The 115,343-nt window shown below is 50.7% G+C and carries 107 protein-coding genes and 1 tRNA gene (1 of these 108 cut by a window edge); 46 read left to right on the top strand and 62 right to left on the bottom strand.

Annotation, left to right across the window (positions count from 1 at the left end; translation table 11 throughout):
* Positions 1-281: 281 nt before the first annotated feature.
* Together nac and cbl are read left to right on the top strand one after the other, a co-directional pair.
* Positions 282-1,199, top strand: coding sequence for a nitrogen assimilation transcriptional regulator NAC (gene nac / locus V1603_RS18525; protein WP_008499475.1), 918 nt, complete (start codon positions 282-284; stop codon positions 1,197-1,199).
* Positions 1,200-1,295: 96 nt separating this feature from the next.
* Positions 1,296-2,246, top strand: a complete 951-nt coding sequence (cbl, locus tag V1603_RS18520) for an HTH-type transcriptional regulator Cbl (RefSeq protein ID WP_023336219.1) — start codon at positions 1,296-1,298, stop codon at positions 2,244-2,246.
* 43 nt (positions 2,247-2,289) lie between these two features.
* Here the strand turns inward: cbl and V1603_RS18515 are convergent, their stop codons facing one another.
* Positions 2,290-2,898, bottom strand: coding sequence for a glutathione S-transferase family protein (locus V1603_RS18515; RefSeq protein ID WP_395313058.1), 609 nt, complete (start codon positions 2,896-2,898; stop codon positions 2,290-2,292).
* A gap of 170 nt (positions 2,899-3,068) precedes the next feature.
* Here V1603_RS18515 and V1603_RS18510 point away from each other — a divergent pair, with 170 nt between their 5' ends.
* Positions 3,069-3,962 (top strand): LysR substrate-binding domain-containing protein, encoded by an 894-nt coding sequence (locus tag V1603_RS18510; protein WP_395313057.1) that lies wholly within the window; start codon positions 3,069-3,071, stop codon positions 3,960-3,962.
* An 8-nt stretch (positions 3,963-3,970) separates the two neighbouring features.
* Here V1603_RS18510 and V1603_RS18505 read toward each other — a convergent pair whose 3' ends face one another.
* The 5 genes from V1603_RS18505 to V1603_RS18485 all read right to left on the bottom strand — a co-directional run bounded on the left by V1603_RS18505 (position 3,971) and on the right by V1603_RS18485 (position 10,892).
* Entirely contained in the window at positions 3,971-4,876 is a 906-nt protein-coding gene (locus V1603_RS18505; RefSeq protein ID WP_395313056.1) for a radical SAM protein, read from the bottom strand.
* Positions 4,877-5,038: 162 nt separating this feature from the next.
* The gene (locus V1603_RS18500; RefSeq protein WP_395313055.1) at positions 5,039-6,649 is read right to left on the bottom strand and encodes a bifunctional metallophosphatase/5'-nucleotidase; all 1,611 of its coding nucleotides are present in this window, start codon (positions 6,647-6,649) and stop codon (positions 5,039-5,041) included.
* 22 nt (positions 6,650-6,671) lie between these two features.
* Positions 6,672-7,553 carry a nucleoside-specific channel-forming protein Tsx gene (locus V1603_RS18495; protein WP_395313054.1) on the bottom strand — a complete coding sequence of 294 codons (882 nt, stop codon included), beginning with the start codon at positions 7,551-7,553 and terminating at the stop codon, positions 6,672-6,674.
* 84 nt (positions 7,554-7,637) lie between these two features.
* Entirely contained in the window at positions 7,638-9,200 is a 1,563-nt protein-coding gene (locus V1603_RS18490; RefSeq protein WP_395313053.1) for a bifunctional metallophosphatase/5'-nucleotidase, read from the bottom strand.
* Between the two features lie 138 nt (positions 9,201-9,338).
* On the bottom strand, positions 9,339-10,892 hold the full coding sequence (locus V1603_RS18485; RefSeq protein WP_395314001.1) for a bifunctional metallophosphatase/5'-nucleotidase: 1,554 nt from the start codon (positions 10,890-10,892) through the stop codon (positions 9,339-9,341).
* 132 nt (positions 10,893-11,024) lie between these two features.
* Between V1603_RS18485 and V1603_RS18480 the strand changes: the two genes are divergently transcribed.
* Positions 11,025-12,170 (top strand): cytoplasmic protein, encoded by a 1,146-nt coding sequence (locus V1603_RS18480; protein WP_395314000.1) that lies wholly within the window; start codon positions 11,025-11,027, stop codon positions 12,168-12,170.
* A 151-nt stretch (positions 12,171-12,321) separates the two neighbouring features.
* Here V1603_RS18480 and V1603_RS18475 read toward each other — a convergent pair whose 3' ends face one another.
* From V1603_RS18475 to V1603_RS18460, 4 genes are all read right to left on the bottom strand, one after another.
* Positions 12,322-13,848: an aryl-sulfate sulfotransferase gene (locus V1603_RS18475; protein ID WP_395313052.1), complete on the bottom strand. Its 1,527-nt coding sequence runs from the start codon at positions 13,846-13,848 to the stop codon at positions 12,322-12,324.
* Positions 13,849-14,095: 247 nt separating this feature from the next.
* Positions 14,096-14,485, bottom strand: coding sequence for a M15 family metallopeptidase (locus V1603_RS18470; protein ID WP_395313051.1), 390 nt, complete (start codon positions 14,483-14,485; stop codon positions 14,096-14,098).
* Positions 14,472-14,783 (bottom strand): phage holin family protein, encoded by a 312-nt coding sequence (locus tag V1603_RS18465; protein WP_233002651.1) that lies wholly within the window; start codon positions 14,781-14,783, stop codon positions 14,472-14,474. Before V1603_RS18465 ends, V1603_RS18470 begins: the two co-directional genes overlap by 14 nt.
* 343 nt (positions 14,784-15,126) lie before the next feature.
* Entirely contained in the window at positions 15,127-16,047 is a 921-nt protein-coding gene (locus V1603_RS18460) for a LysR substrate-binding domain-containing protein (protein ID WP_395313050.1), read from the bottom strand.
* A 140-nt stretch (positions 16,048-16,187) separates the two neighbouring features.
* On the opposite strand from V1603_RS18460, the gene V1603_RS18455 reads away from it, so the two are divergent.
* The 11 genes from V1603_RS18455 (at position 16,188) to V1603_RS18405 (ending at position 27,716) form a co-directional block, all read left to right on the top strand.
* On the top strand, positions 16,188-16,577 hold the full coding sequence (locus tag V1603_RS18455; protein WP_192984793.1) for a RidA family protein: 390 nt from the start codon (positions 16,188-16,190) through the stop codon (positions 16,575-16,577).
* A gap of 46 nt (positions 16,578-16,623) precedes the next feature.
* A complete protein-coding gene (locus V1603_RS18450; RefSeq protein ID WP_316379450.1) occupies positions 16,624-17,583 on the top strand; it encodes a zinc-binding alcohol dehydrogenase family protein in 960 nt (319 codons plus the stop codon).
* Positions 17,584-17,722: 139 nt separating this feature from the next.
* Complete coding sequence (locus V1603_RS18445) at positions 17,723-17,980, top strand: antitoxin (protein WP_004852307.1); 258 nt, start codon at positions 17,723-17,725, stop codon at positions 17,978-17,980.
* Positions 17,981-18,313 (top strand): type II toxin-antitoxin system PemK/MazF family toxin, encoded by a 333-nt coding sequence (locus tag V1603_RS18440; protein WP_192984796.1) that lies wholly within the window; start codon positions 17,981-17,983, stop codon positions 18,311-18,313.
* A gap of 715 nt (positions 18,314-19,028) precedes the next feature.
* Complete coding sequence (locus V1603_RS18435) at positions 19,029-19,991, top strand: patatin-like phospholipase family protein (protein WP_001593459.1); 963 nt, start codon at positions 19,029-19,031, stop codon at positions 19,989-19,991.
* A gap of 15 nt (positions 19,992-20,006) precedes the next feature.
* Complete coding sequence (locus tag V1603_RS18430) at positions 20,007-20,900, top strand: nucleotidyltransferase (RefSeq protein WP_001593458.1); 894 nt, start codon at positions 20,007-20,009, stop codon at positions 20,898-20,900.
* A 60-nt stretch (positions 20,901-20,960) separates the two neighbouring features.
* Positions 20,961-22,706 carry a hypothetical protein gene (locus V1603_RS18425; RefSeq protein ID WP_395313049.1) on the top strand — a complete coding sequence of 582 codons (1,746 nt, stop codon included), beginning with the start codon at positions 20,961-20,963 and terminating at the stop codon, positions 22,704-22,706.
* 421 nt (positions 22,707-23,127) lie between these two features.
* Positions 23,128-24,201 (top strand): CBASS cGAMP-activated phospholipase, encoded by a 1,074-nt coding sequence (locus V1603_RS18420; RefSeq protein ID WP_032142592.1) that lies wholly within the window; start codon positions 23,128-23,130, stop codon positions 24,199-24,201.
* The gene (dncV, locus tag V1603_RS18415) at positions 24,201-25,499 is read left to right on the top strand and encodes a CBASS phage resistance system c-GMP-AMP synthase DncV (RefSeq protein WP_001593454.1); all 1,299 of its coding nucleotides are present in this window, start codon (positions 24,201-24,203) and stop codon (positions 25,497-25,499) included. Before V1603_RS18420 ends, dncV begins: the two co-directional genes overlap by 1 nt.
* Positions 25,499-27,268 (top strand): E2/UBC family protein, encoded by a 1,770-nt coding sequence (locus V1603_RS18410; RefSeq protein WP_064375562.1) that lies wholly within the window; start codon positions 25,499-25,501, stop codon positions 27,266-27,268. Before dncV ends, V1603_RS18410 begins: the two co-directional genes overlap by 1 nt.
* 40 nt (positions 27,269-27,308) lie before the next feature.
* Positions 27,309-27,716, top strand: coding sequence for a Mov34/MPN/PAD-1 family protein (locus V1603_RS18405; RefSeq protein ID WP_223340727.1), 408 nt, complete (start codon positions 27,309-27,311; stop codon positions 27,714-27,716).
* 345 nt (positions 27,717-28,061) lie between these two features.
* On the opposite strand, the gene V1603_RS18400 is transcribed toward V1603_RS18405, so the two are convergent.
* Both V1603_RS18400 and V1603_RS18395 read right to left on the bottom strand, forming a co-directional pair.
* Positions 28,062-28,664, bottom strand: a complete 603-nt coding sequence (locus tag V1603_RS18400) for a hypothetical protein (RefSeq protein WP_071549951.1) — start codon at positions 28,662-28,664, stop codon at positions 28,062-28,064.
* Between the two features lie 9 nt (positions 28,665-28,673).
* Entirely contained in the window at positions 28,674-29,033 is a 360-nt protein-coding gene (locus tag V1603_RS18395; RefSeq protein ID WP_001593450.1) for a mCpol domain-containing protein, read from the bottom strand.
* Between the two features lie 840 nt (positions 29,034-29,873).
* On the opposite strand from V1603_RS18395, the gene V1603_RS18390 reads away from it, so the two are divergent.
* The 3 genes from V1603_RS18390 (at position 29,874) to V1603_RS18380 (ending at position 35,412) form a co-directional block, all read left to right on the top strand.
* On the top strand, positions 29,874-30,821 hold the full coding sequence (locus tag V1603_RS18390) for an ArdC family protein (RefSeq protein ID WP_001593449.1): 948 nt from the start codon (positions 29,874-29,876) through the stop codon (positions 30,819-30,821).
* Between the two features lie 303 nt (positions 30,822-31,124).
* Positions 31,125-31,904 (top strand): Hachiman antiphage defense system protein HamA, encoded by a 780-nt coding sequence (locus tag V1603_RS18385; RefSeq protein ID WP_001593448.1) that lies wholly within the window; start codon positions 31,125-31,127, stop codon positions 31,902-31,904.
* Entirely contained in the window at positions 31,888-35,412 is a 3,525-nt protein-coding gene (locus tag V1603_RS18380) for a DEAD/DEAH box helicase (protein ID WP_064375563.1), read from the top strand. Before V1603_RS18385 ends, V1603_RS18380 begins: the two co-directional genes overlap by 17 nt.
* 60 nt (positions 35,413-35,472) lie before the next feature.
* Here the strand turns inward: V1603_RS18380 and mobC are convergent, their stop codons facing one another.
* The 22 genes from mobC to V1603_RS18270 form a co-directional block, all read right to left on the bottom strand.
* A complete protein-coding gene (gene mobC / locus V1603_RS18375; protein WP_001593446.1) occupies positions 35,473-36,219 on the bottom strand; it encodes a MobC family replication-relaxation protein in 747 nt (248 codons plus the stop codon).
* Between the two features lie 9 nt (positions 36,220-36,228).
* Positions 36,229-38,088 carry a type IV secretory system conjugative DNA transfer family protein gene (locus V1603_RS18370; protein ID WP_058683320.1) on the bottom strand — a complete coding sequence of 620 codons (1,860 nt, stop codon included), beginning with the start codon at positions 38,086-38,088 and terminating at the stop codon, positions 36,229-36,231.
* A gap of 746 nt (positions 38,089-38,834) precedes the next feature.
* Positions 38,835-39,140: a hypothetical protein gene (locus V1603_RS18365; RefSeq protein WP_064375564.1), complete on the bottom strand. Its 306-nt coding sequence runs from the start codon at positions 39,138-39,140 to the stop codon at positions 38,835-38,837.
* Between the two features lie 18 nt (positions 39,141-39,158).
* Positions 39,159-39,461, bottom strand: coding sequence for a TrbM/KikA/MpfK family conjugal transfer protein (locus V1603_RS18360; RefSeq protein WP_064375565.1), 303 nt, complete (start codon positions 39,459-39,461; stop codon positions 39,159-39,161).
* Positions 39,462-39,510: 49 nt separating this feature from the next.
* Positions 39,511-40,539, bottom strand: coding sequence for a P-type DNA transfer ATPase VirB11 (virB11, locus tag V1603_RS18355; protein ID WP_064375566.1), 1,029 nt, complete (start codon positions 40,537-40,539; stop codon positions 39,511-39,513).
* Positions 40,529-41,833 (bottom strand): VirB10/TraB/TrbI family type IV secretion system protein, encoded by a 1,305-nt coding sequence (gene virB10, locus V1603_RS18350; protein WP_064375567.1) that lies wholly within the window; start codon positions 41,831-41,833, stop codon positions 40,529-40,531. The genes virB11 and virB10 overlap by 11 nt, the downstream gene beginning before the upstream one ends.
* Positions 41,830-42,717 (bottom strand): P-type conjugative transfer protein VirB9, encoded by an 888-nt coding sequence (gene virB9, locus V1603_RS18345; protein ID WP_064375568.1) that lies wholly within the window; start codon positions 42,715-42,717, stop codon positions 41,830-41,832. The genes virB10 and virB9 overlap by 4 nt, the downstream gene beginning before the upstream one ends.
* On the bottom strand, positions 42,717-43,400 hold the full coding sequence (locus V1603_RS18340; RefSeq protein ID WP_064375569.1) for a virB8 family protein: 684 nt from the start codon (positions 43,398-43,400) through the stop codon (positions 42,717-42,719). Before V1603_RS18340 ends, virB9 begins: the two co-directional genes overlap by 1 nt.
* A complete protein-coding gene (locus V1603_RS18335) occupies positions 43,393-43,533 on the bottom strand; it encodes a hypothetical protein (RefSeq protein WP_024359940.1) in 141 nt (46 codons plus the stop codon). Before V1603_RS18335 ends, V1603_RS18340 begins: the two co-directional genes overlap by 8 nt.
* 90 nt (positions 43,534-43,623) lie before the next feature.
* Positions 43,624-44,655 carry a type IV secretion system protein gene (locus V1603_RS18330; protein WP_088168363.1) on the bottom strand — a complete coding sequence of 344 codons (1,032 nt, stop codon included), beginning with the start codon at positions 44,653-44,655 and terminating at the stop codon, positions 43,624-43,626.
* A 72-nt stretch (positions 44,656-44,727) separates the two neighbouring features.
* Positions 44,728-45,003, bottom strand: coding sequence for an EexN family lipoprotein (locus V1603_RS18325; protein WP_064375571.1), 276 nt, complete (start codon positions 45,001-45,003; stop codon positions 44,728-44,730).
* Position 45,004: 1 nt separating this feature from the next.
* Positions 45,005-45,733, bottom strand: a complete 729-nt coding sequence (locus V1603_RS18320) for a type IV secretion system protein (RefSeq protein ID WP_064375572.1) — start codon at positions 45,731-45,733, stop codon at positions 45,005-45,007.
* A gap of 23 nt (positions 45,734-45,756) precedes the next feature.
* Positions 45,757-48,504 (bottom strand): VirB3 family type IV secretion system protein, encoded by a 2,748-nt coding sequence (locus V1603_RS18315; RefSeq protein WP_064375573.1) that lies wholly within the window; start codon positions 48,502-48,504, stop codon positions 45,757-45,759.
* 10 nt (positions 48,505-48,514) lie between these two features.
* The gene (locus V1603_RS18310; RefSeq protein ID WP_049112398.1) at positions 48,515-48,793 is read right to left on the bottom strand and encodes a TrbC/VirB2 family protein; all 279 of its coding nucleotides are present in this window, start codon (positions 48,791-48,793) and stop codon (positions 48,515-48,517) included.
* Positions 48,793-49,440: a lytic transglycosylase domain-containing protein gene (locus V1603_RS18305; protein ID WP_049112363.1), complete on the bottom strand. Its 648-nt coding sequence runs from the start codon at positions 49,438-49,440 to the stop codon at positions 48,793-48,795. Before V1603_RS18305 ends, V1603_RS18310 begins: the two co-directional genes overlap by 1 nt.
* A 77-nt stretch (positions 49,441-49,517) precedes the next feature.
* The gene (locus V1603_RS18300; protein WP_049112361.1) at positions 49,518-49,739 is read right to left on the bottom strand and encodes a hypothetical protein; all 222 of its coding nucleotides are present in this window, start codon (positions 49,737-49,739) and stop codon (positions 49,518-49,520) included.
* Between the two features lie 396 nt (positions 49,740-50,135).
* Entirely contained in the window at positions 50,136-50,345 is a 210-nt protein-coding gene (locus tag V1603_RS18295) for a TraR/DksA family transcriptional regulator (RefSeq protein ID WP_009635174.1), read from the bottom strand.
* On the bottom strand, positions 50,335-50,922 hold the full coding sequence (locus V1603_RS18290) for a DUF2857 domain-containing protein (protein WP_049112359.1): 588 nt from the start codon (positions 50,920-50,922) through the stop codon (positions 50,335-50,337). Before V1603_RS18290 ends, V1603_RS18295 begins: the two co-directional genes overlap by 11 nt.
* 14 nt (positions 50,923-50,936) lie before the next feature.
* Positions 50,937-51,131, bottom strand: a complete 195-nt coding sequence (locus V1603_RS18285; protein ID WP_009635172.1) for an AlpA family transcriptional regulator — start codon at positions 51,129-51,131, stop codon at positions 50,937-50,939.
* 139 nt (positions 51,132-51,270) lie between these two features.
* Entirely contained in the window at positions 51,271-52,197 is a 927-nt protein-coding gene (locus V1603_RS18280; RefSeq protein WP_088168364.1) for a hypothetical protein, read from the bottom strand.
* A gap of 220 nt (positions 52,198-52,417) precedes the next feature.
* A complete protein-coding gene (locus tag V1603_RS18275; protein WP_049112356.1) occupies positions 52,418-53,611 on the bottom strand; it encodes an MFS transporter in 1,194 nt (397 codons plus the stop codon).
* Between the two features lie 3 nt (positions 53,612-53,614).
* Entirely contained in the window at positions 53,615-54,319 is a 705-nt protein-coding gene (locus V1603_RS18270) for a type 1 glutamine amidotransferase domain-containing protein (RefSeq protein WP_395313048.1), read from the bottom strand.
* Positions 54,320-54,461: 142 nt separating this feature from the next.
* On the opposite strand from V1603_RS18270, the gene V1603_RS18265 reads away from it, so the two are divergent.
* Both V1603_RS18265 and V1603_RS18260 read left to right on the top strand, forming a co-directional pair.
* Positions 54,462-55,379 (top strand): LysR family transcriptional regulator, encoded by a 918-nt coding sequence (locus tag V1603_RS18265; protein WP_032693554.1) that lies wholly within the window; start codon positions 54,462-54,464, stop codon positions 55,377-55,379.
* 425 nt (positions 55,380-55,804) lie between these two features.
* Positions 55,805-56,707: a LysR family transcriptional regulator gene (locus tag V1603_RS18260; protein ID WP_015689822.1), complete on the top strand. Its 903-nt coding sequence runs from the start codon at positions 55,805-55,807 to the stop codon at positions 56,705-56,707.
* A 38-nt stretch (positions 56,708-56,745) separates the two neighbouring features.
* Here the strand turns inward: V1603_RS18260 and V1603_RS18255 are convergent, their stop codons facing one another.
* Genes V1603_RS18255 through V1603_RS18240 form a run of 4 tightly spaced genes read right to left on the bottom strand, consistent with a single transcriptional unit; the run spans position 56,746 to position 59,723 of the window.
* Positions 56,746-57,627, bottom strand: a complete 882-nt coding sequence (locus V1603_RS18255) for a polysaccharide deacetylase (protein WP_015689823.1) — start codon at positions 57,625-57,627, stop codon at positions 56,746-56,748.
* Between the two features lie 43 nt (positions 57,628-57,670).
* Entirely contained in the window at positions 57,671-58,402 is a 732-nt protein-coding gene (locus V1603_RS18250) for an HAD family hydrolase (RefSeq protein WP_088168366.1), read from the bottom strand.
* 4 nt (positions 58,403-58,406) lie between these two features.
* A complete protein-coding gene (locus V1603_RS18245) occupies positions 58,407-58,982 on the bottom strand; it encodes a DJ-1/PfpI family protein (RefSeq protein ID WP_024359927.1) in 576 nt (191 codons plus the stop codon).
* A 21-nt stretch (positions 58,983-59,003) separates the two neighbouring features.
* A complete protein-coding gene (locus V1603_RS18240; RefSeq protein WP_024359926.1) occupies positions 59,004-59,723 on the bottom strand; it encodes a cupin domain-containing protein in 720 nt (239 codons plus the stop codon).
* 460 nt (positions 59,724-60,183) lie between these two features.
* Here V1603_RS18240 and V1603_RS18235 point away from each other — a divergent pair, with 460 nt between their 5' ends.
* From V1603_RS18235 to V1603_RS18225, 3 genes are all read left to right on the top strand, one after another.
* Positions 60,184-60,741, top strand: a complete 558-nt coding sequence (locus V1603_RS18235; protein ID WP_032693557.1) for an OsmC family protein — start codon at positions 60,184-60,186, stop codon at positions 60,739-60,741.
* A gap of 183 nt (positions 60,742-60,924) precedes the next feature.
* Positions 60,925-61,494: a TetR/AcrR family transcriptional regulator gene (locus V1603_RS18230; protein WP_024359925.1), complete on the top strand. Its 570-nt coding sequence runs from the start codon at positions 60,925-60,927 to the stop codon at positions 61,492-61,494.
* Positions 61,495-61,510: 16 nt separating this feature from the next.
* Complete coding sequence (locus V1603_RS18225; protein ID WP_032693558.1) at positions 61,511-61,852, top strand: carboxymuconolactone decarboxylase family protein; 342 nt, start codon at positions 61,511-61,513, stop codon at positions 61,850-61,852.
* 127 nt (positions 61,853-61,979) lie between these two features.
* Here V1603_RS18225 and V1603_RS18220 read toward each other — a convergent pair whose 3' ends face one another.
* Positions 61,980-62,882 carry a LysR substrate-binding domain-containing protein gene (locus V1603_RS18220; RefSeq protein ID WP_032693559.1) on the bottom strand — a complete coding sequence of 301 codons (903 nt, stop codon included), beginning with the start codon at positions 62,880-62,882 and terminating at the stop codon, positions 61,980-61,982.
* A 141-nt stretch (positions 62,883-63,023) separates the two neighbouring features.
* On the opposite strand from V1603_RS18220, the gene V1603_RS18215 reads away from it, so the two are divergent.
* Complete coding sequence (locus tag V1603_RS18215; protein WP_032693560.1) at positions 63,024-64,343, top strand: 6-phospho-beta-glucosidase; 1,320 nt, start codon at positions 63,024-63,026, stop codon at positions 64,341-64,343.
* A 121-nt stretch (positions 64,344-64,464) separates the two neighbouring features.
* On the opposite strand, the gene V1603_RS18210 is transcribed toward V1603_RS18215, so the two are convergent.
* The gene (locus V1603_RS18210; RefSeq protein WP_015697014.1) at positions 64,465-64,794 is read right to left on the bottom strand and encodes a co-chaperone YbbN; all 330 of its coding nucleotides are present in this window, start codon (positions 64,792-64,794) and stop codon (positions 64,465-64,467) included.
* Between the two features lie 288 nt (positions 64,795-65,082).
* Here V1603_RS18210 and V1603_RS18205 point away from each other — a divergent pair, with 288 nt between their 5' ends.
* Positions 65,083-65,928 (top strand): helix-turn-helix transcriptional regulator, encoded by an 846-nt coding sequence (locus V1603_RS18205; RefSeq protein WP_049089937.1) that lies wholly within the window; start codon positions 65,083-65,085, stop codon positions 65,926-65,928.
* On the opposite strand, the gene V1603_RS18200 is transcribed toward V1603_RS18205, so the two are convergent.
* A complete protein-coding gene (locus V1603_RS18200; RefSeq protein ID WP_032693561.1) occupies positions 65,912-66,475 on the bottom strand; it encodes a YbhB/YbcL family Raf kinase inhibitor-like protein in 564 nt (187 codons plus the stop codon). The genes V1603_RS18205 and V1603_RS18200 overlap by 17 nt on opposite strands.
* Before the next feature lie 368 nt (positions 66,476-66,843).
* On the opposite strand from V1603_RS18200, the gene V1603_RS18195 reads away from it, so the two are divergent.
* The 4 genes from V1603_RS18195 to V1603_RS18180 all read left to right on the top strand — a co-directional run bounded on the left by V1603_RS18195 (position 66,844) and on the right by V1603_RS18180 (position 70,409).
* Positions 66,844-67,950 (top strand): alkene reductase, encoded by a 1,107-nt coding sequence (locus tag V1603_RS18195; RefSeq protein WP_029669914.1) that lies wholly within the window; start codon positions 66,844-66,846, stop codon positions 67,948-67,950.
* 81 nt (positions 67,951-68,031) lie between these two features.
* Complete coding sequence (locus V1603_RS18190; protein ID WP_032693563.1) at positions 68,032-68,733, top strand: DsbA family oxidoreductase; 702 nt, start codon at positions 68,032-68,034, stop codon at positions 68,731-68,733.
* 62 nt (positions 68,734-68,795) lie between these two features.
* The gene (locus tag V1603_RS18185; protein WP_032693564.1) at positions 68,796-69,569 is read left to right on the top strand and encodes an SDR family NAD(P)-dependent oxidoreductase; all 774 of its coding nucleotides are present in this window, start codon (positions 68,796-68,798) and stop codon (positions 69,567-69,569) included.
* Between the two features lie 87 nt (positions 69,570-69,656).
* On the top strand, positions 69,657-70,409 hold the full coding sequence (locus tag V1603_RS18180) for a S9 family peptidase (protein WP_007374395.1): 753 nt from the start codon (positions 69,657-69,659) through the stop codon (positions 70,407-70,409).
* Between the two features lie 244 nt (positions 70,410-70,653).
* Here the strand turns inward: V1603_RS18180 and V1603_RS18175 are convergent, their stop codons facing one another.
* The gene (locus V1603_RS18175) at positions 70,654-71,148 is read right to left on the bottom strand and encodes a thioredoxin family protein (protein WP_024359916.1); all 495 of its coding nucleotides are present in this window, start codon (positions 71,146-71,148) and stop codon (positions 70,654-70,656) included.
* 188 nt (positions 71,149-71,336) lie between these two features.
* On the opposite strand from V1603_RS18175, the gene V1603_RS18170 reads away from it, so the two are divergent.
* The 12 genes from V1603_RS18170 (at position 71,337) to hxlB (ending at position 82,046) form a co-directional block, all read left to right on the top strand.
* Positions 71,337-72,185 carry a DMT family transporter gene (locus tag V1603_RS18170; RefSeq protein ID WP_049112351.1) on the top strand — a complete coding sequence of 283 codons (849 nt, stop codon included), beginning with the start codon at positions 71,337-71,339 and terminating at the stop codon, positions 72,183-72,185.
* A 130-nt stretch (positions 72,186-72,315) separates the two neighbouring features.
* Positions 72,316-73,539 carry a MalY/PatB family protein gene (locus V1603_RS18165; protein ID WP_049112349.1) on the top strand — a complete coding sequence of 408 codons (1,224 nt, stop codon included), beginning with the start codon at positions 72,316-72,318 and terminating at the stop codon, positions 73,537-73,539.
* Between the two features lie 34 nt (positions 73,540-73,573).
* Positions 73,574-74,926 carry a glutathione-disulfide reductase gene (gene gorA, locus V1603_RS18160; protein WP_064375575.1) on the top strand — a complete coding sequence of 451 codons (1,353 nt, stop codon included), beginning with the start codon at positions 73,574-73,576 and terminating at the stop codon, positions 74,924-74,926.
* Between the two features lie 90 nt (positions 74,927-75,016).
* Positions 75,017-75,778 (top strand): thiol:disulfide interchange protein DsbG, encoded by a 762-nt coding sequence (dsbG, locus tag V1603_RS18155; protein WP_049112396.1) that lies wholly within the window; start codon positions 75,017-75,019, stop codon positions 75,776-75,778.
* Between the two features lie 223 nt (positions 75,779-76,001).
* The gene (locus tag V1603_RS18150) at positions 76,002-76,313 is read left to right on the top strand and encodes a hypothetical protein (protein ID WP_072351805.1); all 312 of its coding nucleotides are present in this window, start codon (positions 76,002-76,004) and stop codon (positions 76,311-76,313) included.
* Between the two features lie 198 nt (positions 76,314-76,511).
* Positions 76,512-77,480 carry a sugar-binding transcriptional regulator gene (locus tag V1603_RS18145; protein WP_015697025.1) on the top strand — a complete coding sequence of 323 codons (969 nt, stop codon included), beginning with the start codon at positions 76,512-76,514 and terminating at the stop codon, positions 77,478-77,480.
* A 419-nt stretch (positions 77,481-77,899) separates the two neighbouring features.
* Positions 77,900-78,349: a PTS galactitol transporter subunit IIA gene (gatA, locus tag V1603_RS18140; RefSeq protein WP_047611334.1), complete on the top strand. Its 450-nt coding sequence runs from the start codon at positions 77,900-77,902 to the stop codon at positions 78,347-78,349.
* 18 nt (positions 78,350-78,367) lie between these two features.
* Positions 78,368-78,661, top strand: coding sequence for a PTS sugar transporter subunit IIB (locus tag V1603_RS18135; RefSeq protein WP_024359913.1), 294 nt, complete (start codon positions 78,368-78,370; stop codon positions 78,659-78,661).
* A gap of 24 nt (positions 78,662-78,685) precedes the next feature.
* Positions 78,686-79,939, top strand: coding sequence for a PTS transporter subunit IIC (locus V1603_RS18130; protein ID WP_020439340.1), 1,254 nt, complete (start codon positions 78,686-78,688; stop codon positions 79,937-79,939).
* Between the two features lie 24 nt (positions 79,940-79,963).
* Positions 79,964-80,608, top strand: coding sequence for a ribulose-phosphate 3-epimerase (gene rpe, locus V1603_RS18125; protein WP_049089944.1), 645 nt, complete (start codon positions 79,964-79,966; stop codon positions 80,606-80,608).
* A 109-nt stretch (positions 80,609-80,717) separates the two neighbouring features.
* Positions 80,718-81,470 carry an SDR family NAD(P)-dependent oxidoreductase gene (locus V1603_RS18120; RefSeq protein WP_015697030.1) on the top strand — a complete coding sequence of 251 codons (753 nt, stop codon included), beginning with the start codon at positions 80,718-80,720 and terminating at the stop codon, positions 81,468-81,470.
* A 15-nt stretch (positions 81,471-81,485) separates the two neighbouring features.
* A complete protein-coding gene (gene hxlB / locus V1603_RS18115) occupies positions 81,486-82,046 on the top strand; it encodes a 6-phospho-3-hexuloisomerase (protein WP_049112345.1) in 561 nt (186 codons plus the stop codon).
* Between the two features lie 51 nt (positions 82,047-82,097).
* On the opposite strand, the gene V1603_RS18110 is transcribed toward hxlB, so the two are convergent.
* From V1603_RS18110 to V1603_RS18055, 12 genes are all read right to left on the bottom strand, one after another.
* Complete coding sequence (locus V1603_RS18110) at positions 82,098-82,382, bottom strand: DUF3892 domain-containing protein (protein WP_049112343.1); 285 nt, start codon at positions 82,380-82,382, stop codon at positions 82,098-82,100.
* A gap of 260 nt (positions 82,383-82,642) precedes the next feature.
* Positions 82,643-84,154, bottom strand: a complete 1,512-nt coding sequence (locus V1603_RS18105; protein ID WP_238076213.1) for a sugar ABC transporter ATP-binding protein — start codon at positions 84,152-84,154, stop codon at positions 82,643-82,645.
* A 19-nt stretch (positions 84,155-84,173) separates the two neighbouring features.
* A complete protein-coding gene (locus tag V1603_RS18100; RefSeq protein WP_049112342.1) occupies positions 84,174-85,154 on the bottom strand; it encodes a substrate-binding domain-containing protein in 981 nt (326 codons plus the stop codon).
* 41 nt (positions 85,155-85,195) lie between these two features.
* Complete coding sequence (locus V1603_RS18095; RefSeq protein WP_032693575.1) at positions 85,196-86,221, bottom strand: ABC transporter permease; 1,026 nt, start codon at positions 86,219-86,221, stop codon at positions 85,196-85,198.
* On the bottom strand, positions 86,218-87,666 hold the full coding sequence (gene xylB / locus V1603_RS18090; protein ID WP_072351807.1) for a xylulokinase: 1,449 nt from the start codon (positions 87,664-87,666) through the stop codon (positions 86,218-86,220). The genes V1603_RS18095 and xylB overlap by 4 nt, the downstream gene beginning before the upstream one ends.
* Before the next feature lie 759 nt (positions 87,667-88,425).
* On the bottom strand, positions 88,426-89,676 hold the full coding sequence (locus tag V1603_RS18085) for an integrase arm-type DNA-binding domain-containing protein (protein ID WP_049112341.1): 1,251 nt from the start codon (positions 89,674-89,676) through the stop codon (positions 88,426-88,428).
* Between the two features lie 161 nt (positions 89,677-89,837).
* Positions 89,838-89,913: transfer RNA gene (locus V1603_RS18080), tRNA-Asn, on the bottom strand.
* 164 nt (positions 89,914-90,077) lie between these two features.
* The gene (locus V1603_RS18075; protein ID WP_116338914.1) at positions 90,078-92,267 is read right to left on the bottom strand and encodes a TonB-dependent siderophore receptor; all 2,190 of its coding nucleotides are present in this window, start codon (positions 92,265-92,267) and stop codon (positions 90,078-90,080) included.
* 26 nt (positions 92,268-92,293) lie between these two features.
* Positions 92,294-93,619, bottom strand: coding sequence for a lysine N(6)-hydroxylase/L-ornithine N(5)-oxygenase family protein (locus V1603_RS18070; RefSeq protein ID WP_163329816.1), 1,326 nt, complete (start codon positions 93,617-93,619; stop codon positions 92,294-92,296).
* Positions 93,616-95,358, bottom strand: coding sequence for an aerobactin synthase IucC (iucC, locus tag V1603_RS18065; protein ID WP_316379456.1), 1,743 nt, complete (start codon positions 95,356-95,358; stop codon positions 93,616-93,618). The genes V1603_RS18070 and iucC overlap by 4 nt, the downstream gene beginning before the upstream one ends.
* Positions 95,355-96,302, bottom strand: coding sequence for a GNAT family N-acetyltransferase (locus V1603_RS18060; RefSeq protein ID WP_395313047.1), 948 nt, complete (start codon positions 96,300-96,302; stop codon positions 95,355-95,357). The genes iucC and V1603_RS18060 overlap by 4 nt, the downstream gene beginning before the upstream one ends.
* Positions 96,302-98,044 (bottom strand): IucA/IucC family protein, encoded by a 1,743-nt coding sequence (locus V1603_RS18055; RefSeq protein ID WP_395313046.1) that lies wholly within the window; start codon positions 98,042-98,044, stop codon positions 96,302-96,304. Before V1603_RS18055 ends, V1603_RS18060 begins: the two co-directional genes overlap by 1 nt.
* Positions 98,045-98,182: 138 nt before the next feature.
* Here V1603_RS18055 and V1603_RS18050 point away from each other — a divergent pair, with 138 nt between their 5' ends.
* Positions 98,183-99,394, top strand: a complete 1,212-nt coding sequence (locus V1603_RS18050; RefSeq protein ID WP_395313045.1) for an MFS transporter — start codon at positions 98,183-98,185, stop codon at positions 99,392-99,394.
* Here the strand turns inward: V1603_RS18050 and mtfA are convergent.
* Positions 99,391-100,182, bottom strand: a complete 792-nt coding sequence (gene mtfA, locus V1603_RS18045; RefSeq protein WP_163329820.1) for a DgsA anti-repressor MtfA — start codon at positions 100,180-100,182, stop codon at positions 99,391-99,393. The two genes, V1603_RS18050 and mtfA, sit on opposite strands and share 4 nt — an antisense overlap.
* A gap of 419 nt (positions 100,183-100,601) precedes the next feature.
* On the opposite strand from mtfA, the gene V1603_RS18040 reads away from it, so the two are divergent.
* On the top strand, positions 100,602-101,501 hold the full coding sequence (locus V1603_RS18040; RefSeq protein WP_316379458.1) for a LysR family transcriptional regulator: 900 nt from the start codon (positions 100,602-100,604) through the stop codon (positions 101,499-101,501).
* On the opposite strand, the gene V1603_RS18035 is transcribed toward V1603_RS18040, so the two are convergent.
* From V1603_RS18035 to V1603_RS18025, 3 genes are all read right to left on the bottom strand, one after another.
* Positions 101,476-102,264, bottom strand: coding sequence for a substrate-binding domain-containing protein (locus tag V1603_RS18035; RefSeq protein ID WP_395313044.1), 789 nt, complete (start codon positions 102,262-102,264; stop codon positions 101,476-101,478). The genes V1603_RS18040 and V1603_RS18035 overlap by 26 nt on opposite strands.
* Entirely contained in the window at positions 102,261-103,574 is a 1,314-nt protein-coding gene (locus V1603_RS18030) for an MFS transporter (RefSeq protein WP_395313043.1), read from the bottom strand. Before V1603_RS18030 ends, V1603_RS18035 begins: the two co-directional genes overlap by 4 nt.
* Before the next feature lie 282 nt (positions 103,575-103,856).
* The gene (locus tag V1603_RS18025; protein ID WP_395313042.1) at positions 103,857-105,155 is read right to left on the bottom strand and encodes a serine hydrolase domain-containing protein; all 1,299 of its coding nucleotides are present in this window, start codon (positions 105,153-105,155) and stop codon (positions 103,857-103,859) included.
* 106 nt (positions 105,156-105,261) lie between these two features.
* Here V1603_RS18025 and V1603_RS18020 point away from each other — a divergent pair, with 106 nt between their 5' ends.
* On the top strand, positions 105,262-106,155 hold the full coding sequence (locus tag V1603_RS18020; protein WP_192984806.1) for a LysR family transcriptional regulator: 894 nt from the start codon (positions 105,262-105,264) through the stop codon (positions 106,153-106,155).
* On the opposite strand, the gene fumA is transcribed toward V1603_RS18020, so the two are convergent.
* Both fumA and V1603_RS18010 read right to left on the bottom strand, forming a co-directional pair.
* Positions 106,144-107,793, bottom strand: a complete 1,650-nt coding sequence (gene fumA, locus V1603_RS18015) for a class I fumarate hydratase FumA (RefSeq protein WP_116338937.1) — start codon at positions 107,791-107,793, stop codon at positions 106,144-106,146. The genes V1603_RS18020 and fumA overlap by 12 nt on opposite strands.
* Positions 107,794-107,846: 53 nt before the next feature.
* Positions 107,847-109,355 carry an anion permease gene (locus V1603_RS18010; protein WP_023325580.1) on the bottom strand — a complete coding sequence of 503 codons (1,509 nt, stop codon included), beginning with the start codon at positions 109,353-109,355 and terminating at the stop codon, positions 107,847-107,849.
* Between the two features lie 610 nt (positions 109,356-109,965).
* Here V1603_RS18010 and V1603_RS18005 point away from each other — a divergent pair.
* On the top strand, positions 109,966-112,746 hold the full coding sequence (locus V1603_RS18005; protein ID WP_163329823.1) for a flavocytochrome c: 2,781 nt from the start codon (positions 109,966-109,968) through the stop codon (positions 112,744-112,746).
* Positions 112,747-112,804: 58 nt separating this feature from the next.
* Positions 112,805-113,767, top strand: coding sequence for an FAD:protein FMN transferase (locus V1603_RS18000; protein WP_302217909.1), 963 nt, complete (start codon positions 112,805-112,807; stop codon positions 113,765-113,767).
* On the opposite strand, the gene dcuR is transcribed toward V1603_RS18000, so the two are convergent.
* Positions 113,748-114,467, bottom strand: a complete 720-nt coding sequence (gene dcuR, locus V1603_RS17995; RefSeq protein ID WP_116338943.1) for a two-component system response regulator DcuR — start codon at positions 114,465-114,467, stop codon at positions 113,748-113,750. The two genes, V1603_RS18000 and dcuR, sit on opposite strands and share 20 nt — an antisense overlap.
* Positions 114,464-115,343: the 3' portion of a sensor histidine kinase gene (locus V1603_RS17990; RefSeq protein ID WP_116338944.1), read on the bottom strand. The gene runs 737 nt beyond the window's last position; only the last 880 of its 1,617 coding nucleotides appear in the window; its start codon lies off the right edge, out of view — the gene reads right to left on this strand; it ends in the stop codon at positions 114,464-114,466. Before V1603_RS17990 ends, dcuR begins: the two co-directional genes overlap by 4 nt.

The raw sequence follows: 115,343 nt of genomic DNA, 5'->3' as shown, positions 1-115,343 counted from the left end.
CTTGTCAAAGGGTGGATTAACGCCTTTTGATCGTTTGCTGACAAAATCGGCAAAGTGATGTTTTTGACAGCGGAATGCACCGCTTTGGTGCGGAAATACCCCTAATGGGGCAGATCATAAACTGCTGTTTCAGTAATAAAACCACACCCCATGATTAGGTTTCCTTATTTTCAGGCGCTTAGCGGCCAATTCAGACTGTATGGTAAAAGTGGCATTCATATTGCAAAACCTGTTCAACAACGACAGCCGGTTCCGGCAAAGCATTTCGAACAGGGGGCAAAATGAACTTAAGACGACTGAAATACTTCGTAAAAATCGTCGATATCGGCAGCCTGACTCAAGCGGCAGAAGTGCTGCACATCGCGCAGCCCGCGCTGAGCCAGCAGGTGGCTACTCTGGAAGGCGAGATGGATCAGCAGTTGCTGATCCGCACCAAACGCGGCGTCACGCCAACGGAAGCAGGCAAGATCCTTTATACCCATGCGCGCACCATCCTTCGCCAGTGTGAACAGGCGCAGCTGGCGGTGAATAACGTGGGCCAGACCCTGAGCGGACACGTGTCTATTGGCCTGGCGCCGGGAACGGCCGCGTCCTCTATTACCATGCCGTTGCTGCAGGCCGTCCGCGCTGAGCTGCCTGAGGTGCTGGTGTACCTGCACGAAAACAGCGGTTCCGTCCTGAACGACAAGCTGCTGAACGGCCAGCTGGACATGGCGGTGCTTTACGATCGCTCCCCGGTCGCCGGGATCACCAGCCAGCCGTTACTGAAGGAAGATCTCTATCTTGTGGGCACCCGCGACTGTCCGGGCCAGAGCGTAGACCTTACCGCCGTGGCAGAGATGAACCTCTATCTGCCGCGCGACTACAGCGCCGTGCGCGTGCGCGTGGACGAAGCGTTTTCCCTGCGCCGCCTGACGGCCAAAATCATCGGTGAAATTGACTCGATCTCCACGCTGACCGCGGCCATTGCCAGCGGAATGGGCGTCACCGTGCTGCCCGAATCCGCCGCGCGTTCGCTGTGCAGCGCGGCGAACGGCTGGATGGCGCGAATCACCACGCCGTCAATGAGCCTCCCGCTGTCGCTGAACATGTCCGCGCGCGGTTCGCTGTCGCCGCAGGCGCAGGCGGTAAAAGAGATTTTGATGTCGCTGGTCAGCAAGCCGTCGCTTGAGAACCGGGAACTCCAGCTCGTGAGCTGATATTCCATAAAAGCATAAGATGCTGGTTTTTATTATTTGTTCTGCAGCGCAGCTGACTCTAACAATAGAGCTATGTCAGATGTGCCGGAGTGAATCGTGAATTTCCAGCAGCTTAAAATTATCCGTGAGGCGGCCAGGCGGGACTACAACCTGACCGAGGTCGCCAATATGCTTTATACCTCCCAGTCCGGCGTCAGCCGCCATATCCGCGAGCTGGAGGAGGAACTGGGCATAGAGATCTTTATCCGCCGCGGCAAGCGGTTGCTCGGCATGACTGAGCCGGGCAAAGCGTTGTTGACCATTGCTGAGCGTATCCTTAACGAGGCCAGCAACGTGCGTCGTCTGGCTGATCTCTTCACCAATGACGCCTCGGGCGTACTCACCATCGCCACCACCCACACCCAGGCGCGCTACAGCCTGCCGCCGGTGATTAAAGCCTTCCGCGAACTTTTCCCCGACGTCCGTCTGGAGCTCATCCAGGGCACGCCGCAGGAAATTGAAGTGCTGCTGCAAAACGGCGGGGCGGATATCGGCATTGCCAGCGAACGCCTGAGCAACGATCCGCTGCTGGTGGCCTTCCCCTGGTTCCGCTGGTACCACAGCCTATTGCTTCCGGTCGATCATCCGCTGAATCAGGTCTCTCCCCTGACGCTGGAAGACGTTGCGAAATGGCCGCTGATCACATACCGCCAGGGGATCACCGGACGTTCGCGCATAGACGAGGCCTTCAACCGCAAAGGACTAACGCCGGACGTGGTGCTGAGTGCGCAGGATTCTGATGTCATCAAAACCTACGTCGAGCTGGGTTTGGGCATTGGCCTGGTGGCGGAACAGTCCAGCGGCGAACGCGAAGACGGGAACCTGGTGCGTTTGGATACGCGTCACCTGTTTGACGCCAATACCGTATGGCTAGGTCTGAAGCGCGGGCAGCTGCAGCGCAACTATGTGTGGCGTTTTATTGAGCTGTGCAATGCCGGGCTGTCGGTGGATGAGATTAAACGCCAGGTGATGGAGCCGGAAGAAGTGGCGATTGATTATCAGATTTAGCTGCTGGCTTGCCCGGTAGCGCTGCGCTGACCGGGCTCATTGCTTAGCTGAAAGGATATTTTTTAAAGACCGCTAATGATTCGAAGGATTCGGCAAACGCCTGAATTTCTCTAAAATCCGCTGCGTTAACGATGTGCGGGATCATCGACTGAATAAACGTCCAGACAACCGTGCTCGTGACGGCAACCTGATCGGGAACGGTGGTGGTGGCGCGCCCCTTCAGTAAGGTATTCCATTCCCTGCAGGCCGCCAGCAGCTGGATTGTAATGCGTTCGACCCATGCAGCGTGCTGCTTTTCCACCGGGCGCTGGAGGTGCTCATACACATTTTGCACGGCTTTCTCAGCGGCGGCGAGAATAAAGCCCAGCGTCTGAAGATCGTTTGCCTGCGCATCCGGCGCGACGGGCAGAAGTCTCCGCTCGGGGGAGGCCTGAGCCTCAAAATAGTTCAGTATCAGCGACGAGTCCATCAGCCGGATTCCATTATCCAGAATCAGCGTTGGCGCTTTTACCGCCGGGTTGATTCGGGAGAACGCTTCGAAGGTGCTAAAGACTGACAGCGGCTGGCTTTCAAACTCAACGCCATAAAGCTCAAGGGAAATCGCCACGCGCCGTACGTAAGGTGAATCCATCATTCCAACAAGCTTAATCATCGTTCCCGTTTTCCTGTCTCTGTGAAATAACGCGTCATTGAAAAGGATGACAAGACATTACAATACAATCTTACTGGCGAATATCTTCAGTATCTTACCGTAAAGGTTAGTATTACTGACATGTTGGCAAGTTGCCGTTATAAATCCAGCGCAGATAAGGAAGTGTTTTCATGTCGGATTTTCCACCCATTGCCAGTTTGCGAAGCTTTGAAGCCGTCGCCCGTCTTGGCAGCGTGACGCTGGCGGCGAAAGAACTCCACGTTACCCATTCCGCTATCAGCCAGCAGATCAAAGTGCTGGAGGAGATGGTGGGCGTTAAGCTCTTTAGCCGCAACGGGCGAGGGGTGCAGATCAACGAAGAGGGGCGGCTCTATGCCTTACAGGTACGCGAGGCGCTGAACCATATCGCAGATGCCACCCGGCTCGTGCAGGTAAAGCCGAGAAACCAGGAGCTGACGCTGGCGATGGTGCCATCTTTTGGATGCCACTGGCTGTTGCCGCGCCTGGAACGCTTTCGGGCGAAATATCCGCATATCACGCTGCGGATCCTGGCCAGCCTGACGGTCACCAGCCTGCAGCAGGAGGGGATAGACATCGCCATACGGATGGGGAAGGGAAACTGGGAAGGGAGTGAAAGTCATTATCTTTTTTCCGATGAACTCATTGTGGTGGCCGCTCCAGGCTATAACGACGGTGTGCTGCCCTCTACGCCTGCTGAGATTGCAAAAAGTCATATTATTTTTTCCATGGAGTCGTGGAAAACGTGGTGCGTGAATGCGGAGCTAGAGAAAGAGATCGTGCCTGGCGGTTTATGTATTAACGACTCCAATATTATTATCGAAGCCGTCCGGCTCGGGAAAGGCATCGCGCTGGAGCGTCGCTCTCTGGTTCAGGATGCCATCACCAGAGGTGAACTGGTCCAGCTAACCTCCATCACTGCGCCGTATCCCTGGCCTTACTGGCTGGTGACAGCACAGCCAACGGAGGCGAAGCCGGAGGTGGGGCTTTTTGTGGCGTGGCTGAACGAAGAGGTGCGGACCTGGCTTCAGCAGACGGCGTCCTGAGAACGATTTCAGGCCAAATACTTCCGAATATCGGAAGGCGCATAGTTTTGTTCCCACAAAGCCCTCATCATCAACATATAGGGTTCAACATAGGTAAAAAAAGCCTGATAACTTTCGCAAAAATAATTTAGCTGCGGAACGCTGGATTGGGAAAGCGCTATGCGGTCTTTTGCACAGCCGCCGCGGCAGGCGAATTCCATTTTGCAACTCGTACATTCTTTTGCCAGTTTCGCTGTGGAAGGTGGATTGCTATCATCACAGGATGCATAAACGCAGGTCGGCACAGATAACCCGCACCACGCAGCAAATGCATGCTCAAAGATAGGGATTTTAATCGTGCCAATGTCCAGGCGTATCCAGGTATAAAAAATCGTTTTCAAAAAAATCCCCAGTGCGGCGGGCGCAAGGCTTTGCGCATCCACACCACCTTGTTTAAGCGGTTTAAGTAAGGGGATAAACAACATATGGCGACTGCCAAGACTCTTCAAATAATGATAGACCCGCAGCGGCTGCTGGCTATTTATGTTATTAAGGACGGTAAGCGTATTGAATGTAATGTCGTGCTTATGCAGTAGACTCACGTTTGTTTCAATCATATTAGCTACTGGCCTTTCAGACATCATTTTGCTGAACGTGTCGCTTTGCTGACTATCACCATCTACCGAAATGCAAATAAGAAAATCATTCTTTTTGATGAATTCACACCAGCCGTCATCTAACGTAATACCGCTGATGAGTAATGTATTAATAATATTTTTACCTTGTGCAAACCGCAGCTGTAAGTCAATGACGCGTTTTAAAAAAATTAATCCGTCAGACGTTAACTCTCCATCTTTCCAGGAAAAGTGCACATCGCCAGTTTCCCATGATTCAATTTCCTGACGAATATATTGCTTAAGCGTCGTATCATCCATACAGCCCGTTTGGCATTCCTGGTGCAGTCGCATTTTATGGAGATGAGAGCAATCTGTACAATGTAAGTTACAGAATGTAGTTAAGTGTTTTTCCGTCATAGGGCAACTTTCCATCTTTATAAAAAGTGATGCCACTCATAAATGAATGGCATCAATATTTTATTACTTACTGACTTCAACGCGCATTTCATTCACTTGTGCAGGAATGATTTTGTGCCCTGACTTTAGATAGTCAATGACCACATCGGACATATTTTTTCCGGCACGGAATTGAACATTTTTCCCTTCCTTGAATGCCAGAAAACCATCGCCTCCTAAAGCAAGGAATGTCGTCGTCGCAACATGGTAAGTCTCCGTGTCGGCAATCTCTTTGCCGTTAATTGTGAAAGATACAACGCGTTTTCCTGCTGGTTTCTGCGGTATATACTGCATTTCAGCCCCCTTTGACATTTGCAGTACGCCATTCGTGAGCGATGCCCCATGCTCCACCAGGTTACGCAGCTCCTTGCCGCTGAGATCCATCTCTGTAAGTTCATTCTTGAAGGGGAACGTGCTGGTAATATCACCGAAGGTAATTGGGCCCGCATTGAGATCGGCTCGTAAGCTACCGGAATTAATCAGCGCGATCTGTGCATTCGGCGCAGCGGCAAGCATTGCATCCGTAAACAAATTGCCGAGTTGTGAGGACTCACCATAAGCGCGGGTTAACGTGACAGGTGATTCACCGACCGGCTGGCGCACGATATCCGCCAGTTTTTTATTCCAGCTATCGATAACCCTCTGTGTAGTTGGATCAGGTTTCCACTCATCAGCATAAAGTGTTTTCAGCTCGAAGCTTTTCATTTCATAGGTATGCATCGCAGGTTTAACATCAAGGACCAATTTACCCACATCGATACCGCCACTGTCAGTAGAGAGGATTAACGTATTTCCCACTTTGATAGGTTCGGGTGTTCCTGTGTGAGCATGCCCGGTGATAAGAATATCAAGTCCTTTAACCTGGCTTGCCGTCTGAATATCTTTATCCAGTGCTCGCCGGACATCTGTATTCCCAATGCTGGACTGACGCGCCGGGACCCCTTCATGAACCAGCGCGACGGTAACGTCAACTTTGCCCCGCAGCTCATCCAGGTAGTGCTGCAGATATTTCACTTCATCGCGAGCCTCAATCCCCTGGTTCTTAAGGGCCGCTGCTGATTTATCAAAGCGGTTGTTCTTATCATTATCGAGACCCTGGAGCGAGAGTTCTGAGACAGTCTCATTAAACGCAAACACACCGTGCAGCCCAATAACGCCAATCTTTACGCCATCTTTTTCCAGGATAGTATACGGTTTGTTCCAGAAAGGTTTTTCGCTGTCCTTATGGAATACATTCCCTAACAGAACTGGGAAGTTTGCCTTACTTAACTGGCGCAGGAGATTATCCCAGCCATGGTCAAATTCATGATTACCAATTGATACCGCATCAAACGGCATTGTATTCATAATATCAATTATAGCCTCCCCCTTTGTCAGACTGCTGATATAGGGGCCGGTAAAGTAGTCACCTGCATCAAAGTAAAAGGTGGCTTTATTCTTTGCTTTTTCCTGCTTTACTAAGGTAGAGATATTGGCGAATCCGCCAACTTCCCTTGTACCGTTTGCGACATAAGGAAGTTTGTAAGAGTCAACATGCGCGTGGAGATCGTTAGTATAAATAATGGTGACATCTTTGGCGCCAGCCCAAAACGACAGCGTCAACATTATACTTGCAGCTATTATTCTTTTCTTCATGGCTAATTCCTTTCAGTCATATTTAAAAAGTATATCCCGCAGTTAAATAGTAGGCCCATCCCGTGGAGTCAATGCGAGTGATCTGTCCTTTGCTGTTATAGGCTTTACTGCCTTCTTCAAACTGACCACCATGATAGAAATAACGCAGGGTCGCACCATAGCTCCAGTGAGAATAAACCAAGCTGAGGATATGGGTGGAAACGATTGAGTCATTTGTACGGGAGTAAAAGGGTTGCTCGCCTCCAGATTCCTCTTTTAAGTCTGAACCGAAATCAAAATTGGTGAAGCCGACGTAATTTAGCTTGCCGCCAAACAGCGTAGTGAGCGGAACAGCATATTTTACTTTAAATCGATATCCATCCCATTCGTTTTCGTTGGCGGCGTTATAATTATTCCCCTGGTATTTAGCGTAGATATTTGCAGATAAAGTCATCGGTAATCCCGTATCAATATCTGTCCCAAGACCCATATACCAGGTGCTCTGACGCTGTCCTTCGTTAGTACCTGCATCATAAATATAGTTGTGGGCAAAATACCATTCTTTAAATGGACCAACGCTCAGGTTGAGTCCCGTTAATTTGTCGATGCTAAAACGGGGCTCTATTTCCATAAAGAATGGAGAACCATTGTCCCAAATGCCGATATCGTTGTCATTTCCTAAGCCAAAAAATTTTGGTAAATCCGCATATCCGTAGAAATCAAACCAATCCACATGTGCCCACGCACGGTATTCTGGATAGAGATCCGATCTCTTTTGTGGGCCAAAGCGAGTAGAGTTGCTGCCGACTATATTAATGCTTTGATGCCACCAGTCTGAAAGATATTCATCATTTCCAGAGTCTGCAAACGCAACCATGGGCAGCGATATAAATGCTGCTGGCAAAAGATATTTCATTTTTTCCATGCGTATAATTCCTTCAATGGGAGGCTATTGAAAAGCGAGTGATATTTAAAATACACGTCAGTATGTCATCGCTTCTTGTTGCATCTATTTAGCTGCACTTACATCAATCACCCGCAATTCAAGATCGGGTTTTACTGGACTATGCGCCTTAACATAATCAATGATTGACTCTGCAGAGGTAGTGCTGTTGATGGTTTTGATGTTTTTCCCTTTCAGGAACGCTTCAAATCCATCGCCCCCTGTCGCACAAAATGAGTGTGTAGCAACCCGATACGTCCTGGTGGGATCTACAGGCTGATTATTAACAGTGAATGTAATAATGCGTTTTCCCAGCGGTTTTTTACTGTCATATTCAACATGAACGTTTTTTGATACTTGCAAAATACCATTGGTAAGATTAGTTGCATGGATCATTAAATCAGTGAGATCTTTTCCGGTGAGATCCATTTCGACAAGATCGTTATTAAAGGGGAAGGTGGTAATGACATCGCCGTAGGTTAAATTTCCCTGTGGGAAATCAGCACGTATACCGCCGCTGTTTTGTAATCCAACGACGGCATCCGGCACTTTTGCCATCATGGCGTCGATGATGAGATTACCGACAGGTGATGATTCACCATAAGAGCGCGTGAAGGGCGCCGTTGTCGAACCAATAACCTGGCCAGTGATTTTTTTCAGCCTTGCATTCCACTCATCAATTCTGGCTTGCACTTTTGGATCGGGTTTATATTCGTCAGCAAATACCGTAATTAATTCACCATTGTAGCGTTCAATTTTCTTCGTCTGAGGGTTAAAATCCAATACTAATTTACCGATATCAGTACCATAGGCGTCCGTAGAAACAATGAGAGTGTCATTGACTTTGATTGGCTCTGGTGTACCCACATGGGCATGGCCCGTGATTAATACATCAATACCCTTAAATTTCTTTGCGGTATCAATATCAGCCTGCAGCATTCTGGCTACGTCTTTGTTTCCATAACTTGACTGACGCGCTGGTGTACCTTCATGGATAAGCAGCACGATGATATCAACTTTTCCTTTTAACGCATCAAGCCCTTTTTGTATATAAGGCACTTCATCACGCGCCTCTGATCCAGCGTAAGCCTTAGCGGCAATCGTGTCATAAAATGCAAATTTTTGATGCACCCCAATTACGCCAATTTTGATGCCATCTTTTTCGACAATCGTCCAGGCTTTATTCCAGACGGGCTTATCACTGTTGGTATAAAAAACGTTGCCCAACAAAACGGGGAAGTTTGCTTTGGATAACTGCTTAACCATGTTATCAACGCCATGATCAAATTCGTGGTTCCCCACTGACACAGCATCGAAAGGCATGGTGTTCATAATATCAATAATTGCTTCACCCTTGGTCAGGGTGCTTATATAGGGGCCGGTGAAGTAATCACCCGCATCAAAGAAAAAGACATCTTCACTTTTTTTCTTAGCATCATTAACGATGGTCGCTATATTCGCAAAACCGCCTACCAGACGTTCTTTGTCAACGGTGGGTACTTTTCCAGGAGAGACATGAGCATGCAGATCGTTGGTATAGTAAATTGTCACATCTTTCGCATTCGCTGATGCGGTTAGCGCTGCGGACAAGCACAACGTAATCAGACTCAGCTTTATATTTTTCTTCATAATCAATTCCCTTGAGAAAAACGATAGTTTGAAAAAGGGTTCACGTAGTTGTATGAACCCTTAAACTGTTATTTCACTACATTCATTTCACTGCATTCATCACCAGTGCGGCACTGAAAGCAGATATGGCAGGAACCTTTATTTTTTTACATCAGCAACGCGCATGCCTTTGATCTGCTCATCCGTAATGGTATTGCCTGCTTTGAAGTAGTCGATCACAGCATTTGAAACGTAGTACCCGCCTGATGTATTACGCGCTTTACCCTCGGTAAAGGTGGTAAAACCATCACCACCGTCTGCAAGGAAGCTCTGGGTGGCAATGTGGTAGACTGTCGCATCCTCGATCGGCTTGCCATTAAGTGTAAATACGACAACACGCTGACCGATCGGTTTACTGCTGTCATACTTCATCTCCAGGCCTTTTGATACCTGTAAGACGCCATTACTTAAACTTGCGGCATGCTCCATCAACGTGCGTAATTGTTTACCCGTGAGGTCCATCGTGGCCAGCTCGTTAGGGAAGGGGAAGGTGCTAATGACGTCACCCATCGTAATTGCGCCAGACGGGATTTCATTGCGAATCCCGCCGGAGTTGGTTAAGGCCAACTGGGTATTTTTACCCGCTGCCGCCAGCAGAGCGTCAGCAGCCAGATTTCCCAGCGAGGCGGATTCACCATACGCGCGCGTCAATTCAACCGGCGACTGCGCCACCGTTTGTTGAACCACTTGATTAAGTTGCTTATTCCAGCCGTCTATAACCTGTTTCGTTTGCGGATCAGGCTTCCACTCATCCGCGTAAATGGTTTTGAGCTCGAAATTTTTCACCGTAAACTGATGCGGCTTCGTGTAGTCCAGTACCAGTTTTCCCACATCAATGCCGCCGCTGTCGGTTGAGAGGATTAGCGTATTGCCTACTTTAATCGGTTCCGGCGTGCCGACATGCGCATGTCCTGTGATGAGAATATCCAGACCTTTTACCTGGCTTGCGGTTTGAATATCTTTATCCAGCGCACGGCGCACGTCGGTTCCCCCCATACTGGACTGACGCGCTGGCGTTCCTTCATGAACCAGCAATACGGTTAAGTCTACTTTTCCTTTAAGTTCATCAAGATAGCGCTGCAACCATTTAATTTCATCCCGCGCTTCAATACCTACGCGCGTTGCCGCGGAAACGGTATCATTGAAGGCAAAGACGCCGTGCAGACCAATGACGCCAATTTTTACGCCATCTTTTTCAATGATGGTATAAGGCTTATCCCAGAATAATTTGCTGCTGTTCTGATAGAATATGTTCCCCTGTACAATCGGGAATTTCGCCTGGCTTAACTGTAATAACGTATTATCCCAGCCATGATCAAACTCATGATTACCTATCGTGACAGCGTCAAACGGCATGGTATTCATAATATCAATAATAGCTTTTCCCTTCGTTAAGCTACTGATGTAAGGACCCGTAAAATAGTCGCCCGCATCAAAAAACCAGGTGGCTTTACTTTTTTGTTTTTCCTCTTTTACCAAAGTGGTGATATTCGCCCAACCACCGACATCGCGTTTACCATCAGCAATCCATGGTACTTTATAAGGTTCCACATGAGCGTGGAGATCGTTGGTATAAATAAGCGTGACATCCTTGGCACAGGCCCAAAATGGTAATGTCAACAAAATACCTGCTGTAACCGCTTTAATATTCATCATCTGTTCCTTTCGGTTATATAAAGGTTCGTTACTTTACGTTCTGAAAGCATTTTTTATGCGAGTCTGCTCACACAATTAACTCAGCGTTATGAGGCAAAATCAGCGACCTCTTGAAATCGTTGGTAACGCATATTGACTCTATTTACGATTAATACCTGCAAATCGTTTGGCTGCCGTAATTTAGGGCTACCAGTATCGGCATGTGCAGATTACAGTTGGCCAGATTACAGACTGGGATTTCCGGCATTACACTGTCGGGCTTGCGGGAGTTATCCCCCGCTGTTTGATGAACAACAATTTAATCAATGGCTGTCTGCTCATTTAAGAGCTTATGCCTTAGAAAACTGTTATTTTTGTCCTGAATGTTATAGCCGGGAAATTATTTGTTATGGTTATAATCCACAGAGAACACAGCGTGTTCAGTGCCGAGTTTGCAAAAAAGTCTGGACACCCAAACGGCAAACAAAAATTGTCCCCCCAGAACGAATTGAAACAGTTTCACTTATTGTGCCGTTCCAGGGAGCGAGCGCAGAACAGAAATTGTATGTTTTGCTCAGCTTCGACGCCGACCGCGGTAGTGTTCTTCATATCTCCACAAATTTTACGTCGCATGTCAGCGGGGAAACGTTAAGGTATCACTGGCGTGGGAGTATTGAGCCTGACTTGCACCATAGTAATATCGTAAACCGCGTTGATATGCGCGAGATGCAATTTCTACATCGGAGCCAGTTCGATGAAATTCAGTATGGAAGTGCGGCACTCAAACGTAACGGCAGAGGCGTGATTCTGCGTCCCGTTATCGCGGCTCACGGGCATTTTCGCGTGCTCAACATCCTTTTTCCTCAGGTAAAGACACATGTTATTTCACACGAATGCTTTCTTCGAGGCGCTGTTATTACCGCCTGGGCAGACCTGTTTCGCCAGCGGCAAGGCGAGCTTTGGTATATAGAAGAGGGCATCAGTGAACCTGAGAGTCCATTACCCTGGACTTTTTTGAGCGCAACGCAGCACGGCTGGTGGCAAACTCAGTGGCAACTTTGGGGGCAGGGGAAAAACCGCAGGATGGCGTGCTCTTTGACAGGGGGGGATAAGCGTAACGCTAAAATACTCTCTTTAAGAGCAAGCAGGCACTTTAGCCACTGGCTATACAAACAGGCTGAATTTTCACACAGTGCCAAACTCTCCGCAGGGCGCGTAATGCAAATACTCCTTTCTCTGGCGAATGAGTATAACGACAAACTTGCACAAACGTTGTCAGGCACGAGTACCGGCTAAATCTATCGGTGATAACGTTATGCTCTACGTTCCAGGTATATAACGTCAAGGGTTCATGCTGATACATGAACCCTTATAACATCTGCAGTGCGATCGATGGGTAATTAAAACCTGCCGATCGATTGCTTCTGTTTTTTATTACATCATTTCATTAGTTTGCATGAATAGATGCCGCAGTAATTACGTCAGTGAGCTCCGTTTCGTTAAACAATCTTGCGCGGTAACCCTCTCCAGGGAATTGAGGCGCGCCATCAGGTAAAGAGATCACATCGTAAATAGAGGCAATCATATTACCGTTCACATCACTGATGAAGAATGAACGAGCGTGGCAGGTGAAAATAACGAAATAATCACCATGATCAAAAACGCTGCCCATAAAGTCAGTCCATTGGATGATAGGCGTCGTTGGGAGTTCAATAGGCGCGTGAATCTCAACGGCGGTACCTGCTGCCAGGTCAACCGCATAGAATAGAATGCGGGCCGGATCGGTTTGATAGGGATCCGCTGTTGGCTGGTCATTCATTGGGCGAATAACTGGATTGCCATTCACATCAACGCAAGATCTATTGTCAAATACAGACAAGACAAATTTTCCTACGGTAGGGTCGATATTGGCAGAAAATGCACTATTATTGGTAATACATACCGTATGAGCACCATTCTCATAGTTAGTAATACCAGAGTTATCTATATGGACAGTCGCTTGTTTGGCCGGGAACTGAGGGTTGAAATTACCCGTGTCGATTGTCCACAAAATACTGCCATCAACGATTGAGATACCAAAAGTTGTACTCGTTGTGCGGGAGTGCACAATAACGGCTTCTTCATTGTTTGGACTGCTTGCAATCCATGTGAGTGAGTTAAAATGAACATCATTAGGGGTGTTGTTATTCAAGATTTGAGAACCACTATATTCACTGGTATAGTTTTTCGCCCAAATCATTTTCCCGGTCTGATCGTTGAATTTCAGAACCAGCGCATCCTGCGCCATCGTATTGGTGAGTCGGTTAGGGCTATCGGTGCCAAACATATAAATGTCGCCCGCTGAGTCCCAGACTACATCGTGAGTATTGGCATAGTGGTTGCCATCAGAATCACGCATGTCGAATTCAAGGACGACATTACCCATAATGTCAATTTTGAAGAAGCGACGACCGTACCACGACATATCTTCATCGGTACCGGTATAGAGGTAACCATTGTGGATTCTCAATGGCTGGAGATGATAAACCGATAAGAAGTTAAAGCGCAGGTCACCATTTTGGTCGTAACCGCGGCCTGTGGATTCCATTAACCAGCTGTTTCCCCATACAGAGGTAAATAGTGCAGGATCGGTTTGTTCAATATCAAGGTGGAAGATAACAGATGTATCATATACCTGATCTTCAGTACTAACAGTAAATGCTTGATTGAAGACTTCAGTTCCACTTTCATCCTTAAACACAACCTGCACGTTGTTTGCATATTGCGCATAAAGGCCAATCACCGGGATCTTGATAGTTTGAGAAACACCATAAATCAGATCAGATGTATAGGTGAAATCTACGCTGGTTGGGCTGGTCGTCCGTTTTGATACGGTGTAAGAATAACTTACTGGTGTATCAGAGGTAAAATAAATATATGCGGCGAGCTGGTTGTCAGCTGGAGCAAGTTCAGTTTTAACATAAGTAATAGTCATAATTTTATTCCTTTTTGTTTCATTTAATGAGATATATTTTTTTTGTCAGCGTAATAAGACATCGCCCACAGAAATAGCGAGCAAATGAACGTCTGACGGATAATTTGGTGCTGTAGTAGTTAAAAACAATTATGTATTCTAATTCTCCTCTTATAAAATGTTTAATTAAACAGGCTGCGGTTATTAATCCAGCGAATGCCGATGTGTCTATTCTCTTTAAAAATAGACCTGTAAAATATGTTTTACCCTATTCAGGGTACATCTTTCGAGAGAGTTGGAAATGAACGCCATCCTTAATTTCCGTCCAGTTACCACCCCACTCAATATCAACTGATAGCTCCTTAGCGGCCTGAAACACAGCTGTTGCAATTTTCTGGTAATGCTTAAATTCCCATGATGCTGTACCGTTTATAACTGCGAATACATCGACGGCGTGTCCCGTTAAATGCCTGCTCTTTGACGTTAATGATTTTCCTGCTGCCAATAACTCAAGCTGCCGTTTTTGGTTTCTTACCCCTTCTGAAATACCGAAATCAACAGGTGATAATTTCAGTGCTTTTCTCATAACCTCAGTAAGATCTTTATGAACGCCTTTAAGATTCTTTTCTGTTGTTTTACTAAATTCATGATTTATCATTACTCTCTCCGGTGATTTTTTTCCAGTAATAATTAAGGGCAACAACGCCCATTGCACCTGATATGCCGCTGACGGCAAGCGAAGTATGAAATACTGTTCCAAGACTTTGTGACAGCAATCCAGAAAGTACACCCGTGAAGCCTGACACAATGATTTGTGCTGCTGCCGAAAATAAACTTCTTCCCGACTGGCCAGACTTAACGTCAAGGATATATCTTACAAGACCTCCCCATGCGCCAAATAATATTATGTAAACCCAGCTAAAAAATGCATTTGATGACGGGTCTTTCCATGGCAAAACAATTACCTCCGTTGGTCTTTTAATAAAAAAATTGCCTCATGATGAGATTATTTTTCCTGACAGAACGATATGCTTTTGCTATGCGGTAAATAATAAACATTGAGCAACCCTGTTTTGTGATGAATGTCACACGGAATGTAATTAATAGTTTTTGTCGATCGATTGTTAATGAATGATAGTTATGTGTTATTGGTGTTGATAGTTATATTTAGTAGTGGAATAGATAATATGAACGGGCGGGGAGGAGTGATTTTTTACGGGTATTTTAGATACATGAGACGTGAAATAACCGCCAAAATGCAAAGGACGGTGATGAGTGAATCAGGAGACTAAGCCGTAGCTACTTACTGGTGGGCGTGGGGACATGCTGCCGCATCAATTCTACGATCCATTCAATAAAAACGCGCAGCCTCGCGTTGACATGGCGGTTCGGCGGAAATGCCAGATACAGGGGCATTGGAGCAATACGCCAGTGTTCAAATAGCGGAATCAAGTCACCACGAGCCTGATGTGCTGCCGCCATATAGACTGGCAGCGCAATCACGCCTAATCCCGCTAGCCCAGCTTCGAGGTAGGCATTGCCATCATCTACTGCCAGCACATAGCTGGCCTTGATTTCAATACGTTCACTCTCGCGGTGCAGTACCAGAGGGTCAATCTTACCGGTGCGTGAGGACAAGAATCCCACGATGCGATGGTCCGTGTTTTCCAGCTCTCGCGGATGCGCAGGGGCACCGAGGCGTTCCACATAACCCGGTGCGACGTAAACACCGATTGGCAAATCGCCGACATGGCGCGCGATCAGGGACTGGTCGCTGATTTCACCGCCCCGCAGGACGCAATCCACGTTGTCGCCGATCAGATCCACCACCCGGTCGCTCACGCCCATATCGAACTGGATATCAGGATAGCGCGAGTGAAAAGCCGGTAGCGCGGGCACCAGCACGAAGCGGGCGAGAGGCGTGGGCACATCCACCCGTAGCCGTCCCCTGGGCGTCATCGCCGAACTGGAGAGGCTGTTTTCAGCATCCTCCATGTCCGCCAGCAGGCGGATGACGCGCTCGTAGTAGACCGCGCCATCAGGCGTGACGCCGAGCCTGCGGGTGGTGCGATGGAGCAGCTTGACGCGCAGGCGCGCTTCCAGCTGCTGAATCAGCTGAGTCACCGTGGTTTTGCTCATATGGAGCGTTTGGGCAGCCTTTGTGAAGCTGCCTGCCTCCACCACGCGAGCAAAGGCGCGCATCGCATCAAAACGATCCATCCATCATCCTCTCACTTCACCGATTGTTTGGATATTACAAACAATGATGGACAAAGTCGCCTGTTTATCCCTCCGCTTTAGCACCTTAGAGTGTCTCTATGTTCACCGGGCAGATTTCGCCCCATTACAAAGGTACAAGCATGACAACACGCGAAGCCGTTTTTCCCTTCGGACGCCAGGCGCTCTATGAGCGCAATCGGTATTCACCCGCCATCAAATCTAACGGCTTCCTGTTTGTTTCGGGACAGGTGGGTAGCCGGGAGGATGGTTCGCCTGAAGAGGATCTAAAAGCGCAGATCCGGCTGGCATTCGATAACCTTAATGCTGTTCTCACGGCTGCGGGCTGCACGTTTGATGACGTGGTTGACGTTACCCTTTTTGTTGTCGATCCCGAATCAAACCTCGACGCTATCTGGAGTATCCTGCCAGAATACTGGGGGGACGCGCCTTACCCGACGTTGACCGGGATCGGCGTGACGTGGCTGTACGGATTCAAGTTTGAGATTAAGGTGATTGCAAGGCTGCCCTAGGGTTATGGGTCTTTCCGCCGGTCGAAGAAAAGACAGAGGAAAACTGATGAAAGCAGCGGTTTATGACGTGGAAGGCGCTCCCGGCGTCCTGAAATATGTCGATGTCCCGGATCCGGTCGCCGGGCCTGACGACGTCCTGATTTCTGTCGAGGCTATCTCGATTGAAGGGGGAGACCTGATCAACCGGCGCTCAACTCCGCCGCCTCTTCCTTCATGGATCGTCGGGTACGCGGCCGCGGGGACAGTTGTTGCCGTCGGATCGAAAGTCCGTAGCCGCAGGGTGGGAGACAGAGTGACTGCTTTTAGCATGCAGGGATCGCATGCGGAACGTTGGGCTGTGCCTGCGGAACGCACCTGGCTTATCCCGGAAGGGGTGGATGCAGCAGACGCGGCGGTGGTACCGATCTCTTTTGGAACCGCACATCATTGCCTGTTCACACGAGGCATGCTCCGGCACGGAGAAACCGTCCTGATTCAGGCAGCAGCTGGGGGCGTGGGGCTCGCGGCCGTTCAGCTTGCCTCACATGCTGGCGCGAGGGTCATCGCCGCGGCAAGCGGAACGCAGCGAAGAAGCCGGTTGCTTGAATTGGGTGCCGATCATGTCGTGGATCGTGTAGAGCATGACGTCGTGGACAGTGTCCGAGAGTATACCCATGGCGCCGGGATTGACCTCGTCATCGATCCGGTAGGGACGACGTTGCCAGCTTCGCTTGCTGCACTCGCTCCGGAAGGACGTCTCGTCTTCGTCGGTAATGCGGGCGGCGGCGACCTGACTGTCGACCTGTGGCCGCCGATGCAGTCTAACCAGACACTCATGGGAGTATTCATGGGGCCTCTTTTTGAAAGGCCTGAGGTTCGGGCAAGCGTGGACGAGATGTTGCAGGCTATAGCAGCAGGGCGCATCCGGGTTGTTATTGACCGCATTTTCCCCTTGGCAGACGCCGCCGCGGCCCACGAATACGCCGAGACAGCGAAACCGCTTGGCCGCATCGTTATGAAGCCTTGAGAGAGGGGGGCCTCAACCTGGCCCCGATACAGCTCCGATCCGGAAGCCGCCTCGCATTCCGTTTATCCGATCCGCCATAATCCTTTGAACTGCAAAATCTATGGATGTTATATTAAAATATAATATTCGGAGGTGCTCTATGTATACAACTCGTCTTAAAAAGGTCGGCGGATCCATCATGCTGGCGGTTCCTCCCGCCGTGCTGAAAACGCTGGAGCTATCTACGGACAGCGAAGTCGGCATGACCATTAATAATGGCTGCCTGATTATCGAACCTCAGAAACGGCCTCATTATTCGCTTGAGGAGCTGCTGGCGCAGTGCGATCCGCACGCTGAAATGAGCGAAGAGGATCGGGAATGGATTGATGCGCCTGCGGTGGGCAAGGAGATCCTGTAAATGGAAAGAGGGGAAATCTGGCTTGTTTCACTGGACCCGATTGCTGGCCACGAGCAAAGTGGAAAACGTCCGGTACTCATCGTATCGAAGGCATCGTTTAACAAGCTGACCCGGCTACCGGTAGTGGTTCCCGTTACCAGCGCCGGAAACTTTGCACGTACAGCAGGTTTCACCGTTTCACTGGAAGGGGCGGGGACAAAAACAATGGGCGTTATTCGCTGCGACCAGCCCAGAACTATTGATATGGCTGCCCGGAACGGCATGCGGCTGGAACGCATACCTGACGCTGTGGTAAATGAAGTGCTTGCCAGGCTGGATGCGATTCTGAGTTAACATCAGATACGCAGAAAAGCAAAAAGCCTGCTTCAAAAGCAGGCTTTTCAAATTTGGCTCCTCTGACTGGGATCGCCTTTGCCAGTAACTGGCTAATATTCAAGCTAAACCTGAATCCACTTTCTGTCAAGACCACCAAAATGACCACCAATAGTAGCGGGTTACGTAAGGCTGGGTTGAGTGAACCTCGGATATGCTGATCGTTACTTTGGTGTTCCATGGATGGGGTGGATATGAAAGTTATCTATTCGCAGAACCGTATGGGTACAGCAATTGACGCACGTAATGCAGTAAATACTGGCCGGACTCTCCACTTTTGAGTGAAGCCGCAGTTGTGGATTTTATTAAAGTGGCAAATGCGTAAAAATAGATCAATGAATAGTATAGGTTTAGGCCCTATTGTGTAATATGTCCGCAACTCTAGGTGTTTAGGTAAAGTACAGAATGAAGACGCTTAAAGCATCGTTGCCCAATGCTCTGCAACAGATGAGGGAGGCCGTGGTGTGAGTCAAGAGGTATTTTATCTACCTTATTTCGATAGAACGCGACCTTAAAAGTCCTACCTCGAAGAAGTTAGCCTACTATGCGATTTGATGGAGATCCATCCGCTCACGCTGTTGGTTTATGCAGGTTTCGGACTACTTGAAGTCTCCAGCTTTTATAAATTGTTCGGTACTAGTTGGATATCCTCGTAGTGAACAAGGAGTGCAAAATAATGACTTACTCTGTTTCGCCGTCATCACTACTCACCGAGTACGGCAACGACAACATATGCCGTGTTCTCGCACTTGATGGTGGCGGTGCAAAGGGCTTTTATACGCTGGGTGTCCTCAAGGAAATTGAGGCTATGCTTGGGTGCCCATTATATAAGAGGTTTGATCTTGTATTTGGTACTAGCACCGGTGCGATTATTGCCGCGCTCATCGCTCTAGGATACGAAGTAGATCAAATACACGCACTGTACACCGAACATGTACCACGAGTTATGTCCAGCCGGTCGGCTGCGGCAAGAACAATGGCGCTCCAGGATTTGGCTAAGGAAGTTTTTCAAGACAAGACATTCGAAGATGTTCTGATGGGTATTGGCATCGTCGCAACTCGATGGATGACCGAAAGACCAATGATCTTCAAAGGTAATGTTGTGCAGGCCCATGGTCGCAAGGGAACCTTCAGTCCAGGATTCGGGGTCAGCATCGCTGATGCAGTGCAAGCGTCTTGCTCGGCTTATCCGTTCTTCGAAAGGAAAGTGATTGTTACCGCAGCAGGAGATAAGGTTGAGTTGATCGATGGAGGTTACTGCGCAAACAACCCCACCTTGTTTGCAATCGCCGACGCCACTGTCGCTCTGAAAAAAGATCACAAGGATATCCGGGTTATAAATGTCGGTGTTGGTATCTATCCAGAACCTAAACCAGGTCTCCTTATGCGGATTGCTAAGAAATGGCTCGCAGTCCAGCTGCTTCAAAAAACTCTAGAGATCAATACACAATCGATGGATCAACTACGCGACATTCTATTCAAAGATATTCCGACGATTCGGATCAGCGACACATTCGAACGGCCTGAGATGGCGACAGATTTACTTGAGTACAATTTAGATAAACTGAATACCCTTCGACAGCGTGGTAGGGAGTCTTTTGGAGCTCGTGAGGCACAATTAAGAGAGTTTCTGATATGAGTGAGGCGAAATAATATGGGAATACCTGAATCACAGCTCGATACATGGTCCCACCAAGGATCTATTGCACAGTCTGCCTCGACTTATAGCATTATAAAGAATGCATTAGAGAGCGCAAACACTAAGTATCATGGAAAGAATTTTAAAGTATTCCTTCAGGGCTCCTATGGAAACGATACTAACATTTATGCTGAAAGTGACGTTGATGTAGTCATATGTCTTGATGATGTCTACTACAGTGACCTCACACAGTTATCACCAGAAGACAAAGATGCGTATGACCGTGCATTTGTTCCTGCAACCTACTCGTATACTCAATTTAAGCAAGATGTGCTTGAGGCTCTTACAGAGCGCTTCGGGTCTGATGTTAAGGTCGGAGATAAGGCCATAGTTGTAGCGGCAAATGGAAGTAGGCGCAAAGCTGACGTTATCGCATCAATGCAGTTTCGTCGTTATTGGAAATTCAAGGGGCATTACGACTCACAATACGATGAGGGCATCTGTTTCTTTAATGGCGCTGGTGAACGGATTGCCAATTACCCCAAGCAGCATTCAGAAAATCTCACCTTAAAACATCAGGCCAGTAATAAATGGCTAAAGCCCATGGTTCGCGTACTGAAGAACCTTCGAAGTAAACTCATTGCTGACGGAAAATTGAAGTCAGGACTTGCACCTTCCTATTACCTTGAAGGTCTACTCTACAACGTGCCAAATGAAAAGTTTGGCACCAGTTATGCTGATTGTTTTGTCAATGCCATGAATTGGATTCAGACAGAAGCAGATAAAGACAAGCTGGTATGCGCCAATGAACAGTATTACTTGCTTTGGGAGGGGACACATACCTCATGGGAGAAAGCCGATGCGGAAGCGTTTATCGACGCTGCAATAAAAATGTGGAATGAATGGTGAAGTGAGTCGACAAAACTGCTGGTCTTAGGGCACGGCAAACAGCAAGCAGGAGAAATCGAGGTGGCAGGTAGCATCATTAACCTTTTTATGTGGGGATATCAGGACAGCTACAGAATTCACATCCAGATTCTGGCACGTAATGTACTGAAAAAATTGGGTGCACCGGCTGATGCAGAAGTGCTACTTGTTGGTGCTCGCCGCCCTGGCAGTAAAAATGCGAATCCGATATGCGTAGAGCCAGAAGATGGTAAGTGGCATCTATCTTTGTTTGAAGGATTGCTGGATTCAGTTGAATCGATTTACAAGAATCATCGGTTACAGAGTATGATTTTTGGTGATGGGCCAAGCATGCGCGACAAGCCAGAGTGGATACGTCGCGACTCAGTGCGAACATCGGTTAGTAAGGCACTTGATGCTTTTGATACCGAGCATAACGTAACGTCATTTTGCGGAGAGTCTAGGCGAATAGACGACTATTATGTCACCCCAGTCATACAGATTCCAAACGACACTTTCGAGAAATTCCCTCCTTTGCTCTCCAATTCTGTTGACGAAAGCCAACAAGGACATGGATTTCGTAGTCTGATACATGCAGCGATGTATGCGGTTCTTCGTGAGGCTACCGAGGAATTGCATAACCCTGATCCAGGAAGATTTATCCATGGCAGTATGAGAGATGCCGAGGAAATAATACGGATTGCTGCAAAGGACTTTCTGCACACCGCAGGCCTCTCGATCGAACGAAGATACATTCATACTGATCTTTTCGATGCTTTGAACCTTGTCTCCTCTCTTATGTACGAGGGGGCGAAAGGCATAGGTCAGCTCATTCTCGTCGATCCAGATAACGAGGCGGTTGAGTTCCTGGCGAAGTTTGTTGAGCCAGTTCCCTTTCGTGAGCCACGATGGGTTCGGAAAGTCTTGCAGATGGCGGCATCAGGTGTCGGCATTATCGCAAATAGTCAGTACATCTATGGACTTGGGAGACTGAAGGAGTCGCACGATCCCAGTGCACAAGATGCGTTCACGGTAGATTTTATAGATCATTATCACTGGCAGTTGTACTGCGGTAACCAAGCACTGCTTCTCAGTCAATATGCTGTGCCCAAACTTCCACAGGAGCCTTTTGACAAAGCTGCCTTCCTGGCAAATTACGCGAGACTATTTCCGTTGTCTTCACAAGATAGTGGATTGCACTTGTGGAACCTTCTGATGACCCAAACCAGTCAGGGGCATGGGAGCATGATTGTCGTTGCGGAAGATGCGGCCTGCGAGGCGAATCGACTTTGCAAGCAAGGTACTAGAATCGTGCCAACTAAGCTCACTGAATCACTCCTTCGAAGTGTCAGCGGTATTGATGGCACAATACTGCTTGATCCTGCTGGTCTTTGCCATGCTATCGGGATTATTCTCGACGGTGAAGCGACCAATGAGTGTACGCCATCAAGGGGATCTCGGTATAATTCCGGAGTGCGTTACGTGCAAACGAGCGGCACTCGAAGGCTTGCGATCGTCGTGTCGGATGATCGAACAGTCGATATCATTCCTCAAATCAAGCGACTGTGCAGTCGTTCAAAAATAGAACAATGTGTCGTAACACTGGAGGCGGCAACGCTCGACAACTATCATGATTCTCGGAATTGGTTAAACGACCATCGCTTCTATATCAACGCTGAGCAATGCGCTCGAATTAATGCCGTACTCGACAAACTAGATGCCGTTCCAAAAGAAGTAGGTCTTATCTATTTTGAAACTGAGAGATTTGAAGTTGACCCAGAGATGGACGAAAGCTATCTCATAGACTGACCGAATACCGTTGCGTGATGTCAATATTAGGTACCTCGTGCCAATATCATGGCCTAACGTTTGTTGGTGTTAGTAGGGATGTTATCGTCGTTGGCCTTATCGTTAGGAATTATCTTGCCTGTGGGGGCTTCACTTTAGGTCAGGCAGGCTTCAAGAGTTTGGTTCATCGGACACTGCCTGATAGTGCCAGTGGATGTCACGTACCGCAAAGAGTCATCGAATGATTCTTCTTCGTTTCAAATGAAGACCTTCCTTTGATTGGATATAAAATGTAAAAATTCTAACTTTACAGGTTAAATCAGTATGTTTTATAGAATTAAAAGTGTTTTATACTAATTACAAAAACACTGATTATTTGTACATTGAAAAGAATAAAAACAGACATATCTTATAGCTATATTCTCTGGTTATGGGGTTTTCAATGTCTGAATTGCATGTAGTCAATGACCATGGAGTACGGCTACTCTGCCTAAATGGTGGTGGGGCCAGAGGGATGTTTACAATCAGTGTGCTTGCTGAGATTGAGAGGATACTTGCCTCTAGGCACCCTGACCAAGAAATCAGAATTGGCGATTACTTTGACCTCATCGCAGGGACATCGATAGGTGGGATCTTGGCTCTCGGCCTTGCTAAAGGCAAGAGTGCTCGCGAGTTGGAATGTGTTTTCTTAGATAAAGCGAATGATATTTTTCCACCAAGATGGTGGCTATTCAATCTCCTTAAATCACTTGTTTCTCCCATTTATAGTAGTAAACCACTTCGACAAACAATTGAAACGATGATCGGTGGTGAGACTACCTTTAATGACCTGGCCCGGAGAGTAATGGTCCCGGCAGTCAATCTTTCAACAGGAAAACCTCAGTTCTTCAAGACACCACATAACCCAGATTTTACCCGCGACGGTGCACTTAAATTGATTGATGCCGCACTCGCAACCTCCGCTGCACCGACGTTCTTTGCACCACACCATTGTGAAGACCTTGGTTCTTATTTTGCTGATGGAGGTCTGGTCGCCAACAACCCCAGTTATATCGGATTTTTGGAAGTTTTCAGGGACATGAAGTCTGATTTTCCTGATGTTGCTCATAAAGACATACACATACTTAATATCGGTACTACCGGGGAAGAGTATTCACTTAGCCCAAGGCTGCTGAGCAAAAAATGGTGGAATGGCTACTGCCGACTTTGGGGCGTAGGTAAAAAACTGGTCCTTACAACCATGACGGCTAACCAACATCTCCATAAAAATATGCTCCTGCGCGAGCTTACGCTCCATGGTGCCTCCGATAACTACACCAGTCTGGATGAAGTGATCCCTAATGAAGCAGCCAGCGACATCACTCTGGATAATGCCACGAAAAGTTCCATTGAAAACCTGCGCGCAAGGGGAAGACAACTCGCTACTGTGCAGTTCGCTCAGAACCAGAAGCTTAAGAGCTTTTTCACTACACCTGCAAAACCCTTTAAGCGCGCAATCGCGCAGGAGAAACTCTGATGCCTTGGGATTTTAACAATTACTATAGTCACAATATGGATGGCTTAATCAGTAAGCTCAAATTGAGCAAGACTGAATCCGATAAACTCAAAGCACTTCGTCAGATCGTACGTGAAAGGACGAGAGATGTATTTCAGGAAGCTCGCCAAGTCGCAATTGACGTGAGAAGGCAAGCGCTGACACTTGAAAGTGTCAGATTAAAACTTGAGAAAACAAACGTTCGCTACCTCTCCCCCGAAGAACGTGCTGATCTAGCGCGACTTATTTTTGAAATGGAAGATGAAGCACGCGATGACTTCATCAAATTCCAGCCTCGTTTCTGGACTCAAGGAAGTTTTCAGTACGATACGTTAAACAGGCCTTTTCATCCGGGGCAGGAAATGGATATTGATGATGGCACCTACATGCCCATGACGGTGTTTGAATCCGAACCGAGCATTGGACACACTCTGCTTCTCCTTCTCGTGGATACATCACTGAAATCACTAGAAGCTGAAAACGATGGCTGGGTATTTGAAGAAAAGAATACCTGCGGACGCATCAAAATCTATCGGGAGAAAACACACATTGATGTACCGATGTATGCGATCCCTAAAGAACAATTCCAGAAAAAACAAACAGCAGCAGATTCAGCACACCTCATAAAGTCAGATTCGGTGTTTGAATCTTTTGCATTGAACCGGGGGGGACGCGAGGCTTATGCCGTTGAGTCCGACAAAGTGAACCTGGCACTTCGCGAAGGGGTCAGAAGATGGTCAGTCAGCGACCCCAAAATTGTTGAAGACTGGTTCAACGAAAGCTGTAAACGTATCGGCGGGCATCTGCGTTCAGTTTGCCGGTTTATGAAGGCTTGGCGGGATGCACAATGGGAAGTTGGGGGCCCTTCATCAATCAGTCTGATGACTGCAGTCGTCAACATCCTCGATAGAGAATCTCATAATGGCTCCGACCTCACCGGGACGATGAAACTTATTGCCAGGTTGCTGCCTGAGGAATTCAATCGCGGTGTGGAAAGTCCCGACGATACTGACGAAAAACCATTGTTCCCTGCGGAAAGTAACCATAACGTGCACCATAGAGCTATCGTTGAAACTATGGAAGGTCTGTACGGTATTTTACTTGCCGCTGAGCAATCAGAAAGTCGGGAAGAAGCGTTACGTAAAATCAACGAAGCATTTGGTAAACGTGTGACTAATGCCCTATTAATCACGTCAAGTGCTGCAGCTCCGGCATTTCTCAATGCACCATCCAAAGAGCCATCATCTAAACCAATCAACAAAACGATGGTAAGTGGCTGATGAAGGACGGGCAGCTCCATCAAGTGATGACGGGATGCGGGTATCGCTATACGCGTGCCCGCAATCTTCCTGAAAAATCGATTCTGCACAGCAGGGAGCGAGGTGCAGGATATTACACGAAAGAATACGCGACTGATGCCGGTAATTTTAATGTTGCATTGGTGATTCATCCCGACCCTTTCACAGAACTGCCGACAGCATTCATTATTGAGCAACCTGAACAGTTCAAAAGTTGCCTTATGCCCCATGTCGCCCTGGAAGGGTTCCTTTGCTATGTTGAGCAGATGGAAGCAGACTGGGATTCCAACGATCTGGAAGCGACATATAAAGAAGTTGATGCACAGATACACCAGACCCTCATTAATTCGGTATCCGCTGCTACGCAAGGGGTAAATGATAAGAGAGAACTGGAAGGGGAGTTTGCTGCATACTGGCGTCCCAGCGAGACACTCTTTCTTCTGTCAAACGCAAGTCGGGGGACCACACTTAAAACCTCTTTGGCAAAATTACTTAAGTCTGATGGAACTACCAGACAGGAGTACATAACGGTTGAGGAATCATCCCCGGAGGACTCGGAAGCCGTTATGACCAAGTGGCTCAAACAAAGGTATTTCCCCAGAACTTCGTTAAAAGAAATACCCATCAGCACGCATTACATTTCTGTAAATCCCAGCCGTCTAGCCGGGATGAAATGGCCACCGGCTTCATTCCGGGACTTACTGGAATGGCTTGAAAAATCAGACCACAATGCCAGAGATAGAGTCATTGAAAACATCAAAGCCGAAGGGAAGAAAAGGTACATTTTTCTCTTTGATGTTTTAAACCAGGACATCTTAGCTATCTATGTTGAGTTCAATGCGCAGTCTGTTGATTTCAGAAGGTACCGGAAGTCAGCCAAAAACTCAACGGTCAAGCTTGCGGCGATGTTGGGTGGCAAAAGTGTTTGCACGGAATATCAAAGGCTGGGTGTCATTCGTGCTGACATTGCGACGCTCCTTAGCCGGAATACACGACGGAAGGGGGCAGTAAGTCTTTCAACAAAGCGTATAGCGTTGATAGGTTGTGGAACAATTGGAGGGTATCTGGCCGAATTATTACTACGCAACGGAGCCGGATGTGGTAAGGGTTATCTGCATCTTTATGATGATGATATCTACAAACCCAGTAATTTTGGCCGTCATACCCTATCGTCACATGATTTCGGGTGGCCTAAATCCCTTTCACTTGCGGCAAAGCTACAGGAGTCTGTGCATTTACAGACAAAGGTTGTAGGATTTATGGAACAATTCCGTATCAGCGCAGATGAAATGCAGAAGTACGACATCATTATTGATGCGACAGGACGCCCACCTGTGTCAAAACGCATCGCTGCGGTGGTTAGACAGATTCCACTGGAGCAAAGACCATATATTATTCACGCGTTCAATGATGGCAACGGCCGGGCATCAAAAGTCTTTATTGATGATGGCCGAAGCTGTTACGGGTGTATGGTTTCTAACCCTGCAAAATACCATAAAGGAACCGATTCAAGGTTTAATGATCTTGATATATCAAGCGAAAAAAATAAAAGTTGTGGCAGCACTTACACCCTTTATGATGCAGCAGTTAGTAGCATAACGTCATCTCTGGCCCAGATGGCCGTGTTAAGTACTCTAGAACCAGAGTTAAAGTGGACTTACAATGAACATATCCTTGAGGGGGGGCGTTCGCTCAGACCTCAATTTTTGCCACATCAGCCGAATTGCCCTGTGTGTAATGAACATAAATGAATTGGTATTCATCGATAATTTTGACAATCATGTAGTGGTCATGAGCGAAGTCGTTCGACTGCTCAAGTCATATCGCCAAATGCAATATGTCAGCACAGAAGCTGGAGGGGTTCTGATAGGAGAACGCCGGGGACCTCACATCGTTATTACTCACATTTCGGAACCAGGGCCGGGTGACATCAGGACACGTAATCGGTTTGAAAGAAAAGGTGACCATCATCAGCTGAAAGTAGATGAACTGTTTGAACAGTCAAATGGCTTTCTTGTTTATTTAGGCGAATGGCATACACATCCCGAAGATTTTCCTCAACCGTCTTATACAGACATGAAATCTTGGCTGACTGGACTGATCGCAACAGAGACAATGCTCCTGATTATTGTAGGCAGAAAATCTGAGTGGGTAGGAATAAAAAACGGAAATGATATAAAAAGTATAAGAGAGAAGTAAAAAAATAGATGAAATTGTTGAGTTGCACTCATTTTTCAGATATTAGTCATTTTTAACAGTATAGTTTATGTGTTAAAATAAATTTAATATGATGGCTATTTTGGGGGCATCTAATGGGGAGAGGACGAAAAAAACACCACTCGAATTTCCCTCGCAATTCTTTATAAGTGGAGTCTTCCATAATAATCAGTTTCGATGGAGTATATGAGGTATGCAGGGGTATTTTTCTAGGGAAAATGGCTACTGAAAGGAGTTTTTCCATGATTAATATATCAGTAGCGCGAATTATCCTTCTATTTTAAAAGAACGAACATGGCTGGTTGTGGTAATTAAACATTCCGAAAGTTAATAAAAAGATATATCGGAGTCAGTGTTAAGTGATATTCTTTTTATTGATATTCTCCCCACGGATTTTCTGTCTGTATAATATCGACCGGAAAGTTGGAGCGCATTGTTACTTTCAATTACGTCGAATATAGTCGAGCCAATATACTCGCTCCAACTAGGGTTTTTAGGGGTTGATTTATATACATAATACAATTTGTTGTTATCCAGTTCCTTAGTTGGCGTTGCTTCTAGCGTAACAGATTTAACTGTGGGGCCGTGCATTTCTATCTTTGTTACAAGGAGTGCTTGCTTTATTTTTGCGCGGACTTCAAATTCATCATTTGTTTCTGTGATTATATGTCCAACCCAAATTCCATTTAAGTCAGGATATATGTCTTTCTTGAAAAACCTTATTGTTCCCCATATTAGTCTTGATATCTTTGATGAAAGGAGAAAGAAGTTTATGATAATGGATGCTAATGATGATATTGATAACAATTTGAGCAGGCTTAAGTCAGAAGACAGAACTGTCTTAAAGATCCAAAATGAAAGTATTGTGACAAACAAAGAGATTAGTGATACCGTTTTTAACAACCAGTCAAATCTTATTATTCTAAACATTTCGCACCACTATAATATGTCTTTGTAAATAGAAATCATATTCTTACCGTTGCTTTTAGAATTTAACAGTGCAACATAGGCTTCTCTTAGATTCGCTCCCACACCAGCTGAAAATGTAATTTCGTCAAAGGAATAGGATTTTATCTTATCAAAAACAAAGTTAAGATTGACCTCGTTGTCTGTTTTCGCTGTAACACCATCTGCGGCTTGGAAAATTATCTCAAATCCATTGGATAAAAGCATTTTAGATATTTTTTTTGTGGTATCATTTAATTTGTTGCTTATGTATGTCAACCTCTCTTCTGAGTTGGATAAGTATGATGAGGTTATTTTTCTCCCCACATCATCGCCATCTATCGCTATGTACATATTAACTCCAAACTAACATGGATTATTATCTAAGTGGTTATATTATATCAACCCTGAATGCTTAGTTGCAAATGAATTTATTTACTTAAAAACGTTGCGGTTTAAATTGTATTTATACCCGGCCAAAACGAGGTTTGTATTTTAAATTTTTTTAATTTTAATGGGTTTAATCCTATGTCTTGTTAAATACATCAAGTGTGTTGAGGTTTTATATGTTCAATGTGGCGATTAATTCAATTGTTCTGCTTGTAATCTACACTTAAATGATAATTATTAAATCTTTACACTAAAGATTTCTCATGACATTGGCATTATAATTAAGTGAAATAATATACCTGTTAAGCCCTTTGAGAATGATTCTCCGGTTACGGTGCTGTGGCCATTTCCAAGAAATCTCTCACCCCAGATCTAGGTGGTGGTGGATAGACTGGATGCTGCGTTCAATAATGAGACAGCCCGGCTCCGGTTGTAAGTGATGCCGGAACGAGACAATTAATTTAAGAACAAACCGCCCCCGGTTAGCAGGATCGTCTCGTCCGGCAGGAAAGCATGCTAACACCTACATGAAGTCCCTGTCAGTGCAGGCCCCAGACTCAACACCACCAATTTACTTTTCACCATTGCGAAGTAAGGGGCGCTACGCCCGGCTATGCAGGGGCAGTTTTTCTCCTGTGCGCTTTTCGTTCCTGTATCGGCTTCCTGTTAATCGTTTCCCAACACAACCCGTCCTGCAAGGGTAAATGGCACGCTTGCTGCGCCCTTGCAGGACAGAACGATGCCGGGAAAGCGAACCGTCAGGCGATACGAAGACGAAAAAAACACACTGACGGAGAAAAAATCATGACAATTTCCCTGCATAACCCCCGGACAAGCGCCCCTAACACCGCAGCGGCGACCAGCATATCCCCGCTGGACCCGTCAGGCTCCTCAAAAACGAAATTTTCTAAAACCAGAACGGATATTTATCAGACCGTTACCGACAGCATCATTGCAGCGCTAGAAGCCGGTGTGAAACCTTGGTCATGCCCGTGGCAGCGTGTATCCGGCATGTCTGGTCTGCCATCGAATTACGCCACCAGCATAGCCTACAGCGGTATGAATATCATGTTGCTATGGTGCAGTGCATCAAAACAGGGTTTCAGCGATTCACGCTGGATGACCTACAAACAGGCACAGGCAGCAGGTGGACAGGTTCGCACACGTGAACGTGGCACAACAGCCATTTTCTACACCACCCTGGAGAAGGAAAACGCCGCCGGAGAAGTTGAACATATTCCGATGCTGAAAACCTTTACCGTGTTTAACGTTCAGCAAATCGACGGCCTGGCCCTGACAACTGAAACTGTCAGCCCGGAAGCAACCTTTGACCCGGTGCCGCAGGTTGAGAACCTGTTACGGAAGAGTGGCGCAAACATCATCGAGAAAGGACAAAACGCCTTTTTCAGCCCATCAACAGATGAAGTCTGGCTACCGGAGCGCCATCTGTTTTCAGATGCGGCTAATTTCTACGCTACAGGTCTGCATGAGCTGATTCACTGGAGTGGTGGCAAAAAACGTCTGAACCGTGAAATGAAAGGGAAGTTTGGCAGTGCGGATTATGCAGAGGAAGAACTGATAGCAGAGCTGGGAAGTGCCTTTCTGATGGCTGATCTTGGCATTGAGGGAGAGGTACAACATGAAAGCTATATTGCTTCCTGGCTGAAAGAGCTGAAAAACGACAAGCGTTATATTTTCAAAGCGGTCAGCGCAGCCTCTAAAGCACATCGTTATTTGATGGACAAAATCTGAGCCGCAAGGTCTCAGGGCCGCAAAGGAGTGTGGCTTTCCGTGCTGGGATAGGCTTAACCGGTAACGCTGTAGAGGTATGAGTGAGACGGAGCGGAGTCGGAACGAGCACCGAACAATCATACCTCTACAGCGGAATAGTGCATTCTATGCGTTGATTATGGTGTCTGGCATTAGAACTTCTTTTAAATCTGAGAGTTGAAGCTCTGAAGTTATGTTGATCGGACGGTTGACAATAAGATATTCTGGTGTTTCTCCCTCCTTGGTTCCGTACTACCAAAAAGAAGACCATATAGAGGAATTAGTATGGCAAATTTCGAGGACTGGTGTGATTCGACAGAGCGTAATATCAGCGACCATTATTTGCAGTCAATAACGGCCAGGGATGCCGAGTGTATGTTCGGCGTTCAGGTTATGGCCGCGCTAATACCTGAACACTATGCGTCACCAAGAAATATCGCTAACGCATTTGAAGCTCTAGGTAAACCGGGGCTGGCGGCATACATTGCTGGAAAATTGCCTGAAACGAAACAGATTCGTTCCGGTGATTTGGGTGAGATATTTGCAACTGAATGGATAAATGCACGTAGCAATGGCTATAAAACGCCTATAAAAAGATTGCGCTGGAAAGATCATCGCAATATGTCGATGCGTGGTGAGGACGTCATTGGTATTTACATAGATCAGTCTTCTCAACAACTTTTTTTCCTTAAAACCGAAGCGAAAAGTCGCGCCAAAATGACGGGAGAGGTGGTTTCTGAAGCCCGTGATAACTTGAATAAAGAGCAAGGGCTGCCATCTTCACATGCCCTAATGTTCATAGCAGATCGCCTGAATGAACAGGGTGAGGAGCTTTTGGCTAAAGCGATCTTAAATGCAACGCTTCGGCAAGGAATTGTTCCAGGATGCGTCCGGCATCTTATCTTTCTATTATCGGGCAACTCTTCAGAAACTATGCTGACCACTTCAATTGAAAAGTATACAGGTCAAAATAATCAGTGGGGTGTTTGTCTAAGAATTGCTCGCCATGGTGAGTTTATTGCCGCAACTTTTGAAAAGGTGATTAGCGATGCCAGCAACAGCTGATGAAATTATCGAAGCTATTAAGGAAGCTTCAGCTGTAGGTTTTCGCGGGCGCCTGATTGCACGCGGGCAAGCCCGGTCGGTGATCTGGCGAGACGGTGACTTGCCGCCGGATGCACCGGAGTTTAGCGCACTGCTCAGTCAGGACCTTCAAGGCTATGCTTATGCCCTAATCGATCTCGGCCTTCGTCTTCGAGAACTTAATGGAGACGACGCCTATGCGCGAATTGCTTTTGAACAGGCCGGAACCGCACTCGAGTCGGCTATTGCTAAAGGAAAACGAGACAGCCGGGATACAGATTTTCACTTCGTAATGGCTGCTGCAAGCTATCACCTTGCGCATCTTTCAGCACGAGCCTATTCGTTACTCGCAATGGTTGGTCAGGATGATAATTTTTCACCAATAGAGAGGGCTCTTACACAACTGATCCGGCGTGATTTGCGTACTCTGCGCGATAATGCGTTGGGCTTTCGGCTCAGAGGTGATGGCAGTGACGTGAAAATTACTGAAATCCTCCAGGCTCGCCTAAACTTGCCGCAAGACGAGAACGGTGACAGTGAGTCAGAGGAGGACATCCTTTTTGATGGGCTTGATTTGGCACTGACTGACGCCTATATGTCGGCCATTTCTCTCTACCTTCTCGCTGTAGAAAGGGGAGAATCACGTTTGCTTTCCAGGGCTATTGAAAAATTAAGAATTAGTCTAAGTATATGTGCTCAGTTTAATATGCTACCCCAGTGGTGGCTAAACTTTATTACCATTCATCTGTTATCTGACCTTTGGTCAGATACATTCCATGAAAGATTGCCACTGGTTCCAGTTGGTGGTGACGCTGCTGAATGGCCCGTGCTTCGGGAACTGTTTATTGCACTGCTTCAAAGACGACCTCGAGCCGAAATTGATCTCTGGCCATCGCAGAGAGAGGCCGCCGGACGCTCTGTTAATGACAATGACGATTTGGTTGTTTCGTTGCCAACCAGCGCTGGAAAAACTCGTATTGCTGAATTGTGTATTCTTCGCTGTCTGGCGGGTGGCAAGCGTGTTGTTTTCATCACCCCGCTTCGTGCGCTTTCTGCACAAACAGAAGCCACTCTCTCCAGAACATTTGGGCCGCTTGGGAAAACAATATCAATGCTGTATGGAAGCATTGGCGTAAGTGGTATGGATGAGGATGCAATTCGCCAGCGTGACATCGTCGTCGCCACGCCTGAAAAACTTGACTTTGCTCTCCGGAATGACCCGTCAATTATTAATGATGTAGGACTTTTTATTTTTGATGAGGGGCACATGATTGGGGCCGATGAACGAGAGGTTCGGTATGAAGTTCAAATTCAACGGCTGTTGCGCAGACAGGATGCCGATACGCGCAGAATTGTCTGCCTCTCGGCAATTCTACCTGATGGTGAGCAACTCGATGATTTTGCCGGTTGGCTCCGTCGTGACAAGCCCGGAGGACCAATCAAAAATAATTGGCGACCGACCCGCTTGCAGTTTGGCGAGGTCATATGGTCCGCTCCAGCAGGTCGGCTTAATCTCAGCGTCGGTTATGAGGCGGCTTGGGTATCGCGTTTTATCGTCAGCAGACAACCGCCAAAGGTTAAATTACCTAATAAAAAGCAGCGAACAAAAATGTTTCCCTCTGATAACAAGGAGCTCTGCTTAGCGACAGCCTGGCGTCTAATTGAAGATGGACAGACCGTACTTATCTACTGCCCACTTCGCCGGAGCGTCGAACCGTTTGCCGAGACAATTGTCGATCTGCATCAGCGCGGACTACTGCCATCTTTATTTGATGCTGCCCCGGACATTCTGGATACGGCTATCTCGCTGGGAGAAGAATGGTTGGGGGCACACAGCCCGATACTTGCCTGCCTACGGTTGGGCGTGGCTCTTCATCATGGCGCATTGCCTACGGCTTACCGCAAAGAAATCGAACGTTTGCTGCGAGATGGGGTACTTAAAGTGACGATCTCATCACCGACGCTAGCACAAGGTCTTAATCTTTCGGCAACAGCTATCGTCATGCATTCTCTTCATCGGAATCGCGAGCTTATCAAAGTGTCCGAGTTCAGAAACGTCATAGGCAGAGCAGGGCGCGCATATGTAGATGTTGAAGGGCTGGTGATTTATCCAATATTCGATAAATTAAATAAACGCCAGACTAACTGGCATACCCTCACATCTGACACGGGGGCCCGTGAGATGGAGAGCGGACTAATACAGCTTGTCTGTGTGTTATTGATTCGCATGCATACACGGCTTGGTGGGGATTTAAAAGCACTCACTGAATATGTGACCAACAACGCCGTAGCGTGGGAATTTCCAGAAATTATGACCGAATCTCCGCAAGAAAGAGATATTGCGCAGGCCATCTGGGAAAAACAACTTTCAACGCTTGATACTGCTATTCTGAGCCTTCTTGGTGAGAATGATATCCCGGATGACCAGATTGAAACTGCTCTTGATGACATTCTTCAGTCTTCACTTTGGCAACGCAGTTTGCAGCGTTATAGGGATGAGAATGAACGGATTTTGCTGAAATCGGGACTCCTGTCCCGCAGCCGCTACATCTGGCAGCGCTCAACGGCATCAGGGCGCCGGGGGTATTTCCTGTCGGGGGTAGGACTTACAACCGGGCTACGACTTGATGCTATTGCCGCTAAGGCCAACCAACTATTGATTGATGCGAATGCGGCTATAATGGGCGGTGATGCCGAAGAGGCAATTGCTGCTATCACGGCGCTCGCTGAAGAGGTCTTTATCTTCTATCCGTTTATACCCGATCCATTGCCTGGCGACTGGAGAGGTATTTTACGTTCCTGGCTATTGGGTGAACCCATGACTAACGTCGCGAATACGCAGGCGTCTGAAACGCTTCAATTCGTCGAGAATGGGCTGGTGTATCGACTTCCGTGGGCAATGGAGGCTATTAGGGTACGTGCAACAGCTAATGGAGACCTCATAGGTGCTACAGATACCACGCTAGACGATTATGAGTTAGGTTTTGCGGTTGCTGCTGTTGAAACAGGTACCTTGAGCCGTTCGTCTTCACTGCTTATTCAGGCGGGTTTTAGCTCTAGGCTTGCAGCCATAAAAGTGGTTACAGACACTACTGCCGATTTTCAATCCGGCCAGGAGCTTAGAAGGTGGCTGAACTCTGAAGAAGTGATAAGCCGCACGGATAATCATGACTGGCCTACACCTGAAACCAGAGTGATGTGGCTGGAATTCTTGGGTAGTCTCAGCCCCAAAGGCAGCCAGGTTTGGAGTCGTCATCGTTATAACGGAATGGTGGACTGGAGAGATACTCCGGCAGTGATCGGCACACCATTGCAGCTTTACACTGTTGATGGTATTCATCACGTACTGGCTGATGATGGCACTCCTCTGGGAAGTATAAATGGCAGAATTAACACAAACAGAAGAGGTCTTCTTAGAGTTGAGGTGGATGATGAGAATGGTCGTGCCATGTTCGATTATTTAGGACCGGACGACTTTATTTCTACCTGATTTCTGGTTCGAGCGACTTATGATTGGTGCATGCATCTAGCGTAATCGGTGAGACCGTAGCTATATATTGTTATCCAAGTTGAGCCGTTGCAACTCGTCGAGCGTGTAGACGCGGAAGACATTCCGGTGGCGGGTTTCCAGCGGGATGTGTTGATGGTTAACGATAACGTGTCTGATGCTGTCAAACAGCCGTTCAAGGCCGCGCTTTTTCTGCGGGTCCGGCACGATATAAAAAACGTAAATCCAGTCTTTCCGGGTCCGGGCCAGTAAATGGCTTGCGATGATTGACTGGTAGCGAGCTCTGGTTTTCAGACGGCGCTCGGTCTCAATGGCGATCACGGTTCCGCAAGGGAGAGTGATCAGCCCGTCTGGCCGGTGATTGACCTGATAACGGCTGAGGAAGGTCGTGCGATCGCCGTTTATCCAGCCGGACGCGCCTTTTTGCTCAAGGATGATCCGTGCCGCCTGATTATCAAGGTGATGTTCCAGCGTCCAGCCGGTAATCTTTGAAGGCTCAAATCGTGCGGGGAAAAGCGCATCGTCGGGGGTTAACACAACGGCCAGTCCGTCACTGGTTATGCCCCACAATGAAATTTTTATTGTGCGTGATACCAGGACATGCTTTTGTATTAACCCCATTCTCTCGACTTTTGAAAGAAGGGTATAAAGCGATTTATGATCCCGGAAACCAAATAGCAGTATCAGCGTTTTAAAATCGCTGTAGGTTTCTTCTTTCAGGAAGTTCAGCAGTTGTTTTATTTTTTCTCTGTTGCGTGTCTGGCGTTCTTGATATGTCGAAATCAGCATAACCGCTCCTTAAAAATCCAGCGGGGACAGGTCTTTTTCATCATCAGGTTTTGGCTTTGTCGGTTTTACTTCGCTTTTGTCGAAGAAAAGAGCCGGGTGCGATGCCATCACATCCAGCGCGGTTGGTTTATCATCGTCGCCAAAATCCAGTGCGATCTTCACCGGTGCCGCCGCTGCGGCAATATCAGGGGAAACAGAAAAGGTTTTTAACCGGCGCTTTCTGACCTTTATCGGTGAAATCAGGGAGGCAGAAGGTAGCGTTGTTGTCGTAAAGATAAAACTGACAAAATCAGGCAGGTTCAGGATCATATTGCTGTCAATAAAAAAACGCTCGGCCTGGCGGATTGTGCGCTCACTGTCGATGGTTTCAGTGAGCATATTATCCGTCTTAGCCTTACGGAGTTCGTCATCCACCAGAATCGTTCCTGACATTCTCGCTATCCAGTCTGCTGTATCCGGATCCATAACCCGGTAAACCAGTTTAAATTTGGCATTTTCAACGACCGCACCGACAACGGCGTCGCCTTTCAAATCTGCCGGGCAGTCTTTTAAATCGGCAATGGACTGGTGATCCATAATAATATGCACGCCTTTATCCCGAGCCGCGCCTAAACCTTCCAGCGCTGGCCTGGATAAATGGTATTTCAGTTCGGAAAGATAAATAGCAATGGGGCGGGGTACGTCTGTTACACGTTCGCGCCTTTCTGCTAACTGGTAAAGGCGAACCAGCAGCATACGCTGAGCGGTAATGATTTTGCTGTTTCGCATGGAGCCGATAACATAACAGCAGCCACCTTCATCAAATATTTTTTTGAGTGAAAAACCCTCCGGTGAATTAATGGCATTGAGTAATGCCAGCTCCTCAATCTTGCCAAAAAATGCTTTGATTTTTTCGGCAATACCCTGAACGTAATCACCGTTATAAACATCCCGGATTGTTGTCGATGGATTATCGCTGACAAATTGTGCGGCCATACGGGCGGCTTTCCGGTCGTCGATCCGATAAAAGTCAGATTCCTGACCTTTTTCCGCCAGACTGAAACCTGCAACGAACAATTCTTCCAGTTCATCTGGCGTAATATCTTCAATCAGGTTTAGCTGGTATTGCTGTTTTCGCAGGTCAATTAAGGCAAAGGGTTTTCCTGCATCCTCGCAGGCTTTCCGATAAAGGTGTGGAGCCCATTCATCATCCTTGGGGTCCATAACAAACACACCTTCACCGGCCAGAATACTTTGATAAAGCAATATGCCGGTGGCAACACCTTTCCCAGCTCCAGTGGTGCCGATAATATCCGCGTGTTGTTTCTGCCAGTCTTTTAACGGGAGATACATTGGTTCGTTCTCCCTGTCCATGCCAGTAAAAATGCCTTTATTCAGGTCAATATAATCCAGCGGATCATAATGCAGTGTTTCCGGCAGCAGGGACTTTACGGTGCGGACATCGGTGCGCAATTCGCGTTCAAGGGTAGTTTTTTTAACAAGATGTTTCTTTATTTTGTCCAGTTCCGGCGTGAATACCCGGCGAAGCATAATATGAAAAATAATTCCGGTTACAGTGAAAGCAATCCGTACTGACCAGACCAGTACCGTATTATCACTGGTGAGTCTGGTCTTATACAGCCACTGGAAGGATCCGATAACTATCGGGGCCAGTGTGCCAGAGAGAAAACACAGCAGGGAAAAAGCGATAATCAACCTTTTCCATAACGGGGCTTTCTGCCGTTCATCGCTTTTCATTGATGCAAAAAACGGCATCGTCAGCCCCGCTAATAATGCCAGCACCAGTTGTTTCTGTTGCACAAAAGCCAGCACCGCCAGCATCCCGTTCACTATCGGGGACAGTGAAGCGGTAAGCTTATTTAAAATCATCATGCCTCCTTCGTCAGCGATTCGCCCCATGACATCGCCCCATCAATTCGCCCCACGGTGTCGGGCGAAAAGACGGGGCGAGCGTATGGGGTAAAGAAGGTGGCCGCTGTGCGGCCGTGTACCGGAAAGCATGCTTCCCTGCACGAAACGGCGTGCGCCAGTACATGCGGGCTGGACGCCCTTATTGCCTGTCGCATGGGGGTAATGTCGCGGCTGGACGCCACGCCAAAACCCCCAGGGTCAAAGGCGGCACACCGTCGCACGCTACGCGCGACCACCCCCTTTAAGACGGTCGCTTTCGCCTTTTTCTTCCCTTTGCTCGTTCCTCGCAGCGGGAATAAAAGGGAAGCTGACCTTTAAAGAGGGTGGTCGCGCCACGCTACCGGCTTTTGGCCGGAGACTTAGCCGCGACGGTGTGCGGGGCTATGCCCCCCAAATAAAGCGCTGTCGTGGGCGACAGCTTTTCGCTCGCTGGGGCGGCGAAATTTATTCGGCTCCCCCCGGCCGACAAAATCCGCGTGGGCGCGGCTGTTTGCCGGTGAGGCTCGGTGCCTGAACTATTTTCGCTCCTTAACCCGCGAAAATAATTCTGTCCGCTGCCTCATTTTTACGGACCGCATTTCTTCACTCCTTAATCCGCGAAAAATGTGGGGCCGTAAAAACCTGAAAACCACCACGCCTTAAGCCTGATTCGGCTGAAATGTTTTGGCGCTATAGGGGACCTGCTAATAAAATTAAGGCAGGGGTTAATATTGGCTCTCGCGGATTTCTCTGATGATGTTGGAATAACACTGACGACTTTCTTTAATGCTGGTTTCATTCAGCGTAAATCCTCGCCGGTTAGCTTCTTCTATCAGCGTTATTTTGTCAGTGGCGTTCAGCGTTTGCAGTAATTGCAATAACCGGCAGACAACCCGGTAGTGATAAATTTCATAATAAAGGCCGCATCCGCGCATCGCCTCATTTTCAATATGCTCAATAACACAGGCTGCGCGCATGGAATCCCCGCGCTGATGTGTCCCGGGATGCTGAATAAAACCCGGTTTTGTCATTATGACTACCTCCGTTCATTAACCATGCATGCGGCCAAATTTATTGATAATCTGGCTGATAATTGCCGGGTCTGCCGAATCACACTCAAGTAAGAACGATTTTCTGGCATCGGCAGTGTGGTCCGGCAGAAAACCGTGCTTGTTCTTTTTGATGATATTAAAGAATGCACGTTCAGCAGAATGGCATTCATTGCCGCCGCCGTTCCCGGTGGTTTTACCGTACATGCATAACACCACTTCACAGGCGTCAGCGGCCATGACGGAGGTTGAATATGACGCCATAATGCAGAGTAATAATGCGGAAAATATTGCTTTTTTCATTTCGGTCACCTTCATATTTAAACGAGGGTTGCGTAATTCGATAAGTTATTTATTGAAGCCCTTTACTGAATACACCTCTCATGTCATTGAGATGAAGGGGTTTAAAATAAACATCACTCATCCGGCGTATGTCACCGTGAATATCAATGCTGACTATCACATCAACGCTCTTAAGCACCTTGCGTAACAGCACGTCGAAAGGCATGTTCCGGCAGTCGGGGTTTTCATAGCAGCGGTCAATTAACCCTTCAATACATTCTTCCGGGCTGCCCGCATGCAGGGAGGTCATCAATCCCTCATGCCCGGAACCGACGATTTTCAGCGCATCCCAGGCTTCTTGTCCGCGAATTTCTGCCAGTAACATCCGGTCAGGGTTCATACGATAATTGGCGCGTATCAGTCTGCCGGGCGTGATAATGGCATTATCCCCGGCATCCGCCGGATAAAAGAGATGGACATAATTGGTGTGGTGATAGAACCGGATTTCGGGATTATCCTCGATGGTGGTCAGCCTGAGGTGCCGGGGAATAGAGTGCAGCAGCGTTTTCATATAGGTGGTTTTACCGGAGCCGGTTTCACCGACGATAAAAATCGTCTTGCCGTATTCCACCGCTTTTTCCATAAAGCGGGGCATATCCTCACTCTGATAATAGCGGGTCAGTTCAACATCTTTGCCTTCCGTTCGCTCCTTACCGGTCACCCGGTTATAAAATCCCGCATCAATCCATGACTGATGTGTTTTCTGCCCAAATGCGGGCTTGCGCAGCGTAATAGACACGGTGTTACGCTCACAGGCCGGGGGAATAATGGCCTGAATGCGCTCGCCTGATTCAAGCGTGGCAGAAAGGATCGGCGAGGTGTCGTCGATATTATCTTCCTGCCAGGACGCCAGCGCTCTGGCAAAGGCGTAACACTGACGCAGCGTAATCGGGGCTTCATGTCTTCGCCATTTCCCCCGGATTTTGGTATGCAGTTCACCCGGCCGGTTAACGGCAATTTCCGTCAGGCCGTCCTGCGCAATAAACTCACCAAACAGCTGGTTTTTCATAAAATCCAGCGACAGGTTTTCAGCGTTCATACCACCTCTTTTTCAGTCGCAGCCGCCAGACGGATGAGAAATCAATATCGGTGCCGGTCATGATGCCAATGACATCACCCTGATTCAGATACAGGGTGGGCGGGATATTGATGCTGTTATCCAGCGTCGTTTTCGCCATTTCCGCCGTGGCGGCGCGGGTGTTTTCGGTGTAGTCGGTATTGCGGTCTTTCCCCGGGGCAGCATCCGACGCCGCCGCTGCCACGTCCTGCACCGTACTGAGCATCAGGGCATTGCCGAAGCGCTCCCAGAAGTGATTGTCGATCCAGCCTGAGATCCCCGCCTCGCCGAGCGGGCCGCTGGCCTGCGTGTTGCTGAGCGGGATTTGCAGGCTGCCGGGCTCAGGCGTGCGCAGCTCCGTCCACAGTACAAACATCCGGCTGCGTCCGTGTTGCAGCGCCCCGGTGCGGTAGATGCCACGGGCGATCGTTCCCGCCGGGATCAGCGTTACATGGTTGCTGGCGCTGTAAACATCTTCACTGATCAGGCAGGAAATATGCCCCCCGACATCGGACACGAAGCGCCACATCATCGAACACGGGATATAGCGGTCCACCGGGATATAGAGATCAGGATCGAGACCCAGTCGTCTGACGCCGGTGACACGGGCGACGCCCGGATTGTCGTTGTTACCCGATTCCGGCGCGGCAGTCTCCGGGCAGCGAAGGCTGCCATCCTTTCCCCTGGTCAGTACTGATGGACAGGATGTGTACGTTGTGGATGATGACCCACTGTCGGATGTTTCTGCGTGGCTGCGCGTTTCACCCGGGGACGTGTGTGCATTATCGCCCGGCATTGTTCGGGCGTTGTTCACCCCGTCAGCCAGCGCGGCTGCCTTGTTCAGGGCGGGTGGGGCCGGTGGCAGGGTGGGTGCGGAGGAGACGGTCTGGCTGAGAGGGTCTGTTCCGTCCTGTGTGTGCGGCCCGAACAGGCCAAACGGGTTACTGTCCATCCCCAGATTTTGACGCTCATGAAGCGTCTTCCCGGCGGAGGGCGGCGGCGCGGTGTTGGCTTCTTTCTCATTACCCCCTTTCAATGCACTGAAAAGACGATCGCCGCCGGATGCCAGGGCGATCACCAGAGTCAGACTCAGCAGGCTGACGATCAGCGTGCGGCGACCGGATACCTTACGAAAACGGGTCACTTCCGGCTGGCCGGGGGATGTTCTCTGCTCCGGTTCCTGATACGCCATTGCCGCACGGGCGCGTTCGCGGGCTTCCGCTTCCCGTTCTGCGGTGGTTTTTTCCGGTTCGTCCGGGACAGGTTTATCGGTCATTTCGCCTCCAGCGTAACGGACGGTGAAACAGTGTCGCTACGGGTTATCGGGATGCGCCCGAATCCGTCGTTTTCGATCCCCACCACCGAGGTGCCGTAACGCAACACCAGTTGTGGCGCTGCCGGCACCACCATCACGGTGTAATTACCCTGCTTAACCGTCCGGGGCGTGACTGCCTGCTCCCGTCCGTTAACCACCCGGAAAAAGGAAGGCAGGGTTCTGATGGGGGAAAAACCGATATAAGCAAAACGACCATCATCCCAGGCAAAATCCGGTGCGATGGAGGCGGAACCCGCGGCTACCCGTTTGGTGTAGCGCCAGTTGCGTGGCGTGCTGGCCTGTCCGAATGCCGACGCTATCTGCTGCTTCTCCTGTCTTTCCCGCTGCTGCGTCTGACGCGCGGCGCTGGCGGCGGCAGATTGCTGGCGAGCCTCGGTCGGATAGTGGAAACGGATAACGAACGCCTGCGCGGGGGAATCGTGGTCCAGCACGTTCAGCTCCAGGCTGTAATCACGCTTTGAGGTCACCACGAAGAGGTTGGTCTTCCAGTCCTTTGCCGTGGGCAGGAACACCTGGCTGACGTTGTTGCCGCTGGCGTCCGTCACCGGCTGGGTGATGGGGTTCGGGCTGACGCCGACCCGGTTATCACTTTTCGTCACCGTCCAGCCTTTTGGAAAACCCGCTTGCGCATCAATCACAGCTTCACCGTCGTCGAACAGCAGCGTGGTGACGTAGCCAGGGCGGGTATTCACCACGGTGGCGTTCTGGCTGTTATACGATACGTTCTGCATCCGGCTGTCATAGGCGCTGCCGCGCGGGGTGGCGGCGCTCCATGTCGCGCATGACGCCAGTAAGCCGGTCAGGAGCAGGATGTTTTTCAGCATCATTCGTTCCTCAGTTCTTTATCGCGCTGGTAGCTGGTGACGATAAAGCCCAGCGGGTTCACTTCACGCTGACTGTCCGTCAGTTGCTGATGCGGGACATACCGGTAAGTGAGGCGGATATTCCAGAAGTCCGTTTTCACTGAATTATCAGTAATACGGCGAAGGGTGCGCTTAATACGCAGTGTTGCCAGGTTATCCGGTCCGGTGGCAGGCGCATGCACATTAGAAATAATGTCGATATAGACGACATATTCGGCTTTATTAAAAATAACGTCCGGAGCCTGGTCGCCGTTAAACCCGTCCAGATAATCCCGGTTCACGCTGTCGCTGTTAAATAACTGTATGTCGTCGTAATCACGCTGGAGGGAGAAATAATTATATCCCTCACGGAGTCTGACATAGTGTGCCGCCAGTGAATGGGCCAGCGCTTTTTCAGACGCAATATCCCGCTCTTTAATGCGGGTCATATACTCATAACGACCGGTCTGCTTGTTCACCGACCACAATTCAATGTCAGTGGTTTTCAGCGGCAGCAGAATAATCATGGCCGTGATCGTCAGTGCAGCCAGAATCAGCCCGGCAGCGGCCACCCGCCAGGCGGTTTTGCGGGAACGCTCTTCCTTTTCCAGCAGGATGGATTCAAAAGAGCGCGAGACATTAATGATGCGCTGAATATCAGACATGGTGAGTCAGCTCCTGAATGATGGCGGGGGAATTCACCGGCTGGGGATCGCCGGACACCGGCGGGAGGTCGCCCTGATGCTGCGCGCAGCCCGTAAGCGCGCACAACACCAAAAACAAGATGCTGAATTTCATGGAAGCCTCTTTTCGGATTAATGCAGGAAGGCCGCACCGCTGGCTGAGGCCACGGCGTGACGGGGAAATGAGATTAACGGTCGGGAGGAATTAACGGTGACGCTGCTGGTTCTGGCGTTTCATGCTGTCAATGGCGGTGGCACGTTTCTGCCAGGCGCTCATGGTTTTGCCCGCCCCTGCGGCAATGAATCTGCCGGTTGTCGCGGCTGCGGCCATGCCACCTTTGGCGGTCAGTCGGCCCCCGGCCTTTATGCCGGGTCCGGCGACGTCGGCAGATTTGCTCGCCAGCCCGCGCAGTCCGCTCATGGCTGCACCCTGTAACACTGCCTGCACGGCGGCACCGCTCAGCGCAGTGGCTATTTTCGCTGAAAAATACACCACGACGCCTGCGGCAATCCCGGCCAGCAAACATTGCGCCGCCAGGGTCACCATATTGCTTTCAGCAGACGTTGCTGTGGCGGCATCCAGTATTTTATTCAGGTAGTTGATGGCGATCCGGACAGACAGGGCAGAGAACATGATCGTTAAGATTGCGGTAAATAGTGTTTTCAGCCAGTTATCAAACATGGGTTTAAGAAAACCGTACAGCAGGCAGAAAATAAAGAGTGGGGCGGTGGTGGTCATTAACAGAATGGTGATTTCGGCGAGCAGGTTGACAAAGGTTGCAGCCAGTAACAGAACGATTGCTCCGCCCCAGACCAGCACCTCGGCAAAACCGCCATTCACTTTAACGTAGGTGGAGGTATCGAGATTAAACAGCGTTTGCCCCAGCGCTTGTGCCTTTTCCCACACCGTGTCGAGCAGCGCCCAGACATTATCATCGCCACTGATGCCGTCCTTAAGCCCTTCAATGGCCGCAATGATGGCATTTAGCCAGCCCTCGCGGTTTAAAACAAAGGTAGTAATAAGCAACATACGACCCACATCCCAGACAACATCCTCAACCGGTGTCTGGAGTTTACCGCCCAGCGTCTGATACCCGCGATACGTAATAAACAGGGTGAAAGAACTGACGATAATCACACTGATTAGGGTGCCGTAGGTAGAAGACTGACCTTCTAACACGGCATTGAGTCCATCCATGATGTTTTTGTCCATACCAACAAAAATACCACCGGACATGGTGCCTCTCATTAGTCAGGAACAGACAGGGGATAAAAACAGGGAGGGTCCCTGTTTTTGTTGGCGGGGTTCTTACTGAGTTACGGATTTTCTTTTTTGGGCTTCCTGCTGAAACAGCGTCTCGAATTTTTCCCTGATGCCGGGTTTGCCTGTCTGGGCAAACATGAGTGCTGCCCGGTGCGCAAACTCGCAGTTGTCGCTTGCCTCGCCATCCGTGAGGCATTGCGTATAGACCTTATAGGTTTCATCGGGATGTTCTTTATACCAGGCTTCTGATTTCGTCTCTTTACAACCTGATAAAACGAGAATGCCTGACATGACGCATAAGGTTAATACGGGTTTTAACATGTTAACCTCCCTGTAGAGAGTTCAGATCGGCAACGGGCGCAGTTAATTGCTGTTGCTCAAAGGCTTTCTGTTTTTGCTGTTCCAGCAGCGTTGTTCGCTGTTCAGCCTGTTTGACTGACATTTCCCACTGGCCGGTCAGCGCATTTAATTGTACGCTTTTGGCCGCGATGGCGTTAGCCAGGTCCTGTGACTCTTTCGAATCCTGCGCATTAGCAATGCGGTCTGATAAATCCGATATATCGTCGAGCGTGCCCGTGATCTTGTTTTCAACCTCGGACGTATTTTCTATCGCTACGGCCTGATTCAGGATCATCTGTTTGCAGCTGTCCAGATAGCGTTGTGAAGCGCTGGACGGGTTACAGGTATCGAACGTTTTATATTTGTTATACAAGCTATTCAGTTCAGACGAATATGACCCGCTCTGGTTGCTCAGCAGGTCATCCAGTGAAATACCGTTTTGACGAAGATTTTCAATATCGGTGTTCAGGCTTTTGGCCTCGCGGAGAAATGCCTGAACGTCACGCACGCCCGTTGCCGTGGCTAATTGCTGCTTGTAGGCATCAAGTTCACTTCTGTAGTGGGTGACGGTTTCCTGCCACTGCTGGAGTTTCTGGATCCACTGATTCATGGATTCGGTATTCTGTACGGCGTCGAATACCGGTATTCCGGCACTCATCGCCTGGTTGGAAATAAACAGTGATAATGCCAGTATGATATCTCTGAACCGCATTTTTATTACCTCCGTCATGAATATTACAGGGCTTGTTCAAGGAAGGTGGCTTTCCAGTCATCAGGCTGCATTCCTTCCAGATACAGGGTGTCGAACAGCTTCAGGTTGTCTTCGCTGCCGCTGAGCATTTTGGTAAGTTTCCCGAGGCCCGATAAATCCATTTTCGCCATCGCCACAAAAGGCCGGGTTTCACCCGCGCGTAACGGCGTTTTCAGGACCACCATAGAGCGCTCCCCCGGATCGAGGTTTCTGACGATGTCGTACACGCTTTCCGGCACTTTCATCTTTTCCACGTAATCCTCCCGGCTGGCCTTCGGGTTGGCGAGAAAAATCTGCGTGCTGCACTGCTCGATAATCGCCGGGGCAATCGGGTGCTTGACGATTTCGTCAGGCGACTGCGTGGCGGGGACGAAGATGCCGTTCAGTTTGCGGATCACTTTCAGCATATTGAGCGAGAAGCGGGAGAATTCGACATCGGCCAGCCATTTCCAGAACTCGTCCATGAACATCACCAGCCGGCGACCGTCCAGCAGGCTGGTGACGCGGTAAAGCAGATAAAACGTGATGGGGCCGCGAATGTCGTCATCATCGAGAAATTCCGTACCGTCGATACCAAAATTTTCGACGTCGCTGATATTGAAGGTGTCCTCCTCATTGTCGAATACCCAGCCGAACTCGCCGCCCTGCGCCCACTGTTTAAGGCGAATACGCAGCCCGTTGATGCGGGCGTCGGGGGTTGGCGGCTCCGGCAGGACTTCCAGCAGCCGGGTGATACCGAACTTGCGGTATTCCGGCGGGTAGTCGAGCATAATGGTATCTACGGCGGCACTGATGCGCTCCTCATCGCGCGGATCGAGCGGCTTGCCGTTGCGGCCGCATAGCATGCGCACCAGTCGTTTGATAAAGCTGATATTCCGCCGGGTCGGCGCAAGCTTAAACGGGTTAAATCCGGTGGGCGTGCCGGTACGGATACGGAAGTAGCGTCCGCCCATCTGGCGTATCGCCATCTCCGCCGCCCGGTCCTTGTCGAAATACACGGTGGTTAGCTGCTTACGGGGGGCTGATTCAGAGAACGTCGCCGGATTGCGGTACTTCTGCATCAGTTGCTGCATCATGGTCATCAGCATCGTTTTCCCTGAGCCGGTTTTACCGATAATCGCCGTATTACCCGGCGTTTTTTCGTTGAAGTCATCCCGCCCGCTCTGGCTGTCGTGCAGGTTCAGGTAATACCCGCCACCGCCGGGGGATTTCAGTATCCCGATGGCGTCACCCCAGGGATTGCCGTTTCGTTTGTGAGGATGAAAATTGTGCAGGCTCGCCAGGTCGGCAAAGTTCTGGCTGCTGACGGCCACCAGACGGGGGCGCAGCGTATACACCCCCGGCAGTTGCGCCAGGTACGCGGCGGGCAGCGACAGCGTGGACAGCGTCGTCATGATGCCGAGGTCGGCGAAGGGCTGCGCCAGCACGTTGGTGTCCTTGACCACCTGGTCGGCGCTGTCTGAAGATACCAGCAGGGAAAAGTGGTACTTTCCGCAGGACACATGCCCGGACTGGAGCAGGTCACGCAGGACAATCAGCTCTTCGCGCTGCGAAATGGCGTCGTCATCCGCCGAATTCAGGCGCTTTTCCGCCAGGCGAATATGCTTCTGCGCCTCATCGCGGGCCATGCAGGTGAAGGACTGCGTCAGCACATACTCGCTTTCGGCATACAGCAGCGCGTCCAGCAGGCCGGTCGCGGTCTCCGGCGAATAATCTTTGATTTCCAGACTGCGGAAAAAACGCGCGCCGCCGACCGTCTGGCACTCGGCGGTGTCAGTGGTAAAAAAGACATCCGACGTGCTTAATGTTTCATAAAACGGCGCACGCGTGACCGCCACCTTTTGCCACTTGCCGGTGAGCAGGCGGTGATAAAAGGACAGCTGGGCGGAATACACCCTCCCGTTGCCTTCATACATCCCCAGTGGCGTCGCCGTATAGCGGGACAGCGCCGAAGCCAGCGCATCCCGGTGTTCCAGCATCACTTTCAGGGCATCATCCAGCACCGTTTTGCGTTTACCTGACGGCTGTGCCTTCATGGCCTTTTTCTCCAGCGGAGAGAAGGGCGCATAGCAGAGGGTGAAAAACAGCCGGTGCCGCCAGAACGGCTTTTCGCTGATCGGCTGGGAATACAGCCGGGTCACTTCATCAGAAAAGGGAATACCTGAATTTGCATCAAAGGCATCGTGGTATTTTTCCCGGATACGGTGAAGATAGAAAGTGACTGGCAGGCCTTCATATGCACGAATCACGTTATTGAGATGCGTCGCCATTAACGTCAGGTGATGTTCGTCCTCGCATTCAAAAACGGTGCCCTCCAGCTCCCAGCTGGCAACCAAATCACCCTGGCGGTTTCTGATGACGTGCGGGTGAATATGGGAGGAATACGGAATGTATTTCTCCAGCGTAACGCGCTCGTTTAACTTCATCTTTTCAATAAACTCCGAAATGTCGACAGCGCCATAGCGGTTTGCCAGCAGGGCATTGGCACCAAAATGTTTATTGGTGCCAAACCTGCCACGGGTTTTAAAGGCCAGCCAGAGCAGCCCGAAATAGTGAATATCGGTTCTGGCCTTTGCCTTCATCTCCAGCCAGGCCGGAATAAGCAGTAATATCAGGTAATAGCTGACATAGACCGCCAGCAGGACGATGGCCCCGCTGACCATCACGAACGGCACGAGGGGAATGCCGGCTATGGCGGCAGGCCGCGTCAGCGCTTTGTTCAGCGTAGCCATCGTTACCTCCTTATGACGCCCAGTAGGCACCGAAACCTGACGCACCGACGATAAGGATGGCGCCAATGATGACGTTGCGCACGTCATGGAGGCTCTTGCCGTCAAACAAGACTTTGTATCCTACCCACATGGTGGCAAGCGTGATGGTGACGGCGGCCAGTCCGAGCAGGCCTGTGGAAGTGTTACTCAGCGTCTCATTGGCTTTATTAAATCCGCTGTCTGCTGCCAGCACCGGGCTTGCCATTAACAAGGAAGAGAGGACGGGCCAGTCATACTCTTTTCTTTTCATCATTGTTCCTCCTGGGGGCCGGGAATGGGTAACGCGCCGCGTATCACGGCATTGGGGTAGCGCAGGGATGCCAGTACTGGCGTGGCGTTATCGGTAAGCTCGCCACGCATGACGGCGGTGGGGTAATGGATTTCCGGCATGAGCTTTTCGGCGGGAGGTCGCTGCCGGTCTTCCTGCGTCGACGGCACGGCGTAGCCGATGCGCTGGATGTAGCTGGTGTGGTTAAACGCGGATTCCGGCTGTTGGCCGGTCGTGAAATTTCCTGAGTAGTAGCAACTGAGCGCACGCTTGAGGGAACCGCCGCGGCGGTAGCAGTCGGTGAGGATGCGCTCAAAAACGGACAGGTTGGTACAGGGGTTAAGAAGGTCACGGGCACTCACGCGGTAATGACGGAAATTGGTGCTGGTGATTTGCATCAGCCCGACCGAATAACGTCGGCCCTGTGCCGCCAGCCGTCCGGTTAGACTGACGGCCTCATCCTTGCTTGTGGGGAAATGTGAAGTCACGCCTTTGCCACCGGGCAGAATTTCAGCGATGGCATACGGATTCAAACCGGATTCGACCCGCGCCACATCAAGTGCCGTCGACGGGTGAACGCTGGCGGCGCACTGCATGGCCGCCGCCAGAAATACGGTGGTGGAAAGCATGGTGGCCTCGGAATGGTAAACCGGGCAACGCGTACCGCCATCAGACGGCACAGGGCCGGGAAAAGAGGGAAGGTCGGTTAAATGGGCTGAGTATCCTGTGTCGCGTCGCCGTCATCCCTGGGCTCAAGGAGCACTAACTTGCCGGAAACGGCAATGCCGGGTGTCAGTACCACGTTCAGGCCGGGTTTACCGTGATGGGCAAAAGCCACGCCGACTTTCGTCCACCAGGTGTTTTTTTCACCCTGCGGGTCGGGCTGACTTTCATGGGTGACAAATACCTGATAAATGGGTTTTCGCATGTGGCCTCCTCTACTAAAAACAAGGATGAGTTAAAGAAATGTCACATCCCAATTCTGCATTCCGGTTTTAACGGGTCAGCGAGAACATTCAGCGGCACCCTGAATTGTGGTTTCGTGACAGCCCGAACCTTATTTTTAAAGAGCAACGCCTGATTCAGGCAAATTTACGTCAATACGGGTAACTATTATGTAATGACGCTTTCAGGATCAGATATCCGGGGCGGTATATAAACGATAAATTCAAAGTTAAAATGAGAGAGATAAATTAGCGGTAGAAGCGGATAAGCTTTGGGGTAAATAAAAGGAAGTGAAATAGTTAATAAAGACGACTGTGGATTTATAGTTAATGATAGAGACATGCAGGGGAAATATTCCTGCATGTCTCTGTGACCATTATTAACGTCTTCGGCGTTCAAGTTTTTCCTGACATTCCGTGCAGGTGGTTATGCCCGGAAGTGCCTGCCGTCGCTTTTCAGGAATGGGCTTACCGCATACACGACAATGGAATAATGATGGCGTAGACCCTGGCTTAAAACGACTCTGTTCAATCATATCCTCCAGTCGTTGCTCATTAAATTCCTGATCGCGGTCAATCTCATCTGGCATGGGCGGCCCTCCGGTCTGACGCCTCCTGTTCGCAAAGTGCGATACGCTTCCAGACGATGGTCAGTGACAACCCTTCGACTTTCGGCAGCAGGGTTTGCGTTACCTGCATCATGGCGGCCAACGCATCGGTCGATTCCAGGTTGGCCACCCGGCATTGTTGCCATTGCCGCCAGATGGCCGCATCCGTCTCTTCGTCCGGCTCTGGCGTCCGGCCATAAGGCACACGGACGCCCAGTAAGCGGCGGCGAAGGCAAACTTCGTTGGAGGTGAGGCCAAAATACTTGTTGAGTAGCGCAATTGACCCACCCAGCCGGATAGCGTGGTTGATACGTTGCTGCTGCAGAACCTCCTCACGGGATTTCGCCAGAAGCAGGTGTAACGCGTCGTGATGAACCGTCACAGCCAAAAACTGCGCAGACTCCCGACTGATGATAAACAGCTCGTCTAGTGATAATTGGTTGAGGGCATTCATTTCGTCGAAAGTGAATCCTAGCGATTCACAGTAACGAATGTTGCCATCCTTCAATGCATGCAGGGCATCGGTTAATACGGCGTAATTCAGTGACGGGATAATCATGGTATTTTCTCCCTTCAGCCTATTGAGCGGCGGACTAATTTAATATTGATCCATTCGTCAATTTCCGATTCGAGCCAGGCGACACTGGCCGGGCCAATCTTGATTGAGCGGGGGAAGGTGCCGTCTTTCATATACAGATAGATTTGAGAGCGCTTCAGGCCCGTTTTTTCCTCAACCTGTTTCAGACGTAATAACTGATGAGATGTCACGGTATTCTCCTGTGGCAGATATAGCGCTAGCCGGGAGAACACACGACAACACAAAGTCGTGGTGTGGCGAAAGCTGATGAGTCCGTATTACGGAAAATACAATCCTTAATACGGACTTACACTGCAAAGGGACATCATCTTACTTTTGTGCCGATATGGAAGAGGGCGAGCCGCGCTCAAGCGCTGTCTTCAGCGTGTCGCCACTGAATCGATCAGTAATGCCTTCCTCAGATGCCCATTGTTCAAAAATGGACAATAATTTATACGGTTGCATGATTAACGGACTGATAGTTTCATTATTTTTGCAGGCAAGCCAGAAGAGGCGTGATAGAGGGGTGGATATCCGAGTTGGAGACGGTTGAAGTATTTCTTTTTCGATCGGTTTGTTGATCAACTTATCAAGTTCACTTTTTCTGAGGACAAAGCAGGCATCACTCGGTAATTCATGCATAGGAAAATAATATTTATGCGAATCTTTCTTTGTAGCGTTTAGTATTATATCTTCGTAATCATCTGATGAAATATCTTTAGGTAGCCTTTTTACGTGTCGTTCGATTCTTTCATGCCATGTCATCTTTTCGAAAAGTTGAAACGATTCCCCCAATAAACAGACGGTAATACCATAATTATTCGACTTTGCTCCTGTTACAGGTGATGGTATCTTTAATGAATGTGCAAGTAAACGCTGTATAAGGACATATTCATAGCCGAGTAATGTTGTGTCAATGACTCTTTGTACAGGGTGGATATATCTTCCTTCAGTACTGAAAGTTAAATTGTTCTCGTTGACAAAGGAACTTTCGGCAGGCATGAATGATTTCATCGTTGACGAATTTTCTATTGGTCTTAGCTTTAATTTATGATTTCGTGATTTAATTTTCCTCAATATTACTGGGGATTGAAAATATATTGAAAACCGAATTTTCCCTTGCAGAGCAAATCGATAAAAATCACTTTTTCTTATTTTATACCCATTCAATGCATTGAGAAGTCTTACCGCCTCCCTTATAGTTATCCAGTCTGGAATTCCATCTCTAATGTTTAGGCAAGTTGGATTGTCTGACATAATACATCTCCTTTCACACAATGATATTGCTGATGAATTTCGCTGTGTTTTTGAAAGATGTTTAAAATTCTGATTGATATGAAATAGATCAGAATGATATGGGCTGATTTTATAAAATAAAAAATAACCTATGTTTTGTTGTGACATTTTTCAAAGAGGTAAAATAAAATGGCTCAGTGATTTGGTGTTCACTGAGCCATTTTAAATGCTATGTGTACTATCAGGAGTAATCGGAGGTGGTGCGTCTTTTATTAGAATTTATTTGTAATAACATCCATAAAATACCAACGATTACTACTCCGCCTCCAACCCAAGTAGGGCTTGTAAGACCAGTAACATTCAGTGCTACCCCCCCCAATAGCGACCCTAATGCAATTCCTCCGTTAAAACCGGCAATATTCAGTCCTGCTGCCACAGCTGGAGCTTCAGGTGCATGTATGTGAGATAGCCCTATCACTCTTGCTTGCATTGAGGGGACCGCTGCGTATGTCAATGCTCCAAGCAACCCAATAAACAGTGCCATTAACATTAAGGATGAGACAGAGAACCACATAGCAAAGAGGACGATCGCCAGACCAATAAGAATTGTCATCACGGCACGATCTGCACCTTGCTTGTCAGTCAGGCGACCACCCCAGACATTCCCGATAGCGGCCATCACGCCGTAGACCAACATAAGCAAACTACTCGTACGCTCGTCTACATGCGTTACCTGAAGTAGAATCGGGGAAATATACGTATACAGGGCAAAAGATCCTGCATAGGCCAAAACTGTAATTCCTGCTCCCGCAAGCAGTAGTGGGTTGAACATGGCTTTTAAACCGTCCATGGCATTTGCTTGCAAGGAGGGATCATTTTGATCCGTGGGCATCAGCATTGCCAATCCAATGAAACCGATCGCTCCACTTGCCGTTACTGCCATGAATATAGACTGCCAACTCAACAGACTACCGATGTAGGTACCAAGTGGTACGCCTAATGCCAACGCAATTGTAAGACCGCCAAAAACGACCGAAACAGCGGCGCCAGCACGATGTCGCCCAGCCAGTTGGGTTGCCACACTTGAAGCAACAGCAAGAAACACTCCGTGCCCTAAACCGGAAGCAAATCTTGCAATCAACATAGGCGTTAGGGACTCAGACGCACCGACGATACCATTGCCAACTGTAAACAGGCCCATAGCAACAAGTAATAATCTTTTACGAGGCCATCGTGTTGCCAACGCAGTTAATCCCGGAGCACCAATTACGGCACCGAGGGCGTAGGCTGTCACCGCTGTACCTACATGACTGACACTGACGTTTAGATCAGCTGATATCCTGGAAACTAAGCCGATCGTGACAAATTCAGTGAATCCCAAAGCAAAAGCGCAGAGTGCAAAGACATATATAACAAAAGGCATGCGTTCTTTCATAACTCAGGCTCTTCTATTTTCAATAGAAGCCAACAAAGGCAGCATTGCCTCAGCGACTCCTTTTGCGGAAGCGGGATTCTGTCCGGTCACTAATCTCTCGCTGACAATCACCTGTGGCTGAAAATTTGCGTCTGCAAGATGCTCAGCACCTCTTTGCTTCAGCGTGTCTTCAAGTAAGAATGGAACAATGTCGTACAACCCTACAGCACGTTCTTCATCGTTGGTAAAAGCTGACACCTTTTTGCCCGCAACCAGATTTTCATTATCGGAAAGCCGAATATTCACCAATCCGGCGGGGCCATGACAAACCGCAGCGACAACGCCACCCTTTTCATAAATTCGTGATGAAACACCCGCCAACTCTATATTGTCAGGGAGATCCCACATCGTCGCATGCCCTCCTGCATAGTAGACGGCGTCATAGACGTCAGGATCAATCTGCGAGGGTTTTAATGTGGTTTTAGTTGCCTCGCGTAAGGAATCATTATTCCAAAAGGAGGCGTTAACCGGATCGCTGAGGTCTAAACCGTCAACATGTGTCTTGCCTCCCTTGGGACTCACGAAATCAATTTCATATCCTTCTTTTGTGAGTACATCGTAGGGGTGAGACACCTCAGAAAGATAGAAACCACTGGGTGCGGCATCTTTACTCTCGGCTTGACCTTTACGGTCATGGCTGGTCAATACAAACAGGATACGTTTGGGCATTTTAACTTCCTCTATATGGGGGGACTTAAAGCAAAATTCTTCTGACTGCATGCGACATAACAGACTTGTCATATTGAGTCTTATTGTGGAACAATCTATTTATCCTTTAAATAGACCTAAACGGACAAACACTTACCCCAAAATGAACAAAATAAACTTGAGAAATGACGACCTTGAAGTGTTTTTACACGTCGTCGACAGAAACAATTTCTCTGCCGCAGCACGAGACCTACAGATACTCCCCAAGATGGTGAGCAAGCAGATAGCCAGGCTGGAAACTGCACTTGGCACTACACTTTTTGAAAGAAACACCCGTAATCTACGTATTACAGACGAGGGCAGAGCTATAGCTGAGAGGGCTCGCGTAGCGTTGGCCGTTCTGGATGAGATGAAGGAACTTTCCCGAGGGGATAGTGAGGAGTTAAGCGGAAATATTCGTTTGACTGCGCCCGCACCGTTTGGCCGAAAATATGTTGCTCCTGCGATCGCTGCATTCTGCCAAGTACATCCGAGGGTGGGCTTTGATTTAAGGTTATCTGACCAAATCCAGGATCTTTATAGTGGTGATTTCGATCTGGCTATTCGTATGGGGGATCTGGCTGATTCTCGCCTTCTGGCCAGAAAAATAGCAAATAATAGACGTATTCTCATCGCATCGTCCGAATATCTGAAGAATCATCCACCCATTGAGCGACCAGAAGATCTTTTAAATCACAACTGCTTAGTATTCGCTTACCCGGGTTTTTTACACAATTCATGGACGTTACGTAAAGCCGGTCATGAAAGAAGCATCAGCGTTACTGGCAACCTTATCAGTGACAACGGAGACGTATTGCATGCCTGGAGTTTGGCGGGGCTTGGCATATCTCTTCGAGAAACTTGGGATATTCATGATGAATTGAGAGCTGGGAAACTTTGCCGAGTTCTGCCTGATTGGGAAGCAAACACATCTCAGATCAGTGTTGTCCGGGCGCGGCGAGAACCAATACCCCGTAGGCTAAGTGTATTTATTGATTTCATGACTGAAAAATGGAAACGGGCACCATGGGATGATGATTAATGTTCCGAGAGGTAGTCCGAACCGGTCTAAAAGAAGCTAACCGCTTCACTGACCAACGGAATTTGTGATAACTCGATTTGAGTTGAGGTCGTCAACGTTAATAGATAAAAATACAATGATTGTTTAGTCAATTTAAAGGTTTAGCGACTATCACTCCCCAGAGTATCTAATAGAAGACAACACGCCAATCCGAATCTCATGGCATGCTTGAAACCTTAATGCCAACCAGTATAACGCACGTAAAATATAGGTATATCAATGGGTTATCTTGATATGTTCTATCCTTGCCCTATAAAATCCTTTAATTGTTAAAATAAGTTAATATGTATAGAAGCATTAACGGAACATGTTTATAACATAATACTGTGCAGGCTTTCGATTTTATGTCGTAATCGGAGAGCTTCAGGCTCTTAAGGATGCGCAGTATGAGCTATCTGGTTCAGTTACGAAGTTTTGTTGAAGTATACAAAGCTGGTTCGATTTCAAAAGCGGCAATGCGGTTGGGCATAAGCCAGCCTGCAATGTCTGCCCACATTCATTCACTTGAGGCTTTTACCGGGTGTGTTCTCTTTACTCGTCGTTCACATGGTGTGGTGGCTACAGTGGATGGGGAGGAATTGGCGAGATTGGTGGCTTCAGATTTAGAAACGATTGAACTGAAGTTGTCGATGCTTAGATCACGTACAAGAAAGTCCTCGGGGACAGTATCTTTCATCGGGCCAGCAGAATTAATGTGGTCAAAATTACCGTACTTGGTGAAAATATTATTCAATGAAGGTATTAAATTTAAAGTTTTGACAGGAAATAGGAAGCGCATATACAGCTGTCTTCTGGACGGAAGTTGTCAACTAGGTTTCACAACTTCTATGCCGGATAAACAAAAATTTGGATATGCTGAAATTGGAATGGAAAAGTTAATAGTTGTGGTAGCGTCACTCATAGCAGACAACTTCAAAGAAAATGAGGACGTGATTGATACGCTGTCGAAGCTTCCTCTAATAGCTTACGATGAACAGTTACCCTTGATAAGGGAAGTTTTCCAGGATTCTTCGCGATTTTTTGCACTGCTTCGTCCGTCTATTACTGTACCGGATTTGCGGATTTTAGAAAGAATGATCCGAGAAAATATTGGTTGGACTGTGATGCCTGAGTATTTATGCGCCCAAAGCATAGCAGGAGGTCAGATCGTTGAAGTGAATGTCCATGAGAGACTCCCTATAAATTCAATCTATTTGGTATGGATTGATAGCTCATTACGTAACCCACTCGTTTCAGGAATAAGAGACAGAATTCTCGAACTATCAAAAAATAGCGGATTTATGGTTTGAGATACATAAAACAGGCAGCCTTATCGGCTGCCGTGTCATTATTTTATCCGTGGAGATCGCTTGGCAAAGTCATCTGCAATGTCATTCAATTTTAGGAATTTCACCCCTGGATGACCAAGCATATGAGTTAAGAGGCGTTCGAGCATCATTAACACGTGCGGGCGTCCAGATACGTCCGGGTGAATCGTAAAAGTAAAGATCGCATATTCATGCTCACGGTAGACCCAATCGAATTGATCTCTCCACAACTGTTCGATGTCCCTGGGATTCATGAAACCTTGGCTGTTGGGTTTTGTTTTCATGAACATGAAAGGAGGAATATCGTCGATTGTCCAACTGGCGGGTAATTCAATAAGGTCCGTCTCTTCTCCGCGTACCAGCGGTTTCATCCATTCGGTCGGTGTCTTGGAATAATCTATCTTGGTCCAGGAATCACCTTTCCTGACATAATAAGGCTGATGATCATGATGCATTAGTGAATGGTCATATTTGATGCCATTTTCTAATAGAAGATCTGTGGTTACAGGAGAAAATTCCCACCATGGAGCGACATACCCAGTAGGTCTCTTCCCTGTTAATTTTGTGACCATGTCAATGCCTTTTAGAAGGACTTCTCTTTCTTGGTCAGGCGACATAGATATTGGGTTTTCATGACTGTAATTATGAACCCCTACCTCATGTCCAGCATTGACAACTGCTTCCATTTGCCGAGGAAAGGTTTCGATGGAATGACCAGGCATAAACCAGGTGGTGGGGATATTAAACTGGTCAAATAGATTCAGAAGACGTGGAGTACCTACTTCGCCAGCGAACATACCGCGAGATATATCGCTTGGAGAATCTTCTCCCCCATAAGAAGATAGCCAGCCTGCAACGGCATCTACACCCACTCCAAAACCACATAGTATTTCTTTCGCCATGAGTTATTACTCCTCATACAGAAAAAATTGAAATAATATTGCGTTAAGAGGGTTTCTTGACTAATTTCAAGAGATCCTCGGTATCTAATTCATTAATTCCTTTTTGAAGTGCCATTAATTTATGCTCAGGGATGTTGTATCCCCAATTAGCCCAAAATGATTGAATGCCATGATCTAATGCATCAATAACATTTTGGATATTGTCATCAATAAATAGAATATCCTCGTTTTTATCGAAGGCTATTGATTTTAGCAAGGTAAGAGTCTTGTTTTTGTCAGTCATCCTCCCATATATTTTATTCGCGGGTATGTTTAAACCATATTTACTTAGAATGTATAATATAGACTCTTCATCCTTTCCTGATACAATATAGATATCATTAGCTGTTTCAAATAAATTTGAAACATCCAATAGCGGACGGTGTAGTTCAGCCCAAAGATCAGGGTAGAGACTTCTTGCCAGCTTCCTATAATGGATGAACTTATCCCTGAATATTTTCTTATCTTCAGTTGCAATTGATTCATATATAGCAGTGAATCTGTCATTATCTATAGCTTCATTACCAAATTCAGTGAATGAGGCAATAAAGTGACCGTCATGGCGTACAAAATTCCTTAATTTCCTGAATCGTTTAGCCATCAGGCGTGGGATGTTTTGAAGTACATCTTGGTTAAAATCACTGAGAGGTCTGTCATGTAATACATTCCATGTAATTAGCATGCATTCGTCTACTCCATCAACCACGACCCCGTCGAAATCCATTGCTATTAACATCGAATTATACCACCAGCGGTTCTTTAAGAGTTTCGCCGCGTTTCCATCTATCTATTGCATCGAATGTCTGACGCATAAATTTTCCACATTCAGCATAATAGGAGCAAGTTATGATATTCCCGTCGACAACTACATCTGCTTCAATTACATTGGCGCCGGAATTAACCATATCGTCTTTCAGACCAACATAAGCGCAGGTGAGTTTGTCTCTTAGAATACCGGCAGAAATCATAATCCAGGGACCATGGCAGAGCCCAGCCACAACTTTCCCCTGTATTACCATCTGCTTTAGAAAATCTTTAACTCTCTGATCTTGGCGAACTCTATCAGGCGCTTCATGACCGCCAGTGAGAATAACAGCATCAAAATCAGTGGCGTTGAGTTGATCAAAATTAATATTGTCTTTGGATCTTTTATCCATAGGAACAGTGATGCCATATTTCCCTGTCACTGCACTTCCATCCTTTGTTGCAATAGATATATCGTATCCTTCCTCTTTAGAACGATAGTAAGTATAAACTACATCGTGATCCTGAAAACCTGGACCAGTGATTATCACTACTCGTGTCGGATTAGACATGTTATTTTCCTTCTTATTGCGTTACGGGACGTTAATTAAAAATACATTCTGACCACAGTACATTTCTGAGATGGCATCTTTAGCTCGTAGGATATGAATCTTTCCCATTAGATGGCTTTTTACATCTAATGAAATAAAAATAAAATCATCCTCGTCATTCAACATTTTTCTATCAAGATTTTTGACGGAAAAGTATGCTAATTTGTGTAGGTCATGTTCTCTGATCAATGTGCCTGCAGCTATCTGTTGCAAAGGAGGTAAAAGATCATGTTCCTGTGATTTCTTTTCATATGCCATATTTTGCCGGCCATAATTATCTTTAAGTCTGAGTAAGTCGAATTTGTTTCTTGGATTTTCAACTTCGATTAATTCGATGCCTGATTTTCCCGAAATAGTCTGATGGAATACACCTTTTGCAATATATATGCTGTCCCCAGATTTTAACGCCTGATGTGTACCATCAAGAAATCTGGTCTCGCCATCACCATGTAGGCATATAAGGACGGTGTCTTTGAGTATATGACAATGCATTGACGTGGATTGATTCTTTGATATATGAAGGCGCCATACATCAAAAATAGAATCACAATAAACTCTATACTCATATCCCCATGGTTTTTCTATGAATCCATTGAGATGTAAGTCTTTCTCAAATGACTCACCATTATTTGAAGTTGAAAGTAGGATTTTGTTTATTTCAAGCAAGTCATATACATTTGGAGTCCGGTTGTGGATTTCCATATGGTCGCTCCCCCGCTAATTGAATTGCTGAATGTTGATTTCACTTCGGTCAATCGTTCTGTGATTTCAGTCTATAACGGTTATTTAGTACGAGAGAAATAACTTTTATGATGATTGCCTATATTGTTTCTTTTGATCAGTCCTTCATACTCAATAATTACTGAAAACTATGCTTCTATACTTGGGTACTGTTAAAGATGCATAGATTCTATGCCGTCAGGAGGTCATAGCTCACAAGCGATTAAGATGCTTAGCAAGATGCCGAACTCGGACGTCAGCACGATACATCGCATAATGTAGATATCGCAGCGTTTACGTCCCTGTTTGTAGCTCTTTCTTAAGAAGTTGCCCCCATAGTGGTAGACAACACCTCAATCTTAAAGTAATCTACCATCTAGTAGGTTGATTGCGTTTGGCACCAACCTTATCTTTGAGATCACTCGACACTTCAGGAGTTGTCATGACTAATTCAAAAAAACCTTTTGCTGACGCTAATGTTATTCGCGGTACACGAGAAGCTATTCGCCAGCAGCCAGAGCTGGGCAATCTCACCTTTAACATGAAGAGTAAATCCAACGGTGGGGTATCCGTCCGTGTGGAAACTCATGCGACTATCCAGAACGGCCAGGTTGATACCAGTCGCTCCGGAAAATTTGCTAATGTTGGCGATGAACCTGCTGATTTATCGGGTACTGATAGCGGTATGGGCCCAGCTGAGTACATTTTGCAGGCACTTGCCGGCTGTTATACCGCGACTCTGACTGTGATGGCGGCAGAAAAGGGCATTGAGCTTGATGGTATTGAACTTGACCTGAACTTCGACATTAATCTGAACGGTTTCCTGGGTCTTGACGAAAAAGTTCGCAACGGGGCGAAAGCGATCCGTGTTGGCGTTAAGCTCTCCAGTCCGACCGCCAGCCGTGAACAGCTTGAAGAAATGGTTCGTGCACTGCCAGAAAGCTCGCCGATCCACGATACGTTGGCGAACCCGGTCAGTATTGATACCCGGTTGGTGTAGGTAAACCTCAGAGAGGGAAATGCCTGAACACTGTCATTTCCCTACTGCCTGATGGCTATTAACCCCGACCAAAACGCGTTATCAGAGAAGGTTAAATCGCTGTTGTGAACTGATGTCCCCTTGCAGGGAACAACAGGCGCAGATAATATCTACCAACTAGTAGATTATAATTGTGAGGATTATATGTCAGTCATGACACGAGAAAGGCTTCTGAATGAAGCGGACCATCTGATGCGCGAACGGGGTTACTCTGCATTCAGCTATGCTGATTTGTCAAAGAGCATTGGTATCACCAAGGCCAGTATTCATCACCACTTCCCAACAAAAGACGTTTTGGGCGAACAAGTGGTGATTCAGGCCCATACCGATACCAAAAACCGATTTGAACAGATTGAAGCGACGGAGAATACGGTTGCGCAGATGCTTACCGCCTATGTAGAGCTTTTCATCGAAAGCTATCGCACGTCGCGTATGCCGCTATGCTGTGCTTTGTCTTCGGAAATGGCCAATCTGCCACCGAATATCAGAGTACAGGCGACCGAATATTTCGATATGCAGATTGCCTGGTTGACCAAGATTGTCAGCCGTGGCGTTGATGCAGGGGAGCTGACTGCTGACCTGCTGCCATCAAAAATGGCTCTGCTTATTTTGAATTTATGCGAGGGCGCAAGCGTTGTTTCCCGGGCGATTAATAAGCCTGAGCTTTTCAACGATACGCTTGAACAGATCCTAATGATTGTTAAAAGAAAATAATTCTGGAGATGACCCCATGTTAGATTGGAATGAATACCGCTCAGAAGTGATGCAACGTGTTGGTGATCTGGGTAAGTTGACCCCGGAAACACTAAAAGGCGTCATGGCTTTGGGCAACGCCGGCAATAAGACCAACCTCCTGGGCGCGAAAGTGCGTGAACTGATTGCACTGGCTTGTGCGGTGACGACTCGCTGTGATGGTTGCATCGCCGTCCATGCCGAAGCTGCCGTTAAAGCTGGCGCCACAGAAGAAGAAATTGCTGAAGCCCTGGGTGTGGCAATCAACCTGAATGCAGGCGCTGCCGTTGTCTATTCCGCACGTACGCTGGATGCGATTAAGCAACTGAAAGCGCAATAGTTATCGCGTTGAAAATATAAAAGGGCATGACTGCCCTTTTTTCACTTCTGACAGACATTGTCATCATGCTCTCTGGCATTAGGTCTGATATGACTTACATTGCCACTTATCAGAACGAAAACAGACTTTATTCCTCGTTAAACACATTTCTTACCCATTCGGCCAAAGCCTGAACGCCTGGTCGGTTAAGGTTTTCTCGTGGCATAATGAGGTCATATCCTCGCCCGGCGGGTATTTCTATTTCAAAAGGGGCAATCAGTCGGCCCTCATCGAGGTAATGTCGAATGAGTCGTTTTCTGCCCATGATGATACCGCCGCCATTGAGTGCCGCTTCAATCGACATCTGACAATTGTTGAAGCTCAAAAAATTATCTTCAACAGGCAGGTTTTTGCCAGACTCCCTGCACCATTCTCGCCATTCGGAAAAAACATTCTGGGAGTCAACGGATTCAGACGTATGAATGAATGGGACTTCAGCTAACCAATGGTTTGCTTGCCTGATTTTTTTTGCAAGAGATGGAATACAGACGGGAACCAGCGTCTCTTCAGATAACCGTTCGCAGTAGAGATCGGGGTATTTCAGATTACTGTAGTAGATAGCGACATCTACCCGTTCAAGATTAAAATCTACCAGACCGGCTCTCACTCTGAAATTGATATTCAGCCCCGGCCACCGTTCGGTAAATACCGGTAAGCGCGGCATCAGCCAGAGAAAAGCGAAGGTAGGTGGAAGGCCGACAGACAAGGTTCCTCTCAGCCCCTGCACGCGAATATCTTCTATTTCATCACTGATGCGTTTAAGTGAAAACGCGAGTACGCCAAGTAAACGCTCCCCTTCATCGGTCAACTGAAGCTTTCTGGTCATTCTGATAAATAGCCTGAATCCGAGCATGGATTCAAGAGAACGAATGCGTTGGCTAACGGCCCCTTGCGTCAGATTGAGGGTAGTCGCCGCCTTAGTAAAGCTCATATGCAGTGCTGCCGTTTCAAACGTATGCAATAGTGCCAGTATGTTCTGTTGAGCGAGCATTCATCATTTTCCTTCTTAATTTTTCTTATGCATTATTTACAGTAATGCATACCCCGGAATTGATCGTTTGTCCACTAAGCCCCTTGTCCTCTTTAATTGGCCCAACAGACGTCCTGACAACAACGATGAGGGGAATATCTAATGAAGGGTCTTAAGTTAGTGGTTATTGGAGCGGGTTCAAGCTACACACCTGAACTGATGGAAGGCATTATCAAGCGTCAAAATGAATTTCCGATCCGCGAGTTATGGCTGGTTGATATTGAGGATGGCCGTGAAAAAATGGCGATCATTGCTGGCCTCACCCGACGGATGCTGGAAAAAAATGGGCTGGATATACCGGTTTATGAAACCCTTGACCGCACAGAAGCACTGCTCGGTGCCGATTTTGTTTGTTCTCAGTTCAGGGCCGGCTGCCTGGAAGCACGGATCAGCGACGAAAGGATATCGCTGAAATACGACATGATCGGTCAGGAAACCAATGGGCTGGGTGGGTTTGCCAATGCATGCCGCACTATCCCGATTGCATTGGCTATAGCGAAAGAAATGGAACAACTGTGCCCGGATGCCTGGTTGCTGAACTTTACCAACCCGTCGGGAATGGTCACTGAAGCGATACTGAAATACAGCAAAGTCAAAACCGTAGGGCTGTGCAATGTGCCTGTTATCATGCAAAAAGGTATTGCCAGTGCTTTAGGTGTCAGTGACATCAATGAATTTATCATGCAGGTCGCGGGACTTAATCACTTCATTTTTGCGCGCCATATTTTTCATGAAGGTAAGGATAAGCTTCCTCAGGTTATTGAGCTGATTTCAGAGGGGAATGATCCTTTGGTGCCTAAAAATATTCCTCCTTTCAAATGGCCGGATCGGTTGTTGGCGAATATGGGAATGATACCTTGCCCCTACCTGCGTTATTACTACATGAGCGACGACATGTACCGTCAGGAGCTTGGCGAAGCACAAGGGGAAGGGACTCGTGGTGAGATCGTAAAGGAGCTCGAAAGAGAACTATTCGAAATTTATCGAAACCCGGAACTCGCCGAGAAACCGAAAGCGCTGGAAGGTCGGGGAGGGCAGTACTATTCGGATGCGGCATGTGAATTGATGAGCGCAATATATAACGACAAACGCATCATCATGCATGTCAATACGCGAAACGATGGTGCGATTGCGGGCCTGCCGGATGACTGTGCGGTTGAGGTCAGTTCAATGATCACCCGTTCAGGACCTATACCACTGAATGTCGAACCTTTCCCGGAAGATGTACTTCGTCTGATTCAACTGATGAAAAGCTTTGAGCAATTGACCATTGAGGCAGCCATCAGTGGTAATCGGTATACGGCATGGCGTGCCTTGGTTATTAATCCCCTAGTCAAAAGCGGTCAACTGCTTGAAAATGCATTGGATGAAGTGATCGAACATAACAAAGCGTTGATGCCGGCCTTCCAACGCAATAAATAACGCTAAGCAGACTGGTCGGTTATTTTATAACAAAGCGGTTATCACTCTGAACGAGGGGTAACCGCTTGCCGATGATGCATCAGACCGCTAAGAGACTTTTTTAAACATAGATAAAATGGCATCACTGCCCTTTTTTCAGCTCTGACAATGCTTGCTGATAAAACCCTGCCGATTTAACACCCGGTATACGCTGGACCAACTGCCCATCCTTGAACATGAGTACGGAAGGCAGTCCCCAAATTTCATATTTGGTGGTCAGTACCGGTGCCAGATCCACATTCACTTTGCCGACTTTGACGTCGCTTTCTATCTGCTCGGCAAAATGGTTAAAAATGTCTTCGCTCATCTGACAAGGTGGGCACCAGGGGGCAGAGAAGCGCACCACCGCAACCCCTTCATGCCTCTCGATTTCTCTAAAATTATCTTCATTGTAAAGGGTTAATTCACGCATCATTCACTCCTGCAGGATGTAACTTGATAGTAATTCTACCTACTAGTTGGTTTGTTTAATTAACATAAAAAGCTATCATCGATAGAAAGGTGCTTAAGCGAAGATAATGCCATGTTTTATCAATGGATAAGCGTCATCTTATGTGGACGGCGTGCTGAGGATTATGATATTTCACTCCATCTGAATGAGAAAACTGACGTATTGTAAAATCGGGACTACTTTATAAAAAAGCAAGCCCATCCATAAAGTGTCGGCCTACAGGGCAGGCCTATTCCTTTTCGTAAGGCGATGATGGAAAGAACATTATCCAGTCGTATTAATGTGGGGAGTACAGCGCATGTGCTGCATACGCAGCCCCTGATGATGCGCCATATCACTATAGATGAACCCACAATCATCCTGGTCCGCCATGGCAGGAAAATAATCCGCTGGGCGCAAGAGGAGATAACGCTGGAAGCGGGGGACGCGGTGGTCATCGGGGAGGGGCACTCTTTTGATATCATCAATACACCATCACCTTTAACGGGTACGTACGAAGCATCATGGCTGAGTTTTTGTGCCGATTTCGTCCAAAACTACTGCTTCATGCATGCCCCACGTATGAGCATGAACGAAGCAAATAAAATGGCAGAGCCAGGCAACAGTTTTCGCCAGGCCTTTTATCACACTGCGGAGGCCATTACAGATACTGAAAACATACCTGAAAGTATCGTGGCCAGGCGTATGGAAGAGATGCTGAGTTGGCTGGATGAATACCGAATTTTCTTCGCGCTGAAACAACATACCGGACTGGCGATAAAAATCCGCAAACTCGTTGCAGCAGACATATCACAAGACTGGAATACTGCGCAGGTGGCGGCTGAATTGGGTATGTCGGCCACCACCCTGAGACGCCATCTGCATGCCGAAAATACGTCATTCACCCATCTGGTGACTGACATTCGCATGTGCCGCGCCCTGACACTTTTGCAGGTGACCGATCTTTCAGTCACCCGCATATCCCTGGAAGTCGGCTATGAAAATCCGTCTAAGTTCGCCGCCAGATTTCGAACTCGCTTCGGATTCAGCCCCAGCCTGGTCCGGGTTTCCGGCCAGGCTATCGGCAACCTGGCTGCGGTTAGCGGCCCTGCGTAATCTGAAGATGCGCTTCGCCCAGTGAGTTCGCTTTTGCCATAAAGCCGACCAGGGCGGGCGTCGAGTCCGCCGTTATTCCCGGAAGTTTGTCGACACGAAGTGCCGTCAGCGTGATCTCATAACGGTGCGTTTCACCCTTCGGCGGGCAAGGGCCGCCATAACCCGGGATACCGAAATCAGTCCGGGTCTGAAGAGCCCCTTGCGGGAGATTTTTGTTATCCGCCGTTATCCCAGCCGGTAACGAGTGAAGAGATGAGGGAATATTCACCACCTGCCAGTGGATCCAACCGAGGCCTGTCGGCGCATCCCTATCATAAATTTTGAGAGCGAAGCTTTGAGTTCCTGCCGGCGCGCCACTCCAGTTAAAAGAGGGGGCAAGGTTTCCACCGCTGCACCCAAATCCATAAGGTGAACTCAGGGTCTGAGCCGCGGGGAAACGGTTTTTTTCAAGCTCATGACTTGTCAGCGTAAAACTGGCTGAAAAAGCGACCTGGCTCGACAACGCCAGGCATAATGTACTGATAACAGTAAGGTGAAGTTTGGACATTTACTCTTCTCCATCGGGGTGATTAATATCCCAATGATAAGGGGAGAGAAAGACTCCTCGCCGCCCTGAACCGGCCAGTCTTAGCTCCATAACGCCCAATAATGATATTTGTAATTCCCTGATTTCACAGGATGACGACCATCTCACCGACGGGAGCTCACCTTACACAGCATTCCCTGTGCCTGTCTCCGGTGACAAAAGGACAGCATGATTTGTTCTTTTACCTATTGACCAATCAACTAGTAGGTAGGTATAGTGCAGCCATACGCTTAACCGGCATCAGGAAGCGATCGTCAGCTCCCCGGCCCGCTAAGTATTAACTCCGGCCCCAGCGGGGCTTTTCTCACTTTCGCCTTGCGAGGTATACGATGAGTAAGTTGTTCACCCCCTACAATCTGTCAGGCATGCAGTTAAAAAACCGCGTGGTCATGGCCCCGATGACCCGCACCCGCACAATGAACGACGTGCCGGATGACGTCGTTGCACTTTACTACGCCCAGCGCGCCTCTGCGGGGCTGCTTATCACCGAAGGCATGCCTGTTTCTGAAGAAGGGCGCGGCTATCTGTATACCCCGGGGATCTACAACGCTGCACACGTTCAGGGCTGGCGCAAAGTGACCGATGCGGTACATGCGAAGGGCGGCCGTATTTTTGCTCAGTTGTGGCATGTGGGCCGGATGTCTCATACCTCAATTCAGCCGGGCAACATCGCGCCAGTTTCCGCCGGTACCGTACAAGCGGTTAACACCACCGTCTTTGCACTGACCGAGTCTGGCGAACCGGGACCTGTCGTTCCAAGCCAGCCGCGTGCACTGGAAACCGCAGAAGTTCGACGCGTTACCGCTGACTTTGTCCATTCAGCGCGTCTGGCAATGGAGGCCGGGTTTGACGGCGTGGAAATCATGGCGGCGAACGGCTTCATTTTCGACCAGTTCCTCAGCAGTGAACTGAACCCTCGCACTGATGAATACGGTGGCTCTGTGGAAAACCGTCAGCGGTTCCTGCTGGAAACGGTTGATGCCATCTCTGCGGCTATTGGTAGCAATAAGGTGGGCTTGCGCATTTCACCGTTCGGGCGGATTTACGACCTGGCGCCTTATGAAGGTGAAGAAGAGATTTGGGCCAGTATCGCTGCGGCCCTCGGCCAACGTGAGCTGGCTTATGTGCACCTCTATTATCAACCTGTTTATACCCAGGCACCGGTACCTGCCGGTTTCAAAGCCGCGTTCCGTAAAACTCTGGGGGGCACCGTTATTGCCGCCGGCGGCTTCACCCGCGAGATTGCCGAAACCGCACTTGAGGCAGACGAACTGGATCTTGTTGCGTTTGGCGTGCCGTACATCGCCAACCCTGATCTGGTCGAAAGAATGCAGAACGGCTGGCCGCTGGCTGAAAGCGATCGCACGACGTATTACGGCGTGACGGGGTCGCCGGAAAAAGGCTACACCGATTATCCCGCCTGGGAAGCCAACTAACGCCACGTAGCTGGTGGTATTTGCGGTGCTCACATAAAGAGGCACCGCCAGACGACATTAATGGGGTATTCAGGAGCCAATATGCAAACCCTTAAGCCGATTATTACGATAGATATCTGGTCAGATCTGGTCTGCCCCTGGTGTTGGATTGCCAAAAAGCGTTTCGAACAGGGCCTTGCCGCCTTTGAACACAAGGAACAGGTCGTGGTCCGCCACCACAGTTTCCGTATTTCCGGCGACCGGCCTGCCGTGCCGTTCCGCAAAGCCCTTTACAAGAAGTTTGGCGGGGAACATGGGGCGGAACTGATGATGAATCAGGTGGGCACGGCCGGGAAGGCAGAAGGGCTCCAGTATAACTTTGACACCATGCTCTTTGGCGATACCGAAGATGCCCATACGCTGCTCGCGGCTGCACGTCACGCCAATATGGGCGACGCCATGGCAGAACGGTTTTATCGGGCCAGTGTGACTGAGGGGCGTTCCATTTTCGATCCGCAGGAGCTCATTGCGTTAGCTACAGAAGTGGGCATGTCCAGAGCCGACGCTGAAAGTGCCCTTGCCAATGAGGCTTTCCGTGCATCGGTGGCTGAAGATGAAGCCCATGCCCGGTCGATCGGGGTCAGCGGTGTCCCGCTGTTCCTGCTCAATGAAAAATATGCCATCAGCGGCGCGCAATCTGCGGACAACTTCCTGAACGCGTTGAAGCAAGTCTGGGAAGAAAAAGCGGCCGAATTGGCAAAAACCGACGGCCAGACCTGCGGCGCTGACGGTTGCAGCATCTGAAACCTGAACGAGCCGGCTGCATGACTGCCGGCAAATCTACCCTGCAAATAACGGAGTTCAAAATGAGCGATTACTTTAAAGGCAAAAAAATGCTTGTCGTGGGTGGCACCAGCGGCATGGGTCTGGAAACGGCGCGTATGGTGCTGAAAGCCGGTGGCAGCGTGGTACTGACGGGCAACAAAAAAGACAAGGCAGAAGCGGTTCAGAAAGAGCTGAGCCCACTGGGTTCCGTGTCCGTGATTGCGGCAAACCTGATGACCGAAGAGGGCATGAACGCCATTCGTCAGGAGATTAATGCTAATCATCGCGATATTAGCCTGATGGTCAATGCGGCCGGGATCTTCATGCCGAAAGGCTTTACCGAGCATTTGGAAGCCGATTACGACATGTACCTGATGTTGAACCGGGCAACCTTCTTCATCACGCAGGACGTGGTGAAGAACATGCTGGCCGACGGCCGTGAAGGGGCGATTGTGAACGTGGGCTCCATTGGCGCGCAAGCCGCACTCGGCGACTCACCGGCTTCCGCGTACTCCATGGCCAAAGCCGGTCTCCACGCCTTGACACGCAACCTGGCCATTGAGCTGGCCAGTGCGGGTATCCGCGTGAACGCGGTCTCGCCAGGGATCGTGCATACCCCGATTTATGAAGGCTTCATGGCGAAAGAAGACATTGCCGGCGCAATGCAATCGCTGAACGCTTTCCATCCGCTGGGGCGTGTCGGCACGCCGGAAGATGTGGCCAATACCATCTTCTTCCTGTTGTCCGACAAAGCCTCTTGGGTGACTGGCGCAATCTGGGATGTCGATGCCGGTATCATGGCCGTTCGCAGATAAGCTCGTCGTAACCTCGCAAAGCCGCCCCATGATGGGGCGGCTGATAGGCATCTTGCTTGTAATTCAACCATTCTTAAAGTTAACATAATGAAAAAATTGAAATTTACCTTCAAAAATGCAGAAGGTGAGGAACTTGCCGGGTTGCTTGAATTGCCAGAAAATCCAAAAGCCTTTGCCCTGTTGGCGCACTGCTTTACCTGCGGGAAGGATCTGAAAGGTGCTGCACGCATTGCCAGGAAACTGACAGAAAATTCAATTGCGGTGCTTCGCTTTGATTTCACCGGGTTAGGCAACAGCGAAGGCGATTTTTCCAATACCAATTTTTCCTCGAATATTTCTGACCTGCTGTGCGCGGTCGATTATCTTCGTCGGGAATACGAGGCTCCTTCGCTGCTGATTGGTCACAGCCTTGGCGGTTCGGCAATCCTCTCTATTGCAGCCAAAGTGCCTGAAGCCAGAGCGGTCGTAACCATAGGTTCGCCAGGCGAATTGACGCATGTACAGCGGTTGTTCAAAGACAATATCGAAGATATCAGGAACCATGGCGCTTTCCCGGTAGAGCTTGCAGGCCGGGTATTCACGCTCAAAAAGCAAATGCTGGATAACATTCAGGAGCATAAAATAGCGGAGAAGGTATTTACCATGAATAAGCCGCTGCTGATTTTTCATGCTCCCAATGATGATACCGTGCTGATTGAACAGGCAGAGAAAATTTTTAAAGCCGCCAGACACCCCAAAAGCTTTATCTCACTGGGTGAAGCAGATCATCTTCTGACGCATCCTCAGGATGCGGAATATGTTGCCGGGATTATCGTTGCCTGGAGTTCTGCTTACATTTAGAGGGCGTGTAAAGCTTCGCGAAGCTGCTGGTGCTGTCGTTGGCCACTGAATAAACGGGTGTAGCATTTTGATTGCACATACAAAACTGCGTAGCATGCTTTCTTTACGCGAAAAAAGCCCTGCTTAGATGCAGGGCTAAGGGCATTGTTGCTATGGTTTATTTTTATTATTTCCCTGGCATTGCTCAACTTCCAGGTTTATTACCTTCAAGTTGAGATTCAATTAATTTAACTTTAACGCTCTCTTATTTTCCTGGAAAAATTGAAGTCACTTCGCGGGCGGTATCGACCAGAAGCTCACCGTTTTTGTACCTCTCGCTCACTTCTCCATTGTTGCCGGTAGCATTTTCAGGTCGTTCAATAAACTGCCCCAGCGGAGTCGCGTTCTCATCCAGTACCACGGCAAACGGAATTTTGACTTTATCGACACCAAAGTGTGCCTTAAAGACGGCTTCAGCCTTGTCGCGGGTGATAATACCCAGACGTATTGCCGGCGCTGACGCGGCAATGGCATGGATTACAGGCAAGTTTTTATGGCAGTCGGGGCACCACATTTCAGCAGCTACCAGAATGCTGTACGAACCCGGAAGTTGCGAGAGCTTACTAATGACATCGTCAGGTAATGCCTCGTTGGCAAGCCCCTCAAAATGCCGTAATGCATTGCGGTCTTCTTCTGCTCCGCTGCCAACAAATTCGTTATAATCTGATGCTGCTTCGAGCAGTACGTTGAAATCTTGCATATGTTCTCCTTTGTTAGTAACGGGGGCTAAGGCTTCACATAAATCTGGCAATGATAAAGGCCAATTCTCCATGCATGACCTGAAAAGGCGTACCATTTTAGTGTCTGGCTGCCATAAGTAGATATTGCCATCCTACCTACTAATTGATAGATTATCACGTAATTTGTTAATTTTGAGGCGTCACGCTGATGGGGCGGTCTGTTGGATTCAAGATAGTGATAGCAATGATGGCATTCGCAGCCAATTCTGTGCTCTGTCGGATTGCGTTGAAAGGCGAACATATTGACCCGGTGACGTTCAGTGACCTTCGCCTGATGAGCGGGGCGGTGGTCTTATTACCACTGTTGTTGAGACGTGAGGGGAAAAAGCAGGGCGTCTGGAGCTTGAAAAGCGGGTTCTTTCTTATGGCCTACGCCCTGTGTTTCTCCCTTGCCTATATCCATTTGGATACAGGAACAGGTGCTTTGCTCTTGTTTGGCGTTGTGCAACTGGCGATGGTGGCCCATGGCCTTTTCCATGGGGAAAGGCTGTCTTTTTCCAGAGCAACGGGGCTTGGGCTGGCTGTAGCCGGCATGGCTGCTCTTCTCTTACCTGGTGCCAAAACGCCCCCCTTGGGCAGCGCTGTTCTGATGGCGCTTTCAGGCCTTGCCTGGGCGGCTTATACCCTCTGCGGAAAGCGCTCTCCCAGCGCAGCGCAGGCCACTGCGGCAAATTTCATCCTTGCTGTACCTTTTGCCCTGGTGTTGTCGCCGTTCATTAGCCAGGGAGCGCACTTCGACGGTATCGGAATTCTCCTGGCAGTGCTCTCTGGTGCGGGTGCTTCTGCCGGAGCCTATGTGCTGTGGTATTCACTTTTACCTCGTCTTGAGTCTGTTGCAGCCAGTACGGTTCAGTTGAGTGTGCCCTGTCTGGCGATGCTGGGAGGCGTAACATTTTTGGGCGAGTCACTGAGCCTCAGAATGGCATTTTCAACGCTGGCAGTCCTTGCGGGCATTATGTTGGTGATCAAGGCACCGGGGCAGAAAATACGGCACTGATATCAACGTGCCAGTCATGACTTGATCACTCTGCAAATGGTTTTTTAGGTTTTAAAGCAAAGGAATATCTAATCGTTAGCAAAATCAGTGACGCTGTGACCTCTTTGGATAAACTAATCGGGTAACCTCTATGAAATACGATTTTGATGAAGCAGTGGACAGGGCAGGGACAGACAGCTTAACCGTCGACGGCTGGCGTGAATATATGTTTGGTGCCCATGAAGGCCCCGCGCCGGAAGTACCGGCCAATGGTTTTATAAACCTCTGGGTAGCAGATATGGCTTTTTCCACCCCCGAGCCGGTGCTTGAAGCCATACGTTCCCGGTTAGATAAAAAAATTCTTGGCTACACCCGCATTTATGACAGGGATTACTATGAGATTTTTGGGGCCTGGTGTGAAAGGAATTACGGATATCGGTTTCAGGAAGAAAGCATTGTTTTCTCCCCTGGTATTATCCCTGCGCTTAACCGATTGGTGCCGTTACTGACCCACGAAGAAGACAGCATCCTCATCCTGACCCCTTCTTACGCACCGTTTAAAAAAGCCGGAGACTATAGCGGTCGTCGCGTCGTCGATTGCCCGCTTAGAAATAACGAAGGCCACTGGGCGGTAGATTTTGAGGCAATGGAACAAGCCCTGAGCGATGAGCAGCAGCGAATTAAAGCCTTCTTTCTCTGTAACCCGCATAATCCCACCGGGCGAGTTTGGCGACGTGATGAGTTGCAGAAAATGATAGCGTTATGCCTTAAACATGATGTGTGGGTTATTTCTGATGAAATCCACTGTGATTTATCCCGCTCGGGTGTCACGCATATCCCCGCCGCGTCAATTTTTCCTGAAAATCATAAAATTATCACCTGCATGTCGACCAGCAAAACGTTCAACCTGGCGGGTAACCTGCTTGCAAACATCATGATCCCTGATGCCTCAGTGAGAGCCGAATGGCTTCGCCTGCATGATGATTTTATCTCTCCGCTGAGCCTGGTGGCTAACAAGGCCGCCTGGTCCGAGTGCGATGAGTGGTTGACTCAGGTCAGGCACTACATTGACGAGAACTTCCGTTTTCTGCAGGACTACCTGGGGACATATCATCCGCTGGCCCGTTTTATCATTCCGGAAGGGACTTATCTTGCCTGGATTGATATCTCTCGTTTGGTAGATGTCAGTAATCAGGAAGAGGTAACCCTCTTTTTTGCCAGACATGCGGGTGTATTGCTTGAAGGGGGGCAAATGTTTGTCAGTAACGGCGACGGGCACATCCGCCTTAATCTGGCTTGTCCACGCGCTATGCTTGCTGAGGGGCTCAACCGCATAAGCAAGGCATTGAGTGCGAGTTCTGGCGATGCTACCTGAACGATGACCGCAGCGATGCTGCCTGGAGAACAAAATGACGAAACACTATGACTATATCGCGATTGGTGGTGGTAGCGGTGGTATCGCCTCAATCAACCGTGCGGCGATGTATGAGCAGAAATGCGCTTTGATTGAAGCGCGGGAGTTGGGCGGGACTTGCGTCAATGTGGGGTGTGTACCGAAAAAAATAATGTGGCACGCTGCGCAAATCGCAGAGGCCATTCATCTTTATGGCCCAGACTATGGCTTCGATACCACATTAAACCGCCTTGACTGGGCTAACTTGCTAAAAAACCGCAGTGCCTATATCGATCGTATTCATACTTCATACGAAAATGTGTTAGGTAAAAACAAGGTAGATGTCATCAAAGGTTTTGCCCGGTTTGTGGACGCGCATACGGTGGAGGTCAACGGGGAAACGATTACCGCTGACCATATATTGATAGCCACCGGTGGTCGCCCTAGCCATTCCTCTATTCCGGGAGCGGAATACGGAATTGATTCAGATGGTTTTTTTGCGCTTGAGGCGCTACCGGAGCGCACTGCAGTTGTTGGTGCAGGCTACATTGCTGTTGAACTGGCAGGTGTTCTCAATGCATTGGGGTCAAAAACCCATTTGTTCGTACGTAAGCATGCGCCTTTGCGCAGTTTTGACCCGTTGCTCACAGAAACACTGGTTGAAGTCATGAACGTCGAAGGCCCAACGTTGCACACCCAAGCGATCCCCACTGCAGTGGTCAAAAACCAGGACGGCAGCCTGACACTGAAGCTGGAAGATGGTCGTGAACAAACGGTTGACTGTTTGATCTGGGCGATTGGCCGTGAGCCAGCCAATGACAAGTTGAACGTTGAGATGGCGGGTGTTGAACTCGATGAAAAAGGGTACGTCAAAGTTGATAAATATCAGAATACCAACGTGCCGGGTGTTTACGCGGTGGGTGATAATACCGGTGCGGTTGAGTTAACACCGGCAGCTGTTGCTGCGGGCCGTCGCCTTTCAGAACGCTTGTTTAACAACAAGCCGGATGAGTATCTGGATTACAACAATATCCCCACAGTCGTCTTTAGCCACCCAACAATAGGTACCGTTGGCCTGACTGAACCCCAGGCGCGTGAGGAATATGGTGATGATCAGGTGAAAGTTTATCAGTCATCTTTTACCGCCATGTACACCGGCGTGACGCGTCATCGCCAGCCATCCCGCATGAAGCTGGTATGTGTGGGGTTGGAAGAGAAAATCGTCGGTATCCACGGTATCGGTTTAGGCATGGATGAAATACTGCAAGGCTTTGCTGTTGCGCTGAAAATGGGAGCAACGAAGAGAGACTTCGACAATACCGTGGCAATTCACCCAACTGCGGCAGAAGAATTTGTCACGATGAGATAATGGTGAGTAGTGCCATTTAGCACGTGACGGGAGGGCTGGAGGTTTGTTAAACAACGGCCCGTAATGAGTACGTATTATATTGAGATAAGAATGAACAAATACATCCTCGCGTTATCTGCTGCACTTATCGGCTCGCAGGTTCAGGCAGCAACGCCCGCAGCGCTTCCCGCACCGATCAAGCAGTTGGAAAAACAAGGTATAGAAATAATCAAACCCTTCACGGCTCCCGGTGGGGTTCAGGGCTGGTTGGGAAAATATCAGGGAACGGGGGTGACAATTTATCTGACCCCCGATAAAAAACATGCCATATCAGGTTATATGTACGATGAGAATGGAAGTAACCTCAGCGAACAGGTCATAAAAGAGGAGATTTACATCCCTGCTGGCCGCGAGATGTGGAAAACACTGTCCAAAGCTGCCGGTATCACGGAAGGCAGCAATAATGCAAATTGTCAGATTGTCGTGTTTGCCGATCCTTTTTGTCCTTACTGTACAAAATTCAGACAGGAAGTGCAGCCCTATATTAAGGACAATACAATCGCTTTGAAAACGCAGTTAGTGGGTGTCATGCAGCCCGACAGTGGCCGTTACGCGGCTGCGATATTGTCTTCTGAAAACCCCGCGAAGGTCTGGCAGGATTTCGAGTTGTCGGGTGGCAAAAACAAGCCTGCACTTTTGGAGAAAACGCCGCAGCCGATTTTCTCGCAGATCCAATACAACCAGAAATTGATGGAAGATGTGGGGGCAAGCGGTACGCCAGCAATTTATTATCTTAACCACGCCAACATGCTTCAACAGATCGTCGGTCTGCCGGACCAGGAACAGATGGCCAATCTTATAGCGTGTAAATAGTTTCTGAGTCACTGGCTGCGAAATGGGTAAATTCACACATGGATGTGGGGATTTTATGAGTACACCCCTTAAAATCCTATTTTTATCTTGTGCTTATGTGGCTATCAGATCTTTTCGCTATGTGTTTTGTACTGCTTTAGAATGGCGCAGCGCAAAGTGAACGGATTGAAATGTAAATCAGCTACCCTAACTAACGAAACCCGATGCAACCTGGAGAAAAGACATGAACAGAGCTCAATTGTTTTCTTATCTTTTTTTAACGGGATTTTCCGTTATAGCGTTTGCCTGTCAGGGAGGTGAAGGCGGGAAAGGCGGAACTGGAGGAAAAGGGGGATCCGTGGTAATCGGTAATCAAAACGGTGGGGCTGGTCTTAATGGAAAAAACGGAAAATCTGGGATGAATGGTTGTCCCGGTGGAACTCAGGCCACACCAGATGGGCATTTTTATCTGCGAGGAACACATGAGCAATGTAACCCGTTTCACGCCAAAAAACAGAAATCACAGGCCACAGCGTCACTGATTGAGAGCACATAATGTAAAGCCTTGCCACCGTCTAAAAAACTCTGCTCTCTTCACCCATTATCATCAGATGTGTCAGCTATCACACCGCCAAAAGATAAGACTCATTTGCTCATGTCAAAAGAGCAGGTAAAAGTGTACTCTTATGAGTAAATTGCAGGGGTAACAGTTTAACTCAGCTGATATTGTCTTTGGATGAAGATGGAATGCTCTATGCCTAAACGTATAAAAAACAGCCGCTGGTCAGGTTACGATCCCCGCTATATCTATTCTCTCGTCGTCCGACGTTACTTTGTTGAGATGAAGACCAAAACTGAGATTGCTGAAGAACTCGAGATTTCGAGATTTAAAGCGGCGCGTCTTATCGATGAGGCAATAAAGGAAGAGTATGTGAAGTTTCTCTTTCCAAAGCAGCAACTGCTTGACGAAGAGATCGCACTTAATCTCTGCGGAAAGTATGGTCTGCAGAAGGCAATCGTGCTTTCCGTGTCAGAATCCTGGTCCAATCAGGAAGAACTGAATGAGAAGCTGGGGGGTATCACTGCAAGTTATCTCAACAATAATCTCGCTGAGGGAATGAAGGTTGGTATTGCCTGGGGACGCGTTTTATCCAGCACAGTGAGTCAACTCACCAGCTTGCCGGCATTAGATGTTGTTCAGCTATCTGGCGTTCATCCCGGCATTGAATTTAGCCAGGGTCCGATCGACCTTATCCACAGACTGTCGACTATCTCTCAGGGCAAGGCTCATCCTATGTATGTGCCGATGTGGGTGGATGATGAAAGCCTGGCCCAAAAACTGGCCAGTGATCCGGCTGTGGTGGATACCCAACAATATTATTCTCAGCTGGATGTTGTCATCACCGGTATTGGCGCCTGGAAAACGGGCTCATCCAGTTTGTGTGATATTTTTCCCGAGTCGTGGCAAAAAAATCTGTTTGAGAAAGATATCGCTGCGGATGTCTGCATTACTCTCGTTAACAGTAAAGGCGAGATCCTTGATAGCCCGATGAGCCGTCTTGGGTTTGGTATTTCAACCGAACAATTGCGTAACACGAAAACCGTGATTGGTGTGGCGGGGGGAGAACAGAAGTATGAAGGCATCGTCGCTTCCCTCAAGTCAGGCCTTTTAGATGTGTTAATCACTGACTTCGATACTGCGGTGAAGCTTGTCAATTCCTGATTGAAATAGATCCCGGAACATCAGCAACAGGGGCGTAGCCCGCGCCCTTGATCACCTTCCTCTCAGGCATGCATTAGGCACTGCTATCAGTCATTCAGTAAACCCTCATGACTTAGATCAGAGCATGGCCAAATCCTCTGACATAGGTCAGTTCGCATATATAATCCTTCAAAAAATCTATTATCCGTCTGATTTATAATAAAAATTTTACTTCCCCTCTCCGGTTGACTTGATTGATCTAAAAGATGAATTACTCGATGTTGCTCATATGAGCAATTATTTGCGTGCACTTATGCATTTATTTTGTGATCAGCTTATAACTTTTGCATGTTTTCTGTTTGCGCGGAAAATTGGCATGCTATAAATGCTCATGTGATCGATTGTGTTTGCTCTAATGAGCAAAAAAGCGAGGTGAAAAGGTGAGTACAGTCGCTATTAATGTTGCAGATGGTGCAGCATTCAAAAATTACGATGAGGTGCTGCAGCACATCCATGAAAAGCTGTATTCAGAAGGGATAGTGAAAAAGACCTATCTGGCAGCACTGCGCGAACGCGAAGCCATGTATCCAACCGGTATTTTGCTTGATGGTTATTCTGTGGCGATCCCACATTGCGACAGCAACCAGGCCAACAGCCCGTCGATTTATATTATTCGCTTACCTGAACCGGTTCAGGTTGATCAGGCTGATGGCGACGATAAATTGTGGGTCAAACTCATTATCAATTTGGTCGTTACCGATCCGGCTAATCAGTTGCAACTGCTGAAGGCCCTTTTTAGTAATCTTCAAATGGAAGACTTTTATCAAAATTTACTTGAGCTTCCTTCCGAGAAAGCGCAGGCACTTTTTATTTCCACCGTCATGCAATAAGAGTTCAGGAGCATAATGATGATTAATATCCTCGTAGCCTGCGGGAGCGGTGTCGCAACGTCAACTATCGCTGCTGATGAAGTGAAATCCGTGTGTACAGAATATGGCATTACTCAGTTCAAAATAAATAAATGCAGCATGTCAGAACTTCCTTCTGAATTACAGAATGCTGATGTGATTTTAACCACGAATAACTACAAAGGTGATATCGGAAAACCGCATATGAGTGTGGCCGGGTTTATCACCGGGATTAATGAAGCTGTGTTACGAAAAAAACTAGGGGATTTATTAACAGAGCTGGCTAAAAACTAATAAGAAAACACAGGGGATGACAAGATGGACATGTTAAAAAACATAATGCTAACGATAACAAGCATGGGGGCAACGGCAATCCTACCACTTGTCATCTTCATTTTGGGTTTGGTTTTCCGCATGAAAGTCGGTGCTGCCATTAAGTCTGGTATCACCGTGGGTATCGGTTTTATTGGTTTAGGTTTGGTTGTTAATCTGTTGAGTACATCCCTGCAGCCGGCAATTGCCTACTATTCAAAACTGGGAAGCGGATTCACTGTGGCTGATATCGGATGGCCTGCGGTGGGCGCGGCCGCATGGGTGGCACCCTTTGCCGCTTTAGTTGTTCCAGTGGGTATTATTCTTAATTTGCTACTTGTTCGGCTTAAATTAACCAAAACGCTGAACGTTGATATCTGGAATTATATGCACTTCCTGGTTCCCGGCGCGCTGGCCTATTTCGTGTTTGACAGCTTCTTTATCGGTTTTGGCGTGGCAGTCGCACTTAGCGTTATCGCTCTGTTTATTGGCGATTTAATTGCTCCCCGTTGGCAGAAATATTATGGCCTGGAAGGGACGACCTGTACCACCATGATCCATATAGGCTGGACATTACCTTTTGCACTGCTGGTCAATAAAATTATCGACCTGATCCCCGGCCTGAACAAGCTCGACGTTGATTTGGAGAGCGTACAGAAACGTCTGGGTGTGTTTGGTGAACCCGCTATCATCGGTGTCATTGTAGGTTGTCTGCTTGGACTGCTGACGAAACAGCCTGTGACCACTATTGTCCCGATGGCAATGGGGGTGGCTGCGGTAATGGTGCTCCTGCCTAAAGTGGTGGGTGTCCTGATGGAAGGACTGTCTCCAATTGGGAAAAGTGCCAAAGAGATTATGCAAAAGCAGATGGGTAAAGACGCCGAACTGAACATCGGTATGGATTGTGCCCTGGCACTGGGCGACCCAGCGACCATCACCGTCACCGTTATCACCATTCCGTTGACCATGCTTTGCGCACTGATTTTACCGGGGATCATGATTTTCCCCATCGGCGTTCTGATGTCAATCATCTATATGACAACCATGACCGTAATGGCCAGCAACGGAAACGTCATCCGCTCAATTATTTCAACCTTACTGTTCAGTATTGTCGTGATGTATTTAGGAGGGTATGTGGCTCCGGGTGCAACCCAATTCCTGCATGGCGCAGGCGTCGGCTTGCAGGGGCAGGGTACTGACTTTGTACTGACTGGCCCGTGGGAAGTATTGACGTATTGGTTGAGCACTGTATTCCATTGATTTTAAAAATGAGGTTTGCTTACCATGGCACAGATTTTACCATCAATTTTTGGCGCGAATATCTTAAGTCTGCAAGATGAGCTCCGTTTTTTAGAAGAAGAGAACACTGAAATATTGCATGTTGATTTAATGGATGGAACCTTCGTAAATAATATTGCCTTTGGGCCGAATCAAATTTCTGCAATGAAAAAAGCCAGCAAAATGACTTTCGACGTACACATGATGCTGGCTAATCCTGAAAGACATATTGATGATGTTATCAATACTGGCGCAGAAATGATCTCAGTGCATTATGAATCAACGCCGCATGTGCATTTTATTTTACAGAAAATAAAAAAGGCCGGGCGAAAAGCCGGTGTGGTCATCAATCCGGGTACGCCTGAAAGTGTTCTGGAATATTTGTTGGACGATATTGATTACATCCTGATTATGACCATTAACCCGGGGCAACCCGGGCAGACTTTCATCGAGAAAAGCCTCGAGAAAATCAGGAAAACCAGAGAAATGATTGCTGGCCGACACATTCAAATTGAAGTCGACGGTGGCGTTAATCTGGAAATAGCGGAAAAAGTACAGGAGGCGGGTGCTGATTTAATTGTTGTCGGTGGCGCATTATTTAATGACAACCCTAAAGCAAGCTATCAGGCATTAAAGTCTGTCATGCATTAAGTATCCAACATACATTCACGCGCTCTTAATTGAGCGCGTAATCATTATGTAGACCGCAGACGTGGGGGATTCCTCTCACGTTAAGTACAAAGATTCAGGAGAACAACCGATGAGTCATTTTGAAGGTAAAGTTGCGCTAATTACCGGTGGTGCGCATGGGATTGGTAAAGGAATTGCAAAACAATTCGCCGAACGCGGTGCGCATACCGTCATTGTCGATTATAACGAGGCTAATGGCATCAAAACTGCGCAAGAACTGACCTTTGGCAATGTTAAATCGCTCTTTGTCAAAACGGACGTCTCTGATCCGCAGGCACTGGCTGAAGTGCGCAGAAAAGTTATCGAAACTTATGGCCGTATCGACATTCTGGTTTTGAACGCAGGTGTCGCTTTTGCCAATAAAGTCAAAGACATTACTTTCGAAGAGTGGAACAAAACACTCTCAATCAACCTGACGGGTTTATTCAATACGGTCAAAGCATTTTACGATGACTTCTTAACTAACCAGGGTTCAATCGTTTACATCTCCTCCGGTTCTGCGCTGTCAGGTACTGGCGGGGGGGTGAGCTATCCGGCCAGTAAAGCGGGGGGGGAAGGTCTTATTCGTGGTCTGGCGAAGGAGTTGGGTCCAAAAGGTGTTAACGTCAACGCTATCGCGCCGCGTCTTATCGACACCGGCGAAATGATGCGTGTTAATTACCCGACGCAGGCAGATTTAGACGCAGTACTGGAGAAAATTCCGGTTCGTCGTCTGGGCACAATCGATGATGTCGCAAACCTGGCCATCTTCCTTGCTGATAAGTCAAATTCTTACATCCAGGGACAGACGATCCTCATGGATGGTGGCCGTACAATTGCCTGACCGGAGGAAAAGAAAATGGGTGTTCAAGAAAATACTGTCAGTATTCTCAGGGAACTAGAACAAAACGCGCTCAATATCGACAATGATCAGGCACAGCATTTTATCGGAAAGATCCGCAATGCGAAGCATATTTTCCTGCAAGGTGCAGGGCGCAGCGGTATTGCCATCCGCGCGTTCGCTAACCGTTTATTGCATTTAGGCTTCTCGGTCAGCGTAGTTGGGGAAATTTCATCACCTCATACGAAAGCGGGTGATTTGTTAATTATTGGTTCAGGCAGTGGCGAAACAGGCAGTCTCAAGAGCCTTGCGCAGAAAGCCGTTGAGTGTGGTGTCGACGTGGCGCTGGTCACCATGAAAAAAGACTCTGCGATTGGCCAGTTGGCCAACTGCGTGCTGGTATTACCGGGAACGGTCAAAACTGAAAACGATCGCACTCTGGGCCAGTTTTCGCAGCCAATGGGTTCCTCTTTCGAGCAACTCTGCTTTATCACCTACGATGCCATCGTGCTTGAACTCATGGACCAACTGCGTGAAACCAGTGAAACCATGTTTAAACGACACGCTGATTTTGAGTAATGACACTGAGCGCTTCGCTGGAAGCGCTCATTCGCTTATAACATCGCATAATTAAAAAGTGGGCAAATTACCCAGGTCATCGCATTTGGTATCATTAGGATCAGTCGTGAGATAAATCCCATCAATAACATGAACCATTGCCCCATAAACCCACTTGTCATTCACGTAGTTAATTGTTTGAAAGCTTGTCTTACCGGCATTTATCAACTCAGCGACAAACTGACGCGAGTTAATTGATGCGTCCTTCTCCCCATTACCGGCTTTGATGATTTTAACGTACTGAATGTGTTGCCCTGCATTGTCTCTGCGTACACCCGAGATGTAAAAGTCTGCCATTTCTCTTGCCCCTGCTGCGCTATGCCGTATAGCCACTTTGCACAACTTAATATCTGCCCTGTTGCAAATATGCCAATGACAGATTGCACAATTTTTCCACTCATTTTGCGCCAGCGCTCAGAGCCTGTATGCGGGGTAACTCACTTGATGCAATTTGTTTGGGTCTTCTGCAGGAGGGCAGCTATAACGTTAATCAAATGCTGAAACAAAAACGGCCAGCTTAGCTGGCCGTTGGATGCGTTCTGTTCGGAATGAGTGCTCTAAGCCTGGGCTTCAGCATGCTCCCATGCGGCTTTGCGAAGATCTGCGGGTTTAAGGTCGCGTGCAGGAATGATCACACCATCGCATTTACCCTGTCGGAACACCGTAATGGTATCTGCCACGTCCAGCAATTCCTCTTCCTCACTCGATACCACGATGACGCAGCAGCCTTTATCTGCCAACTGATGGATGATGCGATAAATATCCGCTTTTGCCCCAATGTCGACGCCTTTGGTCGGCTCATCCAGCAATACCAGATTGGCGTTTTGCGCAATGACCCTGGCGAGCAGAACTTTTTGCTGATTGCCGCCGGAAAGCGATTTAATCGGTCCGCTCAGCGTTCCCAGCGTATTCATCTTGCTTAGCAACTCAGCGGCGGCCTGCTGCGCAGCGCTGTGACTGACAAATCCGCCAGAACGGAATTTTTTCAGAACCGGCAGCATGGCGTTGGCATAACTCGACATCTGAGGAATGAAGCCATCTTTTTTACGTTCTTCTGTCAGGTAAGCAATCCCCTTATCAATGGCTTTTGCCGGTGAAGAAGGATGGTATTCTTTGTGACCCAGCCGGATGTCACCACCGGTAACGGTTTCCAACCCAAACAGCGTCTGGCACAAGCGCGTTCGGCCTGCGCCGGCCAGCCCGTATATACCCAAAATTTCCCCGCGATATGCCTCAAGGTTGATGCCTTTCAGGCGATCAGTCTGCAGGTTTGTGACCGAGAGCCAGGGTTTGCCCATCGCGCCGCGGATCAGACTACGGCTGTTAGACGGCGCCTGATAAGCATTTGCATCGCCCACAATAGCGTCAATGATGGCGCTTTTGCTCAGCGTCTTTTTGCCTTCGTTATAAATCACTCGGCCGCCGCACATGACGGTTGCTTCATCACAAACACCCAACACTTCGTCTAATTTATGAGAGACCAGCACTACGCCAATCTGCTTTTCGCGTGCGATACGTTGTACTGCCTGCAGCAGTTCTTCTGCCTGCGCACCTTCCAGCGCGGTCGTCGGTTCATCGAGGAAAAGAAAACGGGCGTCGCGATCAAGGTTAGAAACCACTTCCAGCATCTGCTTTTCAGGATGTGACAGATTTTTGACCAGCGCGGTAGCGCTGAAACTCAGATGGTAATCATTTAGTACTTTCTCGGTATGCGCGATCATACTTGCATCATCTATAAAGCCACTGCCTTTACGACATTCACGTCCGAGAAAAAGGTTTTGCCAGACGCTCATGCCGGGAATGAGACGGAGTTCCTGATACACACAAGCAATACCTTTGTTGAGTGCATCCCGTGGCGAAGCAAGGTGCACCGGCGTTTCGCCGATCATCAGCTCTCCACTATCCTGCGTGTTAACGCCCGCCAGGATTTTCAGTAGCGTTGATTTACCCGCCCCATTATGGCCAAAGAGGCCGTGGATCTCGCCAGGCTTTACGCTGAAATCCACACCGTGGAGAACCTGCACACCCGAAAAACCGATTTTGACCTGCTTCGCCACATAATTCATCATTCTTCGCCTTTCACTTAAGTCAGTATGCTGAACCCATTACCGATGCTGCGTTGTCTTTGGTGACCAGCAGCGGTGGGTTGTTGATCATGGCTGGAACCTGTTCACCGTTCAGACTCTTCTTGGCATTTTCAACCAGCAACTGAGCCAGTTTAACCGGCTCCTGAATCGCACCGGCTTTCAATATGCTGTTGTTCTGAACGGCTTTGACGCCTTCTTTATCCACAAACGCATACAGCTTCACTTTGTCACTGACCCCCAGTTGCTGGATTGCCGCCAGTGACCCGAGCGCGGAAGGTTCGGTGTCTGAGTACACGACGTTAATTTCTGGCCTGCCCTGCAGCATTTCAGTGGTGACTTTCAGGGAGGTTGTTTCTTCTACTTTGCCATTGACCAGCGCGACGAACTTAATGTTTTTGTTGGATGCCACGGCTTCCTTGAAGCCTTCATCACGTGCATTTGCGGCAATGGATGTTGGTTCTCCCACGATACCCACTGTCGCCGTGCCATTTTCACCAATGTCTTTCAACAACTGCTGGCCAATGAGCTTGCCGCCTTCACGCTGATCGGTCTGAACACCTTGAACCAGCGTGACGTTTTGCTGCTTCATCCCCTCGGTATCCGGAAGGATGTTGATGGCAAACGCCGGAATTTTTGCCTGATTAAGCTGGTTTATGATCGACACGCACGGGCCTGAGGAGACGCAGTTCACTGCGACCGCATCCACCTTCTGTTCAATGAAGTTCTGCACCTGCGAAAGTTGCTTGGCATCGTCATTATCAGCAATCGAAATTTTTACGTTCAAGCCCTGTGCCGCTGCATTGTCTTCAAAGCTTTTTTTCATGGCAACGTAATAAGGGTTGGTGAGGTTCGGCAGCGTAACGCCCAATGTTTTTTTGCCGGCACCCACGGTGCTTTCAGTATCCTCACGGTTACAGCCGGCGAGCATGCAGGACAGTGCGACTATCGCTGCACCTGCGGTGATTGTGGTACGGAGTTTCATGTTTATCTCCTGGATATATGTAGGTCAGGGTTTAAGAAGCGTTATTGTTGTGTTTTGCGTGACTTCCTGACTTTGAGCCAGGGGATCACGATTTTTTTCGAGGTACGTAAGGTATCGAAAGTGACGCCGAACAGGATGATCAGGCCGATGACCAGCGGCTGCCAGTAGGCACTGACGTTCAGCACGTTCATCAGATTCGATATTGAGGCAATAAGCATGGCGCCAATCATCGCGCCGATAAGGCTGCCAGTGCCGCCAAACAGACTGACGCCACCTACCACCGCACCCGCTATTGAGAAGAACAGTTCGTCACCACGGCCCGCCGTCGGATAGCCTGTCATCAGACGCGATCCATAAATCAGGCCGCCGCATGCCGCACAAAGCCCGGAAATTGCATACACCAACAGGGTGATGCGTGGAATGCTGATCCCCGATAAGCGTGCAGCATCTGCGTTACCGCCTACCGCATAGATGTGAGTCCCGGTGATGGTGCGGCGCAGGAAGATGACACCAATAACAATGGCCAGCAGCAGCGCTATGACAGGGAACGGAATACCCAGCGGTTTTGACTGACCGATGAGGCTGTAACCAATTTGCGTCACGCGTATCGATTCGGCGCCGGTGATAATTTGTGGTATGGATGCCGCAACCCCCATCATCGCAAAAGTGACAATGAATGGCGGCACGCCGGTGCGTTCGATTATCAGACCATTTACCAGCCCACTCAGCGCACCCACCGCCAAAACGATGGGTACGGCAAGCTGCCACGGAATGCCAAATTTCTCCATCAGCAAAGCTGCAACCACGCAGGTCATCGCCACGATGGAGCCGCAGGAGAGGTCGATACCCCCGGTCAGCAGGACAAAGGATTGTCCCAGGCAAAGGAAGCCGATGACCGCGCCGTTCAGAAGCAACACCATCATGTTCGAAACAGTCAGGAAGTTAGGCGTGGCGATAAACCCGCCCAGCATGACCAGTAAGAAAACAACGGCGATACCCGCTTCTGCAGGGACTTTGAGCGGCTGCTTAGGCGGTTTGATTTTTGCAGGGGTAGTTATTGAACTCATTGCAGCTCTCCTGATAATGCATTGGCATAGGTAACGTAAGCGTCCAGGACATGGCGCGCATCTTGTTGTGGCTCGGCCACTTTCTCAAGCGGCACACTCCAGCGATCGGCCATTTCAATATTTGTGCATCCCAGCACGGCAGCAGCAGCCTGAATGGCTGCACCCGCGGCTGCCGTTTCACCCACCGGAGAAATCCAAACGGGCTTGCCCGTCAGGTCAGCCAGAATCTGACGATAGGCTCGTGACTTTGCGCCGCCGCCGGTGACAACAATGCGACCGTCGTCAGTGAAGCCATGTTGTTTCAGTACCAGACCGCCCGCCAGAAGGCCGCACAGTACGCCTTCCACGGTGGCGCGAGCCATATCCTGCATCGTTGTGGTGGTACGTAATCCGCGCATGTGTCCCGTGGCGTCAGGAAGGTTGGGGGTGCGCTCGCCGTCCAGCCACGGAACAAGCTGAAGACCGTTGGCGCCGGGTGGCGAACTCAGCGCGAGCTCGTCGAATTCGTCAGGGGTAACGCGCAGCATTTTGCGAAATGTATCGGTGACTTTGGCGGAGTTCAATGTAGTAATCATGGGGATAAAGCGATCGGCCGCATCGGCATAACCGTTGATGGTGCCGGTGCTGTCGGTAATCCCTTTCCTGGTGATGCCATATAACGTACCGCTGGTCCCGATAGAGATACCGGTATCACCGGTTTTCAGGTTCATACCCAGTGCGGCAGACATGTTATCGCCGGTCCCGACACCCACGATTGCACCCGCCAGTTCCTCCAGCTCAGGCATCAACTTCACCACGCCTGCAGGTTGATGCGACGGGATGATAGTGGGCCAGCGGGAAATCCAGTCAATTTGACTGTTAACCACCGCTGCCAGCTGTGGTTCCCAGCTATTGGTGAAGGGGTTGAAGTAACCCGTACCGGATGCCCCGCCGCGCTCGCACACAAAGCTACCGCTCAGACGGTAAACCAGATAATCAAACGGCAGCATGATGCGGTGGGCTTTTTCCAGCAGCCCCGGATAATTTTGTTCTGTCCAGGCCAGTTTAGAAATGGTCATTGCTGGCCCCGGAACGGAGCCCGTCAGGCGTGCCCATTCTTCCGGAGCAATCTTCTCGCACAATTCACGCGCTTGCGGTGCAGACTCCGTGTCATTCCACAGCTTCGCAGGACGCAGCGGGCGATCGTGATTATCAAGCATGACGAGGCCGTGCCCCTGGCCACCGACAGCCAGACCTGCAATACGTGGCCACCATTGTTTTAATTCAGTGAGCGCGGAGACTAATGCATCCCACCAGGCTTGCGGATCCTGCTCACTACACGGCGGTGTGGTCGGTGGATGCAACTTACGAGCCTGTGCGATCACCTTGCCATTTTCAAGACTACGCAGCATGACGGTACAAGACTGGGTGGAGGAATCTATACCCGCAACAAGGTCCTGTTTCATTGAACTACCTCTGAACTATCGTTAAGAAATGACAGAGCTGAAAGCGATAACTGAATGACAAGCAAACTGGGTTATGGTTTTAGATACTCAGTTTTGTGCTCATATGATCAGTTTTGTTTGCTCGTTTGTAAGATATAAACAATACCCACCGTAATAAATTCGTCAATTGTCGTGTTAAGGGAACGTTACGTAGCTCTCACTTTTAGTTTCACCTGGCAGCTCTGATGGTTTGTTCGTTTGAACAGTGAAATAACCTTGATTTTTTGCGGTCAGGTAGAAATTAGCTCTGAGCTTGATCTTCTGTATGGAGTTTAAGATTGTTTATTTTGGCAAGGGCAGTTATTTGAAGGGGTTTTATTTGCAAATAATCAAGTGAGATGAACGTGCTGGGGATGTGATACAGAAAGCTCATAATAAATGGTCTCAATGTTTAAGAGACGGTTAATAAAAGCAATTCCCCGCATACATTGGCAGTATGCCATGGTTTATCCGAAATCAAACGGCACTATGATAATAACCTCAGGGGGGATTGTTGAGTTAAATGAACTTTTCGCCTCAACCAGATCTTGTTTCCACATTTCTGATGTTACCGAGATATCCTGCGGCAAAAAATGCGTGGTGAGAATGCCTATCTGGCTATGAGAAATGACTGTGGACCGATCATTTCTATGGCTGTTTATGCAAATTAAAACAGGGTCCATTAGCTGAACCCTTTTTCAAAATTACCAATTAGTCACATCCTAAGGTTCATACCATCTGCTACTGGCGGCCCCTGACATAGGGTGGCACGAATTCCTCTCTGCATCTGTCCAAATAATCTGACCACCATTGCATCATCGCTTTACGGGCATCGAGATATTCTGCTTTATGGATGTAAGCCGCTCGAACGCTGTTACGCTCCTGGTGACTCATCTGCCGTTCAACCGCATCCTGCGCCCATAGGCCAGACTCCATCAGGGCACTACATGCCATTGCCCGAAATCCGTGGCCGCAGATTTCATCTTTTGTGTCATAGCCCATCAGGCGTAGCGCCTTATTGACCGTGTTTTCGCACATCGGTTTATACGGATTATGATCGCCGGGGAATATAAGTTCCTGATGTCCGGATATTTCCCGTATCTGTTTCAGAATAGCAATAGACTGACAGGAGAGTGGAACGATATGTGGAGTACGCATTTTTGCACCACGGCCAGAGTAGCGGACGCCGGGGATGGACTCGCGAGTGGCAGGAATGGTCCAGATTCTATTTTTGAAATCGATCTCAAACCAACGGGCGAAACGCAGTTCGCTGGAACGGATGAATAGGTGAAGGGTGAGTGAGACAGCCAGGCGGGTTAACTCTCGTCCTTGCTTGTAGTCCTCAATGCGTGCCAACAGTTCCGGTAGTCGCTCCAACTGAAGGGCGGGGTAATGACGTTTAACTGGCGGGGCGATGATACCCTCCAGATTTGCCGCGGGATTGTGCTCTATCAACTCCTGATGCACAGCATGACGCATTATGTTGCACATATGCTGCCGGGTACGTGCTGCGACTTCCAGCAGACCTTTTTTCTCAATGCTTTTCAGCAGGTCGATAAAGTGACGAGGTTTCAGTTCAGCTACCGGCAAGTGTCCAATCACAGGGAATATATGATTGTTCATGCTGGCAAGCAGGCGGGATGCGTGGTTCTCAGACCATGTTCGGTTGCTGTTATGCCACTCCAGTGCCACATGTTTGAAGGTTTTTTCTGGTGTGGAAGTGGTTCTTTCAGCAGAGCGCTGTTGTGCTGGATTGATATTTTGCGCGAGGAGTTTACGGATACCATCACGCTGTTGACGAGCATTAGCTAAAGACACGTCAGGGTAGGCGCCTAAGCCAAGGCGAGATTCTTTTCTATTGATACGATATTTGAGATACCAGAGACGTGAACCGCCTGGATTAACCAACAGGTACAGACCATGGGAATCGGAAATTTTGAAGGGTTTAGCGGATGGTTTTAAGTTGCGGATTTTTGTGTCGTTAAGAGACATTTGGGGGTCACTCCGTCATCGAACCAACATGACCCCAAATCTGACCACCAAATTCTCCCGATGCGGAGAGAAAACTAAAAATACATCGGGAAGATTTTTCGCGCTAACTTATTGAATCTAAATCACATAAGGATTCGCAAAGAGGCATGAAAACAAGAATTTGGCTCCTCTGACTGGACTCGAACCAGTGACATACGGATTAACAGTCCGCCGTTCTACCGACTGAACTACAGAGGAATCGTGTGAACGAGGCGCATAGTAACGACCTCAGTACGCCTTGTCAAAGGGTGAAAACGCGCTTTTTGTTCGTTTGCCGACAATTTCAGCAAATCGCTGATTTTATGGCAAATTTGCGTTCAAATTGCACAATAAAAAGCGCCGCCCGCAGGCGGCGCGCAGGATCAGAACAGTACGGAGTAGTTCAGACCAAACGTACGACCGCGGCCTTTATAGGTATACAGGCCCGGTGCACCGTAGGTTGGGCTATACAGCCCCGGCGCGCGCTGGCCCCAGGCGGTGGTGTAGTCTTTGTCCAGCAGGTTTTCCACGCTGAAGCTGACCTTACCCACCGGCAGGGCGTAGCTGCCCAGGAAGTCGACCGTGTTATAGCCATCAATCTTCTTGCCGTCGGCGTCAGACACGTCAAAGGTCTGCGTGCTCTGCACGCGCAGGGTCCAGTCGCCCGGCGCCCAGTTCACCCATGCGCTGGCTTTTGACGGGCTGGCGCTGTCGACCGTCAGCTTCTCCCATTTCCCGTTTTCGCGGGTTTCAGACTTGATGGCGTTAAAGTTCGCGCCGGTGCTCCAGTCGCTGTCGGTGAAGAAATAGTCCACCTGGCCTTCAATCCCGTAGATACGACGCTTGTCGTCTTCGAGGTTGATGGTCATATCCGTCTTGTTGATGGTAATGGTTTTATCCGAGAGCGAGTAATACGCCGCGACCTGCGTGCGCAGGTTGTCGCCGGTGTAGCGCCAGCCCAGCTCGTAGGCGTTGACCTTAATGCCGTCCAGCGTTGAGTCGTTGACGTTTACGCTGTTCAGCAGGCGATAGTGGCCGTTGCTGAGCTGGTAGGTGCCGGAGCCGTAGTACTTCGCCAGGTCAGGGATTTCAAAGCCCTGGGAGAAGTTAAACCACAGCTGCTGCTGTTCGGTCAGGCGACCGAGGATCCCGGCGTTGAACAGGAAGTTGTTGTAATCGGTTTTCCCGCCCGGCACCGCGTCGGCGGAGGTGGCTTTTCCGGTGGCGATGGCCTGCTGCTGGGTGTAGCCAACAAAGTCATCCACCTTGTTTTCGGTGTACTGATAACGCACGCCACCGCTCAGGGTGATGGCGTCAATGTCGTAGCTCGCCTGCAGGAACGGAGCGAGGTTGGTGATGCTGTAGCCCGGGTAGCGGCCCACGTTGTAGGCGTTGTCCAGCTCCATGCCGCCGCTCGCTGCGGCTTTGCTCAGGTTAAAGAACTGCTGGTTGGCATCGAAGGTTTCGTGGTCGGCATCCACACCCCAGGTCAGCGTCAGATCGTCCACCGGCTTGCTGTTCAGCGTCAGCTTGCCGCCGTAAAAATCGGTTTTCTGCTGCGACGCGCCGATGCTGGTTACCACGCCTTTGGTCAGAGTCGGGAACGGGTAATAGGTCAGGCTCTCGTCACGATAGTAAATCTGCGCGACCAGGTCCTGGCCCCAGAAGTCGGTATTGGAGTACTGCAGGTTAATCAGATGGCGCTCGGTTCCCGGCACGCGGTCAGAGTCGAGATTATCCTTGTTGTACGCGGTGGCATCGCCCGTTACCGCCGAGAAGTTCTTCCCGAGGTACAGCCCGTGCTTGCCGTCGGACTCGCTCTTGTAGTACTGCGTCGTCAGCTGCAACTGCTGGTGATCGTCAATGTTGATGGTGCCCGTGCCCATCACATCAATACGGTCGGAATACTGGAGGCCGGTCTGGGTGTTATCGATAATCACCTCGTCGCCGTTGCCGTCATACCAGCCGCCGTAGCGCTGATAAGAGACCGACAGACGGCCGGACGCGTTGTCATTGCCGCCGCTTACGGCTGCCGATACGTTCTCATCGTGGTCGTTGTGGCTGTTAAAGCCGGTTTTTGCCCCGGTCTGGAACTCAACTTCGGTCTCCGGCTGGCCCTTTTTGGTGACGATGTTCACCAGGCCGCCGGTGCTGCCGCCGCCGTACAGTGACGTGGCGCCTGAGATGACTTCGATGCGGTCAATGTTGAACGGGTCGATAGAGTCCAGCTGGCGGCTGTCGCTGCGGGACGAGTTCAGGCGCACGCCATCCACCATCACCATCATGGAGCGGCCACGCAGGTTCATGCCGTAGTTGGTACGCCCCTGGCTGCTGACGTCCATACCCGGGATCAGCTGCGCCAACACCTCTTTAATCTCTTTTCCGCCCTGAACCTGCTGCTCGATCTCAGACCGCTCAATGACCCAGGTGGTCTGCGCCATCTCGGCAACGCTGCGGTGCGCGCGGCTGGCAGAGACCACGATATTTTCTTCCTTTTGTTCTTCCGCCCACGCAGAGGTAGAAAGCATTGCAAGCAAGCAAGGATTTAAAACCCAAAGATGAGAACGTTTCATTGTTATGTTGATCCTGATTGTGTGTGTCAGTACTCAGTGGTTTTTGCTAACGATTTAAAAACCTGGCTGCTCTCCGGGCTGGTGGTGCTCCGCCAGTGGATAACGCCGGGGGTGGTGGCCAGCTCAAACGGCTCGTCGGCGTGCGCGCGATTAAGAATTCGCGCCGCACGCCAGGCCATCAGGCTGAGCTGGGGTTCGGCAATGCCGAGACGATGCATCCCGGCATTCACGGCAAACAGGCGATTGCTCTGCGGACCGTCCCATTCGAGAGTGAAATCATTGTTAATGCAGAAAGCTTCGTCCGCATCCAGATGCAGCCGGTGAGACAGCGGCGCGAGGAACGCGGGCTGCACGGCGCGGTAGCCGGTGGCGAAAATCACCACGTCGCTCTCCAGCTGCTCGTGACCGCCGTCGAGGTGATGCTGAATGCTCAGGCGATGTCCGGTTTCCTGGCGCGTCAGGGCCGTCACCGAGCGGGACGGCATCAGGTGCGCCCAGGGTTTTTCGCGCAGCACTTCGAAGCGGTGGTACATGGCGCGGTAAATCGCCAGCAGTGACTCGGTGGTGATGCCGTCGGAGGTCATCTTCTGCTCGTGCAGCATCTGACGACGGGCCTCTTCGCTGAGCGTGGAGAAGCTGTCCACATACTCCGGCGTGAAATACTCGTTGGCAAAGGCGGCTTCATCCAGCGCGTTGTAGTTATTGCGGCGCGATACCCAGTTCAGGCTCAGCGGCTGGCCCCACTCCCCACGGAAGATATTCAGGAACAGGTCGGCCCCGCTCTGGCCGCCGCCGACGACGGTAACGCGCTTACCCGCGAGATCCGGCGTGCGCAGCATCATCTCGCTGGCGTGGAAGCAGGTATCGTCCTGCACCGTGACGCAGTCAGGCAGGTTAATCTGTTTGCCAATCCCCACGCAGACGTGGCGCGCGAGGAAGCGGTCGCGCTGGGTCACGACCTCAAACAGACCGCGTTGCTCATCAAAGCTCACCTGCTGAACCTGCTGGCTGAAGGCGAGGTTGGTGAGGTTATCCGCCGCCCAGCACAGGTAGTCCGCAAACTCTTCGCGGGAAACCGTGCGCTGCTCGGTGGTCAGGAAGCGGTAGAACTTTTTGCGCTGCACCAGGTAGTTCAGGAAGCTGTGGCGGTTGGTCGGCTCCACGGCGCTGACCAGATCCTTCAGGAAGCTGGTCTGCATGTGGCAGTCCGGCACCATCATGCCCGGGTGCCACGAGAAGTGCGGTTTGCGCTCAAGAAACAGCGAGCTAAAGCCATCCAGCCCTTCTGCGAGGGCGGCGACGCTGAGGTTAAACGGGCCAATACCAATGCCGATGAAATCATAGGTTTTCATTGCGCGGACTCCCGGGAGGCCAGAAAAAGAGGGTTATCAAGATCGGTGACGTAGTTCGGCAGCATGCGGCTGCCGCCGTCGTGTTCGGAGAAGGTCAGTTTGACCGGGTTGAGGATCACGCGAATAATCTGCGGCTTAAACAGGTCGAATTTCGCGAAGCGCTCCGCAAGCTCCGGGTGCGCGGCCATATAGCGGTGCAGCACCCCGGCGAGGATCTGATAGAAACGGTTTTCGCTTACGCCGCATTGCAGGGTGAGGCGTGAAATAAAGCGCAGCACCGTCACAAAGTTGCCGGTCTGCAGGTCGTGGATGATGTAATCCGCGCTCAGGCGCGCCGTCACCGCTTTTACCTGCTCCGGCAGGCTCTGTGCCTGCGGGAAATCCTCGTCCACCAGGCGCATATCGCCCTGGAAATCCTTCAGCAGGATGCGCTGCACAACGTAGTCCTTCATCACCAGCGTCACGTTCTGGCCGTGGGCGATCAGCGCCACGCCGTAACGGCAAAGCAGGTGGTAGAACGGGATCAGCGTCGCTTCGAACAGTTTTTCCAGCCACGCTTCAGCGGTTAATCCCGAGCGCTTGATCCACGCGTCGATTAGCGGACGCCCTGCGTTGTCGGTTTCCATCAGCGCCGCCATCAGCACCGCCTGTTCGCCATCCTGAAGATAACAGGACGGGTTCTCCCGCCAGATTACCCCCAGCATCTCCTGATAGCGGTATGGCGCTTTCGGCAGGGCCGCATAGCCAGGATGCGACAGATATCCGGCGGCGGGTTCGCCAAGCACCTGCGCGCCAGAGCGGGCAAGCGTGGCGTCGGCGGCGAACTGTTGCTGCAGCCAGCGCGAGGCCAGCGGCCCGGCGGCAATGTACTTGCCCGGAATGCCGCGATAGCAGGAGGTGTTGTAGATAGTCAGCGGCAGCTTGATGTCATACGGCGCGCGACGGCTGGCGTTGGTGAGCGTGCGCAGGGACTGCTGCGCCAGGTACTCATCGCCAAACTCGCCCAGCGCCACCATCTCACCGCGCGCCAGCTGCGCCAGGAAATGAATGGCAATTTTTTGCTGCCACTGCCATGGGTGCAACGGCACGGGCAGCCAGCTGTCGTTCAGATCCAGCGCCTGCCAGCGGGCGTCAAACCGGGCGCGCTCGGCATCGTCCATGGTGCTGGCCAGCAGAGTGTGGATGTCGCAATCGGCGTCACTGCTCCAGACCAGATGCTCGCGCTGGACGGCGACCCAGTGCAGGCGGAAGCGCCCGCGGTATTCCGGCGCATACTGACGCAGCGCGTCCAGACCCCAGCCGCGGCGTCCTTTGTTGAAAATAAACTTCGGGTGGCCGCTCATCAGACACTGTAATTCGTCCGGGTCGAGGTGGATCAGCGCGTCCGCGTCCAGCGCTTCACGCGCCTGCAGCAACTGCATGTCCCCGCGCAGGGTGGCGTAGAGATCTTCCATGTGCTCGGCCGTTTGCGCGTCGCTCATCTCCAGTACCGTCGCCAGCTGCAGCAGCGCGCTTTCCGCTTCCACGGCGCCGCCGCTGGCGGTGGTCAGCGTGTCCGGGTCGATATGCAGCCAGCCCCAGATCCCGCGCGTGGCGCGAAACTGCCAGGACTCGTTGCCCATGGCGATGCGCCAGCCGTCCGCCGACACCGGCTCAGCGCGCAGGGTGCGTTCGTATTCCAGCTCGGCGAGGATCTTCGCCACCATCTCGCGGTTCACTTTCTGCCAGAGCGCGTTCACAGTTCCACCTCGCTGAAGAAGCGGTGACGCTGGCTCATGATGAGGCGCGAGCGCTTGTGCGGGAAGTCGAACTCTTTCATCGTCTCAAAACCGGCGGAGGCCAGATGGCGGAACAGGCGCTGGTTGTCGAAACGCGGCTCGGCCACGATGCGCGCGGTGCGTGGCTCATCGAGATACAGATAGTGGCTCAGGCCGCGCAGCCAGCTGCGGATATACTGCGCGCCGCGCCAGTTCTCTTCGCCCACCAGCATGTGCAGCCCACGGTCAAACGGCTGCCAGCGGTAGTGGCGGCCAATCCGGTCCTCTGCCGCCCAGTAGAGTTCAAAATAGCCGAACGGCTGGTCGTCGAAGCAGCCGATAACCGGGTAGCAGTAGGTCGAGTCAAGCTGACGGCGCAGGTAGTTTTCCTGCTCGGCCTGCGGGCCCGCCATCTCCCAGAAGGCGTTCACGCGCGGGTTATTCATCCATTGCGTGAATCGTTCGCCGTCCAGCGCCACGTCGGCAACGCGGAAGCTGAGGGTGCGCTTAATCTGCGGATCGTAACGGCGATAGACCTCACCCTGCGGGCGGTGAGGGCGCAGCGGGAAGTACAGCTGACGGCTCTCATCAAACTGCATACCGCCGCTTGCCTGCGGACGCTCGCCTTTCAGCCACAGCGGCAGCTGCCAGAAGGTTTCACGCGCCAGATAATCCCCGTGGGCCTGGCGAAACAGTGCCTGCGCCTGGGGCTCATCCTGCCAGGCCGCCCACGGCAGTGTAATGCCGGTCAGGGCGGGCGCGGCAATAAATAGCTGATCGAGGGCGTCCACCAGCCAGCCGTCCGGGATCCCGGTCAGGCGCTCAAGGACCACGCTGCCGTCGAGACCCATCGTCAGCGGCAAGTTTTGTTCCGTGGCCGTGCAGCGAAAGCCGTAGCCGGAATGGACGATATTCGCGTTCGCCATCACGCCTTCTCCTTGTAAAACGGGTTGCTAAAGTCGAAATAGATCACCGCCGGGTCGACGATGGTGTTTTCGTTGCGATCGTGCAGGTAGCAGAAGAAGTTGCCTTTGCAGTTCCAGGTTGGGCTGTCGAGCACGTAGTCGAGGCAGCGGGTCTGCTTCGCCGTCGCGCGCAGTTCGGCCAGCGCGTCACGCACGCGGGACATCAGGTGCTCTTCGCTGTCGAAACCGGCGGCGGCGAGAGCGGCGGTGACGGCAAGGGTGGAGTTCAGCAGCAGGTAGTACGGGAAATAGCGCAGCAGCTGGCTCTCACCGAAGCGGTTTTCCACGTCTGTTTCGCCCGCCTCTTTCAGCCACGCGTCGGCCCCTTCGGTCCAGGCGCTGCCCTGACAGTCACGGTAAATAAGTCCGACAGGGAAATCCTGCTGCATCTCCACGAGGATATTTTGCTGGTGCGCCAGCAGCACCAGACCGTAGTCCGCCTCGGCGCTGAACAGCGGAAGCAACACGCGGTCGCAGTAGGCGTCCAGCCAGCAGCGGGCGGCCTGAGCGAGGGGTAAATCCAGACGCTGGCTCAGACGGCGCACCGCCGCGGCCAGCAGGCTGTCGCCGCCGTCCGGCGCGGCCTGGGTCAGGCTCACCAGCACGTTGGTCTGGGTTTCAGGCGTGTCAAACAGCAGGTTAACGCGCAGGGCCATCAGGCTCTCTTCCTGAATGGTGCCGCTTTCATCGCGCAGCCCCGCCCAGCCGTCTTCCTGCATCACGCGCATGGTCGGGTAGCGCGCCTGTAAATCTTGCCAGCGTTGCGTTTTCGCCAGCCGTGCCAGGCGCATGCCGCGCTTAACCTCTTTTACCGACAGCGTGCGCACGGAGTTGGTCAGGCGCACGCTGAGGGAGAACTTAATCATGTCGCTGTTGGTTTCGCTGTACAGCGAGCGCGACGAGCTGGTGGGCAGCCACTGCGCGCCCGCTTCACCCAGGTCCTGCAAGGAACCGTTTGTCGCCAGACGCTGGCACCAGTCCTGCTCCAGCAGATAGTCGGCCTGCCACGGATGCATCGGCAGCAGCCAGCGGGTATCGGTGAAGTGGCCGAGCAGCTCGGGCGCGCTCTGGGCGGCGAAGCGCAGCAGACGCTCGCGCAGGGAGACGTTCAGGCTGTCGCCGGCAACGAGCGTGCTCTCAACGGCAAACCAGCGCAGCGGGAAGCGGGAGCCGAAATCAGGCAGATACCGGCGCGCCTCGGTTTCGTTGAACGGTTCGTGGGATTTTGGCGCAGGATGAAACGCGTGGCCCACCAGCAGCGCCTGTTCCGCTTCGGCAAACGTCAGCGGCCTGTCGCGGAGCGTTCCCCAGCCGTGGCGCAGATCGATCGCCTGCCAGGTGTGCGCGTGGCTTTCGAGCGCGCGCTGTTTAAAACGCGCCAGCGTATCGGCATCCAGCGAGCCTTTTACAGAGGATTTTTCAAGAATTAAATCAACCAGTTGAGCGAAAGTGACGGCGTCACCGCTGTCGCTATCGCTCTGGATAAGTATGGCCGGAAAACGGTACTGATGATGCTGGGTTGGGGAGAAATAGCGCACCGGAACCCGAAGGGCCTGGGTGGGAGAAAGCGGAATATGAATGTGCGCCAGCTCATCCACTGCGGAAGCGGGGAGATAGCGCCAGTCCTTCGTCTCGCGCACCAGGGCGTTTAAAAAACACTGGGCTGCAACGTCTGTACCGGCAGAGCGGGGCAGAGCACGCATAGATGTACCTCATTCCATGACTGATAATAATTCTCGTTATGATATTCATTCTGTTTACAGTGGCAACTATTTTTGCAATATTTGTTTTCATAAACTTCATAATTTCCACACATTTATTGACACTATGTTCACATTCTCATGCGCGCTGACTCTGAAACGTTGACCGAAAACATCACCTCCAAAGCAAACTGGCCCCTGGCGCTATGCGCGGGCTTGCTGGGTATCGGGCAAAACGGTTTGCTGGTCATGCTTCCGCAGCTGGTGACCCTGACCGGACTTTCACTCTCTGTCTGGGCCGGGCTGTTAATGTTCGGCTCTATGCTTTTTTTACCCGCTTCCCCCTGGTGGGGACGCCAGAGCGAGCGCCGCGGTTGTAAGGTCGTGATGGTGGCCTCCCTCAGCGGCTATCTCGCCAGCTTTGGCGTCATGGCGCTGGTGGTCTGGGCGATGGCCGTCGGGTTGCTGGAAAGCCCCTGGGGGCTGGCGGGGCTGATCCTCTCGCGTCTGCTTTACGGTTTAACGGTGTCGGGGATGGTGCCTGCCGCACAGACGTGGGCCATTCAGCGTTCGGGCCTGGAGAAACGCATGGCGGCGCTGGCCACCATCAGCTCCGGCCTCAGCTGCGGTCGCCTGCTGGGACCCCCCCTGGCGGCGCTGATGCTCAGCGTTAACCCGGTGGCACAGCTCTGGCTGATGGCGATCGCGCCATTAATCGCCCTGCTGCTGGTGCTGCGCGAGGTGGCTGATCCGCCGCTGCCGCCGGTGGCTCACCAGGCGACCCGTCTGCAGATTTCCATGCTGCCGTTCCTGCTGCTGGCTATGCTGCTGGCGGCGCTGGTGAGCCTGATGCAGCTCGGCCTGTCTCCGCACCTCAGCCCCTTGCTGGACGGCAACGCGCGGGATATCAGCCATCATGTCGCGCTCCTGCTGAGCCTGGCCGCGCTGGCAACGCTCGCGGCGCAGTTTCTGGTGGTCCGCCCGCAGCATTTCAGCCCGCTGACCCTGCTTTGCATGGCGGCGGTGCTGATGGTGGCAGGGCTTGCGCTAATGTGCATCGCCGGGCTGGCGCTGTTCTACGTGGGGATTGCTATCACTTCGCTCGGCGCAGCGATGGCCACGCCTGGGTACCAGCTGCTACTGAACGATCGCCTGACGACGGGGAAAGGGGCGGGCGCTATCGCGACCAGCCACACGTTAGGCTACGGCGTCAGCGCGCTGCTGGTGCCCGTTGTGACGCGCTTTTTTGGCGAACAGTATTTAACGATGGCCGCCTGGGGAATGGCGTTGCTGTTTTTAGCGCTGAGCATCGGGGTACGGTTTATTGAACGTACCCCAGTCGAAAAGCATTAATGCACGTGGCGAGGGCCATCTGTGCCCTCATTTTGCCGCAGGCGCTGGAGCGGATCCTGCTGATAAAACTGGCAGAAACGCTGCCACAGCGCGGGGAAGCGGGGGGCGAAAAGCTCGGGTGCGCTGAAGAAGTACTCTGACAGCACCGCAAAGCACTCGGCAGGGTCGGTTGCCGCGTAGGCATCAATGCTGGCCGCGCTTTCGCCCACCAGGTCTATCTCATCCTGGATATTATCCATCGCCGCGTGCAGGTCGTGCTCCCACCCCGCGACTTCACGAAGAGGAATAAAAGGCACCCCGCTGGCGCGATCGCCGTTGCGGGTATCGAGCTTATGCGCCACCTCGTGAATAATCAGATTAAAGCCGGAGGCGTCGAACGAGTCCTGAATGTCGAGCCAGTTCAGGATAATTGGCCCTTGCTGCCAGCTCTGTCCGGACTGCACCACCCGCTGGTTGTGCACCAGCCCGATATCATCCTCCCACTCGTCATCAACGACGAACGGCGCGGGGTAGATCAGCACTTCGTGGAAACCGTCCAGCCACTCAATACCGAGCTCCAGCACCGGCAGGCAGAAAAGCAGGGCGATGCGGGCGTTTTTCAGCGGATCCAGCTCGAACCCCTGAAGTGGCACAAGGCGTTTTTGCTGCAAAAAACGATCCGCCATCTGAACCAGCTTCGACTGTTCATCCGGCTTAAGATTTGCCAGAACAGGGATCGCCAGCGCGTCATCCCACGGCAGCGCCATATCCCGGCCAGCCTCATTCGTTTTCCAGGGCCACTTAATCATCGCTTTGCTCGCAAACTCGTTACTTGAACAAAAATGGGAAAGTCAGGTTCAGTTAAGATGCCAGAAAATTGCGCACAGCTACACTTCCAGCCTGAATAAACTATCATTTCGTACGTAGCGGTGGGTAGCGCTTTGCAGGCATCACCTTCATTTTGTGACCTCCGTCGTAGCCTTAATTCGCAGGCTAAGTGGATAAGCCCGTGCGGTATTGAAAAGATGAGCGATTTCAAAGGTAACAAGCAGGCGCTGCCCAATACAAAGGAAGATGAACGGCAGGCGATTGCTGACCAGGCCGGGCGCATTCGACTCAATCTCAACGATCTCTGACCTATTACAACACCGCGCCGGTTGCGGCAGGTCAATAAGACGCTATTATTTTTGACTTTGTTGCCTCTTCCCTGACAGGACATCCAGACGCTATGCCCGTGAATTTTGACCTTAACGATCTTTATGCCTTCAGGGCGTTAGTGGAATACGGTAACTTCCGTGTCGCCGCTGAATCTATCTGCTTATCCCAGTCGGCGCTGAGCCGCAGGATCGAAAAGCTGGAAGCCGCGCTGGGAACAAAGCTGTTTGACCGAACCACCCGTCGCGTCGCCCTGACGCTATATGGGCAAAACTTTGCTGAACGCTCAGCGCAGCTGCTTGACAACGTGGAGTCAATGCTGGCGGATGTCGATAAGGCCAGTGAAGAGCGGACGGGGCTGATTACGGTCGCCGCGGTACCTTCCGCCGCCTGTTACTTTATGCCTGATGTGATCCGTCGCTTTCAGTCTCGCTTTCCACGCGTTCGCATTAAGCTCATCGACAGCAGCGCGGGGAATGTGATTGACGCCGTGGCCCGAAGCCAGGCGGATTTTGGCATCTGCTTCGCGGGAAACTTACCGTCTGAAATTGAATTTTTCCCGCTGGTGGAGGATGTCTACGTTGCGGCATGCAGAAAGGATCACCCGCTGGCGCAGAAGAGCCACCTGACGTGGGAGGCGTTTTTCCAGCAGGACTATATCTCCCTCGATAAAACGTCGGGTAACCGCAACCTGCTCGATCGGATGCTGGGGGATATCATTCCCGAGCGCCCCAGCGTCTGCGAAACGCGCCACGTCACCACGATGCTCGGCATGGTAGAGGCGGGGATCGGCATTGCCGCCGTTCCCGCCATGTCGATGCCGACGTCGGAGCACACGCCGCTGACGCATCTGCCGCTGGTGGCGCCAGAGGTGAAACGCGCCGTGGGGCTTATCCGGCGCCGGGGGCGCATTCAGTCTTATATTGCGGCTGAACTGGAAAAAGAGATCACCGAGCGGTATCGCCGGACGTAACGGGGATCATCCCCGTCTCACGGATGGCCGCCCTTGAGGGCGGTGAGGCGAGATAGCTCAGTAGCGCTTTCCCCTCCGCGGGGTGTTCAGCGTGACGGGTGACCGCGCCGGCGAAGCGCGTGATGTACTGCAGATTGTCCGGGATTTTACCGATAAAGGTGACGCCTTCAACCGGCAGCAGCTCGCTCACCTGCTGGAAACCCACGGCGTATTTTCCTTTCGCCACTTCTGAGGCGACCGGAATACGTTCGACCATTGTTGCTTTAGCCGCCGCCTCGTTTTCAATCCCCAGTTTCCTGAACAGCGTCTGGCTGACATACCTGCCGCTGGCGCTGTCTGAGTAAGCGATGGAACTGGCCTGCAGCAGAGTTTTACGCAGAGTCGCCTCGCTGCTGATATCAGGAATATCCGCACCTTTTTTCACCACCATGCCAACGGGAGAGTCCGCGAGTTCAGTTCGCGAACCTGGCCTGGTCTGGCCGGCTTTTTCGAGCTTCGCCAGCGCATCACCCACCATAATCACCACGTCGGCCTTCTCGCCGCGCGCGAGCCGGTTTGGGATCGCCTGCGGCGTATTGCCCATTGAGGGACCGGGAATAATCACAATGGTATCGCCAGTCTTGCGCTCATATTCCGGTGCGAGCTTTTCAAGGGCGGCTTTGAAACCGCCTGAAATCATCACTTTCACCTCCTGAGCGCAGGCATTCACGCTCATGAACATCAGCACCAGCGCGCTGGCGGTATAATGAGAAGTGCGCGTCATGCGGCCCCCTGCGACTTAACGGTGTTTTGCACTGAAACCGCGCGACGACGGTAGAGGTAGAGGGTGGCCAGCAGGGCACACACCGCGGCGAAGCTCATCCAGTAGCCCGGCGAGGCTTTGTCACCGGTGTATTCAATCAGCGCGGTTGACATCACCGGGGTAAAGCCGCCAAAGACCGCCGTTGCCAGGCTGTAAGCCAGAGAGAACCCTGCCACGCGGACTTCAGCAGGCATAATTTCCGTCAGCGCCGGGATCATCGCCCCGTTATACAGCCCGTAAAGGAAGGAGAGCCACAGCAGCACGCTCAGCATCATCGAGAAGCTGGGCGCGTCAGCCAGCAGCGTCAGGGCCGGATAGCTGGTGGCCAGCGCCAGCAGGGTCATGGCAATCAGCACCGGCTTACGCCCGAAGCGGTCCGACAGCGCGCCGCCCACCGGCAGCCAGATAAAGTTAGAGATCGCCACCAGCAGCGTGACCAGCAGGCTGTCAGAGGCGCTCAGCATCAGCACTTTTTTGCCGAAGGTTGGCGCGTAGACGGTGATCAGGTAGAACGCGGTGGTGGTCATCGCCACCATCAGCATGCCCGCGACCACCACCTGCCAGTTGCCAAGCAGCGTTTTAAAGACCTGACGCATCTCCAGATGATGGCGGCGCGCGCTGAACTCTTCCGTCTCCTCCAGCTTGCGGCGCAGGAAAAAGATAAACGGCACGATTAAACAGCCGAACAGGAACGGGATGCGCCAGCCCCATTCACGAATGGCGCTATCCTCCATCAGGGCGTTCAGGGCAAAGCCCATCGCCGCGGCGACCATAATGGCAACCTGCTGGCTACCGGACTGCCAGCTGGTGTAAAAACCTTTGCGGCCCGGCGTGGCGATTTCCGCGAGATAGACCGAAACACCTCCAAGCTCCGCCCCGGCGGAAAAGCCCTGCAGCAGGCGGCCCGTCAGGACAAGCAACGGTGCCCAAAGCCCGATGCTTTGATAGGACGGGATAAGCACGATCAGGAAGGTGCCTGCCGCCATAATGGAAAGCGTCATGATCAGCCCTTTGCGGCGGCCAACCTTGTCAATATAGGCCCCCAGCACGATGGCTCCGATTGGACGCATCAAAAAGCCCGCGCCGAAGACCGCGAAGGTCATCATCAGCGATGCAAATTCACTGCTCGCCGGGAAGAAGGTGTGGGCGATGTAGGTGGCGTAGAAGCCGAAAAGAAAGAAATCAAATTGCTCAAGAAAGTTGCCCGACGTCACGCGAAGTATCGCGCCCGCCTTAGAGCGTACGGTTGCAGGTGAGGTTGAGGAAAACATGGTTATCTCCAGTTTATTGTTGACGTTTTACGCGTCTGTTTCTGAAAACTGGATCAGGATGGCGAAATAGATAAGCGCAATTAACGCATTGATTGATGCGCGTTACGCATCAATAGTGAGACGATAATGATGAGCACTATAAGCAACAATAACTTAACAAAATATTGGCTTTTTATTCACCAATGTCATCTAAGCCTCTGATATTGCGATTTTGTGATGTGGCGCAGAGAGAGGCTCCTGAGAAAGGGCCGGGCAAGCGCTTCGTTACCCGGCGGGTGCAATTTAGCGCAGCGCCCTGGCAATCGCGCTAAACATCAGAGAGGCCTCCAGCGGCTGGGCGCTAAAGGACGGCTCCGCCTGTGGCCAGGTAGACCACTGAACGATGACCAGGTTTTCTTTCTGGTTCACCACGATCATCTGACCAAAAATGCCCAGCGCCCAGAGCGAACCTTTAAGCGAATCCTTCGCTGCCGGCTCAATGCCCTTGGCGTTGACGGGCACGGCGTTGTTCCACCACTGATAGCCGTACAGGCCTTCTGGATGCGCGTCTGATACCGAGCCTTTCGCCTGAGTCCAGTCTGACGACTCCTTCACCCAGCCGTCAGGCAGGATTTGTTTGCCCGAGGGGAGCATACCGTTGTTCAGGATAAATTCCCCGAAGCGACCCCAGTCCTCCAGCGTGGCGTTAAAGCCGTGCGCGCCGACGTCATGTTGACCTTTACTGTAGGCATGCCATACGCCGTCGCTCGCCATGCCGTACGGCTGCCAGATGCTTTTCTCGAGATACGCCGCGATCGTCATGCCGGTTGCTCGCTCCAGCACGTCACCCAGCAGCCAGGCTCCGCCGGAGGAGTAAGACCAGTTTTCTCCGGCCGGGTGAACCCTGCGTAATCCTTTCACCAGCTTGCGCACGCAGTCGTAGGTACCCGGCTTCGCCTCGCACTCGGTGAGCTGCGCGAAGTCGGAGTTCGGGTTGGTATAATCCTCGTTCCACGCCACCCCGGAGGTGTGGGTGATAAGCTGTTTGAGCGTCACGCCGTCCCACGCGGTGCCTTTCAGATCGGGTTCATATTTCGTGATCCTGTCGTCGAGTGAGTGAATTTTTCCCTCTTTAAGGGCTACGCCCACCAGCGCCGATACCACCGATTTGCCTACCGAACGCGAGGTCCATAGCGTGGTGTCGGTATTGCCCTGGGCGAGATATTTCCAGGCGATTTTGCCGTCTTTCAGCACCAGCATGCCGCTGACGTTCTGGCGCTTGAGATATTCCTTAAGGCCGTATCGTCTGCCGTTAACCTGATAATGGACGTCCGTTAGCGGCTTTTCCGATACCTGCAGCGGTACGGCGTTTCCGTGGCGGAAAATATCCCCGGCGTAGTTGCGATAATCATTACGAAATCCCACCACGCGATCGGCCTGACTCCAGGTCAGCATTTTATGGGTATCCGGCAACGCGGCGTCGAAGGGGGCAGGGCACACGCTGAGTTCTGTGCCTTCGCAGGCGGCCATTGCCGCAGGGGACAGCAGGCTGCTGAAGACAAGTCCCGCCAGCAGGGCATGATTTACTGTTCTGTTTTTCATATCCGTCTCGTATAGGTTAAGAACGGGTTCAGTTTAAAAAAGCAGGGGCTATAATAAAAAACGCGTAGTGGGGGAAAATCCCCCAAAAAAACAGAGGGAGCGTAGCGTGGCTGGACTGATCTATTCCTTTGCACAGCTTGAGGCATTCACCGCCGTGGCTGAAAACGGGAGCCTGAGTAAAGCGGCAGTAGTGCTGAAGAAAGACCGAACGACGCTTCGCGATCTGGTTGATTTTCTTGAGGATGGGTTAGGCTACGCGCTGTTTATTCGCGACGGGCGTACCCTGCGGCTCACGCCGGAAGGCGAGCAGCTCCAGCGTCAGGCTCATCTGCTGATGCGGCAGGTCAAAGCCTTTGAGGCCTTCGCCAGGGAGGTGCCCCACGGCGCTACGCAGGACCTGACCCTGGTCTACGATCCTTTCACGCCCAGAGTTTTTCTGCACAGGGTCATCGCTGAAATGGCGGCGCGAAAAATCCGCCTGAGCCTCATCTGCGCCTCGCGCGATGAATCTGAACGGCTGCTGGCGAACGCGCGCGCGGACCTGGCCATCTGCCAGGCGCGCAACCGCAGCGTGGGCGATAACATGGAGTGGCGGGCCCTGGGCGCAATCGATATGGATTTTTACGCCTCCAGTACCCTGTTTACGGGGACGTCATCCCCCCTTTCACTGCTTGATCTCTCCCTGGTTCCGCAGGTCGTTATGCACCCAGACTCGGACGAGCCGGTTGCGCGTCGCCTACAGATTTCAGGGCATACCCTTTTTACGAACGAGCCGGAGATGCTGCGCGGTCTGCTGGAGCGAGGATGCGGCTGGGGGTTCTTACCAACCCATTTTCATGCCGTGCGGTGGCAAAACGTAAAAAGGCTGCTCACTGAAGTGGGCAGCCAGGGGATTAGTCAGACGATGGTCACCATCTGGAAGCCAGGAAGCGACAAGCGCGCCATCATTGCTGACACGCTGTCGCTTTTGCCGGAGCTATGGAAGCACTCAGCGCTGTGAACAGCCTTTACACTGCTGGTTCTGGATCTGCTGGAAGAAATCGTTGCCTTTGTCATCCACCAGGATAAACGCCGGGAAGTTTTCGACTTCAATTTTCCAGATGGCTTCCATTCCCAGCTCAGGATAGGCCACACACTCAAGGCTCTTAATGCTGTTTTGCGCCAGCACCGCCGCCGGGCCGCCGATGCTGCCCAGGTAGAAGCCGCCGTGCTTATGGCAGGCATCCGTCACCTGCTGGCTGCGGTTGCCTTTCGCCAGCATGATCATGCTTGCTCCATGGGATTGCAGCAGGTCGACATACGAGTCCATGCGTCCCGCAGTGGTCGGGCCGAGTGAGCCAGAGGCGTAGCCTTCCGGGGTCTTGGCTGGCCCCGCGTAGTAAATCGGATGATCTTTAACGTACTGCGGCAGTTCTTCACCGTTGTCGAGCAGCTCTTTCAGCTTCGCATGGGCGATATCGCGCGCCACGATGATGGTGCCGTTCAACGACAGGCGGGTAGAGACCGGGTGCGCGGAGAGTTGCGCCAGGATCTCGTTCATCGGCTTGTTCAGGTTAATGTTGACCACGTCGCCTTCACCCTGCTGGCGCAGTGATTCAGGAATATACTGGCCCGGGTTGTGCTCCAGCTTCTCAATCCAGATCCCATCGCGGTTGATTTTTGCCTTGATGTTGCGGTCTGCGGAGCAGGAGACGCCCATGCCTATCGGGCAGGAGGCGCCGTGGCGCGGCAGGCGGATCACGCGGATGTCGTGGGCGAAGTATTTCCCGCCGAACTGCGCGCCGAGGCCGAGGTTCTGCGCTTCCTGGAGCAGTTCCTGTTCCAGCTGAACGTCGCGGAACGCCTGGCCGTGCTCGTTGCCTTCGGTTGGCAGCGCGTCGTAGTAGCGGGTCGAGGCCAGTTTAACGGTTTTCAGCGTGGCTTCCGCTGAGGTTCCGCCAATCACAAACGCGATATGGTACGGCGGACAGGCCGCGGTACCCAGGGTGCGCATTTTCTCAACCAGATAGTTTTTCAGCTTCGCCGGGGTGATTAGCGCTTTGGTTTCCTGATAGAGGTAGGTTTTGTTGGCGGAACCGCCGCCTTTTGCCATGCACAGGAATTTGTACTCATCGCCGTCCACGCTGTAGAGATCAATCTGCGCGGGCAGGTTGGTGCCGGTATTAACCTCTTTATACATGTCCAGCGCCGCATTCTGCGAGTAGCGCAGGTTATCTTCAATGTAGGTGTTGTACACGCCCTGGCTCAGGGCCGCTTCGTCACCGCCGCCGGTCCAGACGCGCTGGCCTTTTTTACCCATGATGATCGCGGTGCCGGTGTCCTGACAGGTTGGCAGCACGCCTTTGGCGGCAATTTCAGAGTTACGCAGAAACTGCAGGGCAACGTATTTGTCGTTCTGGCTGGCTTCCGGGTCGTTGAGAATGGCGGCAACCTGCTTCTGATGGGAAGGACGCAGCATAAATGCGGCATCGTGGAAGGCCTGCTGCGCCAGCAGGGTCAGGGCTTCCGGCTCCACCTTCAGGACTTCCTGGCCGTCGAACTCGGCTACGGAGACGTGCTCTTTGGTCAGCAGGTAGTATTCGGTGTCGTCATGGGAAAGAGGGAAGGGGTTCTGATAAAAAAACGGTTTATTCGACATAGTATTGCTCCACAAAAATAAAACCGCCGGAGGAGAAGTCCGGCGGTCAGGAATCAGAACATCATGGACATCCACGGATAACCAATCAGCAGCAGAGCCGCCAGGAAGATGGCACCGAAGATGGTGCCGAGGCGCCAGTAGTCTTTGGTTGGCAGGTAGCCGCTGCCGTAGTAGATCGGGCTTGGGCCAGTACCGTACGGGGTGATGATCCCCATCACGCCCAGAGAGGTCACCATCAGCAGGACGAACACTTCCATATTCATGCCCGGAATGGTGGAGGCGATGGTCAGCATCGCTGGCAGCAGCGCGGTAGTGTGCGCGGTGGTGCTGGCAAACAGGTAGTGCAGCAGGTAGAACGCCAGCAGCAGGACGATGGTCGCCACGCCTGGAGAGATACCGCTCATCAGCAGGCCACCTTCTTTACCCAGCCAGCTGATAAAGCCGGTAGAGGAGAGGCCATCCGCCAGCGCAACCAGGGTGGCGAACCAGACGAAGGTATTCCACGCGGCCTTGTTACCGGTGATATCGTTCCACTCCAGCACGCCGGTCCACAGCATCAGCCCGACGATGAGCAGGGCCGCCATCGCAGGCTCAATCCACGCGGCGGCGAAGATCCACATCAGCAGCGCGCAGCACACGAACACCAGCAGCAGAATTTCATTGCGGGACAGTTTGCCGAGTTTTTCCAGCTCACGGGTCGCCCACAGCGGCACTTCATTGTTCACTTTAACTTCTGGTGGGTAGAACCAGTAGGCCAGCAGCGGCATGGTCAGAATCAGCAGGATACCCAGCGGCAGGAAGGCGAGGAACCAGGTGCCCCAGGAGATATCAATCCCAACGGTGCTTTTCACCAGCGCCAGCGCAAGCAGGTTCGGCGCAAGGGCGGAGAGGAACATTGAGCTGGTGATACAGGCCGCGGTGATCGCCACCCACATCAGGTACGAACCAATCTTACGCGCGCTTGGGTCATTAGGTTTTGAACCGTACAGCGGCGGCAGGTTAGCAATGATTGGGTAGATGGTCCCGCCGCTGCGCGCGGTGTTGGACGGGGTGAACGGTGCCAGCAGCAGGTCCGCAAACGTAATGGCGTAACCGAGCGTCAGGCTGCGACGGCCAAGATACTTCACCAGAATCAGCGCCAGACGGCGGCCGAAGCGGGTTTTGTCATAGCCCGCGGCGAACATGAAGGCACCGAAGATCAGCCAGACTGTAGAGTTACCAAACCCGCTCACCGCCCACTTAAAGGAGGCGCCCGCCAGCTTGAATTTCGGGTCGGCCAGCTGTTCAGGGCTGAACAGCACCCACTGGCTGCACAGGGCAATGGCAACCACGCCGGTCAGGCCAATCACCGCGCCCGGCAGCGGTTCGAAGATTAAGCCGACGATTACGCCGACAAAGATAGCGAAGTAGTGCCATGCGTAAGGCGGCAAGCCTTCTGGTACGGGCACAAACAGCAGCAGTACGGCGACGATGACGGGCAATGCCATCATCAGCAATCGTTTTGCGTTTCCATTTGATGCCTGGTTCGCCACTGGGGGCGTTACAGCAGTTTTTGTATTCATAGTTTCACGTCTTAAGTTGTCAAAAATTCGGTTGCACTGAAAAAACAGAATCGCTTTCTTAAGTTTCTTTGCTTTTTTTAGTTATTAAAGGTGCTGTTTTGTATTTTCAGTAATAGCGATTTAACGCTTTTTTATGTGCGCTAAATTAAAAATTGATGATGTTTTTATATTGCGCTTTTGAATGCCATAACTATTGATCGCGATCAAAAAAACAGAATTGCAGCGTTATTTTTATGCTTTTATTAATAACCACTCTGGCGTATGTGGTTATTATCTGTTTTTCGGGTTTATTTTATCATTTTTGTAACAATATGAATTTTTAATTCGATATAACTTGTTGATTTACATGGGAATATTTGGTTTTTGGTGAAGTGGTTTTACCATTTTTTATTTAACGAGTTTTAAATTATTGTGAATGGCTGAATTACAATCGCTAACACCAATGTATTATTAGTGTTATTGCAGGGATTAAATAGTTTTTTAACTAACGTAATAACTTTAGAAACTAAAAAAATCATTATATTAATATCATGACATCGGCAAATAACTACGAAACAAAAAATCAATCCGATAACGAATTCTCAATTTTTAAAAGTTTGGAGTTTCTATTATGAGCACTAACGAACGCATTCTTAGCCCCTTCACATTACCGAATGGCACTGAACTGAAAAACCGTTTGTTAATGGCCCCGATGACAACCTGTACCGGCTACTATGACGGCACCGTTACCAGCGAGTTGGTGGAGTACTACCGGGCCCGTTCCGGCAGCATTGGTACCATCATTGTGGAGTGCTGCTTTGTCGACGATCTCGGTCTCGCCTTCCCGGGGGCGATTGGGATTGATAACGACGAGAAAATCGCCGGGCTGGCTAAAATCGCCGAGGCAATAAAATCCAAAGGCTCTAAGGCACTGCTGCAGATCTACCACGGCGGCCGCATGGTCGACCCGAAACTGATCGGTGGCCGTACCCCGGTGGGCCCAAGCGCCGTGGCCGCGCCGCGTGACGGCGCCGCGACGCCGGTTGCCCTGACCGCAGAAGAAGTGGAAGGCATGATCGGCAAGTTTGGTGAAGCCGTGCGCCGCGCCATCCAGGCAGGTTTCGACGGCGTGGAAATCCACGGGGCGAACACCTACCTGATTCAGCAGTTCTACTCCCCAAATTCAAACCAGCGTGACGACGAGTGGGGCGGCAGCCGCGATAACCGCGCGAAGTTCCCGCTGGCGGTGCTGGACATCACCCACAAAATGGTGCGCCAGTACGCCGATGATGCCTTCATCATTGGTTACCGCTTCTCCCCTGAAGAGCTTGAGGTTCCGGGCATCCGCTTTGAAGACACCATGTACCTGCTGGAGAAACTGGCCGCGCGCGGCGTGGACTATCTCCACTTCTCCGTAGGCGCCACCCTGCGTCCGTCCATTGTTGACACCCAGGACCCGACGCCGCTTATCGAAAAATACTGCGCAATGCGTTCTGACACGCTGGCGCAGGTTCCGGTGATGGGCGTTGGCGGCGTGGTGAATGCGTCAGACGTGAATGAAGCGCTGGACCACGGCTACGATCTGATTGCCGTAGGCCGCGCCACTATCGCTTACCCGGACTGGACCGACCGCATCGCGGCGGGTGAAAGCCTTGAGCTGTTTATGGACAGCACCAGACGCGAGGAACTAAGCATCCCTGAGCCGCTGTGGCGCTTCTCGCTGGTGGAAGCGATGATCCGCGACATGAGCATGGGCGAGTCCAAATTCAAACCTGGCACCTTTGTTGAGAAAGTGCAGGACGACGCTAACGAACTGGTGATTAACGTCAGCCTGGAAACCGACCGCATTGCGGACATCGAACTTGCCTCCGGCCCGAGTGAAGACGTTGAGTTTGTCACCAGCTTTGAAGAGATCCGCACCCGCATTCTGGATGCCAATACTCCGCACGTGGATGCCATTACCGGCGCAACCAGCCAGAGCGAGGCGGTGAAAAAAGCGGTCTCTAAAGCGATGCTGAAATCCAGCAAGGCGCTGGCGGCGGAAGAGGGCGTTGACCCGAACGAAACCCGCAGCGTGGACGTGGTGGTTGTCGGCAGCGGCGGCGCCGGTCTGGCGGCGGCCATTCAGGCTCATGACGAAGGCGCAAGCGTGCTGATCGTCGAGAAAATGCCGACCATCGGCGGGAACACCATTAAAGCCTCTGCCGGTATGAACGCCGCAGAAACCCGCTTCCAGCGCGTGAAGGGGATTCAGGACAGCAAAGAGCTGTTCTACCAGGAAAGCCTGAAAGGCGGCGGAAACAAGAACAACCCGGAACTGCTGCGTCGCTTTGTGGAGAACGCGCCGGAAGCAATTGAGTGGCTGGCAACGCGCGGCATCATGCTGAACGACATCACCACCACCGGCGGGATGAGCATCGACCGTACTCACCGTCCAAAAGACGGTTCTGCGGTGGGCGGCTACCTGATCAGCGGCCTGGTGCGTAACGTCAATAAACGCAACATCGAGGTGATGCTGGATACCTCCGTCAGCGACATCATCTTCGAGAACGGCGAAGTGACCGGCGTACGTCTGACCACCGAAGAGAACGAAACCGTCACCGTGGCAGCCAAAAGCGTGATCGTGGCGACAGGTGGTTTCAGCGCCAACAGCCAGATGGTGGTGAAATACCGCCCGGATCTGGAAGGGTTCGTCACCACTAACCACAAAGGGGCGACCGGCGGCGGTATCGCGCTGCTGGAGCGTATCGGTGCAGGCACGGTTGATATGGGCGAAATTCAGATCCACCCAACCGTGGAGCAGAAAACCTCGTACCTGATTTCTGAATCCATCCGCGGCGGCGGGGCGATTTTGGTCAATCAGAAAGGTGAGCGCTTCTACAACGAAATGTCGACCCGCGATAAAGTCTCGGCGTCAATCATCGCGCTGCCGGAGAAATACGCATACATCGTCTTTGATGAGCACGTCCGTGCCAAAAACAAAGCCGCAGATGAGTATATCGCGAAAGGTTTCGTGACCAGCGCCAGCTCGCCAAAAGCCCTGGCTGAAGCGCTGGGTATGGATCACCACGCTTTCCTGGCGACCCTGGAACGTTACAACGGTTTCGTTGAAAAACAGCACGACGATGATTTTGGCCGCACCACCGCGCTGCGTGCGCCCATCAACGAAGGGCCGTTCTACGCCATTCAGATTGCACCGGGCGTGCACCACACCATGGGCGGCGTGACCATCAACACCGAAACCTGCGTGCTGGACAGCAACCACAACGTGCTGCCGGGGGCATTCGCTGCGGGTGAAGTGGTTGGCGGGATCCACGGCGCTAACCGTATCGGCGGTAACGCGGTGGCGGATATCATTATTTTTGGTACCCTTGCAGGACATCAGGCGGCGATGCGCTCAAAAAGAACGTAAGGCACCTGTTTCCCCGGCGGCGCAGTGCCTGCCGGGGCTACATCTGAGGACTCATGCTATGCCTGATAGCCATCGCGTTTACAGCTACTCCGCCGTTCTGATGGGCTCGCCCATTCTCCTGAAACTCTTCTCCCATGACGAAGCCCTCGCGTCCCGCGTTTTCCGCCTGATCAAACAGTACGAAGATCTCCTGACCGTTAACCGCGCGCATTCGCAGGTAATGGACATCAACCATGCGGCGGGTCAGCATCCGGTTACCGTCAGCCGTCCGGTGTTTGAGCTGATCCGCTGTGCGAAAGCGGCAAGCCTGCTTAAAAACAGCGCCTTTAACCTGGCGATCGGTCCGCTGGTGAAGCGCTGGAAGATTGGCTTTCAGGGCGACAGCGTTCCGCCTGACGATGAAATTGCCTCGCTGCTGGCAATTACCCGGCCTGAGGATGTCATCCTTGATGAGGCGCAGACCAGCGTGTTTCTGACCAGAGCGGGGATGGAGATCGATCTGGGGGCTATCGCCAAAGGCTATATTGCCGACCGGGTTCGGGACTACCTGCGCAAAGAGGGGGCTGAGCTGGGGCTGATCAACCTTGGCGGAAATATCCAGACGTTAGGCTCGCCGGAAGGCGGCTGGAGCGTGGGGCTGAAAAAGCCGTTCGCCGGTGATGCGCTGATCGGCGCGATGACGGTGGAGAACCTCTCTGTGGTGACGTCGGGAACGTACGAGCGCTACTTTGAGCAGAACGGCAAGCGCTATCACCATATTCTCGACCCGCGTACCGGATACCCGCTCGACAACGAGCTGGACAGCGTCACCATCATTTCCAGAGACTCTATTGATGGCGATATCTGGACCACGCTGATGTACGGCATGGGGGTAGAGAAAGGCTGCGCTGCCCTGCGCGCGCGTCCGGATATAGAAGCTATCTTTGTGACCAGGACAAAAGAAGTGGTGATCTCCTCGATGCACCACTTCCGTTTTACCCTTCTGGACGAGAGCTACCGCGTTACTGGCAGTACTGTTTGAGCAGCCCGATCTGCTCAGGCTGTAAGCGGTAGCGATACACCGGGCGGCCGGTGGCACCGTAATGAATGCTGGTGAAAAGAATGTTGATTTGCGCCAGCCAGATCAGGTATTTGCGGCAGGAGACGCGTGAAATATTTACCGCGTTAGCCAGATCGTCGGTGGAAAATTCCGTCTCCGGGTGGCCGTCAATCCACTGGCAAATGGTGCGCAGCGTTTGCGGCGTTAACCCTTTCGGCAATTTCTTACTGTCCGCCAGCTCCGGCGCCCCGCCGTGGATCAGCCGGTCGACGTCCGCCTGCTCGTAATACTGGTGCGATCCCATCAGACTGTGCTTTGCCTTCCAGCCGTTCAGCGCCTCTTCAAAGCGCGGGAACTGGAACGGTTTGATCAGATAATCCACCACGCCGTAGTGGATGGAAGTCTGGATCGTGGCGGCATCGGCAGCGGACGAGATCATAATCACATCAATCGGACGGCCTGACGCGCGAATATCGGGCAGCAGATCCAGCCCGTTATCCTGCTGCATATAGACGTCCAGCAGCACCAGGTCGACAGGCTGGCTGGGGTTATTGATAATGGCTCTGGCCTGGTTGAGCGTGGAGGCGACGCCGCAGCAGCTAAAGCCTTCAACACGGTTGACGTACAGACGGTTGAGGTCGGCCACCATGGCGTCATCATCGACAATTAATACATTTATCACGCGATATTCCTCTCGCTATCCCAGGGGATGTGAACAAAAAATTGGGTAAATACGCCAGGCTCAGACTCGACGGTAATATCGCCGCCCAGGTTCTGGATCTGCTGGCGAGCAAGGAACAGCCCAACGCCGCGGTTTTCACCTTTTGTTGAGAACCCCTTAGTAAAAATAGCCTCCAGCTGGGTGGGATCAATGCCGGGGCCATCGTCGCTGACTTCGCAACTGAGCCAGCCATTCTGATAATGTAGCAGCAGGCCAATCTCGCCTTCCTGCTGTCCTGCCATCGCGTCGAGCGCGTTTTCGATTAAGTTACCCAGCGCGGTGATCAGCACCGCGACCTGCTCTTCGCTGGCGGTATCCGGTATCAGGCATTCATCCGCCAGCGTCAGGGTGACGCCCGCTTCCTTCGCCCGGTTGATTTTACCCAGCAGGAACCCGGCAACGACCGGGGATTTTACCTTGCTCTGGATCGTACCGATATCCGTCTGGTAATTGTGCGCCGTCTGGATGATGTACTCCTCCAGCTTGTCGTAGCGCTTCATGTGCAGCAGGCCCAGGATCACATGCAGTTTGTTCATAAACTCGTGCGTGTGGCTGCGCAGGGCATCGACGTAGTTGACCATGCCGTCAATACGCTGCATCAGCTGGCTGATTTCCGTTTTATCGCGGAAGGTGGCTATCGCGCCGATGACCCGCTCCTGGCTTTTGACGGGCACCATATTGCACAGCAGCAGCCGGCCGTTACAGCTGATCTCCCGATCCTGACGCGCGACGCCCGTCTTTGAAATCTCCCGCAGGCTGGCCAGCAGGGGAGCGCTGGCGTTTTCCGACTGCTTGCCGGAGGGCAGGAGTAAAATCTCTCTGGCGGTGTGGTTAATC

This window comes from Enterobacter sp. ECC-219 (genome assembly GCF_043966805.1).
In the GTDB taxonomy this organism is placed as follows: domain Bacteria; phylum Pseudomonadota; class Gammaproteobacteria; order Enterobacterales; family Enterobacteriaceae; genus Enterobacter; species Enterobacter cloacae_N.
The sequence above is the reverse complement of the archived record's forward strand: the minus strand, read 5'-3'. Positions and strand labels throughout refer to the sequence as shown.

Bases quoted from the DNA above. Each gene is read 5' to 3' on its own strand.
- V1603_RS18405 (WP_223340727.1), top strand. From the start codon at position 27,309: ATGAGCGAAGTCGTTCGACTGCTCAAGTCATATCGCCAAATGCAATAT.
- V1603_RS18275 (WP_049112356.1), bottom strand. From the start codon at position 53,611: ATGAAAGAACGCATGCCTTTTGTTATATATGTCTTTGCACTCTGCGCT.
- V1603_RS18185 (WP_032693564.1), top strand. From the start codon at position 68,796: ATGAGCGATTACTTTAAAGGCAAAAAAATGCTTGTCGTGGGTGGCACC.
- V1603_RS18200 (WP_032693561.1), bottom strand. From the start codon at position 66,475: ATGTCCAAACTTCACCTTACTGTTATCAGTACATTATGCCTGGCGTTG.
- hxlB (WP_049112345.1), top strand. From the start codon at position 81,486: ATGGGTGTTCAAGAAAATACTGTCAGTATTCTCAGGGAACTAGAACAA.
- V1603_RS18225 (WP_032693558.1), top strand. From the start codon at position 61,511: ATGTTAGATTGGAATGAATACCGCTCAGAAGTGATGCAACGTGTTGGT.
- V1603_RS18515 (WP_395313058.1), bottom strand. From the start codon at position 2,898: ATGATTAAGCTTGTTGGAATGATGGATTCACCTTACGTACGGCGCGTG.
- V1603_RS18300 (WP_049112361.1), bottom strand. From the start codon at position 49,739: ATGCGAAAACCCATTTATCAGGTATTTGTCACCCATGAAAGTCAGCCC.
- V1603_RS18055 (WP_395313046.1), bottom strand. From the start codon at position 98,044: ATGCGTGCTCTGCCCCGCTCTGCCGGTACAGACGTTGCAGCCCAGTGT.
- V1603_RS18360 (WP_064375565.1), bottom strand. From the start codon at position 39,461: ATGAAAAAAGCAATATTTTCCGCATTATTACTCTGCATTATGGCGTCA.
- V1603_RS18060 (WP_395313047.1), bottom strand. From the start codon at position 96,302: ATGGCGAACGCGAATATCGTCCATTCCGGCTACGGCTTTCGCTGCACG.
- V1603_RS18120 (WP_015697030.1), top strand. From the start codon at position 80,718: ATGAGTCATTTTGAAGGTAAAGTTGCGCTAATTACCGGTGGTGCGCAT.
- virB10 (WP_064375567.1), bottom strand. From the start codon at position 41,833: ATGACCGATAAACCTGTCCCGGACGAACCGGAAAAAACCACCGCAGAA.
- V1603_RS18325 (WP_064375571.1), bottom strand. From the start codon at position 45,003: ATGTTAAAACCCGTATTAACCTTATGCGTCATGTCAGGCATTCTCGTT.
- V1603_RS18010 (WP_023325580.1), bottom strand. From the start codon at position 109,355: ATGAATACAAAAACTGCTGTAACGCCCCCAGTGGCGAACCAGGCATCA.
- V1603_RS18000 (WP_302217909.1), top strand. From the start codon at position 112,805: ATGCCTGATAGCCATCGCGTTTACAGCTACTCCGCCGTTCTGATGGGC.
- V1603_RS18050 (WP_395313045.1), top strand. From the start codon at position 98,183: ATGCGCGCTGACTCTGAAACGTTGACCGAAAACATCACCTCCAAAGCA.
- V1603_RS18390 (WP_001593449.1), top strand. From the start codon at position 29,874: ATGACAATTTCCCTGCATAACCCCCGGACAAGCGCCCCTAACACCGCA.
- V1603_RS18365 (WP_064375564.1), bottom strand. From the start codon at position 39,140: ATGACAAAACCGGGTTTTATTCAGCATCCCGGGACACATCAGCGCGGG.
- mtfA (WP_163329820.1), bottom strand. From the start codon at position 100,182: ATGATTAAGTGGCCCTGGAAAACGAATGAGGCTGGCCGGGATATGGCG.
- dsbG (WP_049112396.1), top strand. From the start codon at position 75,017: ATGAACAAATACATCCTCGCGTTATCTGCTGCACTTATCGGCTCGCAG.
- V1603_RS18130 (WP_020439340.1), top strand. From the start codon at position 78,686: ATGGACATGTTAAAAAACATAATGCTAACGATAACAAGCATGGGGGCA.
- V1603_RS18320 (WP_064375572.1), bottom strand. From the start codon at position 45,733: ATGCGGTTCAGAGATATCATACTGGCATTATCACTGTTTATTTCCAAC.
- V1603_RS18100 (WP_049112342.1), bottom strand. From the start codon at position 85,154: ATGAAACTCCGTACCACAATCACCGCAGGTGCAGCGATAGTCGCACTG.
- V1603_RS18175 (WP_024359916.1), bottom strand. From the start codon at position 71,148: ATGCAAGATTTCAACGTACTGCTCGAAGCAGCATCAGATTATAACGAA.
- V1603_RS18230 (WP_024359925.1), top strand. From the start codon at position 60,925: ATGTCAGTCATGACACGAGAAAGGCTTCTGAATGAAGCGGACCATCTG.
- V1603_RS18180 (WP_007374395.1), top strand. From the start codon at position 69,657: ATGAAAAAATTGAAATTTACCTTCAAAAATGCAGAAGGTGAGGAACTT.
- V1603_RS18265 (WP_032693554.1), top strand. From the start codon at position 54,462: ATGAACAAAATAAACTTGAGAAATGACGACCTTGAAGTGTTTTTACAC.
- virB9 (WP_064375568.1), bottom strand. From the start codon at position 42,717: ATGCTGAAAAACATCCTGCTCCTGACCGGCTTACTGGCGTCATGCGCG.
- V1603_RS18290 (WP_049112359.1), bottom strand. From the start codon at position 50,922: ATGATTATCCCGTCACTGAATTACGCCGTATTAACCGATGCCCTGCAT.
- xylB (WP_072351807.1), bottom strand. From the start codon at position 87,666: ATGAAACAGGACCTTGTTGCGGGTATAGATTCCTCCACCCAGTCTTGT.
- V1603_RS18475 (WP_395313052.1), bottom strand. From the start codon at position 13,848: ATGACTATTACTTATGTTAAAACTGAACTTGCTCCAGCTGACAACCAG.
- V1603_RS18505 (WP_395313056.1), bottom strand. From the start codon at position 4,876: ATGGATGATACGACGCTTAAGCAATATATTCGTCAGGAAATTGAATCA.
- V1603_RS18500 (WP_395313055.1), bottom strand. From the start codon at position 6,649: ATGAAGAAAAGAATAATAGCTGCAAGTATAATGTTGACGCTGTCGTTT.
- V1603_RS18030 (WP_395313043.1), bottom strand. From the start codon at position 103,574: ATGTTTTCCTCAACCTCACCTGCAACCGTACGCTCTAAGGCGGGCGCG.
- V1603_RS18110 (WP_049112343.1), bottom strand. From the start codon at position 82,382: ATGGCAGACTTTTACATCTCGGGTGTACGCAGAGACAATGCAGGGCAA.
- V1603_RS18190 (WP_032693563.1), top strand. From the start codon at position 68,032: ATGCAAACCCTTAAGCCGATTATTACGATAGATATCTGGTCAGATCTG.
- V1603_RS18220 (WP_032693559.1), bottom strand. From the start codon at position 62,882: ATGCTCGCTCAACAGAACATACTGGCACTATTGCATACGTTTGAAACG.
- V1603_RS18150 (WP_072351805.1), top strand. From the start codon at position 76,002: ATGAACAGAGCTCAATTGTTTTCTTATCTTTTTTTAACGGGATTTTCC.
- V1603_RS18085 (WP_049112341.1), bottom strand. From the start codon at position 89,676: ATGTCTCTTAACGACACAAAAATCCGCAACTTAAAACCATCCGCTAAA.
- virB11 (WP_064375566.1), bottom strand. From the start codon at position 40,539: ATGAACGCTGAAAACCTGTCGCTGGATTTTATGAAAAACCAGCTGTTT.
- V1603_RS18070 (WP_163329816.1), bottom strand. From the start codon at position 93,619: ATGAAAACCTATGATTTCATCGGCATTGGTATTGGCCCGTTTAACCTC.
- V1603_RS18305 (WP_049112363.1), bottom strand. From the start codon at position 49,440: ATGCTTTCCACCACCGTATTTCTGGCGGCGGCCATGCAGTGCGCCGCC.
- V1603_RS18240 (WP_024359926.1), bottom strand. From the start codon at position 59,723: ATGGAAATCCACAACCGGACTCCAAATGTATATGACTTGCTTGAAATA.
- dncV (WP_001593454.1), top strand. From the start codon at position 24,201: ATGCCTTGGGATTTTAACAATTACTATAGTCACAATATGGATGGCTTA.
- V1603_RS18170 (WP_049112351.1), top strand. From the start codon at position 71,337: ATGGGGCGGTCTGTTGGATTCAAGATAGTGATAGCAATGATGGCATTC.
- V1603_RS18005 (WP_163329823.1), top strand. From the start codon at position 109,966: ATGAGCACTAACGAACGCATTCTTAGCCCCTTCACATTACCGAATGGC.
- V1603_RS18420 (WP_032142592.1), top strand. From the start codon at position 23,128: ATGTCTGAATTGCATGTAGTCAATGACCATGGAGTACGGCTACTCTGC.
- V1603_RS18025 (WP_395313042.1), bottom strand. From the start codon at position 105,155: ATGAAAAACAGAACAGTAAATCATGCCCTGCTGGCGGGACTTGTCTTC.
- V1603_RS18385 (WP_001593448.1), top strand. From the start codon at position 31,125: ATGGCAAATTTCGAGGACTGGTGTGATTCGACAGAGCGTAATATCAGC.
- V1603_RS18495 (WP_395313054.1), bottom strand. From the start codon at position 7,553: ATGGAAAAAATGAAATATCTTTTGCCAGCAGCATTTATATCGCTGCCC.
- V1603_RS18280 (WP_088168364.1), bottom strand. From the start codon at position 52,197: ATGTCAGACAATCCAACTTGCCTAAACATTAGAGATGGAATTCCAGAC.
- V1603_RS18330 (WP_088168363.1), bottom strand. From the start codon at position 44,655: ATGTCCGGTGGTATTTTTGTTGGTATGGACAAAAACATCATGGATGGA.
- fumA (WP_116338937.1), bottom strand. From the start codon at position 107,793: ATGTCGAATAAACCGTTTTTTTATCAGAACCCCTTCCCTCTTTCCCAT.
- V1603_RS18040 (WP_316379458.1), top strand. From the start codon at position 100,602: ATGCCCGTGAATTTTGACCTTAACGATCTTTATGCCTTCAGGGCGTTA.
- rpe (WP_049089944.1), top strand. From the start codon at position 79,964: ATGGCACAGATTTTACCATCAATTTTTGGCGCGAATATCTTAAGTCTG.
- V1603_RS18195 (WP_029669914.1), top strand. From the start codon at position 66,844: ATGAGTAAGTTGTTCACCCCCTACAATCTGTCAGGCATGCAGTTAAAA.
- gorA (WP_064375575.1), top strand. From the start codon at position 73,574: ATGACGAAACACTATGACTATATCGCGATTGGTGGTGGTAGCGGTGGT.
- V1603_RS18460 (WP_395313050.1), bottom strand. From the start codon at position 16,047: ATGGATCGTTTTGATGCGATGCGCGCCTTTGCTCGCGTGGTGGAGGCA.
- V1603_RS18400 (WP_071549951.1), bottom strand. From the start codon at position 28,664: ATGTTTAGAATAATAAGATTTGACTGGTTGTTAAAAACGGTATCACTA.
- V1603_RS18135 (WP_024359913.1), top strand. From the start codon at position 78,368: ATGATTAATATCCTCGTAGCCTGCGGGAGCGGTGTCGCAACGTCAACT.
- V1603_RS18315 (WP_064375573.1), bottom strand. From the start codon at position 48,504: ATGGCTACGCTGAACAAAGCGCTGACGCGGCCTGCCGCCATAGCCGGC.
- V1603_RS18335 (WP_024359940.1), bottom strand. From the start codon at position 43,533: ATGAAATTCAGCATCTTGTTTTTGGTGTTGTGCGCGCTTACGGGCTGC.
- mobC (WP_001593446.1), bottom strand. From the start codon at position 36,219: ATGCTGATTTCGACATATCAAGAACGCCAGACACGCAACAGAGAAAAA.
- V1603_RS18105 (WP_238076213.1), bottom strand. From the start codon at position 84,154: ATGATGAATTATGTGGCGAAGCAGGTCAAAATCGGTTTTTCGGGTGTG.
- V1603_RS18095 (WP_032693575.1), bottom strand. From the start codon at position 86,221: ATGAGTTCAATAACTACCCCTGCAAAAATCAAACCGCCTAAGCAGCCG.
- V1603_RS18510 (WP_395313057.1), top strand. From the start codon at position 3,069: ATGTCGGATTTTCCACCCATTGCCAGTTTGCGAAGCTTTGAAGCCGTC.
- V1603_RS18235 (WP_032693557.1), top strand. From the start codon at position 60,184: ATGACTAATTCAAAAAAACCTTTTGCTGACGCTAATGTTATTCGCGGT.
- V1603_RS18075 (WP_116338914.1), bottom strand. From the start codon at position 92,267: ATGAAACGTTCTCATCTTTGGGTTTTAAATCCTTGCTTGCTTGCAATG.
- V1603_RS18440 (WP_192984796.1), top strand. From the start codon at position 17,981: ATGGAAAGAGGGGAAATCTGGCTTGTTTCACTGGACCCGATTGCTGGC.
- V1603_RS18485 (WP_395314001.1), bottom strand. From the start codon at position 10,892: ATGAATATTAAAGCGGTTACAGCAGGTATTTTGTTGACATTACCATTT.
- V1603_RS18255 (WP_015689823.1), bottom strand. From the start codon at position 57,627: ATGGCGAAAGAAATACTATGTGGTTTTGGAGTGGGTGTAGATGCCGTT.
- V1603_RS18380 (WP_064375563.1), top strand. From the start codon at position 31,888: ATGCCAGCAACAGCTGATGAAATTATCGAAGCTATTAAGGAAGCTTCA.
- V1603_RS18145 (WP_015697025.1), top strand. From the start codon at position 76,512: ATGCCTAAACGTATAAAAAACAGCCGCTGGTCAGGTTACGATCCCCGC.
- V1603_RS18165 (WP_049112349.1), top strand. From the start codon at position 72,316: ATGAAATACGATTTTGATGAAGCAGTGGACAGGGCAGGGACAGACAGC.
- V1603_RS18260 (WP_015689822.1), top strand. From the start codon at position 55,805: ATGAGCTATCTGGTTCAGTTACGAAGTTTTGTTGAAGTATACAAAGCT.
- V1603_RS18395 (WP_001593450.1), bottom strand. From the start codon at position 29,033: ATGTACATAGCGATAGATGGCGATGATGTGGGGAGAAAAATAACCTCA.
- V1603_RS18270 (WP_395313048.1), bottom strand. From the start codon at position 54,319: ATGCCCAAACGTATCCTGTTTGTATTGACCAGCCATGACCGTAAAGGT.
- V1603_RS18445 (WP_004852307.1), top strand. From the start codon at position 17,723: ATGTATACAACTCGTCTTAAAAAGGTCGGCGGATCCATCATGCTGGCG.
- V1603_RS18295 (WP_009635174.1), bottom strand. From the start codon at position 50,345: ATGCCAGATGAGATTGACCGCGATCAGGAATTTAATGAGCAACGACTG.
- V1603_RS18490 (WP_395313053.1), bottom strand. From the start codon at position 9,200: ATGAAGAAAAATATAAAGCTGAGTCTGATTACGTTGTGCTTGTCCGCA.
- V1603_RS18215 (WP_032693560.1), top strand. From the start codon at position 63,024: ATGAAGGGTCTTAAGTTAGTGGTTATTGGAGCGGGTTCAAGCTACACA.
- V1603_RS18435 (WP_001593459.1), top strand. From the start codon at position 19,029: ATGACTTACTCTGTTTCGCCGTCATCACTACTCACCGAGTACGGCAAC.
- V1603_RS18205 (WP_049089937.1), top strand. From the start codon at position 65,083: ATGATGGAAAGAACATTATCCAGTCGTATTAATGTGGGGAGTACAGCG.
- V1603_RS18210 (WP_015697014.1), bottom strand. From the start codon at position 64,794: ATGCGTGAATTAACCCTTTACAATGAAGATAATTTTAGAGAAATCGAG.
- V1603_RS18410 (WP_064375562.1), top strand. From the start codon at position 25,499: ATGAAGGACGGGCAGCTCCATCAAGTGATGACGGGATGCGGGTATCGC.
- nac (WP_008499475.1), top strand. From the start codon at position 282: ATGAACTTAAGACGACTGAAATACTTCGTAAAAATCGTCGATATCGGC.
- V1603_RS18250 (WP_088168366.1), bottom strand. From the start codon at position 58,402: ATGTTAATAGCAATGGATTTCGACGGGGTCGTGGTTGATGGAGTAGAC.
- V1603_RS18245 (WP_024359927.1), bottom strand. From the start codon at position 58,982: ATGTCTAATCCGACACGAGTAGTGATAATCACTGGTCCAGGTTTTCAG.
- V1603_RS18430 (WP_001593458.1), top strand. From the start codon at position 20,007: ATGGGAATACCTGAATCACAGCTCGATACATGGTCCCACCAAGGATCT.
- V1603_RS18470 (WP_395313051.1), bottom strand. From the start codon at position 14,485: ATGATAAATCATGAATTTAGTAAAACAACAGAAAAGAATCTTAAAGGC.
- V1603_RS18035 (WP_395313044.1), bottom strand. From the start codon at position 102,264: ATGACGCGCACTTCTCATTATACCGCCAGCGCGCTGGTGCTGATGTTC.
- V1603_RS18370 (WP_058683320.1), bottom strand. From the start codon at position 38,088: ATGATTTTAAATAAGCTTACCGCTTCACTGTCCCCGATAGTGAACGGG.
- V1603_RS18455 (WP_192984793.1), top strand. From the start codon at position 16,188: ATGACAACACGCGAAGCCGTTTTTCCCTTCGGACGCCAGGCGCTCTAT.
- V1603_RS18310 (WP_049112398.1), bottom strand. From the start codon at position 48,793: ATGAAAAGAAAAGAGTATGACTGGCCCGTCCTCTCTTCCTTGTTAATG.
- V1603_RS18340 (WP_064375569.1), bottom strand. From the start codon at position 43,400: ATGTCTGATATTCAGCGCATCATTAATGTCTCGCGCTCTTTTGAATCC.
- V1603_RS18450 (WP_316379450.1), top strand. From the start codon at position 16,624: ATGAAAGCAGCGGTTTATGACGTGGAAGGCGCTCCCGGCGTCCTGAAA.